This window comes from Halomonas aestuarii (genome assembly GCF_001886615.1).
In the GTDB taxonomy this organism is placed as follows: domain Bacteria; phylum Pseudomonadota; class Gammaproteobacteria; order Pseudomonadales; family Halomonadaceae; genus Halomonas; species Halomonas aestuarii.
Map to the genome: position 1 here is coordinate 2,134,818 of NZ_CP018139.1, position 114,016 is coordinate 2,248,833.

Below are 114,016 nucleotides of genomic sequence, written 5' to 3' on the forward strand. Positions count from 1 at the left end.
CCGGCGATCACCACCAGCGGGGTGCCCTCCTGCTGGTAGCGCATGGCGGCATCGTAGATGGCCATCTGCTCGCCGGAGGGCACGTGGCGGGTCTCGCCGCCGACCACGCCGTCGAGCATCTCGTTCTTGATGCGCACGTTGGCGAAGGTGCCGCGCATCATCACCTCGTGGTTGCCGCGCCGTGAGCCGTAGGAGTTGAAGTCCACCGGCTTGACGCCGTGCTCCTGCAGGTAGCGTCCGGCGGGGCTGTCGGGCTTGATGGAGCCGGCCGGGGAGATGTGGTCGGTGGTCACCGAGTCCCCCAGCATGGCCAGCACCCGGGCGTCCTTGACGTCATCGATGGCGTCCGGCGTGCGGCCCATGCCCTCGAAGAAGGGCGGATGCTGGATGTAGGTGGAGTCCGTCGACCACTGGTACACCTTGCTCTGGGGCACCTCGATCGCCTTCCACACCTCGTCGCCGTCGAAGACCTCGGCGTACTCCTTGCGGAACATCTCGGTGTTGACCTGCTCCACGGCCTCGGCGATCTCAGCCTGGCTGGGCCAGATGTCCTTGAGGAAGACCGGCTGGCCGTGCCGGTCCGTGCCCAGGGGCTCACGGGTCAGGTCGAGCTGGACGTTGCCGGCCAGGGCATAGGCCACCACCAGGGGCGGCGAGGCCAGCCAGTTGGTCTTGACCAGCGGGTGCACTCGGCCCTCGAAGTTGCGGTTGCCCGAGAGCACGGAGGCCACGGTGAGGTCGCCCGTCTCGATGGCCTCCTCGATCGGGCCCGCCAGCGGGCCGGAGTTGCCGATGCAGGTGGTGCAGCCGTAGCCGACCAGGTTGAAGCCCAGGGCATCGAGGTCATCCTGCACGCCGCCGGCGGCCAGGTAGTCGGTGACCACCTTGGAGCCCGGCGCCAGGGAGGTCTTGACCCAGGGCTTGGTGCCGAGTCCCTTCTCGCGGGCCTTCCGTGCCAGCAGGCCAGCGGCCATCATCACGCTGGGGTTGGAGGTGTTGGTGCAGGAGGTGATGGCGGCGATCACCACCGCGCCGGGATTCAGCCGGAAGGCCTCGCCGTCCAGGGTGACGTCCTGACTGTCGTGGTGCTCGTAGCTCTCCTCGACGCCCACGGCGGTCTGGCCGCCCTCGGACATCAGCTTGCCCTTCTCGGTGCTGGAGAGCGGCTTGCCGTCGTCCTCCATGACCCGCGCGAAGGCCGAGCTCATGTCCTTGAGCGCCACCCGGTCCTGGGGCCGCTTGGGGCCGGCCAGGCTCGCCTCGACCTCGGTCATGTCCAGCGCCAGGGTGTCAGTGAAGACCGGCTCGTCGCCGGGCTCGCGCCACAGCCCCTGGGCCTTGCTGTAGGCCTCCACCAGCGCCAGCTGGGCGTCTTCGCGGCCGGTAAGGCGCATGTAGGTGAGGGTCTCGTCGTCCACCGGGAAGAAGCCGCAGGTCGCCCCGTACTCCGGCGCCATGTTGGCGATGGTGGCCCGGTCGGCCAGGGGCAGGTCCTTGAGGCCGTCGCCGTAGAACTCGACGAACTTGCCCACCACGCCCTTCTTGCGCAGCATCTCGGTGACGGTCAGCACCAGGTCGGTGGCGGTGATGCCCTCGCGCAGCTTGCCGGTGAGCTTGAAGCCGACGACCTCGGGAATCAGCATCGAGACCGGCTGGCCGAGCATGGCGGCCTCGGCCTCGATGCCGCCCACGCCCCAGCCGAGCACGCCCAGGCCGTTGATCATGGTGGTGTGGGAGTCTGTGCCGACCAGGGTGTCCGGATAGGCCAGGGTCTTGCCGTCCTGCTCCTTCGACCAGACGGTCTTGCCCAGGTACTCCAGGTTGACCTGGTGGCAGATGCCGGTGCCGGGGGGCACGACGCGGAAGTTGTCAAAGGCCTGCTGGCCCCAGCGCAGAAACTCGTAGCGCTCGTGGTTGCGCTCCATCTCGATGGCGACGTTGTCCTTGAACGCCGTGGCGTTGCCGAACTTGTCGACCATCACCGAGTGGTCGATGACCAGGTCCACCGGCGACAGTGGGTTGATGCGCGCGGGGTCCTCGCCGAGCGACTCCACCGCGGCGCGCATGGAGGCCAGGTCCACGACGCCCGGCACGCCGGTGAAGTCCTGCATCAGCACCCGGGCCGGGCGGTAGCCGATCTCGCGATCGGAGTGCCCCCGCTGCTGCCAGTCGACCAGCGCCTGCATGTCCTCGCGGGCGACGCTCTCGTCATCGGCGAAGCGCAGCTGGTTCTCCAGCAGGATCTTCAGCGTCTTGGGCAGTCGGTCGATGTTGCCGAGCGCCTCGGCGGCCTTGGGCAGGCTGTGGTAGTGGTAGGTCGTACCACCGGCGTCCAGCGTCTGCAGAGTATCCGGTAGGGACTCGTTGCTCATGCTGTCTGTCCTCCTGTCGCATCGCGGGGAGTGGGGTCACCCTCCTGGTACCTCTCTGGCAACATGGTCATGATAGAAGGGGTTTTCAACCGCTGCCCGTTGGCGCCGCTGGCCGGGCGCCCTTGAAATGGTGGCCCCCTCCCTCCATATTGCTGCAACACGGCACGAGGGGACGGACATCCCATGCATGAGGAACGGCTCGAGTCCCGGTGGGTGCACTGCCCCTACTGCGATACCCCGTTCGACCTGCTGGTCGACCTCTCCCAGGGCAGCCATGCCACCTGGGAGGACTGCCCGCGGTGCTGTGCCCCGATCCAGCTGCGCATCGAGGTGTCGCCGGTCAGTGGCGAACTCGCCTCGCTCGAGCTGGGGCGCGACGACGACGTGCTATAGCCGTCGCGGCGCGCCGGTCGCGAGCCCCTGTGGCACCCGTCCAGCGGCCTGCGCCATGTCGGCACCCGTCGGCATCGCCCAGTCCACTGCGCCATTCCCGACTCCACGAGGTCATGTCATGAGCGAAGCGCGTCACGAACGCCTGATCATCCTGGGCTCCGGCCCCGCCGGCTACACGGCGGCCGTCTATGCGGCCCGTGCCAACCTCAAGCCCCTGCTGATCACCGGTATCCAGGCCGGCGGCCAGCTGACCACCACCACCGACGTCGACAACTGGCCGGGGGACGACACGGGGGTCCAGGGTCCCGAGCTGATGGAGCGCATGCAGCGCCATGCCGAGCGCTTCGACACCGAGGTGCTCTTCGACCATGTCCACGAGGTGGAGCTGCGTGACCGGCCCTTCACCCTCAAGGGCGACAACGGCACCTACACCTGCGATGCCCTGATCATCGCCACCGGTGCCAGCGCGCGCTACCTGGGCCTGCCGTCCGAACAGGCGTTCATGGGCCAGGGGGTCTCGGCCTGTGCCACCTGCGATGGCTTCTTCTATCGCCAGAAGGAGGTCGTGGTGGTGGGCGGCGGCAATACCGCCGTGGAGGAGGCGCTCTACCTCTCCAACATCGCCTCGAAGGTGACCCTGGTGCATCGCCGCGACAGCCTGCGGGCCGAGAAGATCCTCCAGGACAAGCTGTTCGAGAAGGCCGAGAACGGCAATGTGGTGCTCGAGTGGAACCAGACCCTCGAGGAGGTGCTGGGCGACGGCAGCGGCGTGACCGGCGTGCGGCTTCGCTCCACCGAGACCGGCGAGACCAAGGAGCTGGCGGCGCCGGGGGTCTTCATCGCCATCGGTCACAGCCCCAATACCGGCATCTTCGAGGGGCAGCTCGAGATGGCCGGCGGTTACATCACCGTGAAATCAGGCCTCGAGGGCAATGCCACCGCCACCAGCGTGCCGGGCGTATTCGCCGCCGGCGACGTGATGGACCATGTCTATCGCCAGGCCGTGACCTCCGCCGGCACCGGCTGCATGGCGGCGCTGGACGCCGAGCGCTACCTCGACGAGCTGTAGGGGCAAGGCGAAGGGGGTAGCCTGCCGGCCCGATGCCGCGGCTTATCCGGGGGCAGGCCGGTTCGGGGGCGCTGTGAACCCCTCCCTGGGCGCTACCTCGGCCGTCCATGGTCCTCGGACCCCCTTCCGGCATGCCCCGGGGCCGCTCACCCGATGGTGGCGCCACACTTTCCTTGCCCCTTGCCCCTTGCCCCTTGCCCCTTGCCCCTCGGGGCTAATAGTGCGGCGGCCGCTCGTCCTCGGGGCGGGGAGCCGTGGCATCCTGGTCCTGCAGCGCCTGGCGCTGGTCGCGCAGCCGTTCCTGCATCAGCGCGTTGAGCCGATCGAGGCGCGTCAGCCGCCGTTCCTGGCCGGCCACGGCCGCGTCCAGGGTGTCGAGCCAGTGCTCCTGGTAGGCGATCCGGCTTTCCAGGGCCTCCAGCCGGCGTGCCAGCTCGTCAGGCGTCGTGTCATCGCTCATGATAGAATCCTCGCGCTGCGTGTCACCGTTCATCGTGGCACCCTTATGCATGAAGTTATGCATGAAGGTCCCTTTCTTCCGTTCACCACCACCAGAGAGTTTTACAGGTCCATGAATCGAAAGGTCGTGTTTCGTTGCAGTCTCATCAGCCTGCTGCTGGCCGCCCCGGCCCCGCTGCTGATTGCCCTGTTCATCCACCTCACCGGTGGCTCGCTGTCCCGCGAGCTTTTTGCCAGCCTCGAGGTCGGCGGCGTCGCCGCGGTCTATTTCGCCGCCGTGGCCGCGGTCTTCCTGCTGCTGCTGATCGCCACCCTGGCGGTCAATGCGCTCACCCCGCAGCTGGTCAACCTGGCGGAGGTCGAGGACGACGATCGCGAGATCGGCGAGGTCAAGTGGTTCAATGTCAACAAGGGCTATGGCTTCATCACCCGGGACGATGGCGAGGATGTCTTCGTCCACTTCCGGGCCATTCGGGGGCGCGGGCACCGCACCCTGGCCGAGGGCCAGAAGGTGCGCTACCACGTCATCCAGAACGAGCGGGGGCTTCAAGCCGACGACGTCACCGTCATCACCTGACGCCTGCCCGACGTGCCATCGGCCGTCGGCGCTCGAGCCATGCGTTCAACGCCCCGCTTCGGCGGGGCGTTGTCGCGTCTGGCCCATGGGTCGGGGTCATTGCCCCGAGTCGGGCCAGTCGATCGGCTGCTCGGTGCCATCGGGCAGCACCTGCAGGAAGCGGTCCGGGTCGTCGCCGGGCTGCCAGCCACCCAGCGAGCAGCGCACCTCGCAGCCCAGCCGCGCGGCGGCCTCCCGGGCGCACTCGGCGTCCGTCGCCCAGGGCGTGTCGGGGCTGTCGAGCCACAGGCTGGCGAAGCCGTCGGCGGCCTTCTCCACCAGCAGCACCGGCACTTCCGCCTCCCCCCGCCGTCCGCGGGTGCGCCACTGGCGCTTGCCGGCGGGGGTCAGCGGCTCGGCCCCGATGGCCTCCTGCAGCCAGGCATCCAGGCGCGCGACGTCGCCGCTGGCCAGGTAGATCTCGATGTCGGGATAGGATTCCATGATCGCCTCAGGGCCCTGCCGTGCCGGTGACGAAGAGCCGGCCGAGGACCGCCTCGTAGACCCGGCTGAGGTCGTCGAGGTCGGCGGCGAGCACCCGCTCGTTGACCTGGTGGATGGTGGCGTTGCAGGGGCCGAGCTCGACCACCTGGCTGCCCAGGGTGGCGATGAAGCGCCCGTCGGAGGTGCCCCCGGAGGTGGAGAGGGCGGGGTGATACCCCATGGCATCCTCCACGCCGGACACGGCGGCCTCCACCAGTTCGCCCTCGGCGGTCAGGAAGGGCTCGCCGTTGAGCGTCCAGTCCAGCCGGTAGTCGAGGCCGTGGGCGTCGAGCAGCGCCTCGGTGCGGGCCTTGAGCTGCTCGTGGGTCACCTCGGTGGAGAAGCGGAAGTTGAACACCACCTCGACGTCGCCGGGGATGACGTTGGTGGCGCCGGTGCCCGAGCGGAGGTTGGAGATCTGGAAGCTGGTGGCGGGGAAGAAGGCGTTGCCGGCGTCCCAGTGCTCCCGGGCCAGGGCGTCGAGTGCTGGCATCGCCTGGTGGATGGGGTTGCGCGCCAGGTGGGGGTAGGCCACGTGGCCCTGGACCCCCCGGACGTGCAGCACGCCGCCCAGCGAGCCACGCCGGCCGTTCTTGATCACGTCGCCGAGACGGTCGGTGGAGGAGGGCTCGCCGACGATGCAGTAGTCGAGGCGATCGTGGGTCTCGCGCAGGTGCTCGACCACGGCGCGGGTGCCGTCGATGGCCGGGCCCTCCTCGTCGGAGGTGATCAGGAAGCCGATCCGCCCGTGGTGGTCCGGGTGGGCCGCCACGAAGCGCTCCACCGCGGTGATCATCGCCGCCAGGCTGCCCTTCATGTCGGCGGCCCCGCGCCCCCTCAGCATGCCGTCGTCATCGATGCAGGGCTCGAAGGGCGGGAAGTCCCAGCGGGTGTGGGGGCCGCTGGGGACCACGTCGGTGTGCCCCGCGAAGGCCAGCAGCGGGCCATGGTGGCCGCGGGTGGCCCAGAAGTTCTCCACGTCCCCGTAGGGCAGGCGCTCGACCTGGAAGCCGAGCGCCTCCAGGCGCTCGATCATCAGCGCCTGGCAGCCCAGGTCATCCGGCGTCACCGAGGGACGGCGGATCAGCTCGAAGGCGAGCGCCAGGGTCGGGGAGAGGGCGGGGGCCTCAGTTGTGGGCATGCAGCGCCTCGTTCAGCGCGATGGCGCTCTTGTTGGTGAGGCACTCGATGCGGCCGTTCTGGGAGTTGCGACGCAGCAGCAGGTCGTCCTGGCCGGCGAGGTCGCGGGCCGCCACGGTGTCGGCGACCTGGCCCTGGTCGTCGAGCACGGTGACCTTGGCCCCGGCGGTGATGTAGAGGCCGGCCTCCACGGTGCAGCGATCCCCCAGCGGGATGCCGATGCCGGCATTGGCGCCGATCAGGCAGCCCTCGCCGACCTTGATGACGATGTTGCCGCCGCCGGAGAGGGTGCCCATGGTGGAGCAGCCGCCGCCAAGGTCCGAGCCCTTGCCGACCATCACGCCGGCGGAGATGCGGCCCTCGATCATGCCCGGCCCCTCGGTGCCGGCGTTGAAGTTGACGAAGCCCTCGTGCATCACCGTGGTGCCCTCGCCGAGGTAGGCGCCCAGGCGCACCCGGGCGGTGTCGCCGATGCGCACCCCGGTGGGCACCACGTAGTCGGTCATCTTGGGGAACTTGTCGACGCAGTCCACGGAGATCGGGCGGCCCTCCAGGCGGGCCTTGAGGCGCCGGGCCGGCAGCTCCTCGATGTCGATCGCCCCCTCGCTCGACCAGGCGATGTTGCGCAGCAGGCCGAACATGCCGGTCAGGTCGACGCCGTGGGGCTTGACCAGGCGATGGGAGAGCAGGTGCAGCTTGAGGTAGACCTCCGGGGCGCTCTGGGGCGGGGTGTCCACGTCGAGGAACATCGCCACCAGCGGGCGCTGGCTGGCCGCCAGGGCGTCGGCGAGCTCCGCCTGCTCGGGGTGGCCGGCGGCCTTGAGGGCACCGGCCAGCTCGCCGCACTGCTCGGGCAGGAAGCTGACCGCGGCGTTGCCGTCGGGGGCGCCGAGTACCTTGGCGGCGGCCTCCACCAGGCTCGCGTCCGGGTTGAGCAGCGGGGCCGGATAGTAGATCTCCAGCCAGTCGCCCTGGGTGTTTTGGGTGCCGATTCCGAGTGCAAAGCTCAGCATGGGAAGGTGTCCTCTGAAAACGTGGGGGAGGGGCGTTAGCCCCTAGAGTGAGTCGTAGTCGCCGTCGCGGTAGCCGACGAGGATCTCGTCGCCGGTATCGAGCAGCGGTCGCTTGAGCAGGGTGGGGTGCGACAGCAGCAGCTGGCGGGCCGTGTTGGCATCGAGATCGGCCTTGTCATTCTCGCTCAGCTGGCGCCAGGTGGTGCTGCGCCGGTTGAGCACCTCCATGATCGGCACCCGGTGGAGGATGTGTTCCAGCAGCGGGGCCGAGAGGCCGTCCTCGCGCAGGTCATGGACCTGGAAGGGGATGCCCTTTTCGTCCAGGGCCTTGCGGGCGCGGCGGCAGGTGTCGCAGTTCTTGATCACGTAGAGCGTCAGCATCGTGTGCTCCTCTCGATGAAGCGGCGGATCCGTCGCGCGGCCTCGGCGGTAGCCGCCACCTCGGCCACCAGGGCGAGGCGCAGGCGCCCGGCGCCGGGGTTCACGCCGTGGCGTCCCGGGCGCCCCATGTAGCTGCCGGGCAGCACCCCGACGTGCTCCTCGGCGTAGAGGGCGCGGGTGAAGGCCTCGTCGTCGCCGCCGGGCACCGCGGGCCACAGGTAGAAGCCGGCCTCGGGGGCAGGGAAGTCCATCACCGGGGCGAGGATCTCGGTGACCGCGGCGAACGTCTCCCGGTAGGCGTCGCGGTTGGCGCGCACGTGGGCCTCGTCGTTCCAGGCGGTGATCGAGGCGTGCTGCAGCGGCAGCGACATGGCGCAGCCGTGGTAGGTGCGGTAGCGCCGGAAGGGGGCGATCAGGTCGGCATCGCCGGCCACGAAGCCCGAGCGCAGCCCCGGCAGGTTGGAGCGCTTTGATAGCGAGTGGAACACCAGGCAGCGCCGGTAGTCGTGGCGGCCCAGGCGCGCACAGGCCTCGAGCAGCCCCGGGGGCGGTGCCGCCTCGTCCAGGTAGAGCTCGGAATAGCACTCGTCCGAGGCGATGATGAAATCGAACTCGTCGGCCAGTGCGATCAGCCGCTCGAACTCCGCCAGCGGCGTCACCGCGCCGGTCGGGTTGCCCGGCGAGCAGAGGAACACCAGCTGGACGTCGCGCCAGGTCTCGGCCGGCACCGCCTCAATATCCGGGCGGAAGTCCGTCTCGGCGCCGCAGTCCAGGTAGAGCGGCTGGCCGCCGGCCAGCAGGGTCGCCCCCTCGTAGATCTGGTAGAACGGGTTGGGCATGGCCACCCGGGCGGGGCGCGTGCGGTCCAGCGCCGCCTGCACGAAGGCGAAGATCGCCTCCCGGGTGCCGTTGACCGGCAGCACCTGGTGATCGGCGTCGAGGCCCTCGAGCCCGAAGCGCCGGGTCGCCCAGTCGGCGATGGCGCCACGCAGCTCGGGGAGTCCGGCGGTGGCCGGGTAGCGGGCGAAGGCCTGCCGGTGGGCATGCAGCGTCTCGAGCGCGGCGGCGTAGGGCGCGTGCTGGGGCTCGCCAATGGTCAGCGGGATGGAGGTCACGCCCGCGGGCGGCGTCACGCCGGCCCTGAGGGCCGCGAGCTTCTCGAAGGGATAGGGCTTGAGGGCGTCGAGATCGGGGTTCATGGGTGTCCAGGTGCGCCGTGGGCGATCAAGCGCCGGCGTCGTGATCCGTGATGACCCCGCCGGGGTGAGGCACGCGAGCGGGGAGGGCGTCGATTATAGGGAAGGCACCCGAAGGCCTCAAACGCCGGCCGTCCCGGGGCCTCATCCCGGGACGGACAGCACCTCGATGAGGCGCTCGCGCAGCTGCTGCTGGCGGCCGGGGTCGGTGAGCGGCGCGCCGGCCTTGTCGGTGATGAAGAAGACGTCCTCGACGCGTTCGCCGAGGGTGGCGATCTTGGCCGCCGACAGCGCGATGTCCTGCTCCATGAAGATGCGCCCCACCCGGGCCAGCAGGCCGGGGCGGTCGGGGGCGACGAGCTCGAGCAGGGTGCGCTCGTTGGCCGGGTCCTGCTCGATGCTGACCTCGGTGGGCACCCGGAAGTGCTTGAGCTGGCGCGGGGTGTGCCGGGTGACGATCTGCGGGTAGTCGTCCGGGTCGTCGAGCTCCTCCACCAGGTGGCGGCGGATCGTCTCGATGCGATCGCGCTCGCGGATCGCCTGGCCGTGATCGTCCAGCACGATGAAGGTGTTCAGCGTCCAGTCGTTGCTGGACGTGGCGATACGGGCATCGTGGATCGACAGCCCCAGCTGGTCCATGGCGGCGGCGGTGGCGGCGAAGAGGTCGTCCACGGAGCGGGTGTGGATGAACACCTTGGTGCCGCCCTCGGCCATGTCGTCGACGGGGGCGTTGATCAGGATCAGCGGCAGCTGGCTGTCGTCGTGGTCGAGGATGCCCTGGGTCTGCCAGACGATCTCGCTGGGCGCGTACTGCAGGAAGTAGTCCTCGCCCAGGGACTCCCAGAGCCGGTCGACCCGCGCCATGTCGGCGCCCACCGTGGCCAGCAGCGAGTGGGCCTCGCTGCGGGTCTCCTGCACCCAGTCGTCGCGCTCCAGGGGGTTCTCCAGGCCGCGGCGCAGGGCGCGCTTGGTCTCCATGAGCAGCTGGCGCATCAGCGAGGCCCGCCAGCCGTTCCACAGGGTCGGGTTGGTGGCGTTGATGTCGGCCACCGTCAGCACGTAGAGGTAGTCGAGCCGGGTCTCGTCGCCCACCAGGCGGGCGAACTCGGCGATCACGTCCGGGTCGGTGATGTCGCGCTTCTGGGCCACCATGGACATCATCAGGTGGTGCTCCACCAGCCAGGTGACCAGGCGGGTGTCGCGGCTGGAGAGCCCGTGGCGCTCGCAGAAGGCCTCGGCGTCCCGGGCGCCCAGGATCGAGTGGTCGCCACCGCGGCCCTTGCCGATGTCGTGGTAGAGCCCGGCGATCCACAGCAGTTCCAGCTTGGGCAGCTGGTGGATCAGGTTGGCAGCCACCGGGAACTCCTCGCGGGCCTCGGGCTTGCGGAACCCGTGGATGCACTTGAGCAGGCGCAGGGTGTGGGCGTCCACGGTGTAGATGTGGAAGAGGTCGTGCTGCATCAGCCCCACGGCCTGGCCGAACTCGGGCAGGTACTTGCCGAGCAAGCCATAGCGGTTCATGCGCCGCAGCTGGCGGGCGACGTTGCCGCCGGAGCGCAGCAGCGCCATGAACAGGCTCTGGTGGCGGAGGTCGTCGCGGTAGAGATCATCGATCTGGTGGCGGTGGTCACGGAGCAGGCGGATGGTATCGGCGCGCACCCCCTCGATCTCCGGGTGCTCGGCCATCAACAGGAAGAGCTCGAGGAGCGCCGAGGGGCGCCTGCGGAAGACGTTGCGCGAGCGGGCCTGGATGTAGCTCCCCTTGATCTCGAAGCGCTCGTTGAGCGGCACCGTGGGGAGTTCCTGGCCGGCATGCAGGATGGCCTCGTCGAAGTGCTGCAGCAGCATGTCGTTGAGCCCGGCCAGCGCCGTGACATGGCGATAGTAGCGCTTCATGAACTGCTCGACGGCCAGGCGCTCCGGGGTGTCGCGGAAGCCGAACAGCTCGGCGATGGTGCGCTGGTGATCGAACAGCAGGCGGTCCTCGGCACGGTCGGTGAGGATGTGCAGGGCGTAGCGGACCTGCCAGAGGAAGGCCTGGCCCTGGCTGAGGATGCGCAGTTCGGCATCGTTCATGAAGCCGCCGGCGACCAGGTCCTCGTAGCGCTGGGTGCCGAAGTGGCGCTTGGCCACCCAGCCGATCATCTGGATGTCGCGCAGCCCGCCGGGCGAGCTCTTGATGTTGGGCTCGAGGTGGTACTCGGAGTTGTTGTAGCGGTAGTGGCGGCTGATCTGCTCCTGCCACTTGGCCTCGAAGAAGCGGTCCGCCGGCCACAGCCGGTCGGTGGCGAGCCGTACCTGCATCGCCTCGCGCAGCCGCTCGGGGCCGGCCAGGGTGCGGGTCTCGAGCAGGTTGGTGATCACCGTCACGTCGGCCTCGGCCTCGCGCTCGCAGTCGGCGAGCGATCGCACGCTGTGGCCGATCTCCAGGCCGATGTCCCACAGGAAGGTGATGAAGGCCGTCAGCGGCTCGCGATAGGGCGTGTCGTCGTCCTGCTCGAGCAGCAGCAGCAGGTCGATGTCGGAGTGGGGGTGCAGCTCGCCGCGGCCGTAGCCGCCCACGGCGACCAGGGCCACCCCGTCGTCGGGCCAGTCGTGCTGTTCCCAGGCGATGGCCAGCAGGCGGTCCAGGCACCAGGCCCGGCCATGCACCAGGTCGCGGATGTCCGCGCCGGCGCGGAAGCGCTCGTCGAGGCGGGCCTGGATGTCGCGCAGTGCCGCCTTGAAGGGGGCGACCGGAGAGCGCTCGCCGGCGAGCTCGGCCCGGAAGGCCTCGACGTCGAAGAGGCTGTCATCGGGCACGAAGCAGTAGTGGTGCAGGAGCATGGCGGTCGACTCAGCGGTCGAGGAAGGAGAGGTCTTCGTCGCGACGGGCGGTGAGCACCTCCACCCCCGTGGCGGTGACCAGCAGGGTGTGTTCCCACTGGGCGGTCAGACTCCTGTCCTTGGTCACGGCGGTCCAGCCGTCGCGCAGCACCTTGGTCTGGTGGTTGCCGACGTTGATCATCGGCTCGATGGTGAAGCACATGCCTTCCTCGAGGGCGATGTCGGCCTCCGGGGCATAGCCGTCGTAGTGCAGGATCTGGGGATCCTCGTGGAAGCCGGCGCCGATGCCGTGCCCGCAGAAGTCGCGCACCACCGAGTAGCCGTTGGCCTCGGCGTGGGACTGGATGGCGCGGGCCAGCTCGGAGAGGTGCACGCCCGGACGGACCAGAGCGATGCTGCGGTAAAGGCACTCCTGGGTGACCCGACAGAGGCGCTCGCCCTGGATGGTCTCGCCGATGATGAACATCATGCTCGAGTCGCCGTGATAGCCGTCGGCGGTCTTCACGGTGATGTCGATGTTCATGATGTCGCCCTTCTTGAGTTTCTTGGCGTCATCCGGGATGCCGTGGCAGACCACGTGGTTGATCGAGGTGCAGATCGACTTGGGGAAGCCGTGGTAGTTGAGCGGCGCCGGGGTGGAGCCCAGCTCGTCGACGATGTAGTCGTGGCAGAGCCGGTCCAGCTCGCCGGTGCTCACGCCGGCCTTCACGTGGGGGATGATCATCTCGAACACGCTGGCGGCCTGGCGACCCGCCTCGCGCATCTTCTCGATCTCGTCGGGCGTCTTGATGGGTACGTTCATGGAATCTCGAATCAGGGGTGGTGTCGCCCGGACATCGGCGGGCTCGAGCATCGGACGACTTCATCTCGGAGGCCATCCATGGTATAAAGCTGCGCGCTTTCCTGCAATCGCGGAGCCCCGCCGATCCGTCGACACCTCCGTTAGGCTCGGGAAAGTGCATCAATCAATGCAATGCCTTGAAAACACACATGCACCGTCACATGGTCCCGGGTGCTGTCGGTTCATCCCGGCGGTCGGATCCATGGGGTGCGTGGAGGCCTAACCCGATTTTCCAGGAGTCATCCATGGCACACGTCAACATGCGTGACCTGCTGAAGGCAGGTGCTCACTTCGGTCACCAGACCAAGTACTGGAACCCGAAGATGTCCAAGTACATCTTCGGTGCCCGCAACAAGATCCACATCATCAACCTCGAGCACACCCTGCCGGCCCTCAACGAGGCCATCGATGTGGTCGAGAAGATGGCCGCGGCCAACAACAAGATCATGTTCGTCGGCACCAAGCGCAGCGCGAGCAAGATCATCAAGGAAGAGGCCAACCGCGTCGGCCAGCCGTTCGTCAACCACCGCTGGCTCGGCGGCATGCTGACCAACTACAAGACCATCCGCGTTTCCATCAAGCGCCTGCGCGACCTCGAGACCATGCACGAGGACGGCACCTTCGAGAAGCTGACCAAGAAGGAAGTGCTGATGGCGACCCGCGAGCAGGAGAAGCTCGAGCGGTCCGTGGGTGGTATCAAGGAAATGGGCGGCCTGCCCGATGCCCTGTTCGTGATCGACGTCGATCACGAGCGCATCGCCATCAACGAGGCGAACAAGCTGGGCATCCCGGTCATCGGCGTGGTGGATACCAACTCCGATCCCGATGGCGTCGATTACGTGATCCCGGGCAACGATGACTCCATCCGCGCCATCCAGATCTACGTCAAGGCCGTCGCCGACGCCTGCGCCCGTGCGAAGGAAGGTCGTCCCGACGAGTTCGTCGAGGTCACCGAAGCCGAAGAGAGCCAGAGCGACGCCGCCGCCGAGTGATCGTCGGCCCGCCTGGGCCGGCCCGCATGCCGCCACTCCGGTGGCGGCCCGCCGGACAGGCGAAGGGGGCCCCGGCCCCCTTTTCTCTCTTGTTTTCCGCGTTTTATCCAGGTCGAACCATTTCAGAGGACACTACCATGGCAGCTATCAGCGCCTCCCAGGTCAAGGAACTGCGCGAGCGTACCGGGCTCGGCATGATGGAGTGCAAGAAGGCACTCACCGAGACCGATGGTGACATCGAGCAGGCGATCGAGAACCTGCGCAAGAACTCCGGGCTCAAGGCCGCCAAGAAGGCCGGCCGCACCGCCGCCGAAGGCGCCGTGGTCACCCGCGTGGCCGACGACGGCAGCTACGGCGTGATGGTCGAGATCAACTCCGAGACCGACTTCGTCGCCCGTGACGACAACTTCAAGGTCTTCGCCGACAAGATCGCCGACGCCTTCTTCGCCGCCAAGAGCGAGGACGTCGCCGCCGTGATGGATGGCGAACTCGAGACCGCTCGCGAGCAGCTGGTGCAGAAGATCGGCGAGAACATCGGCGTGCGTCGCTGCGTCGTGGTCGAGGCCGGCGAGGGCAACCTGGTGGGCGAGTACGTCCACGGTGGCCGCATCGGCGTGCTGACCACCCTGAAGGGCGGCAACGCCCAGGCGGCCAAGGACGTCGCGATGCACGTCGCCGCCATCAACCCGGCCGTGGCACGTCCCGAGGACATGCCCCAGGAGCAGCTGGACGACGAGAAGGCGATCATCCTGGCCCAGCCGGACATGGCCGGCAAGCCGGAGCAGATCGCCGAGAAGATGGTCCAGGGTCGCCTGAAGAAGTACCTGGCCGAGAACAGCCTGACCGAGCAGCCCTTCGTCAAGAATCCCGACCAGTCCGTGGCCGAGTTCGTCAAGGCCGCCGGCGGCGAGGTGATCGGCTTCACCCGCTTCGAGGTGGGCGAGGGCATCGAGAAGGAAGAGGTCGACTTCGCCGCGGAAGTGATGGAACAGGCCAAGCGCAGCTGAGGTCGCAGGTTCCAGTGTGACGATGGCGTGCGCGCGAGCGCACGCCTTCGCGTATCCGGCCGGTAGATCCGGCCATCCACCAGGTCCCATGCGTCGAGAATCCCGGAGAGATCCCATGACCAGTGCCGATCACCCTGCCCCCAGCAAGCCCGAGAAGTCCCGTGCCGAGGTATCCAAGTACAAGCGCATCCTGCTCAAGCTCTCCGGCGAGGCCCTGACCGGAGATGCCGAGTTCGGCATCGACCCGAAGGTGCTGGATCGCCTGGCGCTGGAGATCGGCCAGCTGGTGGGCATCGGCGTCCAGGTCGGTATCGTGGTCGGTGGCGGCAACCTGTTCCGCGGTGCGGCCCTGCACGAGGCGGGCATGGACCGGGTCACCGGTGATCACATGGGCATGCTGGCCACGGTGATGAACGCCCTGGCCATGCGCGACGCTCTGGAGCGCTCCAACATCCGTTCGCGGGTGATGTCGGCGATTCCCATGAGCGGCGTGGTGGAACATTACGACCGCCGGACCGCCATCCGCTACCTGACGTCCGGGGACGTGGTACTGTTCTCGGCCGGTACCGGCAACCCCTTCTTCACCACCGACTCCGCGGCCTGTCTGCGCGGCATCGAGATCGATGCCGACGTGGTGGTCAAGGCCACCAAGGTGGACGGGGTCTACGACAAGGATCCCGTCAAGCACGCCGATGCGGTCAAGTACGAGCAGCTGACCTATGATGATGCGCTCGACCAGAAGCTCGGCGTGATGGATTTGACCGCCATCTGCCTGGTGCGGGACCATGACATGCCGGTGCGGGTCTTCAACATGAACAAGCCGGGCGCCCTGCTGAACCTGGTGGTGGGTGGCAAGGAAGGCACGCTGATTGACAGAGGGTGAGACAGTGATCGACGACATCAAGAAGGATGCGGAAAGCCGCATGAAGAAGAGCCTCGAGGGCCTTCACGCCAACTTCAACAAGATCCGCACCGGTCGGGCGCACCCCAGTATCCTGGATGCGGTGACCGTCGACTATTACGGTGGCCAGGTGCCGCTCAACCAGGTGGCCTCGATCAACGTCGAGGACGCCCGGACCCTGACCGTGGTCCCCTGGGAGCAGCAGATGGTGCCCAAGATCGAGAAGGCCATCATGACCTCCGACCTGGGGCTCAACCCGGCCAGCGCCGGCAACGTGATTCGCGTGCCCATGCCGATGCTGACCGAGGAGACCCGCAAGGGCTACATCAAGCAGGCTCGCCAGGAGGCCGAGCATGCCCGTGTCGCGGTGCGCAACGTGCGCCGTGACGCCAACGGCGACTTCAAGGCGCTGCTCAAGGAGAAGGAGATCACCGAGGACGAGCAACACCAGGCCGAGGAGGCGATCCAGAAGCTCACCGACGGCATCGTCGCCGAGATCGACAAGGCGCTGGAGTCCAAGGAACACGACCTGATGCAGGTCTGAGGACGGCGGGCGGCACCGGCGAGCGGCGCCGCCGGCGACGGATCGCCCCTCGACGAGCCGCGGGCACCCGGTCCGCGGCTCGTCGGCCTTCATGCTCTTACCCGCCATGCGAGACATCATGACGTCACCGCAGTCCACCCGCAGCGCGGCATCCTCCGACCACGGGCCCGCTTCCCACGAGCCCCCGCTGCCCCGCCATGTCGCCATTATCATGGACGGCAACAATCGCTGGGCGAAGGCCCGCGGCCTCTCCGGCATCCGCGGCCACCATGCAGGCGTCGAGGCGGTGCGTGCCGTCATCCGCCGCGCCGCCGAGCGCGGCATCGAGACCCTCACGCTGTTCGCCTTCTCCAGCGAGAACTGGAAGCGCCCCGCCAGTGAGGTCAATGCCCTCATGGAGCTCTTCCTCATGGCGCTCCAGCGCGAGGTGAAGAAGCTTCACCGCCATGGCATCCGGCTCTCCGTGATCGGTGACCGCAGCGGCTTCTCCGCCTCGATCCAGAAGCACATCGACAGCGCCGAGGCGCTGACCAGCGACAACACCGGCCTTCATCTGGTGATCGCGGCGAACTATGGTGGGCGCTGGGACATCGCCTGTGCCGCGCGTCGGCTGGCGGAGCGGGTCGCCGCCGGTGAGCTCGACCCCGAGGCGATCGACGAGCAGGCCATGGACGAGGAGATCAGCCTGGCCGGCGATGCCCCGGTGGACCTGTGCATCCGCACCAGCGGCGAGAAGCGCATCTCCAACTTCCTGCTCTGGCAGATGGCCTATGCCGAGCTCCATTTCACGCCCGTGCTGTGGCCCGACTTCGACGGCGAGGCCTTCGACCGCGCCCTGGCCGACTTCCAGGGGCGCCAGCGGCGCTTCGGCATGACCGACGAACAGCTCGAGGCGCAGCAGGGTGGCTAGCAACGTGCTAAGACAACGGATCATCACCGCGGCCTGGCTGGCGCCGCTGGCCCTGGCCGGCCTGTTCGGCCTCGAGGGCGCGGCCTTCGGCCTCTTCACGGCCGCCATCGTGCTGCTGGCGGCCTGGGAGTGGGCCAACCTCGCCGGCATCACCGCGCCGGCCCGCCGCCTGCTGCCGGTGGCCGGCCTCGCCGTGCTGATGGCGCTGTGCTGGTCCTCCGGCATCGCCCTGGCGACCTGGCCGCTGTGGCTGGGCGCGCTGGGCTGGCTGGTCAACCTCTACTGGGTGACCGGCTATCCTGACCGCCTGTCGCAGTGGCAGTCGACCGGCATGCGCCTGGCCATGGGGCTCTGGGTGCTGCTGCCGACCTGGGTGGGCTTCAACCTGCTGCGCGACAGCGGCGCCGTCTGGCTGCTCTTCGTGCTGCTGCTGGTCTGGGGCGCCGACATCGGCGCCTACTTCGTCGGCCGGGCCTTCGGGCGATGCAAGCTGGCGCCCAGCGTCAGTCCCGGCAAGACCCGCGAGGGCGTGGCCGGTGGCCTCGCCGTCACCGCCGTGCTGGCAATCGTCTTCGCCCTGTGGCAGGGGCTCGGTCTCGCCTCCGGCCTCGCGCTGCTGGGGGCGACCCTGTTGGTGACCCTGGTCTCGGTGCTGGGGGATCTGCTCGAGAGCATGCTCAAGCGGCATCGGGGCATCAAGGATTCGAGCCAGTTGCTGCCGGGCCACGGCGGCGTGCTGGACCGCATCGACAGCCTGACCGCCGCGGTACCGCTGTTCGCCCTGCTGCACGGGAGCCTGCTGTGACCCTGCGCCACGTGACCGTGCTGGGCGCGACCGGCTCCATCGGCACCAGCACCCTGGAGGTGCTGGCCCTTCACCCGGACCGCTACCGGGTGCATGCGCTGACCGCCCATCGCTCCCGGGAGACGCTGCTGGCCCAGTGCCGGGTCCACCGGCCCGCGGTGGCCGTGCTCGAGGCCGAGGGCGATGCTGCCTGGCTGCGCGAGCGCCTGGCCGAGGCGGGGCTCGCGACCGAGGTGCGCGCCGGGGCCGATGCCCAGGTCGAGGTGGCCGAGGCCGCTGAGGTGGATACCGTGATGGCGGCCATCGTCGGTGCCGCCGGCCTGCTGCCGACGCTGGCCGCCGTGCGCGCCGGCAAGCGGGTGCTTCTCGCCAACAAGGAGGCCCTGGTGATGTCCGGGGCGCTGTTCATGGACGCGGTGGCCCGCCATGACGCCACCCTCCTGCCCATCGATTCCGAACATAATGCCATCTACCAGTGTCTACCCGTCGAGCATCGTGGCGGCCTCGCCCGGCACGGGGTGACGCAGCTGCTGCTGACCGCCTCCGGCGGCCCCTTCCGCGGCTGGACGTCGAGCGACCTCGCGGCGGTGACGCCCGACCAGGCCTGCGCCCATCCCAACTGGTCCATGGGACGCAAGATCTCGGTGGACAGCGCAACCCTGATGAACAAGGGGCTCGAGCTGATCGAGGCCTGCTGGCTCTTCGATGCCCGCCCCGACCAGATTCAGGTGGTGGTGCACCCGCAGAGCGTGATCCACTCGATGGCGGCCTACAGCGACGGCTCGGTGATCGCGCAGCTCGGCAATCCCGACATGCGCACGCCCATCGCCTACGGCCTGGCCTGGCCGGAGCGCATCGCCGCCGGGGTCGAGGCCCTGGACCTCTTCCAGGTCGCCCGGCTCGACTTCGAGCCCGCCGACGAGTCGGCCTTTCCCTGCCTGCGCCTGGCCCGGGAGGCCATGGCGGCGGGAGGGACGGCGCCGGCGGTGCTCAATGCCGCCAACGAGGTGGCCGTGGAGGCCTTCCTCGACGGCCGCCTCGGGTTCACCGGCATCGGCGAGCTGGTGGCGAGAGTGCGCGATGCGCGTCCGGTCGAGCCCGCCCAGGACCTCGAGACGATCCTCGAGGCCGATGCTCTCGCCCGCCAGGCGGCGCATGCCTGGCTGGCGCGGCGATGACGCTCGCGCCTCGACCCCGTTGACTGCAAGGAGACTGCCGTGGGCCTGATCCAGAACGTGTTGGCCGTCATCGTGGTGCTCGGCCTCTTGATCACCTTTCACGAGTTCGGCCACTTCTGGGTGGCGCGGCGCTGCGGCGTCAAGGTGCTGCGCTTCTCGGTGGGCTTCGGCAAGCCGCTCTGGTCCCGCCGGGATCGTCACGGCACCGAGTTCGCGGTGGCCGCCATCCCGCTGGGCGGCTACGTCAAGATGCTCGACGAGCGCGAGGGCCCCGTGGACCCCGCCGAGCGACACCTCGCCTTCAACAACAAGACGGTCTGGCAGCGCATCGCGGTGGTCGCCGCCGGGCCCCTGGCCAACTTCCTGCTGGCCATCGTCGCCTACTGGGCGCTGTTCGTGGCCGGCACCACCACGGTGGCGCCGGTGATCGGCAGCGTGGCGCCGGACTCCCCGGCCAGCCGCGGCGGGCTCGTGGCCGGCCAGGAGATCACCGCGGTGCAGGGCGATGCGGTCCACTCCTGGGACGACATCAACCTCAAGCTGGTTGCGGCCATCGGCGAGAGCGGCGAGCTCCAGGTGGCGGCCCGCGACGAGGTGGCCGCCACGCCCCGGACCTATCGGCTGCCGGTGGAGCAGTGGCTGGTGCGCCAGGATCCGCCGCGTCCGCTGACGAGCCTGGGGGTGACCCCCTGGCGGCCCGAGATCCCGGCGGTGCTGGGCCAGGTGGTCGACGGCGAGGCCGCGGCCGAGGCCGGCCTGCAGGCCGGGGACGAGGTGGTGGCGGTGGACGGCGAGCCGGTGGCGGACTGGATGGCCTTCGTCGACCACGTCCGCGCCAGCCCCGGTGAGCCCCTCGAAATCGCGGTGCGCCGCGACGGCGAACGGCGCGTCTTTTCCCTCACGCCCCGCGCGAACGAATTGGAGGAGGGCGTGACCATCGGCTACATCGGCGCCGGCGTCGAGGCCGTCACCTGGCCCGACGAGTATCGCCGCGAGATCCGCTATGGGCCCCTGGCGGCCGTCGGGGAGTCCCTGTCCAAGACCGGCGAGATGACGGTGCTGACCCTGGGCGCCATCCGCAAGATGGTGGTGGGCCTGATCTCGCCGAGCAACCTCTCCGGCCCCATCACCATCGCCCGCATCGCCGGTGACTCGGCGCGCAGCGGCCTCGAGAGCTTCGTCAGCTTCCTGGCTTACCTCTCGATCAGCCTGGGGGTGCTGAACCTGCTGCCGATCCCGGTGCTCGATGGCGGCCACCTGCTCTATTACCTGGTCGAGGTGGTCCGTGGCCGCCCGGTCTCCGAACAGGCCCAGGCGGTGGGGTTGCGCATCGGCCTTGCCCTGGTGGGCACCCTGATGCTGATGGCCCTCTATTTCGACCTGATGCGGCTCTGGTAGCCGGGTGTCGGCTTGTCAGTGGCCAGTACAAATGTATAAGGTGCCTGTCTGGACAGGACGGCAGATCAACGCGAGCGAATCGACTGCATGAAAATCAAGACCATCGGACTGGCGGCGCTGCTGCTCGCCGGTGCCCAGGCGGCACTGGCGGAACCTTTCGACGTTTCCGACATAAGGGTTGAAGGGTTGCAGCGGGTCTCCCCCGCCTCCGTGTTCAACGCCTTTCCTGTCAGCGCTCGCGATCGCGTCGATGATCGCGAACTGGCCGACGCGGCTCGGGAGCTCTTCGCCACCGGCCTGTTCGAGGACGTCAGCCTGGCCCGCGAGGGTGACGTGCTGATCATCCAGGTGGTGGAGCGGCCGACCATCGCGCGCATCGACATCGAGGGCAACAGCCAGATTCCCGACGATGACCTGCGCGACGGCCTCAAGCAGGCCGGCCTCGACGAGGGGCAGGTCCTCCAGCTCTCCACTCTCGAGGAGATCCAGCGCGAGCTGGAGGGCGTCTACCAGTCCCAGGGACGCTACAGTGCCCGCATCGAGACCTCCGTCGAGGAGGTGGGCGAGGGGCAGGTCCGGGTCAACATCGACATCGACGAGGGGGCGGTCGCCAAGATCCGCCAGATCAACATCGTCGGCAACCGGGATTTCGACGACGAGACCCTCAGGGAGGTCTTCGAGCTTGAGGACAGGCCCGGCTGGTTCTTCGGCTGGTTCTCGAGCGACGAGTATTCCCGCGAGGCCCTGGCCGGCGACCTGGAGCGGCTGCGCTCCTTCTACCTGGATCGCGGCTACGTGAACTTCAACATCGAGTCCTCCCAGGTCTCGATCAGCCCCGACAAGTCGCGGATCTTCGTCACCGTGAACATCGACGAGGGCAATCAGTATCGCCTCGGGGACATCCGGTTCTCCGGCGACCTGAGGATCGCCGAGCGCGAGGCCCGCCAGCTGCTGGAAGTGGAGAGCGGCGAGATCTTCTCGCGCAGCGACGTCACCGCCTCCTCGGAGGCCCTGCGCTCGCGCCTCGGCGCCGAGGGATTCGCCTTCGCCAACGTCGATGGCATTCCCGAGGTCGCCACGTCCGGCGATACCGTGGACCTGACCTTCCGGGTCGAGCCCGGCCGGCGCGCCTATGTGCGGCGCATCGAGTTCGTCGGCAACACCACCACCCAGGACGAGGTGCTGCGTCGCGAGATGATCCAGATGGAGGGGGCGCCCGCCTCCACCGAGTCGATCAGCCAGTCGCGCCAGCGCCTGGAGCGCCTGGGCTTCTTCAAGCAGGTCGCCGTGGAGACGCGTCCCGTGGCGGGGGAGCCCGACAAGCTCGATGTCACCTACACGGTGGAGGAGCAGCCCTCGGGCTCGATCTCGGCGAGCATCGGCTTCTCCCAGAGCGCCGGGGTCATCTACGGGGCCTCGCTGTCCCAGAACAACTTCCTGGGCACCGGTAACCGGGTCAACGTCGGCGCCCAGCGCAGCGACACCTTCACCAGCCTCAACTTCGGCTTCACCGACCCCTACTGGACCCTGAGCGGCATCTCGCGCGGCTACAGCCTCTTCTATCGCGAGACGGACTACGAGGATTCCGACATCTCGACCTACTCTACCGATTCCTTCGGTGGGGGCATCAACCTCGGCTACCCGATCAACGAGCTGACCCGGCTCAACTTCGGCACCAGCGTCGAGGACCTGTCGATCAAGACCTATCGCGACACGTCCTCCGAGGTCCAGCGCTACGTGGAGGACCAGGGCAGCGAGGCCCAGAGCCTGAAGCTGACCGCCAGCTGGACGCGCAACAACCTCAATCGCGGCATCATGCCCACGGCCGGCAACTATCAGCGGCTGTCGCTGGAAACCGCGGTGCCGGGCAGCGATGCCGAGTACTACAAGCTGCGGGCCCGGGCCCGCCAGATCGTTCCGTTCAACGAGGAGCAGACCTGGGGGCTGAAGTTCAGCGGCGAACTGGGCTATGCGGACAGCATCGGTAACGACCCCTACCCGTTCTACGAGAACTTCTTCTCCGGCGGCCTGGGCTCGGTGCGCGGCTTCACCGGCAATACCCTGGGGTCGGGCACCACCGCCCGTGCCGCGGGCAACGACAGAACCCTGGGCGGCAACGTCCTGGTGGAGGGCAGCGCCGAGGTGCTCTTCCCGATGCCCTTCGTAGAGGACCAGCGCTCCCTCCAGGCCTCGCTGTTCCTGGATGCCGGCAACACCTACCTGACGGACTGCTACGCGGTGCTCCAGGAGGATGCCGACCGCCAGCAGTGCGAGTCCGGGGTGGATCTGGGCGAGTTGCGCTACAGCGCGGGGATCGGGCTCTCCTGGCTGACGCCGGTGGGGCCGCTGACCTTCAGTGTCGCCGAGCCGCTCAACGACAAGGAGGGTGACGACACCCAGTTCTTCCAGTTCTCGCTGGGTCAGACCTTCTGATCCGGCCTTGCCTCGAGGAGTCCTCCGCATGCGCACGCTGCCCGCCGCCCTCTGCCTCGGCCTGCTGATCGCCGTCACCCTGCCGGCCCAGGCCGCCGAGGTGGCCGTGCTCGACTGGCGGGCCGCGCTGATGGAGACCGATGCCGCCCAGCGTTCCATGAACGAGCTGCGCAATCGCCTCGCGGACCAGCAGCAGGAGGCCGAGGCCCTGGGCGCGGAGCTCCAGCAGATGCAGCAGCGCCTGCAGCAGGGCGAGAGCATGACCGAGACCGAGCGGCGCACCACCCTCCAGGCGTTCCAGCGCAAGGGGCAGCGCTTCGAGCAGCTGCGCCGGGAGATCGGCCAGGCGCGACAGCAGTCGGAGAAGGCGTTCCTCCAGCAGGCCGAGCCCAGGCTCGACCAGGCGGTCCAGCAGGTCATCGATCGCCACGGCGTCGAGGTGCTGGTGGACCCGAACGGCGTGTTGCATGCTGAACGGGACCTTCAGGATCTGACCGGGGAAGTCACCGAGATCCTCAATACCCTCTACTGATACTGAGCCGGCCGTCCGCCCGCCACGACAGCGAGTCCCCATGAACCAAGACGCCCGAACCCTCACACTGGCCGAGATCGCCGAGCGCCTGGGAGCCCGCCTGAAGGGTGACGGCGAGCGGCGGGTGAGTGGCCTGGCCACGCTCCGGGACGCGACGCCGGATCAGGTGGCCTTTCTCGCCAACCGCGCCTACCTCAAGGATCTGCCCCAGACGCGGGCGGCGGCGGTGCTGCTGGCCCCCGACCATGGCGAGGCCTGCCCGGTGACGCGCCTGGAGCTGGATAACCCCTACCTGGGGTATGCCGAGCTGTCGCGCCTCTTCGACCCCCTGGCCGGGCGCACCCCGGCCGGCATCCATCCCACGGCGGTGGTCGCCGACGACGTCCGGCTGGGCGAGAACGTGGCCATCGGCCCCCAGGCGGTGGTCGAGTCCGGGGTCGAGCTGGGTGACGAGGTGGTGGTCGGCCCGGGTTGCGTGGTGGGGGCGGATTCGTGCATCGGCCCCGGCTCTCGCCTGCATGCCAATGTCACCGTCTGCCACGGAGTGGTGATCGGGCACCGGGCCATCCTGCACAGCGGCTGCGTGATCGGCGGCGACGGCTTCGGCTTCGCCCACGACGGCGGGCGCTGGCACAAGATCGCCCAGCTGGGCGGCGTGGTGCTGGGCGATGACGTCGAGGTCGGCAGCTGTTCGAGCATCGACCGCGGGGCGCTCGGCGACACCGTGATCGGCGATGACGTGAAGATCGACAGCCAGGTGCAGATCGCCCACAACGTGCAGATCGGGGATCACAGCGCCCTGGCCGGCTGCGTGGGCATCGCGGGCTCCACCCGGGTGGGCAAGCACTGCATGCTGGGCGGCGGGGTCGGACTCTCCGGCCACCTGACCATCGCCGACGGGGTGCAGGTCACCGGCATGAGCCTGGTGACCAATTCGATCCTCGAGCCCGGCATCTATTCGTCGGGCACCGGCTCCATGGACAATGCCCAGTGGCGTCGCAATGCGGTGCGCTTCAAGCAGCTCGACGACATCGCCCGTCGCCTGTCGCGGCTCGAGAAGGCCGGTCGCAGCAGTTGAGGCCCCCTCACAGGGCGGTATAATCCACCGCCAGTCTTTGCCGGCGCCCCGAGTGCCGGCCGTGTCCCTCCGAGGGAGGGGCATCCTGTCATTTCAGAGGTCGCTACGATGGTAATGGACATCAACGAGATTCGTGAATATCTGCCCCACCGCTACCCCTTCCTGCTGGTGGATCGGGTCACGGAGCTCACGCTGGGGGAATCCATCGTTGCCTACAAGAATGTCAGCATCAACGAGCCCTTCTTCAACGGCCATTTCCCGCACCACCCGATCATGCCCGGCGTGATGGTGGTCGAGGCCCTGGCCCAGGCCTGTGGCATCCTCGGCTTCAAGACCGTCAACAAGCTGCCCGCCGATGGCTACGTCTACTACCTCGTGGCCAGCGATAACGTGCGCTTCAAGCGCCCGGTGATGCCCGGCGACCAGCTGGTGCTGGAGGCCCGCGTCGAGCGCACCAAGCGCGGCATCTGGAAGTTCGTCTGCCGGGCTACCGTCGGCGGCGAGCTGGCCTGCGAGGCCGACATCACCTGTGCCGAGAGGAAGGTCGCTTGATACACCCCACCGCCCTCATCGACCCCGAGGCGCGCCTGGCCGATGACGTCGAGGTCGGTCCCTTCACCGTGATCGGGCCCGATGTCGAGATCGGCGCCGGCAGCCGGATCGGTCCCCATGTCGTGATCAAGGGACCCACCGTGCTGGGCGCGCGGACCCGCATCTTCCAGTTCGCCTCGGTGGGCGAGGACTGCCAGGACAAGAAGTACGCCGGCGAGCCGACCCGCCTGGTGATGGGCGACGATAACGTCATCCGCGAAGGGGCGACGCTGCACCGCGGCACCGTCCAGGACCGCGGCGAGACCCTCATCGGCTCGCGCAACCTCTTCATGGCCTACGTCCACGTGGGCCATGACTGCGTGATCGGCAACGACTGCATCTTCGCCAATCAGGTGACCCTCGCGGGTCACGTGAGCATGGGCGACTTCGTCATCATCGGCGGCCTCTCGGCGATCCATCAGTTCTGCCGCTTCGGTGACCACGCCATGGCCGGCGGTGGCTCGATCATCACCAAGGACACCCCGGCCTACGTGATGATCAATGGTAACCCGGCCCAGGCCCACGGCCTCAACCTGGTGGGGCTCAAGCGGCGCGGCTTCTCCAAGGAGGCCATCCGGGCCCTGAGCGAGGCCTACAAGCTGGTCTACCGCCAGGGCCTGACCACCGAGCAGGCGCTCGCGCAGATCCGGGCGCGTTTCTCGCTGCCCGAGACCGAGCGCTTCGCCGCCTCCATCGAGGCCTCGACCCGCGGCATCATCCGCTGAGGGAGGTGCGGCCATGACGGTGCGTCGCGTCTATCTCGTCGCCGGCGAGCTCTCGGGCGACCTGCTGGGGGCCGGCCTGATGCGGGCGCTCAAGGCGCGTCATCCGGGCATCGAGTTCCGCGGCATCGGCGGCCCGCGCATGATCGAGGAGGGCATCGACAGCCGCTTTCCCCTGGAGACCCTCTCGGTGATGGGCCTCGTGGAGGTCCTCAAGCACCTGCCCGGGCTGGTGCGGGTGCGCCGCGCGCTCAGGCGCGATGCCCTGGCCTGGCAGCCGGACATCATGGTCGGCATCGATGCCCCGGACTTCAACCTGGGCCTCGAGCGTCAGCTGCGCGAGGCCGGCCTCACCACCGCCCACTACGTCAGTCCCTCGGTCTGGGCCTGGCGGCAGGGACGCGTCAAGGGCATCAGTCGCGCCGTGGATGCCATGCTCACCTTCCTGCCCTTCGAGGCCGCCTTCTACGCCCGTCACCGCGTGCCCGTGGCCTTCGTCGGCCACCCTCTGGCCGACGAGCTGCCGCTTTCGAACGACCGCGAGGCGGCCCGGCGAGCGCTCGGGCTGGCCGGTCGGGACGACGGGGCGACGGCCCCGCTGCTGGCGGTGCTGCCGGGCTCCCGAGCCAACGAGATCCGCTTCCTGGGCGAGACCTTCCTCGCGGCCGTCGAGCGCCTCTGCCGGGAACGCCCGGCGCTCTCGGTGGTGATACCGGCCGCCACCCCGGCGCGCCGTAGCGAACTCGAGGCACTGCTCGCGGCGCATCCGGCACTGCAGGGACGGGTCACCCTGATCGACGGCCAGTCGCGGGAGGCGATGGTGGCCTCTGATGCCGTGCTGCTCGCCTCCGGCACCGCGGCGCTTGAGGCGATGCTCTGCCACCGCGCCATGCTGGTGGCCTATCGCATGGCGCCGGCGACCCACTGGCTGGCGAAGCGGCTGGTCAGGACCGAGTGGATCTCGCTGCCCAACCTGATCGCCCGGGAGACCCTGGTGCCGGAGCTGATCCAGGAGGCGGCCAGCCCCGAGGCCATTGCCGACCGGCTCGGCGAGATGCTCGACGACGAGGCGGGCCGCAAGGCTCTGGAGGTGCGTTTCGCGGAAATGCATGCCGGCCTGCAGCGCGATGCCAGCCGCCGCGCCAGCGAGGCCCTCGAGGCACTGGTGTCGGGGCGGGCCCTGCCGGCGAGCGTCTCCCCCGAGGCGGGCGAGGTCGCCGCCGGCGAGGTCGAGCGATGAAGGCCCCGTCATGAAGACTATGAAGGACCGGTCATGAAGCGAAAGACGCTGCCGCCGCTCTCGATCGACTATGTGGGCGATCGCCTGGCCGGCGTGGACGAGGTGGGCCGCGGCCCGCTGGTCGGTCCGGTGGTCGCCGCGGCGGTGATCCTCGATCACGAGCGGCCCATCGAGGGCCTTGATGATTCCAAGGCGCTCACGGCCCGTCGACGCGAGGCACTCTGTGGCGAGATCCGCGAACGGGCGCTGGCCTTCGCCGTGGCCGAGGCCAGCGCCGCGGAGATCGATGACCTCAACATCTTCCATGCGACCCATCTCGCCATGCGCCGGGCCATCGACGCCCTGGACCCTGGACCCGAGTACCTGCTGGTGGACGGCAATCGCCTGCCCGGGCATCATGTCCCCGGCCAGGCGGTGGTCAAGGGCGATGCCCGTCATCCCGCCATCGCCGCCGCCTCGATCCTCGCCAAGGTGGCGCGCGACGCCGGCATGGTGGCCCTGGACGCCCGGCATCCCGAGTACGGTTTCGCCCGCCACAAGGGCTACCCGACCCGCGAGCACCTGGCCGCCCTGGAGCGCCTGGGAGCGCTGCCCGAGCATCGCCGCTCCTTCGGCCCGGTAAAGCGCCAGTTGGCGCTGCTCTGAAGGTTGATCAGTGTCGGCCAGGAGAGGCGCGGGGGCCGGGTCAAAGAGGAGGTCCGACGCCAAGGATGGCGTCGGTAGCGCCCAATGAGGGGTTCATGGCGCCTCCTCGGTGGCCCGGCATCCCGGGGCCAGGCTCCCGACCAGCTTCGCGTCACCGCCGTGTCGACGATTTCTTTCTCCGTGTTGACCCACAACCGCTACGCCCGAGTTCGCCATGACTGCACCCTTCGTTCATCTTCGCGTTCACAGCGAGTTCTCCCTGGTCGACGGCCTGGTGCGTCTCAAGCCGCTCGTCCAGGCCGCCGTGGACCAGGGCCTGCCGGCCGTGACGCTGACCGACGAGGCGAACCTCTTCGGCCTGGTCAAGTTCTACAAGGGCGCCCAGGGCGCCGGGCTCAAGCCGATCATCGGCAGCGACCTGTGGCTGGCCAATCCCCATGACGAGGAGCACCCCTATCGCCTCACCCTGCTGGCCATGGACGAGACCGGCTATCGCAACCTCACCGAGCTGATCTCCCGGGGCTGGATGCACGGTCAGCGCCAGGGCCAGGCCCTGCTCGACAAGGCCTGGGTGCTCGAGCAGAGCGGGGGGCTGATCGCGCTCTCCGGCGGCCGGGAAGGCGAGGTCGGCCGCCACCTGCTCAGCGACCACCATGACGAGGCACGCGTCCTGCTCGAGGAGTGGAATGCCGCCTTCCCGGGACGCTTCTACCTGGAGCTGACCCGAACCGGCCGGCCGCTGGAGGAGGAGTGCGTGCACCTCTCGGTGGACCTCGCCATCGAGACCGGCACCCCGGTGGTGGCCACCAACGACGTGCGCTTTCTGGAGCGCGAGGACTTCTGGGCCCACGAGACCCGGGTTGCCATCGGCGAGGGCAAGGCGCTGGACGACAAGCGCCGCGAGCGGCGCTACACCGAGGAGCAGTACCTCAAGAGCCCCGCGGAGATGGCCGAGCTGTTCGCCGACATTCCCGAGGCGCTCGAGAACAGCGTGATGATTGCGGCGCGCTGCAACGTGGACGTGCGCCTGGGCGAGATCTTCCTGCCCGAGTTCGAGATCCCCGAGGGGCTGACCCAGGACGAGTTCTTCCGCAAGATCTCCCACGACGGCTTGACCGAGCGCCTGGACTTCCTCTACCCGGCCGAGCGCTATCCGCGGGACGGGGACGAGTATGCCGAGATCGATGCCCGCTATCGCAAGCGCCTCGACTTCGAGCTCGACATCATCATCCAGATGGGCTTCCCCGGCTACTTCCTGATCGTGATGGACTTCATCCAGTGGGCCAAGGACAACGACGTCCCGGTGGGGCCCGGGCGCGGCTCCGGCGCCGGCTCGCTGGTGGCCTACGCCCAGAAGATCACCGACCTCGACCCCATCGGTTACGACCTGCTGTTCGAGCGCTTCCTCAACCCCGAACGGGTCTCGATGCCCGACTTCGACGTCGACTTCTGCATGGAGAAGCGTGACCGGGTCATCGACTACGTGGCCGACCGCTACGGCCGCGATGCCGTCTCGCAGATCGTCACCTTCGGCACCATGGCCGCCAAGGCGGTGGTGCGCGACGTGGCCCGCGCCCAGGGCAAGCCCTATTCGCTCGGCGACAAGCTCTCCAAGCTGATCCCCTTCGAGGTGGGCATGACGCTCGCCAAGGCCATCGAGGCCGAGCCGGCCTTGAAGGAGTACCTCGAGGTCGACGACGAGGCCGCCGAGATCTGGGAGATGGCCCTGAAGCTCGAGGGCATCACCCGGGGCACCGGCAAGCACGCCGGCGGCGTGGTGATCGCGCCCACCAAGCTCACCGACTTCTCGCCGCTGCTCTGCGACGAGGAGGGCAACGGCCTGGTGGTGCAGTTCGACAAGAACGACATCGAGGACGCCGGCCTGGTCAAGTTCGACTTCCTGGGCCTGCGCACCCTGACCATCATCGACTGGGCGCTGGAGATGGTCGACAAGGTGCGGGCCACCGAGGACCTGGGCCCGCTGGACATCGACACCATCCCGCTGGATGACGTCCCCACCTTCGAGATGCTCAAGAAGGCCGAGACCACGGCGGTCTTCCAGCTCGAGTCCCGCGGCATGAAGGAGCTCATCAAGCGCCTGCTGCCCGATTCCCTGGAGGATATGATCGCCCTGGTGGCGCTGTTCCGTCCCGGCCCCCTGCAGTCGGGCATGGTGGACGACTTCATCAACCGCAAGCACGGCCGGGCCGAGATCTCCTATCCGCACCCGGACTACCAGCACGAGCTGCTCAAGCCGGTGCTCGCCCCCACCTACGGCATCATCCTCTACCAGGAGCAGGTGATGCAGATCGCCCAGGTGATGGCCGGCTACAGCCTGGGCCAGGCCGACATGCTGCGCCGCGCCATGGGCAAGAAGAAACCCGAGGAGATGGCCAAGCAGCGCGCGGGCTTCATGGAGGGTTGCGCGGACAACGGCATCGACAAGGACCTCGCCGGCAACATCTTCGACCTGGTGGAGAAGTTCGCGGGTTACGGCTTCAACAAGTCCCACTCGGCGGCCTATGCGCTGGTCTCCTACCAGACCGCCTGGCTCAAGGCGCACTATCCCGGGCCCTTCATGGCCGCGGTGATCTCCACCGAGATGGACAACCTCGACAAGGTGGTGCCGCTGATCGAGGAGTGTCGCCACCTGGGCCTCACGGTGACCCCGCCCGACGTCAACGTCGGCGGCTACCGGTTCACGGTCGACGACCAGGCCCGGGTGGTGTATGGCCTGGGCGCGATCCGCGGGGTCGGCGAGGGCCCGATCGGCGCCATCGTCGAGGCCCGGGAGGCGGGGGGGGCCTTCGAGGACCTCTTCGACTTCTGCCGCCGGGTCGACCCGAAGCGCATGAACAAGCGCACCCTGGAGGCGCTGATCCGCTCCGGGGCGCTGGACACCCTGGGGCCGAGCCGCGCGGTGCTCGCCGCCGCCCTGGAGGATGCCCTGAAGGCCGCGGCCCAGAACCAGACCAACCAGAACCTCGGCATGGTGGACATGTTCGGCGAGGCCTTCGCCGCGCCGGACGAGGCCGAGCAGGACGCCTACGGCGACTATCGCCGGGCCCGGGAGTGGACCGACAAGGAGCGCCTGGCCGGCGAGAAGGAGACCCTGGGGCTCTACCTCACCGGGCACCCCATCGACGAGTACGAGCAGGAGCTCGCGCGCTTCGTCTCCACCCGCATCGGCGACCTCAAGCCCTCCCGGGAGCCCCAGCGGGTGGCCGGGCTGGTGGTCGGCGTGCGGACCATGAAATCCAAGCGCGGCGACACCATGGCCTTCATCACCCTGGACGATCGCACCGGGCGCATCGAGGCCTCGCTCTTCGGCGAGCTCTATGACCAGCTGCGGGGGCGCATCGAGGCCGACCAGGTGATGATCGTCGAGGGCGAGGTCGCAAGCGACGACTACTCCGGGGGCCTGCGCCTGCGCGGCAAGGAGGTCACCCCCATGGTCGAGGCGCGCAGCCGCTTCGGCCAGGCGGTGGAGCTCTCCCTGGATGGCGGGCGCCTCAACGGCCGCCTGGTGGACAGCCTGCGGGCGAGCCTCTCGCCCTTCCGCGACGAGGCGGGCCTGCCGGTGCGGCTGCGCTACCGCAACGCCGAGGCCTCCGGCTGGATGGAGCTCGCCGAGGAGTGGCGGGTCACGCCCTCCGACGAACTGCTCACGGGCCTGCGTGAGGTGCAGGGGCAGGACGGCGTGCGCCTCAAGTACCGCTGAGCAGGGGATGAACCGGAAGCGTTCGGGTATGCTGGCCCAGCGTTGCCGGTGACGACGCTCCGGGGAGACGCTGTGACCCCCTCCCTGGGCGCTACATTTGCCTTCCCTGGCAAATGACCTCCCTTTCGAGCCGTCCCCGGCGCTCCTGGCCCTGGCGCCATCCGCTGTCGCCTTGCGCCTTGCGTTGAGGGTGCGATAATGCCCGTCACGCTCATTTTTCGCATCGCCCTCCACTCAGTCCGGGGTCGGGCGGTGAAACACGACAAGGCGTCTGGCCAATGAATCCCAACTATCTCGATTTCGAACAGCCCATTGCCGAGCTCCAGGCCAAGATCGAGGAGCTGCGGCTGGTCGGCAATGACAGCCAGGTCAACCTCAGCGACGAGATCGGCCGTCTCGAGGAGAAGAGCCGCAAGCTCACCGAGTCTATCTTCAAGGACCTCTCCCCGTGGCAGGTCTCCCAGCTCTCGCGTCACCCCCAGCGGCCCTACACCCTGGATTACCTCGAGCACGTCTTCACCGACTTCGACGAGCTCCACGGCGACCGTCACTTCGCCGATGACGCGGCCATCGTCGGGGGATCGCCCGGCTGGACGACAAGCCGGTGATGGTGATCGGCCACCAGAAGGGCCGCGACGTGAAGGAGAAGGTGCGCCGCAACTTCGGCATGCCGCGCCCCGAGGGGTACCGCAAGGCGTGCCGGCTGATGGAGATGGCCGAGCGCTTCCGGATGCCGGTGCTGACCTTCATCGACACCCCCGGCGCCTACCCGGGCATCGACGCCGAGGAGCGCGGCCAGTCCGAGGCCATCGCCTACAACCTGGCGGTGATGTCGCGGCTCAGGACGCCGATACTTGCCACCGTGGTGGGCGAGGGCGGCTCCGGCGGGGCGCTGGCCATCGGCGTCTGTGACGAGCTGGCCATGCTGCAGTACTCCACCTACTCGGTGATCTCACCCGAGGGCTGCGCCTCCATCCTGTGGAAGAGCGCCGAGAAGGCGCCCGATGCGGCCCAGGCCATGGGGATCACCGCTGAGCGCCTCAAGGAGCTGGGGCTGGTCGATACCCTGGTCGCCGAGCCGCTGGGCGGCGCCCACCGGCACCCGGTGACCACCGCCGAACGGGTCAAGGCATCGCTGCTGGCGAGCCTTGACCGCCTGGAGGCGATGGACATGGACCGCTTGCTGGAGCGTCGCTACGAGCGCCTGATGAGCTACGGCGCGCCGGTGTAAGCCCCCGATGCGCGATGCAAGCGCGCTACAGTCCCTGATCGACGACGCCCTGGCGGACACCCCGCCGGGGCGTTGCGTCTGGGTCGCCCTGTCGGGCGGCCTGGACTCCACCCTGCTGCTGACCCTGGCCGCGCAGGCCTGCCGGCGCCATCCGCGCCCCTTGCGCGCGCTGCATGTCCATCACGGGATGCAGTCCGCCGCCGAGGACTTCGAGCGCCACTGCCGCCGGCTGGCCTCGCGGCTCGGCGTGCCGCTCTTCGTCGAACGGGTCGCGGTCGACCTCGCGGCCGGGCAGGGACCGGAAGCGGCGGCCCGTGAGGCGCGCCAGGCGGCCTTTGCCCGGCGCCTGGCCCCGGGCGATACCCTCTGGCTGGCCCAGCACGGCGACGACCAGGCCGAGACCTTCCTGCTGGCCGCCCTGCGGGGCAGCGGCGTGCGTGGGCTCGCCGCCATGCCGTCAGGCCGTGACTGGCGCGGCGCCCGCCTCGCGCGCCCGCTGCTGGGCGTGTCGCGTGAAACGCTGGATACCGAGGCGAGGCGCCGCGGGCTGGCCTGGGTGGAGGACCCCACCAACGCGGACGAGACCCTCGACCGCAACTTCCTGCGCCATGCCGTGCTGCCGCTGCTCGAGACCCGCTGGCCCGCAGCCGGCCAGGCCCTGGCCCGCAGCGCGGCGCTGGCCGGCGAGGCCGACGGCCTGCTCGAGGAACTCGCCGGTCTGGACCTCGAGGGGCTGGGCGGAGACCCCGGCCGGTTGCCGATCACCGGGCTCCAGGCGCTCTCCGCCCCTCGCCGGCGCCTGCTGATCCGCCATGCCTGCCGGCGTCAGGACCTGCCGACGCCTCCCCTCCGGCGCCTCGAGGCGCTGCTCCACCAGCTCGACGCCCGCGCGGACGCCGAGGTCAGGGTCGTCTGGGCCGGGGGCGAGGCGCGGGTCTGGCGGGGGCACCTCTACCTGCTGCGCCCTGCCGATGCCTGCCGGCCGGCCGAGCGGGGAGACGTCTGGTGCGTCGACTGGGACGGGCGGTCGCCGCTGGCCACGCCCCTGGGCGAGTTCCCGGCCACGCTGGGCCGGGAGGACGGCACGCCGGTCCGGCTGCGGGTGATGCCGCGACGGGGCGGCGAGCGCCTGCGGCTGGCCGGCCGCGGCCGGCGGGACCTCAAGCGGCTGCTGCAGGAACTCGGTGTGCCGCCCTGGGAGCGCGAGCGGCTGCTGGTGGTCCACCAGGGCGAGGAGGCGGTGGCGGTGCTGGCGCCGCGGGGGCCCCGCTGGCGGGTCGTGGCCGAGGGCTGGTCAGGGGCGTGACAGCGTCAGGGAGTAGCCGGCGGCCGCCTGGTAGGCGGCTTCCTGCTCCAGGTCGTTGAGCAGCAGGGCCGGGTCGTCGTCGCCGTTCAGGGTCAGCTGCAGCGCCTCGCCGTCGGCCACGAGTCGCGGCAGGGGAGGGGGCTGCTCGGGACGGGAGTGGTTGATCAGCACGGCCAGGCGCAGCAGGCGGGCCAGCCGGGCGTGGGGCCCCTGCTCGGAGGCGGGCAGGGCCTGCCACTCCTTGACCGGGAACTTGCGGCGGTGGGCGCGCACCAGGAAGGCCAGCAGCCGCTGCTCCGGGCGCGAGAAGCCGGCCAGGTCGGAGTGTTCCAGCAGGTAGGCCCCGTGACGGTGGAACTGGCTGTGGGAGATGGCCAGGCCCACCTCGTGGAGCCGGCTCCCCCAGTCGAGGAAGCGTGCCTGGTCGTCGTCCAGCCCCCAGGCCTCCCGGACCTGGTCGAACAGCCCGAGGGCCGTCGCCGCCACGTTATCGGCCTGTCGGCCGTCCACCCGGTAGTTGCGGGCCAGGCCGTCCAGGGTCTTGAGACGGGAGTCCTCGGGGGTATGGCGACCCACCATGTCATAGAGCACGCCCTCGCGCAGGGCGCCGTCGGCAAAGCGCATCTGCTGCAGGTCGAAGGCCTCGAAGATGGCGCCGAGGATCGCGATGCCCGCCGGAAAGATCCGCGAGCGGTCGGCCTTGAGTCCGGGCATGGAAACCCGGTCCAGCCGCTTGCAGCGGATCAACTGCCGGCGCAGCTCCCGCAGTCCCTCGCGGGTGATCACCCCCCCGGGCCCCTGGCCGGCCGCCGCGATCACCGCCGCCGCGGCCTTGATGGTGCCGCTGGAGCCCACGGGGTCTTGCCAGCCGAGCCGCTGGAAGGGGCGCTGGATGTTGGCCAGCTCCGAGAGGGCGGCGAGCTCGGCGCGGCGCATGCGCTTCTCGCTGATCTCGCCGCTGTCGAAGAAGCGCCGGGTGAAGGTCACGCAGCCCATCCGCAGGCTCTCCAGGGCCAGCGGCTCGAAGTGCTCGCCGATGATGAACTCCGTGGAGCCGCCGCCGATGTCGACGATCAGTCGGCGGCCATCCTCGGCCACCGCATGGGCCGCGCCCAGGTAGATCAGGCGCGCCTCCTCGCGGCCGGCGATGATCTCGATGCGGTGACCCAGCAGGGCCTCGGCGCGCTCGATCAGGACCTGGCTGTTGCGCGCATCGCGCAGGGCATTGGTGCCGACCACCCGCAGGTCGCGGTGGCCGATGCCCTTCAGGAAGGGGGCGAAGCGGGCCAGGCAGTCCAGCGCCCGGCGCATGGCGTCCTCGCCGAGCACGCCGTCCTCGTCGAGCCCGGCGGCCAGCTGAACCTTCTCGCCCAGCCGGGCGACCACCTGCAACCGGTCGTCCTGGTAGTTGGCGACCAGCAGGTGGAAGCTGTTGGAGCCGAGGTCGATGGCGGCGAGGCGGCGGGGGGCGGTGGCGGTCTCCCCCGGGGTGGCGGCGGGCCGGTCCGTTGGCACTGTCATGGCGCGTCCTGATGGGCTATGGGAATGGAGGTTGCGGGTGGCATCCGGTGTTGTCAATTGCCCCTCGACCGGCGCGGCGGCAGGGCTTGCGTTTGTCGGCGCCCTTGACTAGTATCGGGTCGTTCGCCTGTTCCGAATGTTTCCCGACCGTTTCACGGCGATCCCGTCGCGGTCAGTTTCCAAGTCGTCAGACAGCCCACTGCATCAGCCTGCGATCCCGGCCCCGTGCCCGGAACCGCTGATCAGGCGAAATGAACCTGCTTCCTCGCTTACGATATCGGCCCGGCAACCCCCAGATTGCGGTCGCCCGCCCATGGCCATTCGATGCATCACGACGAGAGGTAGCCTGTCCGGGCTCTGAACGCATCCACAGGGCGTCATCGTCTCGCCTCCTGTCTTTCCTCACGGCGCACCGCCGCCCGGCTTCCACGAGCAAATTCTGAACACACCGATGAATCTTACCGAACTCAAGCAAAAGCCAGTTCCGGAGCTTCTGGAGATCGCCCGCGAGATGGGCATCGACAACCTGGCGCGTTCCCGCAAGCAGGACATCATCTTCGCCATCCTCAAGAAGCATGCCAAGAGCGGTGAGCCGATCTTCGGTGATGGCGTGCTGGAGATCCTGCAGGATGGATTCGGCTTTCTGCGCAGTGCCGACAGCTCCTACCTGGCCGGTCCCGATGACATCTATGTCTCGCCCTCGCAGATCCGTCGCTTCAACCTGCGCAAGGGCGACTCCATCTCCGGCAAGATTCGCCCGCCGAAGGAAGGGGAGCGCTACTTCGCGCTGTTGAAGGTCAGCGAGATCAACTTCGACAAGCCGGAAAACGCCAAGCACAAGATCCTCTTCGAGAACCTCACGCCGCTGTTCCCCCAGGAGCGGCTGCGCATGGAGATCGGCAACGGCTCCACCGAGGACCTCACCGCCCGCATCATCGATCTCACCGCGCCCATCGGCAAGGGCCAGCGCGGACTGCTGGTCTCCCCGCCCAAGGCGGGCAAGACCCTGATGCTGCAGAACATCGCCACCTCCATCACTCGCAACAACCCCGAGTGCCACCTGATCGTGCTGCTGATCGACGAGCGCCCCGAGGAGGTGACGGAGATGTCGCGCACCGTGCGCGGCGAGGTGGTGGCCTCGACCTTCGACGAGCCGCCGGCCCGTCACGTGCAGGTGGCCGAGATGGTCATCGAGAAGGCCAAGCGACTGGTCGAGCACAAGAAGGACGTGGTGATCCTGCTCGACTCCATCACGCGTCTGGCCCGTGCCTACAACACCGTGGTGCCGAGCTCCGGCAAGGTGCTCACCGGCGGTGTCGACGCCCATGCCCTGGAGAAGCCCAAGCGCTTCTTCGGCGCGGCGCGCAACATCGAGGAGGGCGGCAGTCTGACCATCATCGCCACGGCACTGGTCGACACCGGCTCCAAGATGGACGAGGTGATCTTCGAGGAGTTCAAGGGCACCGGCAACATGGAGGCCCACCTCGACCGCAAGCTGGCCGAGCGTCGCGTCTATCCGGCGATCAACATCCGCCGCAGCGGCACCCGCCGCGAGGACCTGATCGCCTCCGAGGACGAGATGCAGCGCATGTGGATCCTGCGCAAGCTGCTCAACCCCATGGAGGACACGGCGGCCACCGAGTTCCTGATCGACCGCCTGAAGGATACCAAGACCAACCTGGAGTTCTTCGAGGCCATGAAGCGGCGTTGAGGGGCCCCTGGCCGAACGGGTCAGGCGGTGAAGGGAAGGGGCGGCATGCTATGCTGCCCCTTTCTCGTTCCGGAACGGATACATCCGAATGAAGTATCAGGACCTGCGCGAGTTCATCGCGGTGCTCGAGGACCAGGGCGAACTCGTCCGGGTCTCCGCCGAGGTGGACCCGTACCTCGAGATCACCGAGATCTGCGATCGCACCCTGCGGGCCGGCGGGCCCGCGCTGCTGTTCGAGAACGTCAAGGGTCACACCATGCCGCTGCTCGGCAACCTGTTCGGCACGCCGAAACGGGTGGCCATGGGCATGGGCCAGGACTCGGTGGCCGCCCTGCGCGAGGTGGGCGAGCTGCTGGCCTTCCTCAAGGAGCCGGAGCCCCCCAAGGGGTTCCGCGATGCCTGGAGCAAGCTGCCGATCTTCAAGCAGGTGATGAGCATGGGGCCGAAGACGGTGCGCTCGGCCCCGGTCCAGGCGCTTGTCTACGAGGGTGACGAGGTCGACCTCGACCGCCTGCCGATCCAGCACTGCTGGCCCGGGGATGCCGCGCCGCTGGTCACCTGGCCGCTGGTGATCACCCGCGGGCCCCACAAGGCCCGCCAGAATCTCGGCATCTACCGCCAGCAGAAGCTCGGCAGGAACCGCCTGATCATGCGCTGGCTATCCCATCGCGGCGGGGCCCTGGACTTCCAGGAGTTCCAGAAGACGAATCCCGGCGAGCCCTTCCCGGTGGCCGTGGCGCTGGGCGCCGACCCGGCCACCATCCTGGGGGCCGTGACGCCGGTGCCGGACAGCCTCTCCGAGTATGCCTTCGCCGGGCTCCTGCGCGGCTCGCGTACCGAGCTGGTCAAGTGCGGCCATGCCGACCTCCAGGTGCCGGCGTCCGCCGAGATCATCCTCGAGGGCTTCCTCTACCCGGACGACACGGCGCCCGAGGGCCCCTACGGCGACCACACCGGCTACTACAACGAGGTCGAGCAGTTCCCGGTGTTCACGGTGACGCGCATGACCATGCGCGAGAACGCCATCTATCACTCCACCTACACCGGCCGGCCGCCCGACGAGCCGGCGATCCTGGGGCTGGCCCTCAACGAGGTGTTCGTGCCGATCCTGCGCCGCCAGTTCCCCGAGATCGTCGACTTCTACCTGCCCCCCGAGGGCTGCTCCTACCGCATGGCGGTGGTGACCATGAAGAAGCAGTACCCGGGCCATGCCAAGCGCGTGATGATGGGCGTATGGAGCTTCCTTCGCCAGTTCATGTACACCAAGTTCGTGGTGGTGCTCGACGACGACGTCGACGCCCGCGACTGGAAGGACGTGATCTGGGCCATCACCACCCGCATGGATCCCGCCCGGGACACCGTGATGGTGGAGAACACCCCCATCGACTACCTGGACTTCGCCTCCCCAGTGGCCGGGCTGGGCTCCAAGATGGGCCTGGACGCCACCGGCAAGTGGCCCGGCGAGACCGACCGCGAGTGGGGCACGCCCATCGTCATGGACGAGGCCGTCAAGGCCCGCGTCAGCGACCGCTGGAACGAGCTGGGCATCACGCTTTCCCCTGACAACGACACGAGGCATTCATGACGCCAAGGACCCTGACCTGCCTGGTCACCGAAGTCGAGGACCTCAACCCGGACGTCTTTCGCGTCCAGCTGGAGGGCCGCGCCGAGGCCGTGGCCCATGATCCCGGCCAGTACCTGGAGCTCAGGCTCGCCGAGGACACCTGGGTGCCGTTCTCCATCGCCAACGCACATGCCGGCGATGGCACCATCGAACTGCACATCCAGCACTGGCCGGAGCGGGACAACTCCGCGCGACTGCGCGAGCTGATGCAGGTGGCCGAGCGGCTGACCGTGCGCCTGCCCGGCGGTGACTGCGTGCTGGACCCGGACAGCACGCGGCCGCTGCTGCTGGTCGCCGCGGGCACCGGCTTCTCTCAGATGAAGGCGATCATCGAGGCGGCCCTGCATGCCGACCCCGCCCGCGAGATCGACCTCTGGTGGGCGGCCCGCGAGCGCCGCGACCTCTACCTGGAGCGCCTGCCCCGGGAGTGGGCCGCCGGCCACTCAGGCGTCCGTTTCCATGCCGTGACCGAGGTCGCCCCCGAGGAGCCCATCGAGGGAGAGCGCGTCCAGGGCCACCGGGGTCGCATCGACCAGGCGCTGGCGACCGGCCTCGAGGATGTCGCCGGCCATGATGTCTACGTCTCCGGCTCCCCGGGCATGGTCTATGCCTGTGTGGACGTGCTGGCGTCGCTGGGGCTCGAGGCCTCGCGGGTCTTCTCGGACGTCTTCGCCTACGCCCCCCGGGATCCCATCGTGCCCACGGCGGGCAGCCTGGTGAGGAAGGGCCGGTCATGAGCGCCTCGCCGATCCTGATCACCGGTGGCGCCCAGCGCCTGGGGCGTCACTGTGCCGAGCGCCTGCGCGACGACGGCCATCCGGTGATCATCAGCTATCGTCGCGAGCGCGAGGAGCTCGAGACCCTGCGGGCACGGGGGATCGTCACCCTGCCGGCGGACTTCTCGACCGAGGCGGGCATCCTCGACTTCATCGAGCGGCTCCGGGCCGAGACGCCCTCGCTGCGTGCCATCGTGCACAACGCCAGCGACTGGGCGCCGGACAGCCGCGGCGACGACGCCGGCGCCAACTTCGAACGGCTGTTCCGGGTGCACATGCTGGCGCCCTACCTGATCAACCTGCACGCCCGCGAACTGCTCGAGGCCTGCAGCGAACCCCAGCGCGACATCGTCCACATGACCGACTACGTGGTACAGAAGGGCTCTCGCAAGCACGCCGCCTACGCCGCCACCAAGGCGGGACTGGACAACCTGACGCTCTCCTTCGCGGCCATGTTCGCGCCCTCGATCCAGGTCAACGCCATCGCACCGGCGATGATCATGCTCAACGAGGGCGACGACGAGGCCTACGCCGAGAAGGCCCGCGCCAAGTCGGCCATGGAGATGATCCCGGGGCCCGGCGTGATCTACCAGAGCCTGCGCTACCTGCTCGACAACCGCTTCGTGACGGGCATCACGCTGCCGGTCGATGGCGGGCGACATCTCCGCTAGACTATCGTCCACCCTGATGACAACCCCGAAGAGGACCATGACATGGCGGGACACGACGAGAACTTCAAGGACGACAGCGGCCTGCTGGCCGTCTTCCTGGGCCTGGCGGTGCTGTTGGGCATGAGCGCGCTGCCGGCGACCATCGGCTGGATCCAGCTCGCCACCGGCTGATCGCCCCGGCGTTTGGCGCACCTTGCCGAGGCCGCCTCGATGCGGCACGATGGAGGCATTGCTCAGGAGATGACCATGGCTCCAGCCACCGACCGAATCGTTCGCAACCCCAACGACGCCCTGCGTCGCGGTGTGGCGTGGGCGTTCGGGCCGCATGCCAAGGGTCTCGATGGCTGGTATGGCGACTGGTTTAGCACCGGCGTGCCGGTGGCCATGTCCTGAGCAGCACAGAGGACAGCGCCACGAGGCACGCCCCCCGGGTTGCCTCCTCTCAGAACCCCCGGACGGCAACCCCGCCCGGGGGTTTCACGTTTCGGGCACCCACATCGACCACAAGGAGACGCACCATGACCGCACTCATCGCCTTCGCCCGCTTCATCCCCCTGCCCGTCTCGGGCTATTACGGGGAAGGCTGGCGATTTAGCGCGGCGCGGTCGGTCCAGTGCGCCACCTCCGACCGTGAGCTTGCCGGTGGCATGACGGCCCCACGATGTACCCCTTGCACACGGAGTTGATGTCCATGAATGCCCCCGTTTCCCTGGCCCCCGCCCCGCTGGAGGCCGACCCGGTGACCGCCTCGTCGCTGCCCACGCCCGGCGAGCTGCGCCGTGACCTGCCCCTCTCGCCGGCCCTCGGCGAGCGCATCGCGGCCCACCGCCAGGCGATCCGCGCCATCCTCGATGGCCAGGACGATCGCCTGCTCGTGGTGGTCGGGCCCTGTTCCGTCGACGACCCCGAGGCCGCCCTGGACTATGCCCGCCGCCTGGCCGAGCTGGCCCCGAGGGTCGCCGATCGCCTGTTGATCGTGATGCGGGTCTATGTCGAGAAGCCGCGGACCACCGTGGGCTGGAAGGGGCTCGCCTATGACCCCGACCTGGACGGCAGCGGGGATATGGCCCGAGGCCTTCACGCCTCCCGCACCCTGATGCGCGAGATCGCCGCGCTCGACCTGCCGGTGGCCACCGAGCTGCTCCAGCCGATGCTGGCGCCCTACCTGGACGACCTGCTGAGCTGGGTGGCCATCGGCGCCCGGACCACCGAGTCCCAGCTGCACCGTGAGCTCGCCAGCGGCCTGGAGGCCGTGGTCGGCTTCAAGAACGCCACCAGCGGCGATCTGCAGGTCGCGCTGGACGCCATGCAGTCCGCCGCGCACCCCCATCGTCACTTCGCGATGGCCGAGGATGGCCGGCCCATGGTCCGCGAGACCCCCGGCAATCCCCACACCCATCTGGTGCTGCGCGGCGGCCATGGCGAGCCGAACTACTCGGCCGCCCACGTGCTGGCGGCCCGGCGCGCCCTCCAGGAGGCCGGCCTCGCCCCGCGCATGATGGTGGACTGCAGCCACGCCAATGCCCGCAAGGATCATCGCCGACAGAGCGAGGTGCTGCTCGATGTCCTAGGTCAGCGTCAGGCCGGGGACGCCTCCCTGGTGGGCCTGATGCTCGAGAGCCACCTCCACGAGGGCAAGCAGCCCCTCGCCCCGGGGCGTCGGCGCTATGGCGTCTCGGTGACCGACGCCTGCATCGGCTGGGAGACCACCGAGCACCTGCTGACGACCGCCGCGGACCGCCTGCGGGCCACCTGAAAGGCTGACCATGACGTTTCATCTCGAACACCACGACCCCGCCACCTACCGCCGGCTCTCGCGCCTGGTGGGCCTGGCCATGGCCGGCCAGCTGATCGTCTTTGGCCTGCTGTTCTCGCAGCTGCTCATCGCGGCCTTCGGCGCCAGCTTCTGGCTCAACGCCCTGGGCGTGCTGGTGGGGCTGGCCGCCACCAGCCTGGTGTTCGCCGTGCTTCGGCAACGCCCCTGGATGTCCGGCATCCGCTATGTCTGGCGCCTCAAGCACCACCTGGCTCGGGTGAGCGCCCACCTGCCGGCCCTGCGCCGGGGCATGGGGGAGGGCGACGATTCCGCGCTGGCGGTGCTGGCCTTCTACCATCAGGGCATGGCCCAGCTGTCGGAGCTCGAGGGGCGCACCCTCGACGACGATGCCGAGCTCCTGGCCGAGCGCGAGGTGGTCCGGCACGCCCGTCGGGAGAATGGGCTGCCGGAGCGCGTCGAGGGCCTCGACCCCGGGGACCTGGGCGCCTTTCGCAAGGGCTGACAGCCGTCGGGCCGGGGCCTCGGAGTGGTCACCCGGTGGCCGGGTGTCGCCGTCTCTGCCCGCAATAAGGCCCCCGCCAGTGGCGGGGGCCTTTTCGGTGCGGCGACGCGGGGTCAGGCCCGGGTGGCATAGGCGAAGAGCAGGGTCTCCTGGGCGCTGATCGGCGCGGCCTTGCCGGGCTTCTGCTTGACGTAGAGGCCGTCGCTGCCCAGCAGCCAGCTCTGGCAGTTGTCCACCAGGTAGGTCTCGAGGTCCTTGCGGACCCGGGCGGCCAGCTTCCTGTCCAGCAGCGGAAAGCAGGTCTCCACCCGGTGGAACATGTTGCGGGCCATGAAGTCGGCGCTGGAGCCCCAGGTCTCGGGCTTGCCGTCGTTGTGGAAGTGGAAGACCCGGGTGTGCTCGAGGAAGCGCCCGATGACCGAGCGCACCCGGATATTCTCGGAGATCCCCGGCAGACCCGGCCGCAGGCAGCACATGCCGCGGATGATCAGGTCGCACTCCACCCCGGCCCGGGAGGCCCGGTAGAGGGCCTGGATCAGCCTGGGCTCGGTCAGGGCGTTGCACTTGATGATCAGGTGGGCGGGCCGGCCCTGCCGGGCATGCTCGGCCTCGCGGTCGATTCGGGCCACCATCTGCTCGTGCAGGGTGAAGGGCGCATGCAGCAGCTTCTCGATGTGCCGGGCGCGGCCCATGCCCGTGAGCTGCTGGAAGACCTTGTGCACGTCGGCACACAGCACCGGGTCGGCCGTGAGCAGGCTGTAGTCGGTGTAGCGCCGGGCGGTCCTCGAGTGGTAGTTGCCGGTGCCCAGGTGGGCGTAATGGCGCAGCTTGCCCCGCTCGCGACGAACGATATGCATCATCTTGGCATGGGTCTTGTAGGCCATCACCCCGTAGATGACGATGGCGCCGGCCTCCTGGAGGCGCGAGGCCAGCGCCAGGTTGTCGGCCTCGTCGAAGCGCGCCCGCAGCTCGATCACCACCGTGACCTCCTTGCCGTTGCCGGCGGCCTCCACCAGGGCATTGACGATGGGGGAGTCGGCGCCGGTGCGGTAGAGGGTCTGCTTGATGGCCAGCACGTCCGGGTCCCGGGCGGCCTCCCCGAGCATCTGCTCCACCGGCGAGAAGGACTGGAAGGGGTGGTGGAGCAGAATGTCGCCCTCGGCAATGGCGGCCAGCACGCTGTCGGCCTTGCGCAGCGACTTGGGCAGGCCGGGCGTGAAGGGCCGGTAGAGCAGCTCGGGACGCTCCACGTCATCGAGCACCGACATCATGCGGGTCAGGTTCACCGGACCGTCGACCCGGTAGAGGTCGGCCTGGTCGAGCTGGAACTGCCGCAGCAGGAAGTCGGCGAGCTCGTCGGGGCAGTTGTCGGCCACCTCCAGCCGGACTCCGCTCCCGTAGCGCCGCGACAGCAGCTCGCCGCGCAGGGCCGTGGCGAGGTCGGAGACGTCCTCCGGGTCCACGGACAGGTCGGCATTGCGGGTCAGGCGGAACTGGTAGCAGCCGAGCACCGTCATGCCGGGGAAGACCTCCTCGGCGTGGGCATGGATCATCGACGACAGGAAGACGTACTCGCCGACCTCCGCCTCGCAGAGCTCGGGGGGCAGGGCGATCACCCTGGGCAGCGAACGCGGCGCCGGCAGGATGGCCAGGCCCCCCTCGCGGCCGAAGGCATCCTTGCCCTCCAGCTGGACGATGAAGTTGAGGCTCTTGTTGACCAGTCGCGGGAAGGGGTGGGACGGGTCCAGGCCGATGGGGCTGATCACCGGCATGATCTCGCTCTCGAAGTAGTCCTGCACCCAGGCACGCTGGGCGTCGGTCCAGTCCCCGCGGCGGCGAAAGCGCAGCCGCTGGGCCTCCAGGGCGGGGATCAGCACCTCGTTGAGGATGCGGTACTGCCGGGCCACCTGCTCATGGGCGACCCGGGAGATCTCGGCGAGCACCGAGCGGGGCGAGCGTCCGTCCGGGCCGGTGGACTCGTCGCCGAGCAGCACCTGGTGCTTCAGGCCGGCCACCCGGATCTCGAAGAACTCGTCCATGTTGGACGAGAAGATCAGCAGGAACATCAGCCGGTTGAGCAGCGGGTGGGCCTCGTCGAGGGCCTGCTCCAGCACCCGGAGGTTGAACTGCAGGTGCGAGAGCTCCCGGTTGAAGTAGAGGCCGGGGTCGGCGAGGTCGGCCTCCGGGTCCGGCAGGGCCTTGGGCTTGATGCCGGTGCGGGTCTGGTTCAGTCGCGGGGCGGGAGGCTCGGGAAGCTCGCCGCCCTGCGCCGGGGAGGCCGTGTCGTGCTGCGGGGAGGGATCGCGCGTCTCTTCCATGGGATGTCCCTGTCGTCGGGCGGAAGGGGGCGTCCCTCCCGGCGGCTATCGGGCGAGCAGTCGGGCGGCCCGCTTGGCGAAGTAGGTGAGCACGCCGTCGGCGCCGGCGCGCTTGAAGCAGAGCAGCGACTCGAGGATGACCTCGTCGGCCTCCAGCCAGCCGTTCTCGAAGGCGGCCATGTGCATGGCGTACTCGCCGCTCACCTGGTAGGCGAAGGTGGGCACCTTCAGCTCCTCCTTCACCCGGCGGACCACGTCCAGGTAGGGCATGCCGGGCTTGATCATCACCATGTCGGCGCCCTCGGCCAGGTCCAGGGCCACCTCGTGGAGCGCCTCGTCACCATTGCCCGGGTCCATCTGGTAGGTGGTCTTGTCCGCCTTGCCCAGGTTGCCGGCGGAGCCCACGGCGTCACGGAAGGGGCCGTAGTAGCGCGAGGCATACTTGGCGCTATAGGCCATGATCCGGGTGTTGACCAGTTGCTCCTGCTCCAGCACCTGGCGGATCGACCCGATCCGCCCGTCCATCATGTCCGAGGGGGCCACCACGTCGGCGCCGGCCTCGGCATGGGAGAGCGCCTGCTTGAGCAGGGTCTCCACGGTGCGGTCGTTGTGCACATAGCCGGCCTGGTCGAGGATCCCGTCCTGGCCATGGCTGGTGTAGGGGTCCAGCGCCACGTCGGTGATGATGCCGAGCTCGGGGAGGGCCTCCTTGAGGGCCCGCACGCTGCGCTGCACCAGGCCGTTGGCGTTGAAGGCCTCCTCGGCCAGCTCGGTCTTCAGCTCCGTGCCGACGACGGGGAACAGCGCCAGGGCCGGAATGCCGAGCTCGACGGCCTCGCGGGCCTCCTCGATCAACAGGTCGATCGACAGCCGCTCCACGCCGGGCATGGAGGGCACCGCCTCGCGCTGGCCCTCGCCCTCCAGCACGAAGACCGGCCAGATCAGGTCGGCGGCGGTCAAGGTATGCTCGCGCATCAGGCGGCGCGAGAAGTCGTCGCGGCGCATGCGGCGCAGGCGGGAGGTCGGGAACTGGCGTGTGGTCATGAAACTCAAGGCGTCTCTCCGCAAGTGGGAATCTGGGCCGCCATGGTGCAATGATGGCGACGGGGAATGACGGCTGAATGACAGCAGGAGCGAATGTCTCGGAGTATATCAGTGTCGACACGTGTCGAAAGCCGTACCTTGTCGCACCCCAACCGACTCTCTAAAGTGAAGGCTCTGTGATTTCAGGGCCTGGCTTCGACAGGCGCCTACCTTCAAGGAGAAAGGCATGAGCAAACAGGTGGCGGTCATCCTCTCGGGGTGCGGGGTGCAGGACGGGTCCGAGATCTACGAGACCACCCTGACCCTGCTGCGCCTCGACCAGCTTGGGCTGGGCTATCGGTGCTTCGCCCCCGACATCGCGCAGCACCATGTCGTCGATCATCGCCTGGGTGAGGTGGCCGAGGGGGAGACCCGCAACGTGCTGACCGAGTCGGCACGTCTGGCCCGCGGCGAGATCTCGCCCCTGGACGAGCTCGACGCCGACGAGTTCGACGCGGTGATCCTCCCCGGCGGCTTTGGGGTCGCCAAGAACCTCTCGGACTTCGCCTCGGCGGGTGCCGGCATGCAGGTGATCGATGCCCTGACCGAGGCGCTGGCCGGCTTCCACGCGGCGCGCAAGCCGATCGGCCTGATGTGCATCAGCCCGGTGCTGGTGCCGCGCCTGCTCGGCCCGGGCATCGCCGTGACCGTGGGCAGCGACCCCGGCGTCTCCGGGGCGATCAGCGCCATGGGCGGCCTGCACCGCAGCTGCGGGGTGGAGGACATCGTTCTGGACTTCGAGAACCGGGTGGTGACCACCCCGGCCTACATGCTGGCGACCCGCATCAGCGAGGCCGCCACCGGCATCTTCAAGCTGGTCGATCGCATCGACGAGCTGATGGATCTGTAAGCGCCGAGCTACAAGCGCCGAGACAAAGCAGACCCGAGGTCATGACCTCGGGTCTGCTTTTGCGGAGGTGGATCTCATTCTGCTTGGCCGCTCGGCGCTATGCCTCCTCGTCCTCCTCGTCCTTCTCCCGCTTGCGGCGCACCAGGCGGCCGAACAGCAGGCCCACCTCGTAGAGCAGGTACATGGGCACCGCCAGCAGGCTCTGGGAGACCACGTCCGGCGGGGTGAGCAGCATGCCGATGACGAAGCAGCCCAGCACCACGTAGGGACGCTTCTTCGACAGGCTCTCCACCGTGGTGGCGCCCGAGAGGACCAGCAGGAAGGTGGCGATGGGGATCTCGAAGGCCACCCCGAAGGCGAAGAACAGCTTGAGGACGAAGTTCAGGTACTGGTTGATGTCGGTCATCACCGCCACGTTCTCCGGCCCGGTCTGGGTGAAGAACTGGAACAGCAGCGGGAAGACCACATAGTAGGCGAAGGCGGCGCCGCCGTAGAACAGCGCCACGCTGGAGGCCAGGATCGGCAGGGCCAATGCCTTCTCGTTGTCGTAGAGCCCCGGGGCCACGAAGGCCCAGGCCTGGTGCAGCACATAGGGGACGGCGGCGAAGACCGCCACCACCAGGGTCAGCTTGAAGGGCGCCAGGAAGGGTGAGGCCACCTCGGTGGCGATCATCTGCGAGCCTTCCGGCAGCAGCGCCATCAGCGGCTGGGCGACGAACGAGTAGATGTCGTTGGCGAAGGCATAGAGCCCGAGGAAGATCACCAGGATCGCGATCACCGCTCGCATCAGCCGCGAACGCAGCTCGATGAGGTGCTCGATCAGCGGGGCCTGGTTGTGTTCCTGGGGGTCACCGGTGTTGCTCATCGGGAGGCGGGGTCCTTGTCGGCGGAAGAGTCTTCCGTGTGGGCCTGGCGGTCGGCGTCGTCGCTCCCCGTGCGAGCATTCGCGAGGGCGTCATCGAGGCGCTTCTCGGCGGGCGCAGGCGCCGGCTTGTCGGCACCGCCACCCCCCGAGGTGGACGAGGGCGTGCCGTCGTCCTTCTCGGCGATGCTCTCCACGCCGCGCTTGACCTGCTGGACACCGTCATCGAGCTTCTTCTGCTGCTCGTTGAGCTTCTGGCGCAGCTCCTCGGCCTCGAGCTGCGCACTGATCTCGCGCTGCATGCCCGAGACGGTGCGCTTGATCTTGCCGATCCACAGCCCCAGGGTGCGCGCCGCCTTGGGCAGGCGCTCGGGACCGAGCACCAGCAGGCCCACCACGCCGATGAGCATCAGTTCGAGAAAGCCCATATCGAACATGGCGGGTTACTTGCGCTCTTCCGGGTCCTTGGCGTTCTGCTCGGCCTTGACGTCGTAGGTGTTGACCTCGTCGTCATGGCTGACCCGAGCCTGGGGGTCGTCCGCCTTCTCGTCCTCGCCCTTGTCCTCGTCGTGCATGGCCTTCTTGAAGCCCTTGACGGCCCCGCCGAGGTCACCGCCGACATTGCGCAGCTTCTTGGTGCCGAAGATCAGGATGATGATGCCCAGAACGATCAGCAGCTGCCAGATACTGATACCGCCTAACATAGTTGCTTCCTCAGGTTGGGGTTCCGGGAGGGGCCGGAACGACCGATTACGCTATTGCTGTTGTTGCTCCCTGGCGGCCTTCTCGTCGTGACCGGAGACGCCGAAGCGTCGGGCCAGCTCGTCGAGCACCATCCGGTGGTCGAGGCCGAGATGCGAGAGCATCACCAGGCTATGAAACCACAGGTCGGCCGTTTCGGCGATCAACGCTTGCTGCGCCGCCTCATCGCCGTGCTCGGCGTCCTTGGCCGCCAGCAGGGTTTCGGTGGCTTCCTCGCCGACCTTCTCGAGTATCTTGTTCAGGCCCCGGTGATGCAAGGCGGCCACGTAGGAACTGTCGGGATCCGCCTCACGGCGCTGCTCGAGGACGGCGTGAAGACGGTCGAGGGTATCGCTCATGGATGAAGGTTCCGTTGCAGGGAGTGAAAGACCCGGCCGTGGATCAATGCCAGGCCACCAGCAGCACGCCGAGGCCGGCAGCGACCAGCACCGGCCAGGGCTGGCCCGCCGCCCACTGGGACAGCGGCTGCCAGGCCAGGGCGGCGACCACCATCAGCAGGCCCAGCCGGAGCCGCCGCTGGCGGCCCCCCTGGCGCGCCAGCTGGCGCGAGATGTCGCCCATGGCGTCGACCTGGCGTCGGCGCTGGCGGTGCTCCTGCTCGGCGCGCGTCAGGGCCTGGTGGGCGAGCACCGGCAGTTCCGGCAGGTGGCGAGTGAGCTCCGGCGCCTGGCGCTTGAGGGAGTCCAGCAGGCCACGGGCGCCGGCCCGTTCCTTCATCCAGCGCTCCAGGTAGGGCTTGGCCGTGCTCCAGAGGTCCAGGTCGGGGTAGAGCTGCCGGCCCAGCCCCTCGATGTTGAGCAGGGTCTTCTGCAGCAGCACCAGCTGGGGCTGCACCTCCATGTTGAAGCGTCGTGCGGTCTGGAAGAGGCCCAGCAGCACCTGGCCGAAGGAGATGTCCTTGAGCGGCTTCTCGAGGATCGGCTCGCACACCGTGCGGATCGCCGCGGCGAACTCGTTGGCCCGGGTCTCTTCCCCCACCCAGCCGGACTCGATGTGCAGGGCGGCCACCTCGTAGTAGTCCTGATGGAAGAAGGCCAGCAGGTTGCGCGCCAGGTAGTCCTGGTCCTCGCGGGTCAGGCTGCCGACGATGCCGCAGTCGATGGCGATGTACTGGGGATCGTGGGGGTGCTCGTAGGAGACGAAGATGTTGCCCGGATGCATGTCGGCATGGAAGAAGTTGTCACGGAACACCTGGGTGAAGAAGATCTCCACGCCCCGCTCGGCCAGCTTCTTGAGGTCGGTGCCCTGGGCGATGAGCGCCGCGGAATCGGCCACCGGGACCCCGTAGATCCGCTCCTGCACCATCACCCGGCGGTGGGTCAGCTCCCAGTGGATGGCCGGCACGTAGAGCAGCGGCGAGCCCTTGAAGTTGCGCTTGAGCTGGGAGGTGTTGGCGGCCTCCTTGGTGAGGTCGAGCTCGTCGAAGAGGGTACCCTCGTAGTCGCGGACCACCTCCACGGGACGCAGCCGCCGCGCCTCGGGAATGCGGGCCAGCACGCTGGCGAGGCGGTACATCAGCGCCATGTCCTGGCGCATCACCCTTTCGATGCCCGGGCGGATGACCTTGACCACCACGGCCTCCCCGCTGTGCAGCCGCGCGGCATGCACCTGGGCGACGGAGGCCGAGGCCAGGGGCTCCGGCTCGAAGCTGGCGAAGGCATCCTCCAGCGACATGGCGAGCGCCTCCTCGACCAGCGCCATGGCCTGGTGGCCGGGGAAGGGCGGCACCTGGTCCTGGAGGCGCTGGAGCTCGTCGGCGATGTCCTCGGGCAGCAGGTCGCGCCGGGTCGACAGCATCTGGCCGAACTTGACGAAGATCGGCCCCAGGGACTCCAGGGCAAGGCGCAGGCGTTCGCCCCGGGAGCGCTCGCCGATCGGTACCAGGCGCAGCGGCGAGACCGTGAACAGGGCGCGCAGCCACCAGGGCAGCCGGGCCAGGGGCAGCAGGGTGTCGAGCCGGAAGCGGGTGATCACCCAGACGATGCGCGCGAGCCGCAGGATCATGGGGCCGTCTCCGCCGCGGCCAGTCGGCGGCGCAGCCGTGCCAGTCGAGCCTCGACACGGTCGGTGGCGATCTCCACCTCGGTCATGTGATCGCGCAGCGCCTCGAGCTGGTGGCGACCCGGCAGCAGGCGAGCCTCCTCGAAGACGTACTCGCCGACGTCGGCGCACAGCTCCTGCCGGGTGCGCAGGCCCCAGCGGGAGAGGCTGCGCAGCCCCTCGGCCAGGCTGTGGGCCGGGATGTCGCCGAGCCAGCGGGCAAGCTCGCCTTCCCAGTCCAGGTCGAGGTCGAGCAGCAGGTCCCGGGTCGCTTCCAGCAGGTGGGTCCGCCCGCGCACGGCGAGCTTGCCCTGGAACATCAGGCGCTCGAGGGAGGCGCCCCCGAGCAGTTCACCGAGGGTCTCGGCATCCAGCTCGACGACCGCGTCGTATCCCTCCTCGGCGGTGTCCTCGGGGTGCAGCAGGTCGAGACCCGCCGGATGGAAGTGGATGGCCAGCGCCAGGGCGGGCCGCTCCAGACGCAGCAGGATACGGTGGCCGGCCAGCCGGGCCAGGCGCGACGGCGCCGCCGGATCCCGGGCGAGCAGGGCATTCAGGGTGCGTTCGAGGCCGGCCAGCAGCAGGGTGGGAGACAACGACATCATGCCCTCACAGCTTGATGCCGCGATGCAGGGCGACGATGCCCCCGGTGAGGTTGGTGTACTCGACCCGCTCGAGCCCGGCGGCCTCCATCATCGCCTTGAGGGTCTCCTGGTCGGGGTGCATGCGGATCGACTCGGCCAGGTAGCGATAGCTGTCGCCGTCGCTGGCCACCAGCTCGCCGATCTTCGGCAGCAGCCGGAAGGAGTACTCGTCATAGGCCCTGGAGAACAGGGGGTTGCCCGGCTTGGAGAACTCGAGCACCAGCAGCCGTCCGCCCGGCTTGAGGACCCGGGTCATGGAGCGCAGGGCGGCATCCTTGTCGGTGACGTTGCGCAGGCCGAAGGCAATGGTGATGCAGTCGAAGCTGTTGTCGGGGAAGGGCAGGCATTCCGCGTTGGCCTGCACGTACTCGACGTTGCCGCCGACCCCGCGGTCGAGCAGCTTGTCGCGTCCGACCCGCAGCATGGACTCGTTGATGTCGGCCAGGACCACCCGGCCGCGGGGGCCTACCATGCGCGAGAACTTGAGGGTCAGGTCGCCGGTGCCGCCGGCGATGTCGAGCACGCTGTGGCCGGGACGCACGCCGGAACGCTCGATGGTCAGGCGTTTCCACAGGCGATGGATTCCCATCGACATCAGGTCGTTCATGATGTCGTAGCGGGCCGCCACCGAATCGAAGACATGGGCCACGCGGGAGGCCTTCTCCTCGACCGGGACTTCCTGATAGCCGAAGTGGGTGGTGTGCTTGTCACTGGCGCTCATGCCGTGGGGCTCCCGAATCGCTGCGGTGGGGTGAGGCCTGGCGGCCTCGCCGATGGGCGCCATTGTAGCCCTCCCCGATGGCGATTGTCTTGACGGAGGCGGCCCCTGATGGAGAGACAAGCGGCACCGGGGGCAGGTCGTAGCGGAGGTCATTCGCCATGGATGGCGAATGTAGCCCCCAAGGATGGGTTCACAGCGCCTCAGTGACGGTCCGGCGCTCCGGGGCCTGCCGCCGGATCAGCCCCGAGAGAAAGGTGGCCTTGGCCTCAAAGCTGCTTGATCTCGATGCCCAGCGGCTCCCGGGAGGCGCCTGCCTCCTCGAGCCGGCGCAGGTAGTCTGCCCAGTTGGCCTCGCGGCGCCGGATCAAGTCGTGGAGGTAGTCCCAACTGTAGAGGCCGCTGTCGTGGCCATCGTCGAAATGCAGCTTGAGGGCGTACCGGCCGGCCTGGGTGATGTTCTTCAGGCCCACGTCCTTCTTGCCGACCTGCAGGGTGGCGGAATCGGGACCATGGCCGCGAACCTCGGCGGAAGGGGAGAAGACGCGCAGGTACTCCACCGAGAGCCGGTAGGACTCCCCGTCGGCGTAGGTGAGCTCGAGCTCGCGCTCCTTGCGGTGGTAGTGCACCTTGGTGGGAATCGGGGTTGTCATGATGAGGCTCCACAGCAGCGTTGGCGGTGAGCGGCTGTCCCGGGAACCGCTCGTGGCGGAGGCGCTGTGAACCCATCCCTGGGTGCTACATTTGCCATCCTTGGCAAATGACCTCCTCGACGAGCGGTTCCCGGCGCCGCGCTACCCGTTGGCCCTCAGCTCAGGGTCGGGCTTACAGGATATACCGCGACAGGTCCTCGTCCATCGCCAGCTCGCCGAGCTGGGAATCCACATAGGCCGCGTCGATCGACAGCGGGCTGCCGAAGTCACCGCCCAGGTAGGAGGCCTCCTCGAGCAGGCGCTCCATCACCGTGTGCAGGCGGCGGGCGCCGATGTTCTCGGTCCCCTCGTTGACCTTCCAGGCGATCTCGGCGATCCGCGCGATGCCGTCCTCGGTGAAGGCGACCTCGAGCCCCTCGGTAGCCAGCAGCGCCTGGTACTGCTTGGTCAGGGCGGCGGAGGGCTCGGTGAGGATGCGCTGGAAGTCGTCCGGTGTCAGAGCGTTGAGCTCGACGCGGATCGGCAGGCGGCCCTGCAGCTCGGGGATCAGGTCCGAGGGACGCGACAGGTGGAAGGCCCCGGAGGCGATGAACAGGATGTGGTCGGTCTTCACCATGCCGTACTTGGTGGAGACTGTGGAGCCCTCGATCAGCGGCAGCAGGTCGCGCTGCACGCCTTCCCGGGACACCTCGCCGCCGCTGGACTGGCCGCTGCCCTTGGAGACCTTGTCGATCTCGTCGAGGAAGACGATGCCGTTCTGCTCCACCGCCTCGATGGCCCGGCTCTTGATGTCGTCCTCGTTGACCAGCTTGCCGGCCTCCTCGTCGCGCAGCAGGCCGAAGGCGTCCTTCACCGTGACCCGGCGGGTCTCGCTCTTCTGCTTGCCCATGCCGGCGAACAGGTTCTGCAGCTGGCTGGTCATCTCCTCCATGCCCGGCGGGGTGGTGATGTCCACGCCCGGGCCCTGGGGGGTGACCTCGATGTCGATCTCCTTGTCGTCGAGCTGCCCCTCGCGCAGCTTCTTGCGGAACAGCTGGCGGGTCGAGCTGTCCTGGCGCGGCTCGTTCTCCTGGCCGCGGGGCGGCGGCAGCAGGGCATCGAGGATGCGCTCCTCGGCGGCGTCCTCGGCGCGATGGCCGACCTCCGCCTTGGCCTGCTCGCGCACCAGCTTGATGGCCGCCTCGGTCAGGTCGCGGATGATCGACTCGACATCGCGGCCCACGTAGCCCACCTCGGTGAACTTGGTGGCCTCCACCTTGATGAAGGGGGCGCCGGCCAGCTTGGCCAGGCGGCGGGCGATCTCGGTCTTGCCCACGCCGGTGGGGCCGATCATCAGGATGTTCTTGGGCGTCACCTCGTGGCGCAGCTCGCCGTCGAGCTGCATGCGGCGCCAGCGGTTGCGCAGAGCCACGGCCACGGCGCGCTTGGCGTCCTGCTGGCCGACGATGTACTGGTCCAGGGCGTGGACGATCTCGCGGGGGGTCATCCGGGTCATGGTCAGAGCTCTTCCAGGGTGACGTTGTGGTTGGTGAACACGCAGATGTCGCCGGCGATGGCCAGGGACTTCTCGGTGATATCGCGGGCGGAGAGGTCGGTGTTATCCAGCAGGGCGCGGGCGGCGGAGAGGGCGTAGTTGCCGCCGGAGCCGATGGCGATGATGCCGCGCTCGGGCTCCACCACGTCGCCGTTGCCGGTGATGATCAGCGAGGCGTCCTTGTTGGCCACGGCGAGCAGGGCCTCGAGGCGACGCAGGGCCCGGTCGGTGCGCCAGTCCTTGGCCAGCTCCACGGCGGCCTTGACCAGGTTGCCCTGATACTTCTCGAGCTGCGCCTCGAAGCGCTCGAAGAGGGTGAAGGCGTCGGCGGTACCGCCGGCGAAGCCGGCCAGCACCTGGCCGTGGTAGAGACGACGCACCTTGCTGGCGTTGCCCTTCATCACGGTGTTGCCGAGCGAGACCTGGCCGTCACCGGCCAGCGCCACATGGTCACCGCGGCGCACGGAAACGATCGTGGTCATGGAGGGGACTCCTTGGGGGAGGGAAAAGCTCCCGATGACTGGCGGCGCCCCGGGCAGGCCGGGACGCCGGGATGAACTCAGGAAGAGAAGTGCGGGCGGGGAGCGCGGAATTCAACCTGGCTCGTGCCCCCTCGGGTGGGGCGGGTCAGTTCTGCAGCTGGATCAGCAGCGGCTCGATGCCCTGGGTGGTCATCAGGTCCTGGGCGCGGTTGAGCTCGCGCCGGTCGCTGTAGGGCCCGACCTGGACGCGATGCCAGGTATCGCCGCCGCCGGCCTTGACCTCGCTGATCTTGGCGATCAGGCCGAAGTCCCGCAGTCGGCCGGCGAGCCGGTTGGCATCGCTGGCCTCGCGGAAGGAGGCGGCCTGCAGCATGAAACGGGTGTCGGCGTCCGACGAGGCCTGTTGGGGCGTTTCCTGCGTCCCCTTCTCGGCCTCCAGGTTGGCCGCGATCACCCGGGCGATGGGGTCGTCGCCGCCGGTCGGCTCGGCCGGTGCGGGGCGCTCCGGCGGAGTTGCCGTGGAGGCCGGCACCTTGCCGCCCGGGGCGATCACCTCGGACTCCGGCAGCAGGGTGTAGAACTCGAAGGTCGGCATCGGCGGCGCCTCGGGCTCGTCGGACGGCTGGCCTTCCGCGGATGGCTGGCTGCGCTCCGGCTTGGTCAGCACCTTGGCCAGCGGCGAGTCGCTCCCCTCCTGCCAGGGAGCGACGCCCTGCTGGTGCTGGGCCAGCAGGAAGCCCGCCACCAGGCCGACCAGTCCCCACAGCCACCCCGGGATACCGCGGCGCGGCGGCGGTGCGGAACGACGGCGCGGGCTGCTGGTGGCGCCGCGCTTCTTCGCTGGTGGCTTCCGGGTGGCCATGGCTTACATCTCCTCGGGCGCGCCGACACCCATCAGGTCGAGGCCGTTGCGCAGCACCTGGCGGGTGGCCAGGCCCAGCGCCAAGCGGGCGTTGCGCTGGGCGTCGTCGTCGACCATCACCTTCACCGCGTTGTAGCAGGTATGGAAGTCGGCGGCGAGGTCGAGCAGGTACTGGGCGATCTGCTGCGGCTCGTGAGCCTCGGCGGCATGCTGGACCACTTCCGGGTAGCGGGCCAGGCGGTTGAGCACCGCCTTCTCCTGGTCGCTGTCGAGCAGGGCGAGCTGCGACATGGCCAGGGCATGGTCGAAGGCCCGGTCCTCGGCCTCGGCCTTGCGCAGCATGCTGCAGACCCGGGCGTGGGCGTACTGCACGTAGTAGACCGGATTGTCGTTGGACTGGGAGCGGGCCAGGTCGATGTCGAAGGTGAGCTGGGAGTCGGCGCGCCGGGCGGCCAGGAAGAAGCGGGTGGCGTCGCGACCCACCTCGTCGATCAGGTCGCGCACCGTGACGTAGCTGCCGGCACGCTTGGAGAGCTTCACCTCGACCCCGGAGCGGGTGACCATCACCATCTGATGCAGCACGTAGTCGGGCCAGCCTGCCGGGATGCCGGCCTCCAGGGCCTGGAGCCCGGCGCGCACCCGGGTCACGGTGGAGTGGTGGTCGGCGCCCTGCTCGTTGATTACCGTCGCGAAGCCGCGCTCCCACTTGTCGAGGTGGTAGGCGACATCGGGCAGGAAGTAGGTGTACTGGCCGTCGCTCTTGCGCATCACCCGGTCCTTGTCGTCGCCGAAGTCGGTGGTGCGCAGCCACAGGGCGCCGTCCTGCTCGTAGGTATGGCCCTTCTCGATCAGCCGCTTGACCGTGGCCTCGACCTTGCCCTGCTCGTAGAGCGAGGACTCAAGGAAATAGACGTCGAACTCGACGCCGAAGGCCTTGAGGTCAAGGTCCTGTTCGCGGCGCAGGTAGGCCACGGCGAAGTCGCGGATGGCCTCGAGGTCGTCCGGGTCGCCCGCGGCCGTGACGTGGCGGTCGTCGGCGTGGACGGTCTCGCCGGCCAGGTAGGCGTTGGCCACGTCGATGATGTAGCCGCCGCGGTAGCCGTCCTCGGGCCAGCCCTCGTCGCCGGGGTCGATGCCCTGGACCCGGGCCTGGACCGACCGCGCCAGGTTGGTGATCTGGGCGCCGGCGTCGTTGTAGTAGAACTCGCGGGTCACGTCATGGCCGGTGGCCTCCAGCAGCCGGCAGATGCTGTCCCCGATCGCCGCCCCGCGGCCATGGCCGACGTGCAGCGGCCCGGTGGGGTTGGCGGAGACGAACTCCACCTGCACCTGCCGGCCCTGGCCGGTCAGGTTTCGGCCGAAGGCATCGCCGGCGTCGAGCACCTGGCGGACCACCTGGGCGGCGGCGTCGGTGGCGGCGAAGAAGTTGACGAAGCCGGGGCCCGCGATCTCCACCTTCTGCACGGCGTCACTCTCCGGCAGTGCCGCGACCAGCGTCTCTGCCAGCTCGCGGGGCTTCCTTCCGGCCGGCTTCGCCAGCATCAGCGCGAGGTTGGTGGCGTAGTCGCCGTGAGCCTTGTCCCGGGTCGGCTCGACCTTGATGGCGGGGGCGAGGTCGGCGGGCAGGACGCCCTGCTGCCGGAGGTGGTCCAGGGCGCCCTCGAGCAGCGCGATGATGGTCTCTTTCATGGATGTTCCGGTGTCCTGTTGCGTGGGCGGTGCGGGCGACCGCCGGGCGAGTCTGGGGCGCCATTATCGGCAATCGGCGCCGGGCTTTAAAGGTGTGGCATCAGGCCAGGGTCTGCGGGTCGATGTCCAGCGACCATCTCACCCGTCGGGCCTCGGGGCGGCCCTCCAGCCAGGCGATCAGCCAGGCCCCGGCCTCGTGGAGTCGGCTGCGGCGGTCGGCGGCCAGCATCAGCTGCAGGTGGTAGCGGTTCTGGCGCCGCTCCATGGGGGCCGGGACCGGCCCGAGACAGTCCACCTCCAGGTCCCGCTCGCCGAGCCAGTCTCGCAGGGCCTGGGATGCCAGGCGGCCCAGTTCGGCCACCGCCTCCTCGCGGGGCGCCTCCAACCGCAGCAGGGCCAGGAAGCGGAAGGGCGGCAGGCGGGCCGCGCGGCGCTCCTCCAGCAGCTGCTCGGCCAGGGCATCGTAGCCGCTGTCGGCCAGCAGGCGCAGGTGCGGGTCATCGGTGTGCAGCGTCTGCACCAGCACCCGGCCGGGATGGGCGGCGCGGCCGGCTCGCCCGGCCACCTGCTCGAGCAGCTGGGCACTGTGCTCCATGGCACGGAAGTCACTGGCATAGAGGCCGGCGTCGGCGTTGATCACCACCACCAGGGTGACGTGGGGCAGGTGGTGGCCCTTGGCCAGCATCTGGGTGCCCACCAGCAGGCAGGGGTCGCCACGGCGGACCTCGGCCAGCACCTGCTCCAGGGCGTCGCGGCGCCGTGTGCTGTCGCGGTCGATGCGATGGACGGGCGTCTCGGGGAAGAGGCTCGCCAGGGTCTCCTCGGTGCGCTCGGTGCCGCTGCCCAGCGGGCGCAGGTCGATGCTGCCGCACTCCGGGCAGGCATCGGGCAGGGCGCGGCGGCGGTCGCAGTGGTGGCAGGCCAGCAGCGGCGGCTGGCGGTGCAGGGTCATGCGGGCGTCGCAGTGGTCGCACTCGGCCAGCCAGCCGCAGGCGTGGCAGGCCAGGGTGGGGGCGAAGCCGCGTCGGTTGATGAAGACCAGCACCTGGTGGCCGGCGGCCAGCGTCTCGCGGATCGTCTCGATCACCGGCGGAATCAGGCCGCCCTGGCGGTGGCGGCCGCGCAGGTCGACGAGCTCGAGGCGTGCCGGGGCATGGCGACTGGCGCGGCGGGTCAGGTGCAGGTGGCGGTAGTCGCCCTTCAGGGCGCGCTGGAGGCTCTCCAGCGACGGAGTGGCGCTGCCCAGCAGCAGCGGGATGCGGTGGCGGTGGGCGCGGGCCACGGCGAGGTCGCGGGCGTGGTAGCGCAGCCCGTCCTGCTGCTTGAAGGAGCCGTCATGCTCCTCGTCGACGATGATCACCCCGGGACGGGCCAGGGGGGTGAAGATCGCCGAGCGGGTCCCGATGACGATGGGGGCCCGGCCGCTGGCGGCCGCCTCCCAGGCGTCGAGACGCTCGTGGTCGGTGAGCCCGGAGTGCAACGCCACCACCGGCACCCGGAAGCGGCTGCGGAAGCGGGCCAGGGTCTGGGGGGTCAGGCCGATCTCGGGGACCAGCACCAGGGCCTGGCGGTGGCGGGCGATGACCGCCTCGATGAGCTGCAGGTAGACCTCGGTCTTGCCGCTGCCGGTGACCCCGTGGAGCAGACAGGGATGGAAGTCTTCGAGCCGTTCGTGCAGCGTGCCGAGCACCGCGGCCTGCTCGCGGTTGAGGGGCAGGGCGGGCTCTGCCAGCAAGGAATCGCCCTCGTCCGTGGACGTGGCGGCGAGCGGTTCCTCGTGGCGCTCGACCAGGCCCTTGTCGACCAGCGCGCGCAGCTGCTCGCGGGTGAACGACTGGGCGAGGACCGCCTGGCTGACCAGGCCGTGGGGGTGCTGGCGCAGCATGGCCAGCAGCTCGGCCTGGCGGGGCGCCCGGCTGAGGCCCGGCGGGGCATCCTGCCGGCCGGCCTCGGTCACGCACCAGCGCTCCCGGGTGCGGGCCTCCAGGGCGCGCCCCTGGCGCAGCAGCACGGGCATGGCCTGGTGCAGGGTGTCGCCGAGGGCGTGCTGGTAGTAGCGCGCCGTGAAGCGGCACAGCCAGAGCCAGTCCGCCGGCAGCGGCGCCTCGTCGAGGCAGGCGTCCACCGGCTTGAGGCCCGAGAGCGGCAGCTCGCTGGCGTCGCGGCACTCCGCCACCACGCCGACGACCTGGCGGCGGCCGAAGGGCACCTGCACCCGCAGCCCCGGCTGCCAGCCGCCGGGGGGCGTCTCGCGGCAGGGGCGATAGTCGAAAAGGCGCCGCAGCGGCGACGGCACGGCGACGCCCAGCACGCGGGGCACGGGCGGGTGGGGGGAATCGGGCAATTGGCCTCCGGCGTCGGCTCTGCTAGAATGCTCCGCCGCTGCGGACACCACTGGGTGCCTGGCGGCAACCGGTTCGCATGTACAGACAACCCGTATGCGGTGCCTGGCAGAAGATCAGGTGGCGGCATACAGCTTCGTGAGGCTCAAGATGAAACAAGGTATCCACCCGGATTACAAGACGGTCAGCGTGACCTGCTCCTGCGGCGCCACCTTCGAGGTCGGCTCCACCTCGGGCCATGACTTCTCCCTGGACGTCTGCTCGCAGTGCCATCCCTTCTATACCGGCAAGCAGAAGCAGGCGACCACCGGCGGTCGCGTCGAGCGCTTCAACAAGCGCTTCGGTGCTGCCATCAAGCGCTGAGCCGACCGGCACACCGCATCGTCGAGAAACCCGCCCACCGAGGCGGGTTTCTTTATGCTCGGCCGCCGGAGCTCCTGTTGAACCGACGGCCACGAGGATAAGCAAAGCGTTATGGCTGACGGGATCAGCCATAAGTGACGGCAAATGAGCGGCAACGTCTTCAAACGAGCGTACAACAGGGGAGATGTCTGGCGAGTTGAGCGCGACGGGGTTTTTGTATACGCTGGCTGACCTCCCACAGTTCACCGGATTCCCTCAGCATGATTGACGCGAAGAAGCAGGCGGCGCTGGACTACCACGCGAAACCTTTCCCCGGAAAGCTCTCGGTGGAGCTCACCAAGCCCACCGCCAGCGCCCGGGACCTGTCCCTGGCCTACAGCCCCGGCGTGGCGGAGCCGGTTCGCGAGATTGCCAATGACCCGGAAAACGCCTACCTCTACACCGGCAAGGGCAACCTGGTGGCGGTGATCTCCGACGGCAGTGCCATCCTGGGCCTCGGCAACCTCGGGCCCCTGGCGAGCAAGCCCGTGATGGAGGGCAAGGGCGTGCTGTTCAAGCGCTTCGCCGGCATCAACTCGGTGGACATCGAGGTCAATGCCGAGAGCCCGCAGGCCTTCATCGATACCGTGGCGCGCATCGCCGACACCTGGGGGGGCATCAACCTCGAGGACATCAAGGCGCCCGAGTGCTTCGAGATCGAGCAGGCACTGGTCGAGCAGTGCAGTATCCCGGTCTTCCATGACGACCAGCACGGCACCGCCATCGTCACGGCCGCGGGCATGCTCAATGCCCTGGACATCGCCGGCAAGTCGCTGGACAGCGCCCGCATCGTTTGCCTCGGCGCCGGTGCGGCGGCCATAGCCTGCATGAAGTTGCTGGTCTCCTGTGGCGCCCATCCCGAGAACATCGTGATGCTCGACCGCAAGGGGGTGATCCACAGCGGTCGCGAGGACCTGAACCAGTACAAGGCGATGTTCGCCGTGGAGACCGACAAGCGGACCCTGGCGGATGCCATCGAGGGCGCCGACGTCTTCGTGGGGCTCTCCGGTCCGGGGCTGATGAGTGCCGACCATATCCGCAGCATGGCCCCCAATCCCGTGGTCTTCGCCTGCACCAATCCGGATCCGGAGATCCACCCGGACCTGGCCCGTGAGACCCGTCCGGACGTGATCATGGCCACCGGCCGCTCCGACTATCCCAACCAGGTCAATAACGTGCTGGGCTTCCCCTTCATCTTCCGCGGCGCCCTCGATGTGCGCGCCACCCGCATCAACGAGGAGATGAAGGTGGCCGCCGTCCATGCGCTGAAGGACCTGGCCCGTGAGCCGGTGCCCCGCGAGGTGCTGGAGGCCTACGAGATGGACGAGATGACCTTCGGGCCGAACTACATCATCCCCACGCCGGTGGACATCCGCCTGCTGGAGCGGGTCCCGGCGGCCGTGGCCCAGGCGGCGGTGGACTCCGGGGTGGCGCGCAAGCCCTATCCCTCCCACTATCCGCTGATGTCCGTGGAGGACGTCTACGGGGGCTGACCCCCGGAGACCCTGCACGCTGCATGACGACGCCGGCCCTCGGGCCGGCGTCGTTGTCTGTGCCCACTAGGGGCGTGGTGGGGCTACCAGTTGTAGAGCAGGGAGGCCGACGTGGTGTGGTCGGTGCGGGCCTCGGCTTCCTCCGGCGGACGCGAGGTGTCCTTGATCTCGTGGGAAAGCTTCAGGGCCAGGTGCGCGTTGAGCCGGGCGGTGAGCGATGTCAGCGAGCGCGAGGTGGTGTTGTCGTCGGTGGCTTCCACCGAGAGCTCCTGCTCCAGGCTGGCGGTCTCCGAGAAGGTCCATTCGTAGGCCAGTGCCCCGTAGGCGACGCCCAGGGAGGCGTCCTCCTTGCCCTCGATGCGGTCGAAACGGTAGCCCGGCCCCGCCTCCAGGGAGAGGCGGTGATGCTCATTGTCGAGCAGGTCGCGGCCATAGCCGCCGATGGTGGTGAACTGCTGGTCGTAGCCGCTGAAGCGATCCCGGTCCCAGCGGGCGAAGCCGAACACGTAGTGGGGGCCCTCGAGATCATAGCGCTCACGGCCGGCCACCAGGTACTGCTCGGCGCTGGTGTCCCCGTCGCGCGAGACGTTGCGCACCTCGCCGCGCAGGGTGTGGGTCCAGTCACCCGTCAGCCAGGTGAGCCGGCCCTTGGCGATCAGAGTCTGGCTGTCGGTGTTGCCGGACAGGTTGGTGTAACCCAACTCGGCGCTGCCGCTTAGGCCCTCGCGGTGCTCCTCGGGGGGCGGCGGCGCGTAGAAGGGGCTGGCCTGAGCGCTCCCGGCGATCGTCAGCAGGCCCATGAGGGCCGTCCATCGCGGCATGGCCAGTCGTGTCGATGCATGCGGCATGGTGGGTCTTCCCGGTGTGCCGTCGTTCGGAATCTGCCCGAGCGGCGCTCGAGAGGGTGAAGGGGGGGCGGCTTCCCTGCTGCCCGGCGCGCGTGTCGGCGTCTGCCTAGAAGATGGCCTCGTAGGCCCCGGTGCCCTGGGAGCCGCTCTCGCGCTCGACCTCCTGATCGACCCGGCGGGGCTGGAAGCCGGGCAGGTGATCGGCCATGAACAGCTCCTCGATACCGCCCTGCTGGTCGTCGCGCAGCCGGCGACCGGTGTCGGGGTCGACCCGTTCGGTGACCACGCCCTCCGGCCGGTCGGGCCACTGCTCGGGCTGCCCGGCCAGGGCCTGGCCCATGAAGTCCATCCAGATCGGCAAGGCGGCCTGGGAGCCATACTCCGCGGTGCTCTCGTTGTTGTCCTTGCCCACCCAGGTGGTGGTCACCAGGTCGGTGTTGAAGCCGGCGAACCAGGCATCCCGCTGGTCGTTGGTGGTGCCGGTCTTGCCGACGATGTCGCTGCGCTCGAGGGCCAGGGCCCGGCGCGCGGTGCCGTGCTCGACGACGTCGCGCAGCATGTCGCGAAGGATGTAGACGGCCGCGGGGTCGGCCACCCGGGGGGCCACCTCGTAGGTCTCGCCATCGATCTCGACCATCCTCTGGTCCTCCGGGCAGTCGCGGCAGGCGACGCGTGGAGAGGCCTCGTCGATCACCGAGGTGTCGTTGCCGCGGGTCACCCGGTCGATGAACCAGGGGGACACCTTGAAGCCGCCGTTGGCCAGCACCGCGTAGGCGTTGGTCATCTCCAGGGGCGTCAGGCTGGCGCTGCCCAGCGCCAGGGAGAGGCCACGCGGCAGCTGGTCGGGATCGAAGCCGAACCCCTCGAGGAAGTCGATGGTCCGCTCCAGCCCCAGCGACTGCAGCACGCGAATGGTGATGAGGTTGCGCGACCTCGCCAGGCCTACCCTGATCCGCGTCGGGCCGAGGAAGTCGCCGCTGGAGTTGGCCGGGCGCCACAGCTCGTTGCTGCCGTCCTGCATCACCACCGGGGCATCGTTGACCACGCTCGCCGGGTTCATCTCGCCGCTGTTGATCGCCGCCAGGTAGATGAAGGGCTTGAAGATCGAGCCGGCCTGCCGGCGCGCCTGGGTGGCGCGATTGAACTTGCTGGCATCGAAGTCGAAGCCGCCCTGCAGGGCCAGGATGGCCCCGGTGTCGGGCGCCATTACCACCAGCGACCCCTCGGCGTCGGGGCGCTGGGAGAGGCGCCAGCTGCCGTCCTCTCGCTGCAGGATGCGCACCAGGTCGCCGCGGCTGGCAATCTCGCCTGCCGAGCCGGGAGCGGCCCCCCGGCTCTGCGCGCTGCGATAAGGGCGGGCCCACTCCAGGCCTGGCCAGTCGATGGTGTGCAGCTCGCCACCGCGGGCCAGGATACGCATCTCACGCCCCTCGCTCTCCACCACGATGCCCGGCTGCAGCGGGCCATAGGCGGGGGTGCGCTCCAGCACCTGCAGCCAGTTGCTGACGTCGCCTTCGATGCCCTCGATCTCGGTCTGGCTGCGTTCGGCGGCGCGCCGTGCGGTCTGCATGATTTCCGGCGACTCGGCGAGCTCCTCTTCCAGCCCCGCCCGGTCGGTGCGCTCCTGGGCCTCCGCCAGGCTGCGCGGGATGTCGGTCTGCTCCGGGCCGCGCCAGCCATGGCGGGTGTCGTACTCGATCAACCCACCGGCCAGGGCCCTGCCGGCCAGCGGCTGCAGTTCGCTATCCAGGGTGGTGTGGATGCGATAGCCGCCGGTGTAGGCCTCGTCGCCGTAGCGGTCGAGAGCGAACTGGCGCGCCATCTCGGCCACATAGTCGGCCTCAACCTCGACCTGTGCCAGGTGGCGGCGGGCGGTGACCGGCGCCTGTACGGCCTCCTCGTAGGCGGCCTCGTCGATGTAGCCCAGTTCCCGCATGCGGAACAGGATCCAGTTGCGGCGGATCAGGGCTCGTTCGGCGTTGGCCAGCGGGTTGAACGCCGAGGGCGCCTTGGGCAGGCCGGCGATCATCGCCTTCTCGGCCAGGGTCAGCTCGTCCAGCGGTCGGTCGTAGTAGACCTCCGAGGCCGCCGCGATGCCGTAGGCGCGGTTGCCCAGGTAGATCTTGTTGACGTAGAGCTCGAGGATCTCCTCCTTGGAGAGGATCTGCTCCATCTGCAGGGCCAGCAGGATCTCGCGGATCTTGCGGGTGAAGGTCTGGTCGAGGGTGAGCAGGTAGTTGCGGGCCACCTGCATGGTGATGGTCGAGCCCCCGGACTGGATGTCGCCGCCGCTCGCCACCAGCTCCACCGCGGCGCGCGCGAGACCCTTGGGGTCGACGCCGGCATGATCGAAGTAGGTGGCATCCTCCGCCGCCAGCAGGGCATCGATGAGTCCCTCGGGGATATCGTCATACTCCACCGGGGTGCGGCGCTCCTCGCCGAACTCGCCGATCAACTTGCCGTCGCGAGTAAAGATGCGCAGCGGGGTCTGCAGCTCGAAGCCCTGTAACTGGCGCACATCCGGCAGGCCGGGGGCGAAATAGAGCGCGGCACCCACCACGCCCAGTACCCCGGCGGCGGACAGCGAAACCAGCAGCCAGAGGACAGAAACAACCAGAGTTCTAAGTAACTTCATGAAAACGCGGTATCCATGCCTGGGAACGGGAGCGGAGTCGAGACGATGAAAGGGCCTCCCCTTGGGGCGGCCATTATAGGAAGCCGGCGGGGTGGTCACCAGCGTTGACTTGTGGAGACACAGCTATTCGTGTGAGATTAGGAAATATCATGTAACCTTCGATTGCGGACCCGGGTATGGTGATCGTCATGCGTTTATCCCCGGTTCGAAACGGATAATCATAATGCGCGGCACGCCGCATGGATCAGGCAGGGGCATGACTCAAGATGCGACTGAGAGCATCCGGCAAGGGACTGGTTGGTGTCGACATCACGTCGGCTACCGTCAAGGTCATCGAACTCAAGCGCGCTGGTAATCACTACCAGGTTGAAAGCTACGCGGTGAGGCCGCTCCGCGAGGGCGCCGTCATCGAACGGCGGATCCGCGACATGCCGGCCGTGGTTGATGCCCTGAAGCGTGCCGTGGATCATGCGCGGCCGGGGTCGCGCAATGCGGCCGTGGCCGTCCCGGCCAGCGCTGCCATCACCAAGACCCTCACCCTGCCTGCCACGCTCGACGATACCGAGATCGAGACGCGTATCCAAATCGAGTCCGACAGGCACATCCCGTTTCCGTTCAACGAGGTCGCCTTCGACTTCCAGCGCCTCGGCCTCAACTCGCGCTACGGCGATCAGCAGGACGTGCTGCTGGTGGCCTGCCGCCAGCAGGATGTTAGCCAGCTGACCGAGGCCGTGCTGCAGGCGGGCCTTACCCCGGCGGCGGTGGATGTCGAGACCTTTGCCATGGAGCGTGCCTTCCAGGAGGTACGGCACCAGCTGCCGTCCGAGGGTGGCGAGCAGGACTGCGTGGCCCTGGTCGATATCGGCGCCACCATGAATGCCTTCCATGTGCTGCGCGAGGGGCGCGTCACCTACAGTCGCGATACCGTGTTCGGCGGCCGGCAGCTGACCGATGAGATCCGTAACCGCTACGGGCTGACCCTCGAGGAAGCGGGGCTTGCGAAGAAGCGGGGTGGCCTGCCCGATGACTACCAGCGCAGCGTGCTTGATCCCTTTCTCGACACCCTGGTCCAGCAGGTGGGGCGTTCGCTCCAGCTCTACTACACCGCCGGGCGCAAGCAGGAAGTGCGCCGCATGATCCTGGCGGGCGGGACCAGCGTGCTGCCGGGCCTGGCCGAGCGCCTGGCCGAGGAGAGCGGGATGGAGGTGGTCATCGCCAACCCCTTCCGGCGCATGAAGGTGAACTCCCGCATCGACGTCCCGACCCTGGCCGGTGATGCCCCGGCCATGCTCACGGCGTGCGGTCTGGCGATGAGGGTAGGCAAATGACGACCATCGAGATCAACCTGCTCCCCTGGCGGGAGGAGGCGCGCTCCCGTCGCAGCAAGCGGTTTGCCATGGCCATCGGCCTGAGCGCGCTCATCGGCCTGGGCGCCGGCTACGGCACGACCTGGTACCTCGATCAGCGCCTGGCCGATCAGCAGCAGCGTCAACAGCTGATCAAGGCCAGGACCGCCGAGCTGGACCGCGACATCCGCGCGGTGAGCCAGTTCGAGAAACAGCTCGCCTCCCTCAAGCGCCAGATCGAGGTGTTCGAGCAGCTCCAGGTGGGACGCCCGCAGACGGTGCATGTCTTCAATGCCCTGGTAGACAGCCTGGAGGACGGGGTCTACTACTCCTCGCTGAATCGACAGGGCGACCAGCTGAGGCTGACCGGCCTGGCCGAGGATAACGGTCGGGTCTCGGACCAGCTGCGCCAGCTGGAGGCCTCGCCGGTGTTCGACGTGCCGGTGCTCTCCGAGGTGGAGTCCGCCGACAACGAGCTGCGCCGCTTCAACCTCAGCGTCAACCAGCACATGCCCGACGGAGAAGGTGCCGAGGGTACGCAAGGCACGGAGGCGCCATGAATCTCTCCACGGAATTTCGTCGACTGCGCGACATGGACTGGGGCGAGCTGGACGTCAAGGAGTCCGGCAGCTGGCCCTTCCTGCTGCAGCTGATCTGCTGCGTGCTGGTGATCGGCCTGACCGTCGCCGGCATGTACTGGTACCTGGCGGCACCCAAGGTCGAGGAGTTGAAGCAGGCCCAGCAGGAGGAGCAGCGACTCCTTAGGGACTTCCGCAGCAAGTCGGCCCAGGCGGCCAACCTGCCGGCGCTGCGCGCCCAGGTCGAGGAACTCGACGAGCGCCTCGCCGGCCTGGTGGCCATGCTCCCGGGCGGCCCCGAGATCCCGTCGCTGATCGATGACATCAGCGAGGCGGCGATCGACAACCAGCTCTCCATCGACTTCATCCGCCTGCGCAGCCCGGCAACACAGGAGTTCTACGTCGAGCGACCCTTCGATATCCGGGTGCGGGGCGACTATCACCGCATCGGCTCCTTCATCGCCAGTGTCGCCGACCTGCCTCGCATCGTGACCCAGCACGACTTCAGCCTGTCGCCCACGGACGGACGCAACTGGCTGCAGCTGTCGATGCTGGCCAAGACCTACAGCTATCGGCCGCCGCAGGAGACTGCCGAGGGGGGAGCGCCATGAATCACTGGTTGACCAGAGGTGCTCTCCTGGCCCTTCTGCTCGCGCTGGGCGCCTGCCGCGAAGCGAACCTGGCCGGGCTCGAGCGCGAACTGGAGTCGATGCGGGTGAATCCCGGCGACGTGGTCCTGGAGCCGGTGCCGCCAGTGCCCTCCTATGTCTCGGTGGACTACTACTTCGCCGACGAGCGCAGCCCGTTCCAGGCGCGCCTGCCGGAACCCGAGTCGCAGCCCGATGACGAGGGAGGGAGCAGCGACCTGGCGCCGGACGAGTCTCGTCCCCGTGAGCCGCTCGAGGCCTATGATCTCGGTCAGCTCGAGCTGGTGGGTACCCTCACGGTGGGCGGGCAGCCCTCGGCCCTGATCAAGGCGCCGGACGGCAAGGTGCATCGCCTGCGCACGGGCAACCACATGGGGTCCGACTACGGGCGCATCATCGGCATCACCAATGCCTCGGTGCAGCTGGTGGAGATCGTGCCCACGGGGCGGGGCGGCTGGATCGAGCGCAGCACCCAGATCGCGCTCGACGACTAGATAACATGATGCCATGCCGCCGGGCAGGAGGCGGCAGAGGCCAGCAGGGGGAAGGGAACAATGCAACCGATGATTCGTGGTCTCGCCATCGTGGCGCTGCTGGTGGTCTCCTCGACCGCTATGGCGGCCTCCACCCTCACCGACCTGGCATTCCGGCAGGGAGCCGACGGGGCGCTGGAGGTGGAGCTCGACTTCAGTGGGCCGGTGCCTGAGGTTCGCGGCTATCGCCTCGACGAACCGGCACGACTGACCATCGACCTGATGGACACCTCCAGTGCCCTCGAGCGTCGCCGCGAGGAGCTGGGCATGGCGGGGGTCGAGCGGGTCACGGCCCTGGAGGCCGGATCACGTACGCGACTGGTCTTCGAGCTGGAGGGGCCCTTGCCCTACAACACCCGCCAGCAGGGGGATCGCCTGATGCTCTCCATCGGGGGCGGGGGTGGCCAGCCGGCGATGGCGAGTGGCTCGTCGACGGTGGCCTCTAATAGCGCCACCGCCTCCCGCACGGCCCCGGTATCGACGCAGGCCTCGAGCCAGCCGAGCATCCAGGACATCGACTTCCGTCGCGGCAGCGGCGGGGCCGGGCGGCTGGTCGTCACCTTCGATCGCTCCGGCGTGGATACCCGGGTGCGCGAGAGCGGCCAGCGTATCGTCGCCGAGCTGCGTGGCGTCGAACTGCCGGCCTCCCTGGACCAGGTCTACGACGTCAGCGACTTCGGCACGCCGCTCAAACGCGTCACCCCGCGGGTCGGGCGTGACGGCGTGACCCTGGAGATCCAGGGCGAGGGCCGCTACGCCATGCTCTCCACCCAGAGTGGCCGCCAGCTGGTCATCGAGGCCGAGCCGGTCACCCAGGCGGAGCAGGAGGAGCGCGTCCGCGAGCAGTTCCCCTACACCGGCGAGCGCATCACCCTGAACTTCCAGGACATCGAGGTGCGCTCGGTGCTGGCGATCATCGCCGACTTCACCGGCCTCAACCTGGTGGCCAGCGACAGCGTCACCGGCCGCGTCACCCTCAATTTGCAGGACGTGCCCTGGGACCAGGCCCTGGACCTGGTGCTCAAGAGCCACGGCCTGGCCAGTCGCCAGCAGGGCAACGTCATCGTGGTGGCCCCTGCCGCCGAGCTGGCCAACCTGGAGCGCCAGGAGCTGGAGTCCCGCGAGCAGCTCGAGACTCTGGCCCCGCTGGAGACCGAGTACATCCAGGTGAAGTACGCCAAGGCCAGTGACCTGGCCGGTCTGCTGCGCGGCGGGAGCGGCTTCGGCCTGCTCACCGACCGCGGCCGGGTCGCCGTCGATCCGCGCACCAATACCCTGCTGGTGCAGGACACCGCCGAGCAGATCGATGCCATCATGGACACCCTGGAGCGCCTGGACATCGCCGTGCGCCAGGTGCAGATTGAGGCGCGCATCGTCATCGCCAGCGACAGCGCCACCCGGGAGCTGGGGGTCAACTGGGGGCTGTCGTCTCCCGATCGCATCGTCGATGGGCGGTTCGATGTCGGCGGGGCGGCCGCCGGCAGTGTGGCCAACGGCGGCCTTGCCGTGGACATGGGAGGCACCGCCACGTCCTCCACCGCCTTCAGCTTCGGCTACCTCTCCGGCGATATCCTCCTCGATCTGGAGCTGCGCGCCCTGGAGAGCGAGGGCAAGACCCAAACCATCTCCCAGCCCAGGGTGATCACCGCCAACCAGAGCACCGCGATCATCAAGCAGGGCACCGAGATTCCCTATCAGGAGTCGACCTCCAGCGGGGCCACCGACACGGAGTTCAAGGAAGCGGTGCTGTCGCTCGAGGTGACCCCGCAGATCACTCCGGACAATCGCATCATCATGGACCTGGCGATCAACAACGACACCGTGGGCCAGCTGTTCAACGGGGTGCCGTCCATCGACACCAACCAGATCGAGACCCAGGTGCTGGTGGATAACGGCGAGACCGTGGTGCTGGGCGGCATCCTCACCACCGAGGAGGCCCTCAGCCTGCTCAAGACGCCGTTCCTGGGTGACCTGCCGGTGCTGGGGAACCTCTTCCGCTATACCGAGAACACCAACGATAAGGTAGAGTTGCTGGTATTCATCACGCCCCGAATACTGGACGACAACCTGGCCATTCGCTGATGCAGGAACTACCCAACCTGATACTGATCGGCCCCATGGGGGCAGGAAAGAGCACCATCGGCCGCCTTCTGGCGGCCGAACTGTCACGTGAGTTCTACGACAGCGACCACGAGATCCAGGCGCGCTGCGGCGCCGACATTCCGTGGATCTTCGACGTCGAGGGCGAGGCGGGCTTCCGCGACCGCGAGGCCCAGATGATCCGTGAGCTGACCCGCCACGAGAACGTGGTCATCGCCACCGGAGGCGGGGCCGTGCTGCGTGAGGAGAACCGCCGGGTGCTTCGAGAGAGCGGCACCGTCATCTACCTGCTCACCACCGTGGAGCAGCAGCTGCGGCGAACCGCCAAGGACCGCAATCGCCCCCTGCTGCAGCGGCCGGACCGGGAGGACGTGCTGCGTGAGATGTTCGCACAGCGCGACCCGCTCTACCGCGCCACCGCCGACGTGGTGGTGCGCACCGACCGTCGCGGCCCGCGTGCCGTGGTCAACGAGATCGTGCGGCGCGTGACGCGCCTGGTCGACCCCCTGCAATGCAAGGCCTGAGCCCATGACCGATTCCCGGAATGCCCCGACCACCCTGGAGGTGTCGCTGGGCGATCGCAGTTATCCCATTCATATCGGCCCCGGCCTGCTGGGAGATCCCCAATGGCTGTCGCCGTACCTGGCCGGGCGCCAGGTCATGGTGGTCACCAACGAGATGGTGGCTCCGCTCTACCTGGATCGCCTGACCCGGGGGCTCGCCGGTGATCTCGAGGTGCGCACCCTGGTGCTGCCCGATGGTGAGGCCACGAAGACGCTGGCCAGCGTGGAGCGGATCTGGGATGCCCTGCTGGCGGCCGGGTTCAACCGCCGCTGCACCCTGGTCGCCCTCGGGGGCGGCGTGATCGGGGACATGGTCGGCTTCGCCGCCGCCTGCTACCAGCGCGGAGTGGCCTTCGTGCAGGTGCCGACCACGCTGCTCGCCCAGGTCGACTCCTCGGTGGGCGGCAAGACCGGCGTGAACCACCCGCGGGGCAAGAACATGATCGGCGCCTTCTGGCAGCCCCGGGCCGTGCTGGTCGACACCGACACCCTGGCAACGCTGCCGCCGCGGGAGCTTTCCGCGGGGCTCGCCGAGGTGGTCAAGTACGGCCTCATCCGCGACGCCGAATTCCTAGCCTGGCTCGAGGCCGAGATGTTGGCACTGCGGGGGCTCGACGCCGCCGCCCTGACCCGGGCCATCGAACGCAGCTGCTGGCTCAAGGCAGAGATCGTGGCCGAGGACGAGACCGAGCAGGGGGTGCGGGCGCTGCTCAACCTGGGGCACACCTTCGGGCATGCCATCGAGGCCCATCAAGGCTACGGAGCCTGGCTGCACGGCGAGGCCGTGGGCGCGGGAATGCTGATGGCCGCCGAGCTCTCGTGCCGGCTGGGCTGGCTCACCCAGGCCGAGGTGGCCCGCACGCGCGCGATCATCGAGGCCGCCGGCCTGCCCCTGGCGGCGCCGGCCGAGATGGGCGTGGACGACTTCCTCGCCATCATGCGACTGGACAAGAAGAATCTCGACTCGCGCCTGCGCCTGATCCTGCTGCGCGAGCTGGGGGAGGCCTGCATCCATGACGAGACGCCGCCGGAGACACTGGCCGCGCTGATCGAGGCGTTCCCCCGGCGCTGACCCTCGTGGAAACCCCTCTACGTTACGACGCCCGCCTTGCGCGGGCGTCGTCGTGTGTGGCGGGGCATAGGCTGGCGTGCCGGAGGCCACGGTCCGTAGGGATCTGCATGCCTCATGCCGGATCGGCATGGGTCGACAGGGGGTTCATGGACCAAAGTCTAATGACCCGTCACGACAGTTGACCGATGTCCAGGCCGCTTTGCAAGCTATTGAGTTTGTGGGTTTTTTTGGGAGGTCGTCGGTGCAAGTGCTGGATTTGGCGGTGATTTTCCGTCCCGGTTCCGGGACGGAATATTGCGCGGGGGGGTGCCGCTGGCTATGCTGGTCGGCCTTTTGTCGCGCAGTTCCGTGCCCCGCGTCGGGGCGGCATGAAAAAAGAAAAACCCGATAAAATATCATGTAGTCACTGCGAATAAAACCTTTCAACCCGAGGCACGCCCATGAACAGAGGTCTTCACCAGCCCGGCGAGTTCCGTGACAACTGCGGGTTCGGCCTGATCGCCCACATGGAGGGCCAGGCCAGTCACGATCTGCTCAAGACCGCCATCGAGTCCCTGACCTGCATGACCCACCGTGGCGGCATCGCCGCCGACGGCAAGACCGGCGATGGCTGTGGACTGCTGTTGCAGATGCCGGATGCCTTCATGCGCGAGGTGGCGCAAGAGGCGCTGGGCGTGGCCCTCGGCGAGCACTACGCCGTGGGGGTGGTCTTCCTCCCCGACGACGATGCCCGCGAGGCCCGCGGGCGCGATACCCTCGTCGCCGAGCTCGAGGCCCGCGGCCTTCAGGTGGCGGGCTGGCGTGACGTGCCGGTGGATGCAAGCGTCTGCGGCCCCATGGCCCTGGACTGCCTGCCACGGATCCGCCAGCTGTTCGTGGAGCCCGCCGCCGACGGGACCGACCGCTTCGACGTCGACCTCTACATGGCCCGCCGGCGTGCCGAAGAGAAGCTGCGCGACGAGGAGGAGTTCTACGTCTGCTCGCTCTCCGCCGAGGTCGTTTCCTACAAGGGGCTGGTGATGCCGGTGGACCTGCCGGCCTTCTACCGGGACCTGGGCGATGAGCGCCTGGAGACCGCGATCTGCGTCTTCCACCAGCGCTTCTCCACCAATACCGCACCGCGCTGGCCGCTGGCCCAGCCGTTCCGCCTGCTGGCCCACAACGGCGAGATCAATACCGTCGAGGCCAACCGGGGCTGGGCGAACTCCCGCAAGGAGAACTTCCTGAGCGACCGGCTGCCCGAGGTCGCCGACCTCGACGAGATCGTCAACACCACCGGCTCCGACTCCTCCAGCATGGATAACATGCTCGAGGTGTTGCTGACCGGCGGCATGGAGCTGCACCGCGCGGTGCGCATGATGGTCCCGCCGGCCTGGCAGAACGTCGAGCTGATGGATGCCGACCTGCGCGCCTTCTACGAATACAACTCCATGCACATGGAGCCCTGGGACGGTCCCGCCGGCGTGGTGATGACCGATGGCCGGCAGGCCATCTGCATGCTGGACCGCAACGGCCTGCGCCCGGCCCGCTGGGTGATCACACGTAACGGCTACATCACGCTGGCCTCCGAGATCGGCACCTATGGCTACCGGCCGGAGGACGTGGTGGCCAAGGGGCGGGTCGGCCCTGGCCAGATCCTGGCCGTGGACACCGAGACCGGCGAGGTGCTGCACACCACCGACATCGACGAGCGCCTGAAGTCCGCCTACCCCTACAAGCGCTGGTTGAAGCAGGAGGCCCAGTACCTCGAGTCGGCGCTGACCGAGCTGGCGAGCTTCCATGCCATGGACGCCGGCGCCCTGCTCGCCCAGCAGAAGATGTTCCAGGTCAGCTTCGAGGAGCGTGACCAGGTGCTGCGCCCGCTGGCCGAGAGCGGTCAGGAGGCCGTGGGCTCCATGGGCGACGACACGCCCATGGCGGTGCTGTCCGGCAAGCAGCGCCTGCTCACCGACTATTTCCGCCAGAAGTTCGCCCAGGTCACCAATCCCGCCATCGATCCGCTGCGCGAGGCGATCGTGATGTCGCTGGAGACCTGCATCGGCGCCGAACGCAACGTCTTCAAGGCGACCCCGGAGCATGCCCACCGCATCATCCTGACCACGCCGGTCCTCTCGCCGCGGAAGTTCGCCGCCCTGATGAACCAGGATGACCCGGCCTTCTCGAGCCATGTCCTTCCGCTCGGCTACGACCCCGAGGAGATCGGCCTCAAGGGGGCGATCCATGAGCTCTGCCGCCAGGCCGAGCAGGCCGTCAACGACGGCAAGGTGATCCTGGTGCTCTCGGACGCCGAGCTGGGCAAGGGGCAGGTGCCCATCCATGCGGCGCTGGCCGTGGGGGCCGTTCACCACCACCTGGGTCGCCTGGCGCTGCGCCCGCGGGCCAACCTCGTGGTCGAGACCGGCTATGCCCGGGATGCCCACCAGATGGCGGTGCTGTTCGGCGTGGGGGCCACCGCGGTCTTCCCGTGGCTGGCCTACCAGGTCATGGCCGACATGCACCAGACCGGCGAGCTGGTCGGCAATCCGGCCGATGCGCGCGAGAACTACCGCAAGGGGATGCAGAAGGGGCTCTACAAGATCCTCTCCAAGATGGGGATCTCGACGCTGGCTTCCTATCGCGGCTCCCAGCTGTTCGAGGCGGTGGGCCTCTCCTCCGAGGTGGTCGACCTCTGCTTCACCGGCATGGCGTCGCGCATCGAGGGCACCGGCTTCAGCGAGCTGCAGCTCCAGCAGGAGCTGCTGGGCCGGGAGGCCTGGACGCCGCGCAAGGGGATCTCCCAGGGCGGCCTGATGAAGTACGTCCATGGCCACGAATACCACGCCTACAATCCCGACGTGGTCACGTCCCTCCAGGAGGCGGTCCAGGAGGGCGACTACGCCAAGTGGAAGAAGTTTGCCCGACTGGTCAACGAGCGTTCGCCCGCGACCCTGCGCGACCTGCTGGCGCTCAAGCCGGCTGCCGAGCCGCTTCCCCTGGAGGAGGTCGAGGCGGTCGAGGACCTGCTGCCGCGCTTCGACAGCGCCGGCATGAGCCTCGGCGCCCTCTCCCCGGAGGCCCATGAGGCGCTGGCCCAGGCCATGAACGAGGCCGGCGGGCGCTCCAACTCCGGCGAGGGGGGCGAGGACCCGGCCCGCTACGGCACCATCAGAAGCTCCAAGATCAAGCAGATCGCCTCCGGGCGCTTCGGCGTGACGCCGGCCTACCTGGTCAATGCCGACGTGCTGCAGATCAAGGTGGCCCAGGGCGCCAAGCCCGGCGAGGGCGGCCAGCTGCCCGGCGGCAAGGTCAACGAGCTGATCGCCCGGCTGCGGTACTCCGTGCCCGGCGTGACCCTGATCTCGCCGCCGCCGCACCACGACATCTACTCCATCGAGGACCTGGCGCAGCTGATCTTCGACCTCAAGCAGGTCAACCCGGACGCCCAGGTCTCGGTGAAGCTGGTCTCCGAGCCCGGCATCGGCACCATCGCCACCGGCGTGGCCAAGGCCTATGCCGACCTGATCACCGTCTCCGGCTATGACGGCGGCACCGCGGCGAGCCCGCTGACCTCCATCAAGCATGCCGGCAGTCCCTGGGAGCTCGGCCTGCCCGAGGTACACCAGGCGCTGCGCATCAACGGCCTGCGCGACAAGATCCGCCTGCAGACCGACGGCGGCCTGAAGACCGGCCTCGACGTGGTGAAGGCGGCGATTCTCGGCGCCGAGAGCTTCGGTTTCGGCACCGCCCCCATGGTGGCGCTGGGCTGCAAGTACCTGCGCATCTGTCACCTCAACAACTGCGCCACCGGCGTCGCCACCCAGATGCAGTACCTGCGCGACGAGCACTTCCGCGGCACCGTCGACATGGTCAAGCACTACTTCCGCTTCATTGCCGAGGAGGTGCGCGAGCTGATGGCCCTGCTCGGGGTGCGCCAGCTGACCGACCTGATCGGCCGTACCGACCTGCTCGAGGTACTCGAGGGCGTCACCGCCTCCCAGCGCAAGCTCGACCTCTCGGGCCTGCTGGGCAACGACTTCGTGCCCGAGGAGGCGCCGCAGTTCTGCCGTGTCAGCCGCAACGTGCCCCACGATCCGGGCGCCAAGAACCAGGAGGTCCTCGAGGCGCTGAAGGAGGCCATCGAGGCCAAATCCGGCGGCGAGTTTGACTTCGCCATCACCAACTGTGACCGCTCCGTGGGGGCGCTGATCTCCGGCGCCATCGCCAAGCGCTACGGCGAATCCGGGCTCGAGGATGCCCCGGTCACGGCCCGCTTCACGGGCGTGGCCGGCCAGAGCTTCGGGGTGTGGAACGCCCGTGGCCTGCACCTCTACCTGGAGGGCGACGCCAACGACTACGTGGGCAAGGGCATGAACGGCGGCAAGGTCGTGATCGTGCCGCCGGCCGGCAGCTCCTTCGAGAGCCACAGGACGGCGATCATCGGCAACACCTGCCTGTACGGCGCCACCGGGGGCAAGCTGTTTGCCGCCGGCACGGCCGGCGAGCGCTTCGCCGTGCGCAACTCCGGCGCCCATGCGGTGATCGAGGGGGCCGGCGACCACTGCGGCGAATACATGACCGGCGGCATGGTCTGCGTGCTGGGCGAGGTGGGCGTCAACTTCGGTGCGGGCATGACCGGCGGCTTCGCCTACGTGCTCGACGAGGACCGGACCTTCGTCGACAAGTACAACCACGAACTGGTGGAGATCCATCGGGTGAACACCGAGGCCATGGAGGCCTACCGGCGGCACCTGCGGGAGGTCATCGAGGAATTCGTCGCCGAGACCGGCTCCGAGCGCGGCCAGGCGATCCTCGAGGACTTCAGCGACTTCATCCGCCATTTCTGGCTGGTGAAGCCCAAGGCGGCGAGCCTCAATGGCCTGTTGGCCCAGTCCCGGCGTCAGCCGGAATGAATCAGCCGTCGGTGTCCCGATCAGGTTCGTATAGAGGAAGAGTGTCATGGCAAACCGTCTGAGCAACGATTTCCAGTTCATCGACGTGGGTCGCCAGGACCCGCAGAAGAAGGCCGCGCGCACCCGGGCACGGGAGTTCGCCGAGATCTACGAGCCCTTCAAGCCCCAGGAAGCGGCGGGGCAGGCGCACCGCTGCCTGCACTGCGGCAACCCCTACTGCGAGTGGAAGTGCCCGGTTCACAACTACATTCCCAACTGGCTGCAGCTGGTCAGCGAGGGCAACATCCTGGAAGCGGTGGAAATGTGCCATCGCACCAACTCGCTCCCCGAGGTATGCGGGAGGGTCTGCCCCCAGGACCGCCTCTGCGAGGGGGCCTGCACCCTCAACGACGGCTTCGGCGCCGTGACCATCGGCTCGGTGGAGAAGTACATCACCGACACGGCCTTCGCCATGGGCTGGCGGCCGGACCTCTCCGAGGTCACCCCCACCGGCCGCAAGGTGGCGGTGATCGGTGCCGGCCCGGCGGGCCTGGGCTGCGCCGACATCCTGGTGCGCAATGGCGTCAAGCCGGTGGTGTTCGACAAGTACCCGGAGATCGGCGGCCTGCTCACCTTCGGTATCCCGGAGTTCAAGCTCGACAAGACGGTGATGGAGCGCCGTCGCGCGGTCTTCGAGGAGATGGGCGTGGAGTTCTGCCTGGGCGTCGACGTGGGCAAGGACATTGCCTTCGACACCCTGCTCGAGGAATACGATGCCGTCTTCCTCGGCATGGGCACCTACAAGTACATGGAGGGGGGCTTCCCCGGCGAGGACCTGCCCGGGGTGCACAAGGCGCTCGACTACCTGATCGCCAACGTCAACCACTGCCTGGGCTTCGAGAAGGAACCCCACGAGTACACCTCGCTGAAGGGCCAGCGCGTGGTGGTGCTGGGCGGCGGTGACACCGCGATGGACTGCAACCGCACGGCCATTCGCCAGGGGGCGTCCAGCGTGACCTGTGCCTATCGTCGCGACGAGGAGAACATGCCCGGGTCCAAGCGCGAGGTGGCCAACGCCCGCGAGGAGGGCGTGGAGTTCCTGTTCAACCGCCAGCCGGTGGCCGTGGTCGGCGAGGGCAAGGTCGAGGGCGTGAAGGTGGTGCGCACCCGCCTCGGCGAGCCGGACGAGAACGGTCGCCAGCGTCCGGAGGTGGTGCCCGGCTCCGAGGAGGTCATTCCCGCCGACGCCGTGGTCGTGGCCTTCGGCTTTCAGCCGAGCCCGGCCCCCTGGTTCGAGACCGTGGGCATCGAGCTCGACGAGCGCGGCCGGGTCATGGCGCCGGAGGAGGGCGCCCATCCCTTCCAGACCACCAACGAGAAGATCTTCGCCGGCGGTGACATGGTGCGCGGCTCCGACCTGGTGGTTACCGCCATCTACGAGGGGCGCCAGGCCGGCGAGGGCATCCTCGACTATCTGGGCGTGTGACACCTCGACGCCGAGGCTTCCGCGACCGGAGGCCTCGATGTCGCGGCCTGCTTGGCCACAGGTCGCAGAGGGGGGGCTATGCCAGGGATGGCATCGGTAGCGTCCAGGGAAGGGTTTACCGCGCCCCCGCATAGGCCTGTTGCCGGGGAGGCGCCGTGTTCGGGCGGCGACGCAGGGCACTGAAATTGAGCCTTTGGTCGCATTCTGCTAGTCTGTCGTCCCATCCTGGCCCGGCTTCCTGCCGTGCCTACCGATCACGTTTCGACAGGTTCTCCATGACACGATATATCTTCGTGACCGGCGGCGTTGTGTCCTCTCTCGGCAAGGGCATCGCGTCGGCCTCGCTGGCGGCGATTCTCGAGGCGCGCGGCCTCAAGGTCACCATGCTCAAGCTCGATCCCTACATCAACGTGGATCCGGGCACCATGAGTCCCTTCCAGCACGGCGAGGTGTTCGTCACCGAGGATGGCGCCGAGACTGACCTCGACCTGGGGCACTACGAGCGCTTCATCCGCACGAAGATGACCCAGGCCAACAACTTCACCACCGGCCGGGTCTACGAGCACGTGCTGCGCAAGGAGCGACGCGGCGACTACCTGGGCGGCACCGTGCAGGTGATCCCCCACATCACCGACGAGATCAAGCGCCGGGTCTATGCCGGTGGCGAGGGCTTCGACGTGGCACTCGTCGAGATCGGCGGCACCGTGGGCGACATCGAGTCGCTGCCGTTCCTGGAGTCGATCCGTCAGATCAGGAGCGAACTGGGCGCGAGCCGGGCGATCTTCATGCACCTGACCCTGGTGCCCTACATCAAGACCGCCGGCGAGACCAAGACCAAGCCGACCCAGCACAGCGTCAAGGAGCTGCGCTCCATCGGTATCCAGCCGGATATCCTGATCTGTCGCAGCGAGGTGGAGCTCGAGGAGACCGAGCGTCGCAAGATCGCGCTCTTCACCAACGTCGAGGAGCGGGCCGTCATCCCCCTCCAGGACGCCGACACCATCTACCGCATCCCGCTGATGCTCCACGAGCACGGCCTCGACGACATCGTCTGCGACAAGCTGCGCCTGGAGCCCGGCGAGGCGGACCTCAGCGAATGGGTGAAGGTGCTCGATGCCAAACTCAACCCGCTGAAGTCGATCAATATCGCCATGGTCGGCAAGTACATGGAGCTGCTCGACGCCTACAAGTCGCTCAACGAGGCGCTTGTTCACGCCGGCATCCAGACCCGCATCAAGGTCAACGTCGACTACATCGATTCCGAGGACATCGAGCGCGACGGTACCCAGCGCCTGGCCGGCAAGGACGCCATCCTGGTGCCCGGCGGCTTCGGCGAGCGTGGCGTGGAGGGAAAGATCGCCACGGCCCGCTTCGCCCGCGAGAACGGCATTCCCTACCTCGGCATCTGCCTCGGCATGCAGGTGGCGGTGATCGAGTTCGCCCGCCACGTGGCGGGTTGGGCAGACGCCGACTCCACCGAGTTCACCCACGACACGCAGCATCCGGTGGTGGGCCTGATCACCGAGTGGCTGAGCCCCGAGGGCAAGGTCGAGCTGCGCGACGAGGCCTCCGACCTGGGGGGCACCATGCGCCTGGGCGGCCAGGTCTGCCAGCTCAAGGCCGGCAGCAAGGCCCGCGAGGCCTACGGCAGCGACGAGATCGTCGAGCGCCATCGCCATCGCTTTGAGGTCAACAACCAGTTCATCGATGAGCTCGAGCAGGCGGGCCTGGTGGTCTCCGGCAAGAGCGTCGACAACTCCCTTGTCGAGGTGGTCGAGCTGGCGGATCATCCCTGGTACATCGCCTGTCAGTTCCATCCGGAGTTTACCTCCACCCCCCGTGACGGCCATCCGCTGTTCACCGGCTTCGTCAACGCGGCGCTTGAACACAAGGCGGCACGCATCCGTGCCCAGTCTGTCCACCAGGAGTGAGGCCGATGTCGCACCCCCAAGGCCCGACCCAGCAGCGTCACGTCAGCATCGCCGGCCTCGAGGCCGGCAATGCCCTCCCGCTCATGCTGCTCGGTGGCATGAACGTGCTGGAGTCTCGCGAGCTCGCCCTCGAGGTGGCCGAGACCTATGTCGAGGTGACCGGTCGTCTCGGCATGCCCTACGTCTTCAAGGCCAGCTTCGACAAGGCCAACCGCAGCTCCATCCACTCCTTCCGGGGCCCCGGCCTCGAGAAGGGGCTGGAGATACTGGCCGAGGTGAAGGAGCGCTTCGGGGTGCCGATCATCACCGACGTCCACGAGCCCTGGCAGGCCGCCCCGGTAGCCGAGGTCGCCGACATCATCCAGCTGCCGGCCTTCCTGGCGCGTCAGACCGACCTGGTGGTGGCCATGGCCGAGACTGGCGCGGTGATCAACATCAAGAAGCCGCAGTTCCTGGCCCCTCAGGAGATGCGCCATATCCTGCGCAAGTGCGAGGAGGCCGGTAACGACCGACTGCTGCTGTGCGAGCGCGGGTCCAGCTTCGGCTACAACAACCTGATCGTCGACATGCTCGGCTTCGGCGACATGAAGCAGACGGGGTATCCCGTCTTCTTCGATGTCACGCACTCTCTGCAGCGCCCGGGCGGCCGGGCCGACAGCGCCGGCGGCCGGCGCCAGCAGGTCGCCGAGCTGGCGCGCGCCGGCGTGGCGGTCGGCCTGGCCGGGCTCTTCCTGGAGGCCCACCCCGACCCCGACAACGCCAAGTGCGACGGTCCCTGCGCCCTGCCACTGGATCGCCTGGAGCCTTTCCTGGCCCAGCTGAAGGCCATCGATGATCTGGTGAAGGGGTTCGCGCCCCTCGAGATCTCCTGATTCTTCCCCACGCTGACACGACAAGGACCCACAAGATGACCCATATCGTCGACATCCGCGCCCTCGAGGTGCTGGACTCACGCGGCAATCCCACCGTCCAGGCCGAGGTTCGCCTGGAGAGCGGCGCCATCGGCGTGGCATGTGCCCCCAGCGGCGCCTCCACCGGCTCCCGCGAGGCCCTGGAACTGCGTGACGGCGACAAGAACCGCTACCTCGGGAAGGGCGTGCTGAAGGCCGTGGAGGCCGTCAATACTGCCATCCGTGAGCGCCTGGTCGGCATGGATGCCCGCGACCAGCGTGGCCTGGACGACGCGATGCTGGTGCTCGACGGGACCGACAACAAGGCCAGCCTCGGCGCCAATGCCATCCTGGCCGTGTCGCTGGCCGCCGCCAAGGCCGCCGCCAACGCGAAGGGCGTGCCGCTCTACGCCCATATCGCCGAGCTCTACGGCCAGCCGGGCCGCTACCGGATGCCTGTGCCGATGATGAACATCCTCAACGGTGGCGAGCATGCCGACAACAACGTCGACATCCAGGAATTCATGATCCAGCCGGTGGGGGCGCCGACCTTCCGCGAGGGCCTGCGCATGGGTGCCGAGATCTTCCACGCCCTGAAGAAGGTGCTTGCCGGTCGTGGGCTCTCCACCTCGGTGGGTGACGAGGGCGGCTTTGCGCCGAACCTCGCCTCCAACGCCGAGGCGCTGGCGGTCATCAAGCAGGCCGTCTCCGACGCCGGCTATGTGCTCGACCGTGACGTGACCCTGGCCCTGGACTGCGCCTCCAGCGAGTTCTTCAAGGACGGTAAGTACAACCTGTCCGGCGAAGGCAAGACCTTCGACGCGAGCGGCTTCGTCGACTATCTGGCCGAGCTCGCCGATCAGTACCCGATCGTCTCCATCGAGGATGGCATGGACGAGTCCGACTGGGAGGGCTGGAAGGCACTGACCGACAAGCTTGGCGACAAGGTGCAGCTGGTGGGCGACGACCTGTTCGTCACCAACACCAAGATTCTCAAGCGCGGCATCGACGAGCAGATCGGCAACTCCATCCTGATCAAGTTCAACCAGATCGGCTCGCTCTCCGAGACCCTGGACGCCGTGCGCATGGCCCAGGAGGCCGGTTTCACCGCCGTGATCTCCCACCGCAGCGGCGAGACCGAGGACACGACCATCGCCGACCTCGCGGTAGGTACCTGCGCCGGCCAGATCAAGACCGGGTCGCTGTGCCGCTCGGATCGCGTGGCCAAGTACAACCGGCTGCTGGTGATCGAGCAGGAGCTGGGCGCGCAGGTCGACTACCCGGGGCGCGCCGCGATCAAGGGGCAGTAAGCGAAGGGAGTAAGCGAACAGTGTTGCCTTTTGCGCGACCTCGTGTAAGAGATCGCCTACACGGCGGCGACGACTTTCGCTACCCGTGCCGTTGTCAGGGCCGACCCCTTTAGGGGTCGGTCCTTTTCATTTGGCTGATTTCTAAGCCTTTTTTCGTTCGGCTTCTGCGGGTCGTCCGGGGCGAGGGCCGCCCGAACACCGTCCGGAAAGGCTTGTACGGCCATGCTGCCATGCCACAATGAATACGGGATCAGGAAGAGCGGGGACGTTCTTTCGGCAGGATGCAACGGGATGCTTGAGGTGATGTGTTCGGTGCGGCAGGAAGCCGCTCCCGGACAGGGAAGGCATCACGGGAGTCGGGCGGAGGGAGCCGCTCAAGGATCGGCTTGGAGCGGGCGGCCTGCGGGCCGCCTTTTTTGACCGAGCGACTCCCGCTTCGCTCAGGGCAGAACGACGACGCCGGAGGTCGAGAGACCTCCGGCGTTGTCGTGTCCGGCGGGTGCGCTCAGCGCTCGAGCAGTTCCAGCTTGCCCGGCTTGCCGTCCCACGCCTCGGCATCCTCCGGCGGCTCCTGCTTCTCGCTGATGTTGGGCCACACCTCGGCCAGCTCGGCATTGATCTCGATGAACGCCTCCTGACCCTCCGGCAGCTCGTCCTCCGAGAAGATCGCCTCGGCGGGACACTCTGGCTCGCACAGCGCGCAGTCGATGCATTCGTCGGGGTGGATCACCAGGAAGTTGGGGCCCTCGTAGAAGCAGTCCACCGGGCAGACCTCGACGCAGTCGGTGTACTTGCACTTGATGCAGTTCTCGGTGACGACGAATGTCATGCCAGTCTCCCATTCTCTGGCCGGGGCAGGGCACGGCCGATAGTCGTGGTTTCTATATAGGTTATAAGAAGATGATTTCTTATAATCACAAAGTTTTTGATCGAGCCATTCTAGTCGGGGCAAGGGGCGCCCGCAAGCGAGGCAGGGCGCCATTATCGGCCATTCACAGCGCCTCCTTCCAGCGATAGAGCAGCTCGAGGGCCTGGCGGGGCGACAGCTCGTCGGGGTCCAGGCCGCCGAGCTGCTCGACCAGCGGATGGGGCGTGCTGGCGAAGAGGTCGGCCTGCCGGGGAGCGCTCGCCCGTGCCTCATCGCCGGTCGAGGTCGCCGGCAGGCGAGTGCCCTGGTCGATCTCCTGCTGTTCCAGCGTGGCCAGCTTCTCGCGGGCGCGGGCGATCACCGCCTGGGGTACGCCGGCGAGCTGGGCCACCTGCAGGCCGTAGCTCTGGCTGGCCGGGCCATCCTCCACCCGGTGCATGAAGACGATCCCGTCGCGGTGTTCCGCCGCGGTCAGGTGCACGTTGGCCACGCCCTCGGCCTGCTCGGCCAGGGCTGTCATCTCGAAGTAGTGCGTGGCGAAGAGGGTGAAGGCCCGCGAGCGGGTCAGGTGCTCGGCGCTGGCCCAGGCCAGCGACAGGCCATCGAAGGTGCTGGTGCCGCGGCCGATCTCGTCCATCAGCACCAGGCTGTGGTCGGTGGCGTTGTGCAGGATGCTGGCGGTCTCGGTCATCTCCACCATGAAGGTGGAGCGGCCGCCGGCAAGATCGTCCGAGGAGCCGATGCGGGTGAAGATGCGGTCCACCGGGCCGATGGCGGCCGCATCCGCCGGCACGAAGCTGCCGGTGTGGGCCAGCAGGGTGATCAGCGCCGCCTGGCGCATGTAGGTGGATTTGCCGCCCATGTTGGGGCCGGTGATGACCAGCATCCTGCGCGCGTCATCCATGACCAGGTCGTTGGGCACGAAGGGCGCCTCGCTGACCTGCTCGACGACCGGGTGGCGGCCGCCGCGAATGTCGATGCCCGGCGACTCGGGCAGGGCCGGGCGCACGAACTCCAGCGCCCGGGCGCGCTCGGCGAAGGCGCACAGCACGTCCAGTCCCGCCAGCGCCCGGCCGGTGCCCTGCAGCGCGGCGAGTTCGGCGTTCAGGGTGTCGAGCAGGCTGTCGTAGAGCAGCTTCTCTCGGGCCAGCGCCCGGGACTTGGCCGAGAGCGCCTTGTCCTCGAACTCCTTGAGCTCGGGGATGATGAAGCGTTCGGCGTTCTTCAGGGTCTGGCGGCGCACGTAGTCCACGGGGGCATCCCGGGCCTGGGCGCGGGGGATCTCGATGTAGTAGCCGTGGACGCGGTTGTAGCCGACCTTGAGGCCGGGCAGCCCGGTGCGCTCGCGCTCCCGGGTCTCCAACTGCACCAGGTAGTCGCCGGCATGTTCCGCGAGCCCGCGGTGCTCGTCGAGCTCGGCATCGAAGCCCTCGGCGATCACCCCGCCATCGCGGATCACCACCGGCGGGTTCTCCACCAGGGCGCGGGTCAGGGTGTCGGCGAGCGTCGGGTAGGGGTGGATATGACGCCTGAGCTCGTCCAGCGTGGTGCCCTCGCCGTAGCCCTCGAGATCGGCCTGGAGGTGGGGCAGGGCGATCAGGGCATCGCGCAGGCGGGCCAGGTCGCGCGGCCGCGCACTGTAGAGGGCCACCCGCGCCAGGATGCGCTCGACGTCGCCGATCGCCTTGAGCGAGTCGCGCAGGGGCGCGAAGCCCTCATCGTCGAGCAGCAGCGCCACCGCCGCCTGGCGGGCGCCGACCTGGTCGCGGTCGCGCAGCGGGCGGTTGAGCCAACGCTTGAGCAGCCGCGACCCCATGGCCGTGGCCGTGGTGTCGAGCACGCTGGCCAGGGTGTTGTCGGCGTTGCCGCCGAGGTTCACGTCGATCTCCAGGTTGCGTCGGCTGGCCGCATCGATCACCACGGCGTCGTCGCGGTTCTCCACGCCGATGGCGGTGACGTGGGGTAGGGCGGTGCGCTGGGTATCGCGGGCATAGTCGATCAGCACCCCGGCGGCGGTGATGGCGGCCTCGAGGTGGGCGCAGCCGAAGCCGCGCAGGTCCTGGACCTGGAACTGGTCGCACAGGGTGCGCGTCGCGCTCTCCAGGTCGAATAGCCAGTCGCTCTGGCGTCGCAGGCCGCGGCGGCCCTCCAGGGCCGGCGGCAGCGACAGGCTCTCGGCGATGAGCAGCTCGGCGGGGTCCAGGCGTTGCAGCTCGGCGAGCATCTCGCCCTCGCCTTCCACCTCCAGGAGGTTGAAGCGGCCGCTGGAGAGTTCCAGCCAGGCCAGCCCCCACTGTTCCTTGAGCGGCGCCACGGCCACCAGCAGGTTGTCGCGACGGGCATCCAGCAGGGCCTCGTCGTACAGGGTGCCGGGGGTGACGATGCGCACCACGCGACGCTCCACCGGACCCTTGGCCGCGGCCGGGTCGCCGATCTGCTCGCAGATCGCCACCGACTCGCCGGCGGCCACCAGGCGGGCCAGGTACCCTTCGGCGCTGTGGTAGGGCACCCCGGCCATGGGGATCGGCTGGCCGGCGGACTGGCCGCGCTGGGTGAGGGTGATGTCGAGCAGGGCGGCGGCCCGTCGTGCATCATCGAAGAACAGCTCGTAGAAGTCGCCCATGCGATAGAAGAGCAGCACGTCGGGGTGCTCGCGCTTGATCTTCAGGTACTGGCTCATCATGGGGGTATGCTGGGCGCTGGCCTGTGACATGGGCTTCCTGTTCTGGCGAGTGGCGGATGGCTGGCGTCGGGCACGCCATGCATGCCGCGGATCAAGGGCAGTATTCTACGCTCAAGGGCCGTCCGGCGTCAGGGGCGCCGCGTGGATCACCACGTCAGGAGGGATGTCATGACCCCGAGCGCCTCGCCCCCTGCAGCTCGCCGAGCATGACGCGCTCAGCCTCAAGATCGTCGCGCCCATGGTAGCCGGCGCCTGGCGCCTGTCTAGGGGAGAGAGCCGGGCGCGCTATTACCGCGGGCCTCCCGGCGGATGGCCGCGTCCATGGTCTGTCGCAGGTCGCGCAGTGTCTCTTCCAGCCAGTCGCGAAAGGCGACGACCCTGGGGGCGTCGGCCACCTCCGGCAGGCAGACCAGGTAGTGGCTGAACTCCGTGCGCCGCCAGGGGCGTAACGGGACGACCTCGCCGCGGCCAATCATCTCCTGGGCCACCGACAGGCGAGCGAGGCACAGTCCCAGGCCCTGGCGGCAGGCGGCGAGAGCGAGTCCGCCATCCGAGACCGTGAGTCGTCGCAGCGCTTCCGGAGCATGCAGGCCGGCCTCGCGCCACCAGGGACCCCAGTGGCTCCAGGGCTCGGTAGGCAGCGCGCTGCCGTCCTCGATGAAGCAGGCCTGCCGCCAGTCGCTCGATGTCGCATTGCCGTGGGCGGGGGCCAGTACGGTGATGGCATCGTCCAGCAGAGGCGCGACACTCAGGCCGGGATAGTCGCCGCTACCGAAACGGATGGCGAGGTCGACCTCGCCGTCGCGAAGGTTGGCGAGTCGGTTGTCGCCCCCCAGTGCCAGGTCCAGTCCCGGGTGGCGACGCAGCAGTTCGCCCACCCGGGGCAGCAAGGCGTGTTGCAGGAAGCCCCGGGGTACCGATACCCGCAGTGGACCGTCGAGACTCGGCTGACTCAGCTCGCGGGTCGCCTGCTCGATAAGGGTGAACGCCTCGGCGATGCGCTCGCGGTAGCGCGCTCCAGCCTCGGTGAGGACGACCCCCCGCACCTTCCGCTCGAACAGGGGGAGGCCGAGGCTCGCCTCCAGCGCCTTGATGCGGTGGCTGATGGCGGCGGCAGTGACATGCAACTCATCGGCGGCCGCGCTGAAGCTGCTTAGTCGCGCCGCCGCCTCGAAGGCGCGGAGGGTGGCCAGGGGCAGGCGAGTGGCAGGGAGCATGGCTTACTCCAGCTAAGTCTATGGGCGAGAATCGATACGTTGTGTTTACACCTGCTAAGCCCACAATGCCAGGCATACCCCCTCCCTTGATCAGGAGCTCTCCCATGACCGGCACCCTCTATCGTTTAACCGCTTTCTCCCGTGACCCCCAAGGTGGCAACCCGGCCGGCGTCTGGCTGGGCGATACCCTACCCGAGGCGGCGACCATGCGCCGCATCGCCGCCGAGGTGGGCTATTCCGAGACCGCCTTCCTCGCGCCCTTGCATGGCGACGTGCGTACCGTGCGTTACTACAGCCCCGAGGCCGAGGTCAGCTTCTGTGGCCATGCCACCGTGGCCGCCGGTGTGGTGCTGGGCCTCCTCGAGGGGGCGGGCACCTATCGGTTGGCCACGGCGGTCGGCGAGGTGCCGGTCGCGGTGGAACAGGTCGGCGGCGACTGGCAAGCCTCGCTGGTCTCGGTGGCGCCCGAATATCGTGCCGCTACGCCCGCCCTGGTCGAGGCGGCGCTGGCGAGCCTCGGCTGGCAGGGCGCTGAGCTGGACCCGGACCTGCCGCCGGCTGTGGCCTATGCCGGGGCCTGGCACCTGGTTCTGGCCGTGGTATCGAAGGCGCGGCTCGATGCACTGGCCTACGACTTCGCGTCGCTCAAGGCCCTGATGCAACGCGAGAACCTCACCACGCTGCAACTCGTGTGGCGGGAGTCGGCGACGCGCTTTCATGTCCGCGACCCCTTTCCGGTGGGCGGCGTGATAGAGGATCCGGCCACCGGGGCCGCCGCGGCGGCATTGGGGGGCTATCTGCGCGAGGCGGGACTGGTCACCGTGCCTGCCAGGATGACGATTCTCCAGGGCGAAGCCATGGGGCGGCCGAGTCGGCTCGAGGTCGACGTGCCGGCCTCGGGGGGCATCGTGGTGTCAGGCACGGCGGTAGCGCTCCAGGAACCTGTGGCACTTCCTGCCTGACCCCGGGCGCTCCGGGTTTCAGTGAGGTGGTAGCTCGGGAATGTTCCTGGGGACGCTCTGTACGAGCGGGGCCTGCGGGGGCTCGCGCTTGCGCTTCAGATGCTGTACGGCATCTGCGTGTGCGGGGCGCCGACCCGTAAGGTTGGCTTCCCTGGGCGTCCTGCCCGATGATGCCGACGGGGGCGAGAGACTGACATCGAGCACGCCATGCATGTCGCTGACAAAGCCGTTATTGTACGAAAAAGTCACCGCTCACGCGCGGCCGGCATCCGGCTCGGCCGACCCGAACGCCCAGGAGTTCCACCATGTCGACCCGTGCCACCCACCTGGCCAGCCTCGACCTGTTCGCCCTCGCCGAGCGGCTGGGGCGAGCCTGTCGCGAGCGCGGCATCACGGTCACCGCGGCGGAGTCCTGCACCGGCGGCGGCGTGGCCAGCGCCATCACCGCCGTGGCCGGCAGCTCCGAGTGGTTCGAGACCGGCTACGTGACCTATGCCAACGGCGCCAAGACCCGACTGCTCGGGGTGCCCGAGGCACTGCTGGTCGAGCACGGCGCGGTGAGTCGCGAGGTCGTCGAGGCAATGGTGGCTGGTGCCTGCCGCGACAGCGGGGCAGGGCTCGGCGTCGCCATCAGCGGGGTCGCCGGGCCCGGCGGTGGCAGCGATGACAAGCCCGTGGGCACCGTCTGGCTGGCCTGGGGCAGCGCCGACGGGGTCGAGTCGGCGTGCCACCACTATGCGGGCGACCGCACCGCGGTGCGCGATCAGGCCGTGCGCGAGGCGTTGATCGGCCTGGTGCGACGGCTCGAGCATCCCTGACCCCCGGCCGGCCTGCGGCATCGTGTCGGCGGTGCTGGTCGCGGCGTGAATTTTTCGCCATACTACTGTGCAGTCATACAGTGGTTACCGGCCATCGTCATCTTCATTCGCTACCTCTCAGGAGTTCCTTCATGGCTCAGGACGAAAACCGCAACAAGGCGCTGAATGCCGCCCTCTCCCAGATCGAGCGCCAGTTCGGCAAGGGCACCGTGATGCGCCTGGGCGATACCCCCCGCGTGGTGATGCCGTCGGTCTCCACCGGCTCGCTGGGCCTGGACATCGCACTCGGCATCGGGGGGCTGCCGCTGGGGCGGGTGGTCGAGATCTTCGGCCCCGAATCCTCGGGCAAGACCACCCTGACCCTGTCGGTGATCGCTCAGGCCCAGAAGCAGGGCAAGACCTGCGCCTTCATCGACGCCGAGCATGCCCTCGACCCGAGCTACGCCGAGAAGCTCGGCGTCAACCTCGATGACCTGCTGGTCTCCCAGCCGGACACCGGCGAGCAGGCCCTCGAGATCTGCGACATGCTGGTGCGTTCCGGCGGCGTCGACGTGATCATCATCGACTCGGTGGCGGCCCTGACGCCGCGGGCCGAGATCGAGGGCGAGATGGGCGACTCCCACGTCGGCCTTCAGGCGCGCCTGATGTCCCAGGCCCTGCGCAAGATCACCGGCAACATCAAGAACGCCAACTGCATGGTGGTGTTCATCAACCAGATCCGCATGAAGATCGGCGTGATGTTCGGCAGCCCCGAGACCACCACCGGCGGCAACGCGCTGAAGTTCTACTCCAGCGTGCGTCTGGACATTCGCCGCACCGGCTCGGTCAAGCAGGGCGACGAGGTGACCGGCAACGAGACCCGGGTCAAGGTGGTCAAGAACAAGGTGGCGCCGCCGTTCCGCCAGGCCGAGTTCCAGATCCTCTACGGCAAGGGCATCTACCATGCCGGCGAGGTGGTCGATCTGGGCGTGCAGTGCAAGCTGGTCGACAAGGCCGGCGCCTGGTACAGCTACCAGGGCAACAAGATCGGCCAGGGCAAGGCCAATGCGGCCCAGTTCCTCGAGGACAACCCGGCGGTGATGGAGGAGATCGAGAGCCAGATCCGCGCCCAGCTGCTCGCCCCGGTGGAGTCGAAGAAGGAGGAGGCCGTCGACGAGGCGGTCACCGCCGAGGTCGACCGTGACGACGACCAGTCATAAGCCATGCTGGGGCAGCCCTCTGGCGGCGAGTCGTCGCCCCGGGACGATGCCATCCGCCTGCTGGCTCGTCGCGAGTACTCGCGCCACGAGCTGGTCGAACGGCTGGTGGCGAAGGGGCACGAGGACGAGGCCATCACGGACTGCATCGATGCCCTGGCCGAGCAGGGGCTGCAGTCCGACACCCGCTTTGCCGAGAGCTTCCTGCGCTCGCGGATCCTGCGCGGCCAGGGGCCGTTGAAGATCCGCCTCGACCTGGAGCGTCGCGGCCTCGACCGGGAACTGATCCGCCACGCCTTCGACGAGGCCGCGCAGCGCGGCGAGGGCGACTGGTTCGCGCTGGCCCGTGACGCCCTGGCGCGCCGCTTTTCCGGCCCGGGTGACACCCCTCGCGAACGCGCCCGCCGCGAACGCTTCCTGGCAGGCCGCGGCTTCGACTTCGACCAGGTGCGCCATGCCCTGGAGACGGCCTGGACCAGCGACGCCTGACGTGGCTCGGGCCCTGTCCCCTTCAGTCGATTGACAACTGCGCTATAATGGCTCCCTTTGCGAATGCCCCGGGTGGCACTCCTGTGGCGCAGTGGCGAGCCGATTCCGGCGTCGACACGCCGCTTGCCGACCCACTGCCTGCCCACCGGGTCACCATGCTCATCGCCACGGATACCCCATGAAAAGCGCAGACATCAGACAGGCTTTCCTGAGTTACTTCGAGGAGCACGGCCACACCGTCGTGCCCTCCAGCTCCCTGGTGCCGGGCAACGACCCGACCCTGCTGTTCACCAATGCCGGCATGGTGCCGTTCAAGGACGTCTTCCTGGGCCGCGACCCGCGCCCCTACGTGCGAGCCACTTCGTCCCAGCGCTGCGTGCGCGCCGGCGGCAAGCACAACGACCTGGACAACGTCGGCTACACCGCGCGCCACCACACCTTCTTCGAGATGCTGGGCAACTTCAGCTTCGGGGACTACTTCAAGCGCGATGCCATCCGCTTCGCCTGGACCTTCCTGACCGAGGTGCTGGGGCTGCCCAGGGAAAAGCTCTGGGTCACGGTGCACATCAGCGACGACGAGGCCGAGCGCATCTGGAAGGACGAGATGGGCATCGACCCCGAGCGCTTCTCGAAGCTCGACGAGGACAACTTCTGGCAGATGGGGGACACCGGGCCCTGCGGGCCGAGCTCCGAGATCTTCTTCGATCACGGGCCCGAGGTGTGGGGTGGCCCTCCCGGCAGCCCCGAGGAGGACGGCGACCGCTATATCGAGATCTGGAACCTGGTGTTCATGCAGTTCGATCGCGACGCGTCCGGCACCCTCAATCCGCTGCCCAAGCCCTCCATCGATACCGGGATGGGCCTGGAGCGCATCGCCGCGGTGATGCAGGGCGTGCACTCCAACTACGAGATCGACCTTTTCCAGAACCTGCTGGAGGCCGCGGCGCGCGCCACCGGTCATGCCGACACCACCACGCCCTCGCTGCGGGTGATCGCCGACCATATCCGCTCCTGCGCCTTCCTGGTGGCCGACGGCGTGATGCCCTCCAACGAGGGGCGCGGCTACGTTCTGCGCCGGATCATCCGCCGCGCCATCCGTCATGGCCACAAGCTGGGGGCCCGCGGCAACTTCTTCCACAAGCTGGTGGGGGCGCTGGACGCCGAGATGGGCGAGGCCTTTCCCGAGCTGCGCCAGGCGCGCCACCAGATCGAGCGCGTGCTGCTCAAGGAAGAGGAGCAGTTCGCCCGCACCCTGGAGCACGGCATGGGCCTGCTCGAGGAGGCACTCGCCGGCCTCGAGGGCGATACCCTGCCCGGCGAGACGGTCTTCAAGCTCTATGACACCTACGGCTTCCCCTATGACCTGACCGCCGACGTCTGCCGCGAGCGCGACGTCAGCCTCGACCAGGCGGGCTTCGAGCGCGAGCTGGAGGCGCAGCGCGAGCGCGCGCGGGCGGCCAGCCAGTTCGGCGCCGACTACACGGCGGGCCTCGACCTCGAGGGCGAGACCACCTTCACCGGGTATGACCACCTGGAGGACCGCGCCACGGTCACCGCCCTCGTCGATCGCGAAGGCAATGCCCTGGCGCGGCTGGCGCCGGAGCAGCGGGGCGTCGTGGTGCTCGATCGCACCCCCTTCTACGGCGAGTCCGGCGGCCAGGTGGGCGATACCGGCTACCTGGAGCTCGAGGGTGGGCGCTTCCTGGTCACCGACACCCAGAAGCAGGCCGGCCATCACCTCCACCACGGTGTGCTGCTCGAGGGGGAGCTGGCCGTGGGGGTCGAGGTGCACCCGCGGGTGGACGCCAGCCTGCGGGCCGCCACCGTGCGCAACCACTCGGCGACCCATCTGATGCACAAGGCGCTGCGCCTGGTGCTCGGCGACCATGTGCAGCAGAAGGGCTCGCTGGTCACGCCCGAGCGGCTGCGCTTCGACTTCAGCCACTTCGAGCCGATGACGGCCGAGCAGCTGGCCGAGGTGGAGCGCCTGGTCAACGAGCAGATCCTGGCGAACGCCCCGACCCTCATCGAGCAGACGACCCTGGACGAGGCGAAGGCGAAGGGGGCGGCGGCCCTGTTCGAGGCCAAGTATGCAGACAGCGTGCGGGTGCTGACGATCGGCGCCGATGACTTCTCCATCGAGCTCTGCGGGGGTACCCACGTGGCGCGCAGCGGCGATATCGGCTGCTTCCACATCGTCAGCGAGGCGGGGATCGCCAGTGGCGTGCGCCGCATCGAGGCGATCACCGGCGAGGGGGCACTGGCCTGGTTCCGCGAGCAGGAATCTCGCCTGAACCGCATCGGCGAGCGTCTCAAGGCCAAGCCGGAGCAGGCGGAGGAGCGGGTCGAGTCGCTCCTCGAGCGCAACCGCACCCTGGAGAAGGAGCTTGAGCGGCTCAAGGCCAAGCTCGCCAGCGCCGCCGGCAACGACATGGTCAACGAGGCCCACGAGGTCCAGGGCGTCAAGGTCCTGGCGAAGCGCCTCGAGGGCGTGGCCGGCAAGGAGCTTCGCGGCATGCTCGACCAGCTCAAGAACAAGCTGGGGTCCGGCATCGTGGTGCTGGGCGTGGCCGATGCCGAGGCCGGCAAGGTCAGCCTCATCGCCGGCGTGACCGATGACCTCACCAGCCGGGTCAAGGCCGGGGAACTGGTCAATCACGTGGCGGCCCAGGTCGGCGGCAAGGGCGGCGGCCGGGCAGACATGGCCCAGGCCGGCGGCAGCGACGTCTCGGCGCTGCCGGGCGCACTGTCCAGCGTGCCCGGCTGGGTCGAGGAGCGGCTCCAGTAAGGAACGGCAGGGCCGGAGGCGGCGTTGCCCCGGCCCTGGTCATGTTCACCCACCTTTCACTTATCCGAGCGCTACCCGCACTCGACATATGAGGGAAATCGGCATATGGCACTATACGTACAGAAATTCGGCGGCACCTCGGTGGGCTCCGTGGAGCGCATCAAGGCCGTGGCCGAGAAGGTCAAGGGCTTTCGCGACAACGGCCACCAGGTCGTGGTCGTGGTCTCCGCCATGAGCGGCGAGACCAACCGCCTGATCGGCATGGCCAACGAGATCAACGACGAGCCGACCCCGCGCGAGATGGACATGCTGGTGTCCACCGGCGAGCAGGTGACCATCTCGCTGCTGGCCATGGCCCTTCACAAGCTGGGCGTGCCGGCGACCTCCTATACCGGCTCCCAGGTGGGCATCCAGACCGACAGTGCCCACACCAAGGCGCGCATCCAGCGCATCGAGACCGACGAACTGCAGGCCGACCTGGACGACGGCCAGGTGGTCGTGGTCGCCGGCTTCCAGGGCGTCGACGAGGAGGGCAACATCACCACCCTCGGTCGCGGCGGGTCCGACACCACCGGCGTGGCCCTGGCCGCGGCGCTCAAGGCCGACGAGTGCCAGATCTACACCGACGTCGACGGCGTCTACACCACCGATCCGCGCGTCTGCTCCAGGGCCCAGCGTCTCGATACCATCACCGTCGAGGAGATGCTGGAACTGGCGAGCCTGGGCTCCAAGGTCCTGCAGATCCGCGCCGTCGAATTCGCCGGCAAGTACAATGTCGCGCTGCGCGTGCTGTCCAGCTTCGAGGATGGCCCCGGCACCCTGATCGTTGCTGACTCCGACCAAGACGAGGATTCCATGGAAGAACCGCTGATTTCCGGCATCGCCTTCACCGCCAACGAAGCCAAGCTGACCCTGCTCAACACCCCCGACGTCCCGGGCGTGGCCTCGCGCATCCTGGGGCCGATCGCCGATGCCAACATCGAGGTCGACATGATCGTCCAGAACGTGGCGCCGGCCGGTGACTACACCGATTTCACCTTCACCGTGGCCAAGGGCGACTTCAAGCAGACCATGAAGATCCTCCAGGATCAGGTGCTGCCCGACCTGGGCGGCGGCGAGCTGCGCGGTGACGACAACATCGCCAAGGTTTCGCTGGTGGGCGTGGGCATGCGCTCCCATGCCGGCGTGGCCTCGAAGTTCTTCCGCGTGCTGGCCGAGGAGAACATCAACATCCGAATGGTCTCCACCTCCGAGATCAAGATCTCCGTGGTGATCGACGAGAAGCACATGGAGCTCGCGGTCAAGGCGCTGCACAAGGCCTTCGGCCTCGACAAGCGCGATATCGAGCAGGAATAAGACTCCCTCGAGTCGTCGACAGCTTCTACGCTTCTAGGGAAGGTCGCCGACACGCGTGCCACAGGGCTATCTTTCAACGTGGCATTAAAGTGTCATGAGTTGGCAGCATTGGTCAGGGGCGACGAGTTGGCGCACAATGCGACAACGTCGTCCCTGCCGGCGAGCATCCCGTAGCCAGAAGTCTGAGAAGGAGATCAGTCATGCTCATCCTGACCCGCCGCGTCGGCGAAACCCTGATGATCGGTGACGATGTCACCGTCACGGTCCTTGGTGTCAAGGGCAACCAGGTTCGCATCGGCGTCAACGCTCCCAAGGATGTCGCCGTGCATCGGGAGGAGATCTACCAGCGTATCCAGCGGGAGAAGTCCGAGCCCGACCTCGAGAGCGACGTATAGAGGGAGCAGGCCCGGGCAATGTCAGGCGTTGCCGTGGACCCGCGTCGAAAAATCGCCGGGGTCGCTGGACAATGGCCTTCTAAAACGGTAGGATACGCACCGTGTCGATGAGGGAGAGGTGGCCGAGTGGCTGAAGGCGCTCCCCTGCTAAGGGAGTAAGGGGTTTATAGCCTCTTCGAGGGTTCGAATCCCTCCCTCTCCGCCATTGTCGATACGCGAAGATCAAGCGCCCGTAGCTCAGCTGGATAGAGTACCTGACTACGAATCAGGTGGTCGGAGGTTCGAATCCTCCCGGGCGCGCCATCTTCACTCCGGATGTGAACGGCTATCATGTTGCCGCGCCCATCTCCGCAATGAGCCCGCTCGTTGCCTCACGCGCCCGTAGCTCAGCTGGATAGAGTACCTGACTACGAATCAGGTGGTCGGAGGTTCGAATCCTCCCGGGCGCGCCAGATTCCGACCCGTCCTCCTCGTGAGGGCGGGTCTTCTGTTTTGTATCGATGATTTCTCGCTAGCAGGGCCGGTCATGCCCAGGGAGGGGGCCGGTTCCGCGATCGTTTGGGGCGCCGTCGCTTTGCGACGAGCGCCCCTTTTTTTCGTCTGGCCCATGGCTATGCCGTGCGCGTCGGCCGGCGTCGAGGCCTGGTCGCACGCTCGGGTCAGGGGCGAAAGGTCAGGCGGCGGGACTAGACGGTCAGGGCGGGTGAGGCGGTCATGCCGGCCGCGGGCTCGGCCGGCGTGGTGGCCAGGCCCTCGAGCAGGGTGTCCAGGTCGGTGATGCGCTTGAGCGCCTGGAAGCGTCGGGCGGCCTCGTCGTCGCGTTGGCGCATGTGGCTGAGCCACTGCTTGAGCAGGGACGTGACGACGCGGTCGGGAAGTGTGCTACGCTGCAATGCAGCAAAGTCGGCGAGGATGGCCGCCCTGACACCCCATGGCGTCTCGGGCAGTCGCTCGCCGGTGGCCTGCCAGTGGCGGATGCGGGCGGCCAGCCGGGGGTCGGCCAGGGCGCCGCGACCCAGCATCACGTCGCGGCAGCCGGAGAGGGTGCGAGCCTTCCAGTAGTCCTCCAGGGTCCAGATGTCGCCATTGGCCACCACCGGGATGGACAGGCGCTGGCGGATCCGGCCGATCCACTCCCAGTGGGCGGGAGGGCGATAGCCCTCGTCGCGCGTGCGGCCATGGACGACCAGCCGCCTGGCGCCGGCGTCCTCGGTGGCCAGGGCGCAGGCCAACGCCAGGCGGCGGTCGGCAAAACCGAGGCGAATCTTGGCGGTCACCGGGATCTCGTCGCCCACGGCCGCATGCACCGCCGCCACCGCGGCATGCACGCGGCGCGGGTCGCGCAGCAGCGAGGCGCCGCCATCATGGCGATTGACCATCTTGGCCGGACAGCCGAAATTGAGATCCAGGCCGGTGGCGCCGAGCCGCAGGGCCTGTCGCGCGTTGGCCGCGAGCGCCTCGGGGTCGGATCCCAGCAGCTGCAGTGCCACGGGGACGCCGCTAGGTGTGACGGGTGCCCCCTCGGCCTGAAGCTCCGGGCAGTGCTTGTGGAAGACGCGGGGTGGCAGCCGGGCATCGACGACGCGCACGAATTCCGTCACCACCCAGTCGAAGCCGGGGGAGCGAGTCAGCAGGTCGCGGGTCACCGAATCGATGACCCCTTCCATGGGCGCTAGTCCGATTCGCCCACTATGTAGTAAATTAACAACGCTGACTTCCACCATGACACCATTGCAATCTGTCGGGGATCTGGCAGGTTATATGATCCTAAAAAATGCGCAAGTCGGGTTTTCTTGCCAAATCGGGCCCGAGTTGGCGCAATAATCAGGAGAATTCGCATGCAGGACACGCAGCTGATTCATGAGGGCCTCGCCCTGATGGGCCTCGGCATGGGGTTCGTCTTTGTTTTTCTTACCGTATTGGTGGGCGTCACCACGCTGATGTCCAAGACCATCGGACGCTTCTTTCCCGAGCCGGCTGCCCCGATTCCCGCCGTCGGCTCCCGTGCCCCGGCCTCTCGCCAGGACGATGACCTCACCGTGGTCATCAGTGCTGCGGTGCATCGCTACCGTCGCCGCCATCGACGCTGAGGCGATCGTGCCTCGTTTCCCCTTTCATTCATAACGACAAGGTCACCATCATGAACGACACGACACGCCCGCTCGGTATCACCGATGTCGTCCTTCGCGATGCCCATCAGTCGCTGTTTGCCACCCGCATGCGCCTGGACGACATGCTGCCGATCGCCGAGAAGCTCGATCGCGTCGGCTTCTGGTCGCTGGAATCCTGGGGCGGCGCCACCTTTGACGCCTGTATCCGCTACCTCGGCGAGGATCCGTGGGAGCGGATACGGGCGTTGAAGGAGGCGATGCCCAACACCCCCCAGCAGATGCTGCTGCGCGGCCAGAACCTGCTCGGCTACCGCCACTACGGCGACGACCTCGTGGACAGGTTCGTCGAGCGGGCGAAGACCAACGGGGTGGATGTCTTCCGTGTCTTCGATGCCATGAACGACCCGCGCAACCTCGAGCGGGCCATCCAGGCCGTCCGCAACGTGGAAGGCCATGCCCAGGGCACGCTCTCCTACACGGTGAGCCCGGTGCATACCCTGGACGGCTGGGTCGAGCTCGGCAAGTCCATCGCCGCCATGGGGGCCGACTCCCTGGCGATCAAGGACATGGCCGGTCTGCTCAAGCCCTATGATGCCTACGAACTGGTCTCCAAGCTCAAGAAGGCGGTGGATATCCCGATCCACATGCAGTGCCACGCGACGACCGGTCTCTCCACCGCCACGGCCCTCAAGGCCGCCGAGGCGGGCATCGACAACGTCGACACGGCGATCTCCTCCATGTCGATGACCTACGGCCACAGCCCGACCGAGTCCATGGTCGCCATCCTCCAGGGCACCGAGCGCGATACCGGCCTGGACCTGGCGCTGCTCGAGGAGATCGCCGCCTACTTCCGCGAGGTGCGCAAGAAGTACGCCGCCTTCGAGGGCTCGCTCAGGGGGATCGACTCCAGGATCCTGGTCGCCCAGGTGCCCGGCGGCATGCTCACCAACATGGAAGGCCAGCTCAAGGAGCAGGGGGCCGCCGACAGGCTCGACGACGTGCTCGCCGAGATTCCGCGGGTCCGCGAGGACCTGGGCTTCATCCCGCTGGTCACGCCGACCTCGCAGATCGTCGGCACCCAGGCGGTGATGAACGTGATGATGGGGGAGCGGTACAAGTCCATCTCCAAGGAGGTCCAGGCGATCCTCAAGGGCGAGTATGGCGCCGCACCTGCCCCGTTCAACCAGGAGCTGCAGGCACGCGTGCTGGACGGGGGCGAGCCGATCACCTGCCGCCCGGCCGACCGGCTCGAGCCCGAGATGGACAAGATGACCGCCGAGCTCAAGGAGAAGGCCAAGGCCAAGGGCATCCGCCTGGCCGAGGGGGAGCGAGAGATCGACGATGTCCTCACCTATGCGCTCTTCCCGCAGATCGGCCTCAAGTTCCTCCAGAACCGCGACAATCCCGACGCCTTCGAGCCGGCGCCCCAGGCCCCCGACCAGCAGGCGACCCCCGCGGCGGCCGCTCCGGGTAAGGGCGTGACCGAGTCCCGGACGCCGGCGGGGCCCGAGACCTACACCGTCACCGTCAACGGCAAGCAGTACGTGGTCGAGGTCGCCGAAGGCGGCGAGATCGGCCAGGTGACCGAGCAGGCCGGCAGCCAGTCGGCCGCGGCTGCGCCGGCGGCCCCCACCGGAGAGGCCATCACCGCGCCGCTGGCCGGCAACATCTTCAAGGTCAACGTCCGTCCCGGTGACGCGGTCGAGGACGGGGACGTGGTGATCATCCTCGAGGCCATGAAGATGGAGACCGAGGTGCGGGCCAGCAGCGCCGGCACCGTGTCCGCCGTCAAGGTCAGCGAGGGCGACAGCGTCGCCGTCGGCGACGTGCTGATCGAGCTCTGAGGACGGTTTCCATGACGGACAAGTTATTGACCCTCTGGACCGGCTCGGGGCTCTATAACCTGAGCCTCGGCCAGGCCGTGATGGTGCTGGTGGGGCTGCTGCTGCTCTACCTGGCCATCCACAAGAAGTTCGAGCCGCTGCTGCTGGTGCCGATCGGCTTCGGCGGCATCCTCGCCAACATCCCCGAGGCGGGGCTGGCGCTGTCGGCCGCCGAGCAGGCGGTCCACCTGGCGCGGCCCGCCGTGCTCGAGCAGATCGCCTCGGCCCTGCAGCTCAGCCTGGACCCGGCCGCCGGCCTCGAGGCCTGGCGGCACAGCCTGGGCGAGGTGCTCCATGGCGACATCTCGCCGGCCCTGGTGCGCGCGGCCAACGACGTGGCCATGGACGGCGGCTACTCCCACGGCATGCTCTACCAGTTCTACAGCGTGGCCATCGCCTCGGGCATCGCCCCGCTGGTGATCTTCATGGGCGTGGGCGCGATGACCGACTTCGGCCCGCTGCTGGCCAACCCGCGCACCCTGTTCCTGGGGGCGGCCGCGCAGTTCGGCATCTTCGCCACCCTGCTCGGGGCGGTGGGCATGACGGCGATGGGCTGGATGGACTTCTCGCTCAACCAGGCCGCCGCCATCGGCATCATCGGCGGCGCCGACGGGCCCACCTCGATCTACGTCTCGAGCATCCTGGCGCCGGAGCTGCTGGGGGCCATCGCCGTGGCCTCCTACTCCTACATGGCGCTGGTGCCGCTGATCCAGCCGCCGATCATGAAGGCGCTGACCAGCAAGCGGGAGCGCGAGATCACCATGACCCAGCTGCGCCCGGTCTCCAAGCTGGAGAAGATCGTCTTCCCGCTGGCGCTGCTGCTCCTGGTGGTGCTGTTCCTGCCCGACGCGGCGCCGCTGCTGGGGATGTTCTGCTTCGGCAACCTGCTGCGCGAGTGCGGCGTGGTGGAGCGCCTCTCCGACACCACCCAGAACGCCCTGATCAACACCGTGACGATCTTCCTGGGGCTGTCGGTGGGGTCCAAGCTGATGGCCGACCGCTTCCTGGCGGTGGAGACCCTGGGCATCCTGGCGCTGGGCATGGTGGCCTTCGCCATCGGCACGGCCTGCGGCATCCTGATGGCCAAGCTGATGAACGCCGTCAGCAAGATGCCGATCAACCCGCTGATCGGGTCCGCGGGGGTCTCGGCGGTGCCCATGGCGGCGCGAGTCTCCAACAAGGTGGGGCTCGAGGCCAATCCCCACAACTTCCTGCTGATGCATGCCATGGGGCCCAACGTGGCCGGGGTGATCGGCTCGGCGGTGGCCGCCGGGGTGATGATCAAGTACCTCGGCTGAGGACGGGATCCGGCAATAAAAAACGGCGCCTTCGGGCGCCGTTCTGCTTTCTGGCGATCAGTCGCCGTCCAGGGGTCAGTCGTCGTCCGGCAGGGCGAGACGGCCCCGCAGGCGGCTCTCCAGGGCGCTCAGGTCGGCGGGCGCGTCGCTCGGCCAGCCCACCGTCAGCAGGACGCCCTCGGCGCCATAGTCGGCCTGCTCGACCGGGACATCCCGGTCGGCCAGCCAGGCGCGGGCCTCGGCCTCGCCGGCGAAGTCGACGCGCAGCCGAAGAGACTCGCGTTCGACCACCTCGCGTCGCGGCACGGCCTCCAGCGCCTGGGCGACGGCCCGCGAATACGCCCTGGCCAGGCCGCCGGTGCCGAGCTTGGTGCCCCCGAAGTAGCGGGTGACCACGCAGCCCACCTGGCCGAGGGCCGAGCCCTCCAGGACCTGGAACATCGGACGACCGGCGGTGCCGCCGGGCTCGCCGTCGTCGGAGAAGCCGATGGCGTTCTGCTCGCCGGGCGGGCCGGCGATGAAGGCGCTGCAGTGGTGGCTGGCGTTGGGGTGGGTACGGCGCGCCTCGGCCAGCAGCGCCTCGAAGGCCGCCGTGTCCGGCGCATGGCAGACCCAGGTGATGAAGCGGCTCTTTTCCACCTCGAGCTCGCTCTCGTGCCAACGCCCGGGCGGGAGGTCGGGTACCGCGTAGCGCATCAGGCGGCCAGTTCGGTCTGGCGCACCACGCCCATGACCAGGCCGATCACCTGGATGTCGTCGTTGCTGAGGTAGATCGGCGCCATGCGCTCGTTGGCCGGCTGCAGGCGCACGCCCGACTTCTCGATGTAGAGCTTCTTCAGGGTGACCTCCTGGTCGTTGATCATCACCACGGCGGTCTCGCCGTTCTCGGCGCTCTCGCGGCGCTCGATGATGATCACATCCCCGTCGAAGATGTTGCAATCGATCATGGAGTCGCCGCGCACCCGCAGGGCATAGGTGTTGCGGCGAACCATGCGCGTGGGCACGTGGATGCTGCCGACCTCCGGGCAGGCCTCGATCGGCATTCCCGCCGAGACCTGACCGAGCAAGGGGATCTCGGTCAGGTCGTCGGCCTCGATGGGTTCCCAGGCCTGGGCCAGGGGCAGGTTGGGGCGGCGCTGCAGGTACTGCGGTGTGACGTTGGGCATGCGATGTCTCCCCGGTCGTCGAAACCTGATGATACATACAGTGTTCATCGAGCATAGCAGCAGGCCGGGAACTGGCAAGGAAATCTGTCCACGCAAGGCTTGATCCAGGGCAGGTGTGACCGGCTGACGCAACCCTCTCGACTGGTAGCCAGGGCCCTTTCCGTGTAGAGTTCCGGGCGGAATTATCCATGCCGGGAGTGTGCCTTGAGCCTGCGTCTGCAAGCCCGAAAGCTGGCCTGTGAGCGGGACGATCGCTGGCTGTTTCGTGACCTGGATCTGGATATCCATGCCGGCGAGATCGTGCGTGTGGAAGGCCCCAACGGCAGTGGCAAGACCACCCTGCTGAAGATCCTCTCCGGGCAGTTGGCCGATTTTGAGGGCGAGCTCTACTGGAACGAGCACCCCCTGCGGCGGACCCGGCAGGACTTCCTGGCCAACCTGCTCTATCTGGGGCATGCCCCGGGGGTCAAGGCGGCCCTGACGCCGCTGGAGAACCTCGCCTGGTACCAGGCCCTGGCGGGCGAGCCCGATGATGAGCCCGCCCGCTTCGCGGCGCTGGCAGCCCTGGGGCTCGTCGGCTTCGAGGACCTGCCCGCCGGCCAGCTGTCCGCCGGGCAACAGCGGCGCGTGGCCCTGGCCCGGCTGGAACTGATCCCGCGCGCGCTGTGGGTGCTCGACGAGCCGTTCACCGCCATCGACCGGGACGGCGTGGAGGCCCTGGAGGCGCGGCTGTCGGCCCATGCCCGGCGCGGGGGCTGCGTGCTGGTCACGACCCACCATGAACTCGCCGACTCGCCGGTACTGCGGCGGATCCGGCTCGGGGAGGGAGTCGACGATGCCGGACGCTGAGCCGCACCTGGCCCCCGAAACGGATGCCGTCCGCCTGTTCCGGGAACCCGAGGGCGGCGCCGGGGTCGCAATCCGGGCGACACTGAAACGCGACCTGGTGCTGCTGATGCGTCGGCGCAGCGAGGTGCTAAACCCGCTGGTGTTCTTCGCCCTGGTGATCACCCTGTTCCCGATCGGCATCTCGCCGGACCCGGCACTGCTGGCCACCATCGCGCCGGGCCTGCTGTGGGTGGCGGCCCTGCTGGCGGCCCTGCTGTCCCTGGACAGCCTGTTTCGCAGCGATTACGACGACGGCTCCCTGGAGCAGCTGCTGCTCTCTCCCCAGCCGCTGCCGGCGCTGGCGCTGGCCAAGGTGGCGGTGCACTGGCTGCTGACGGGCCTGCCGCTGTCGCTGATGGCACCGGTACTGGGGATCATGCTGTCGCTGCCGGCGGGCAGCTATGCCGTGCTGGCGCTGTCGCTGGCCCTGGGCAGCGCCAGCCTGAGCCTGATCGGCGCCATCGGCGCGGCGCTGACCGTGGGGCTCTCCCGGGGCGGCGTGCTGCTCTCGCTGCTGGTGCTGCCGCTCTACATCCCGGTGCTGATCTTCGGCGCCGGGGCCGTCCAGGCGGCCATCGTCGGGGAGGGGGTCGCGGCGCACCTGGCGATCCTCGGTGCGCTCCTGGCAGTGGCCCTGATCCTGGCCCCCTGGGCGATCGCGGCGTCACTGCGCATCAGTATCAACGGTTGAGGAAGACAATCGGCATGTGGGCCTTCATACACAAGCTCGGATCCCCCAAGTGGTTCTATGGCATCAGCGCGCGGCTCTCGCCCGGATTCTGGGTGGCGGCCGTGGTGCTGATCGCGGTCGGCAGCGTCTGGGGGCTGGCCTTCGCGCCGGCCGACTACCAGCAGGGCAACAGTTTCCGCATCATCTACGTGCACGTGCCCGCGGCCTTCCTGGCCCAGTCCATCTTCGTCAGCATGGCGGTGGCCGGCTTCATCTTCATGGTCTGGAAGATCAAGGTCGCCGACATGGCCGCGGCGATGATGGCCCCGCTGGGGGCCGCCATGACCTTCGTGGCGCTTTTCTCCGGAGCGGTCTGGGGCGTGCCCACCTGGGGGACCTGGTGGATGTGGGATGCCCGCCTCACCTCGATGCTGATCCTGCTGTTCCTCTATTTCGGCGTCATCGCCCTGCGCGGCGCCTTCTCGAGCCGTGACAGCGCCTCCCGCGCCGCCTCCGTGCTGGCCATGGTCGGCGTGATCAACATCCCCATCATCAAGTACTCGGTGGACTGGTGGTACACCCTGCACCAGCCCGCCACCTTCAGCGTCACCTCGCGCCCGGCCATGCCCCTGGAGATGTGGGTGCCGCTGCTGATCATGGTGCTGGGCTTCTATTGCTTCTTCATCGCGGTGACCCTGATGCGGACCCGCAGCGAGATCCTGCGTCGCGAGTCAAACAAGCGCTGGGTGCGTGAGCTGGCCGGGGAGGTGACCTGATGGCGTTCGATTCCCTGTCGGCCTTCCTGGCCATGGGCGGGCACGGGGCCTATGTGTGGTCGGCCTGGGGCCTGACCGGGCTGCTGCTGGTCGGCGTGGTGGTCCATGCCCGCGCGGAGCGTCGCGCGCTGCTGCGGGACCTGCGCCGTCGGGCGCGGCGCGAGCAGCGCCGCGGCGCCTCGACTCCGGTTTCCCATCAAGAGGGCCATGCCCGTGAGAGCTAAACGCAAGCAGAAACTGTTCGTCATCCTGGGGCTGGTCTCGCTGGCGGCCATCGCCGTGGGCCTGACCCTCTATGCCTTGCGCAGCAACATCAACCTCTTCTTCAGCCCGGTGCAGATCGCCGGCGGGGATGCCCCCCTCGAGCGCCAGATCCGCGCCGGCGGCATGGTCCGCGAGGGCACGGTGTCCCGGGACCAAGACAGCCTCGAGGTGGTATTCACCGTCACCGACTATGTCGAGGACGTCGAGGTGCGCTACAGCGGCATCCTGCCCGACCTCTTCCGCGAGGGGCAGGGCGTGGTGGTGGTCGGCGAACTCCAGCAGGGTGGCTGGCTGCGCGCCGACCAGGTGCTGGCCAAGCACGACGAGAACTACATGCCCCCCGAGGTCGCCCAGGCACTGGAGGAAGCCGGCTATTCGCCGGAGGACTACCAGGCCAAGGCCGCCGAGGTGGGCGAGCGGTTGAAGGCGCAGGGTGACGGCGCCAGCCAGAACTGATCCGGAGTGTTCATGCAGACCCTGATGATTCCTGAAATCGGCCACTTCGCCCTGATCCTCGCCCTGTTGATGGCGGCGGTGCAGGCGGTCATGCCGCTGGCCGGCACGGCGACCCGACGCCCGCTGTGGATGGCCTATGCGCGGCCCATGGCCACGGGCCAGTTCCTCTTCCTGGCCATCGCCTACGCCTGCCTGACCGCCAGCTACCTGCTGGACGACTTCAGCGTGGCCAACGTGGCCAACAACTCCAACTCGCTGCTGCCCTGGTACTACAAGGCCAGCGCCGTGTGGGGCAACCACGAGGGCTCGGTGCTGCTGTGGAGCCTGATCCTCGGGGCCTGGACCTTCGCCGTCAGCCGCTTCTCCCGGGAACTGCCCCGGGACATGCTGGCCCGGGTGCTGGGCGTGATGGGGCTTGTCAGCGTCGGCTTCCTGGCCTTCGTGCTGATCACCTCCAATCCCTTCGAGCGGCTGCTGCCCAACGTTCCCCAGGATGGCGCCGACCTCAACCCGCTGCTGCAGGACTTCGGCCTGATCGTCCATCCGCCGATGCTCTACATGGGCTACGTGGGCTTCTCGGTGGTCTTCGCCTTCGCCATCGCGGCCCTGCTGGGCGGCCGCCTGGATGCCGCCTGGACCCGCTGGGCACGGCCCTGGACCAACATCGCCTGGGCCTTCCTCACCGTGGGCATCGCGCTGGGCAGCTGGTGGGCCTACTACGAGCTCGGCTGGGGCGGCTGGTGGTTCTGGGACCCGGTCGAGAACGCCTCGCTGCTGCCCTGGCTCGCGGGCACGGCGCTGATCCACTCCCTGGCGGTGACCGAGAAGCGGGGCGCCTTCAAGAGCTGGACGGTGCTGCTGGCCATCACCACCTTCTCGCTGTCGCTGCTGGGTACCTTCCTGGTGCGTTCCGGCGTGCTCACCTCGGTGCACGCCTTCGCCAACGACCCGTCCCGCGGGCTCTTCATCCTGATGTTGCTGGGCATCACCGTGGGCCTGTCGCTGCTGCTGTTCGCCCTGCGCGCCCCGCGGGTCAGCCACCAGGTCGGCTTCAGCTGGCTGTCCCGCGATGCCCTGCTGCTGATCAACAACATCCTGCTGGTGATCATGACCGTCACGGTGCTGCTGGGCACGGTCTATCCGCTGCTGCTCGACGCCATGAACCTGGGCAAGATCAGCGTGGGGCCGCCCTACTTCAACACGCTGGTCGTGCCGCTGACGGTGGTGCTCTGCCTGTTCATGGGCCTCGGGCCGCTGGCGCGCTGGAAGCGGACCGGGGCCCGCGATCTGCTCAAGCGCAGCTGGCTGGCCGGTCTCCTGGCGCTGGTCATCGGGGCGCTGGCGCCGCTGCTCTATCGCGGCGAGTGGAACCTCAAGGTGAGCCTGGGCGTGCTGGTGTCCCTGTGGATCGTGCTGCCCATGGCGCGCGACCTTTGGGCCAAGTGCCGTCACTCGGACGGGCGCCTGGCCGGGGCGAGGCGCCTCTCGCTGGCCTACTGGGGCATGATCCTCGGGCACCTGGGCCTGGCGGTGACCATCATCGGCGTCACCGTGGTTTCCAACTACGCCATCGAGCGCAACCTGCGCATGGGCGTCGGTGACAGCGCACAAGTGGCCGGCTACACCTTCACCATGACCGAGCTGGCGAACCGCCGCGGCCCCAACTACCTGGCCGATGCCGCCGAGGTGGAGGTGCGTCGCGGCGACAGCCGGCGCAGCTTCACCATGACCCCCGAGAAGCGCCTCTACATCGCCCGCGGCATGCCGATGACCCAGGTCGCGCTGCGCCCCGGCCTGTTCCGTGACCTTTACGTGGCCATGGGCGAGGATCTCGGGGACGGCAGCTGGGCGATGCGCATCCAGTACAAGCCCTTCGTGCGCTGGCTCTGGCTGGGCGCGCTGCTGATGGCCAGCGGCGGCATCCTGGCCGTGGTCGACCGTCGCTACCGGCGGACCGTGACCGCCCGCGACCCCGAGCGCGCCCCCGCCGGCAAGCCCCGGGAGGCCACCACATGAGGCGTCGACTGCTGCTGCTGCTGCCGCTGATCGGCTTCCTCGTGCTGGGTGTCTTCCTCTACATGGGACTGTCGATCAACCCCTTCGAGCGCGACTCGGCGCTGATGGCCCGGCCGTTCCCGTCCTTCGAGCTGACCACCCTGGAGGATCCCGAGCGGGTCGTGGACGAATCCCTGCTCGAGGGCGAGGTCACCCTGGTCAACGTCTGGGGCGAATGGTGCCCCACCTGCAAGCAGGAGATGCCCCAGCTGCTCGATCTCGCCGAGCGCGGCGTGCGCCTGGTCGGGGTCGACTACAAGGACACCCGGGAGAAGGGCAGCGACTTCCTGCGCGAGTTCGGCAACCCCTTCGAGGTCAACATCTTCGACCCGGAGGGCAGCCTGGGCTTCGACCTGGGGGTCTACGGCGCCCCGGAGACCTTCCTGGTCGATCGTGACGGCATCATCCGTTATCACCACACCGGCTATATCCGGCCGGAGGACGTCCGCGAGACCATACTGCCGGAGGTGGAAGCATGGCGCTGATGACGCGACTGCTGCTGTGTGCCGTCCTGCTGCTGCCTGCCCTGGCGCAGGCGGCCGTGGAGGTGCGCGAGTTCGACGATCCGGTCACCGAGCAGCGCTACCGCGAGCTGACGGCGACCCTGCGCTGCCCCAAGTGCGAGAACCAGGCGATCGGCGATTCCGAATCGCCCATCGCCGGCGACATGCGTGACCGGGTCTATGCGCAGCTGCAGGACGGACGCTCCGACAAGGAGATCCTCGATTTCATGGTGCGCCGCTTCGGCGACTACGTGCTCTACAACCCGCGCCTCGAGGGGAGGACCCTGCTCCTGTGGGGGCTGCCCGCGGCGCTGGTGCTGCTGGGTGCCGTGGTGGTGGTGCTCATGGTGCGCGCCCGTCGTCGCACCTCGGCCCGCGCCCTCAACGCCGAGGAGCGTGCCCGTCTGGATGCCCTGATCAATCGCGAGAGAACCGAATGACCCTGCTATGGATCGCCCTGGCCGTGCTGGTGCTGCCGGCCCTCTGGTTGCTGGTGACCCCGCTGCGTCGTGCCGCGTCCGTGAGCGCGGCCCAGCGGGACGTCGAGGCCAACGACCGCACCACGCAGCAGAACCTCGCCATCTACCGTCGCCGGCTGGCGTCGCTGGAGGCCGCCCATGAGCGCGGTGACATCGACGCGGCCCGCCTGGAGGAGGATCGCCTGGAACTCGAGCGCAGCCTGCTCGAGGACACCGAGCACCTCGAGCGGGCGCCCCTCAAGCCGGCCGGCTCCGGCAAGCCGGCGGTGCCGGTGGTGATGGTGGCCGTCGTGCTGGCCGGCGCCTTCTGGTACCACCACGAGGGCGCCGACGGCGACCTCGCCCTCTACCGGGTCCAGCAGGAGGTGGCGAACGACCCGAACGCCTCCCTTCCGGTGCTGATCCAGCGCCTCGAGGAGCAGGCGGATCGTCAGCCCGACAATCCCAACGTCTGGCGCTCGCTCTTCCCGCTCTACCGCGACAGCGGCCGCATCGACGAGGCCACCCGCGCCCTGGAACGGCTGGTCGAGCTGGAGGGGAGACAGCCATGGCTGCTGGCCGAGCTCGCCCAGATCCGCTATTTCGCCGCCGGCCGCGAGATGACCGGCGAGGTCCAGGCGCTGGTCGACGAGGTCCTGGCGAGCGAGCCCGCACAGCCCACGGTGCTCGGCATGCTCGGCATCGAGGCCTTCGAGTCGGGTGACTACCAGACCGCCATCGACCACTGGCGCCGGGCCATCGCCGGCATGGACAACCCGAACACCGCCGAGGCCCTGCGCGAGGGCATCCGGGTCGCCCAGCAGCGCCTGGGGATAGACCCCGAGGAGGCCGACCCGGCCGTGGCCGAGGGGCCCGGCATTCCCGTCCGGGTCCGCCTGGCCGACGACCTCGCCGGCCGGCTCGAGGGCGATACCGCCGTCTTCGTGGTGGCGCGCGACCTCGCGGGGGAACTGCCGCCGCTCGCCGTGGTGCGGGCGCGGCTCGCCGACCTGCCGATGACCGTGGTGCTGGACGACGCCGACGCCATGGCGCCGATGGCCCGCCTCTCACAGGTCGACCAGGCGCGGCTGATGGTGCGCGTCTCCCGCAGCGGGCAGGCCACGCCCCAGCCGGGCGACCTGGTCGGCACCCTCGAGGGGGTGGCGGTCGGGGACACCGACCGGGAACCCGTCGAGGTGGTGATCGACAGGGTCGTCGAGTAAGCGTATGCGCCTGACGTCGATTCGCCTGGTGGGCTTCAAGTCCTTCGTCGATCCGGTCACCGTCCCCTTCGACGGCAACATGACCGCCATCGTCGGCCCCAACGGCTGCGGCAAGTCCAACATCATCGACGCCGTGCGGTGGGTCATGGGCGAGTCCTCGGCCAAGACCCTGCGCGGCGAGTCGATGACCGATGTCATCTTCAACGGCTCCACCGGGCGCAAGCCCGTGGGGCTGGCCTCCATCGAGCTGCTCTTCGACAACCGCGACGGGACCATGGGCGGGGCCTATGCCCAGTACGCCGAGATCGCGGTCAAGCGCCAGGTCACCCGTGACGCCCAGTCCAGCTACTTCTTCAACGGCCAGAAGTGCCGGCGGCGCGATATCGCCGACCTCTTCCTGGGCACCGGGCTGGGGCCGCGCTCCTATGCCATCATCGGCCAGGGCATGATCTCGCGGCTGATCGAGGCTCGCCCCGAGGAGCTGCGGGCCACCCTCGAGGAGGCGGCCGGCATCTCCAAGTACAAGGAGCGCCGCCGGGAGACCGAGAACCGCATGCGGCGCACCCAGGAAAACCTGGAGCGCCTGGAGGACATCCGCGAGGAGCTCGACAAGCAGCTCGAGCGCCTCAAGCGACAGGCCGAGGCGGCGCGCCGCTACCAGACCCTCAAGCAGGAGGAGCATCGCCTCAAGGGCGAGCTGGCACTGCTCCGGGGCCGCGCCCTGCGGGCCAGGCAGACCGAGGAGGACACCCGCGTCCGCGAGTTCGAGACCGCCGTGGAACGCGAGGTGCTGGGCATGCGCCAGGCCGAGAGTCGTCTCGAGGAGGCCCGCGCCGAGCATGACCGCCTGGCCGAGGAACTGGACGGCCGGCAATCGCGCTTCTTCGAGACCACCACCGCCATCGCCCGCCTGGAGCAGGACCTGGAACACACCCGGTCCCGGGACCAGCAGCTGGCCCGGGACCTGGAGGCCGCGCGACGCGAGCTCGAGGAGCTCGCCCGGCTGGGGGACGACGACGGCGAACGGCTGGCGCGCCTCGATGAACGCCTCGAGACCCTGGGGCCTGAGCAGGAGGAGGTGGCGGAACAGCTCGCCGAGCTCGAGGCCGCCCTGGAGGAGGCCGAGCCCCTGGCCGAGGAGGCCGACGCCGCCTGGGAGAGCTTCGGCGAGCGCTGGCAGGAGCAGAGCCGCGAGGCCGAGCGCGCCCAGGACCGCCTGCGCGACCTGGAGAGTCGGCTCGAGCGCCTGTCGGCCGACGAGCATCGCCGTCGCCAGCAGCACGAGGAACTCCCCGATATCATCGACCTGGCCGAGCAGCGCCGCGCGCTGGCCGAGCGCCATGCCGAGCTCGAGGTCCGCCTGGCGGAGCTCGAGGCGTGCCGTGACGAGGTCCAGGCCGGTCGCGACACCGCCCGGGCAGAGGTGCGGGAGGCCGAGGAGGCCCGCGAGGCGGATCGTCAGCGGCGCAGCACCCTGCAGGGCGAGCTGGCCTCGCTGGAGGCCCTGATCGAGGCGGCCCTGGCCGATCACGACGAGGCCCTCGACGACCATCTCGCCGACCACGGCCTGGGGGATCGACCTCGCCTAGGCGAGGCGCTCGAGGTCGACCCCGGCTGGGAGGAGGCGGTCTCCTGGGTGCTGGCGCCCTGGCTGCGCGCCCGGCTCGCGCCGCGGGACGCCGCCCGGGACGCCCTGGCGTCGCCGCCGGATGCCGAGCTCGGCCTGCTCGAGGCCGACGAGGCACAGGCCTCCTCGGACAGCCTGGCGGCGCGGGTGCGCGGCGCCGGTGCCGCCGGGCAGTGGCTGGCCAGCATTCGCTGCGTCGAGAAGCGCGAGGCGGCCTGGTCGGCGCGTGAGGGGCTCACCGCCGGGGAGAGCCTGATCACTCCCGACGGCCTCTGGCTGGGCCAAGGCTGGGTGCGCCATCGCGGCGCCGGCACCGGCCCCGATGCCCTGCTGGTCAGTCGTCGCCGTGAGGCCGAGGTGCGCGAGACGCTGGCCGAGGTGGAGGCCCGTCTCGCCGACCACGACCGGCGTCTCGAGGAGGCCGCGGCCCGGGTCGAACAGACCGAGTCGGCCCTGGAGCAGTCGCGCCAGGAGGAGAGGGAGCTCGAACAGCAGCGCCAGCAGCTGGCCGTGCAGGAGAGCGGCATGGCCAGCCGGCTCGAGCACCTGGAAGGGCGCGCCGCCGAGCTCGCCGAGGAACTGGAGGGGCTGGCCGAGTCACGCGAGGAGGCGAGGCTGGCCCTGGAGGAGTCACGGGAGCAGTGGCAGGCGGCCATGACCCGGCTGGAGGAGGGGGCCGAGACTCGCGAGCGCCTCGAGCGTGAACGCCGCGAGGCCAGAGAGCGGTTGGCCGCGCTGCGGACCCGCCAGCGTCCCCTGGCCGACCAGGCCCAGCGCCTGGCCCTCGAGCAGGAGCGGACGTCGACCGAGCGCACGGGCCTGGCCGAGCAGCAGGGGCGGGCCGGCGAGGCGCGGGAGCGCCTCGAGCTGCGCTGCGCCGAGCTGGAGGAGGCCCGGGAGGGGCTCCACGAGCCCGACGAGGAGCGTCGCGAGCGGCTCGACGAGCTGCTGGACCGCCGCGAGCGCGAGGAGCGGGTGCTCAACGAGACCCGCGCCCGAGCCGCGGAGCTGGTCGAGCGGCTGCGCGAGGACGAGCAGGCCCGCCAGGGGCACGAGCGCAACCTCGAGGGGATCCGCGAGCGCCTGCAGGAGTCGCGCATGCAGGTCCAGGCCCTGGCGCTCAAGGCCGAGGCCCAGGACGAGCAGCTCGCCGAGCTGAACCACGATGCTGCGAGCCTGTCCGAGTCCCTGGACCCCAATGCCACCGAGTCCGCCTGGCAGACCCGACTGGAGGAGGTCGGCGAGCGCATCCGCCGGCTGGGCGCCATCAACCTGGCGGCCATCGAGGAGTACGACCAGCAGGCCGAGCGCCGCGACTACCTTGAGGCCCAGCACGCCGAGCTCAGCGAGGCCCTGGAAACCCTGGATCGGGCGATCCGCCGGATCGACCAGGAAACCCGGACGCGATTCCGCGACACCTTCGAGCGAGTCAATGCCGGCCTGCAGGGTCTTTTTCCGCGGGTATTCGGCGGGGGAACCGCATGGCTGACGCTGACCGGCGAGGATTTGCTGGAAACCGGGGTGGCCATCATGGCACGCCCTCCGGGCAAGAAGAACAGCACCATTCACCTGCTCTCCGGTGGGGAAAAGGCCCTCACCGCCCTGTCGATGGTCTTCGCCATCTTCCAGCTCAATCCGGCCCCCTTCTGCATGCTCGATGAGGTCGATGCGCCGCTGGATGATGCCAACGTGGGGCGCTATGCGAAGCTGGTGAAGGAGATGTCCGAGACCGTCCAGTTCATCTACATCACCCACAACAAGATCGCCATGGAGGCATCGGAAAGGTTGATGGGGGTGACCATGCAGGAGCCCGGTGTGTCACGCCTGGTGTCTGTGGGCGTGGAGGAGGCCGCGGCCCTGGCCGAGGCCTGATGGGCTTGAACGCGAACGGCAAACGGGGTAACAAGGATGACAATGAATACTGCAGTGCACGGAAGCACGAGGAACCTGAAGGGCGATTGCGAAGGGCAAGGTCGGGTTTCGGCATGAAAATGCCGAGCTTGACAAATAAAAAAATTGGCCCTTTTTTTGGCAATCGCGCTATGCTGTTGACGGACAACCATCAGGCATGGCGCCTTAGCAAAAGGCATGACGACCCATGGAACTAAGAGAGTGGCTGATCATACTAGGGCTGGCGTTGGTGACCCTCATCGTCATTGATGGTGTGCGTCGCCTGCAGCGTCAGCGTCGCGTACCGCGTCTGGACCAGGTCGAGCGTGACCCTGCCGGGCACGATGCGGACCCCGACGCCGAGGCCCGCATGGCCGAAATGAACTGGGAGCTGCCCAACGGAGGGGCGCGGGTCGTCAGGCCGGCGGATGACCGGGGGGTACAGCCCAAGCCCAAGCTGGAGCGCCAGGAGCACCCCGGCCCGTCCCGGGTGCTGTCGGAGTTCCGGCGACACCATGCCGAGGCCGCCCGACCTCACGCCGACACGACCGACGAGCGCAAGCCGTCGGTCGTCGGCGTATCGGCCGCCCGCGGCGAGGCATCGCATCGCGACCCGGTGTCCGATGAGGTGCCCGTCGCCGAGAGAGGCAGCGTCCGTCGGGAGAGCCGTGAGCCCGAGGTCAAGGTCTCGTCGTCGCGTCCCGACGCCACGGCCGGCCATCATGGCGTCCCCGTCGGCGAACCCGCCGAGGACGAGCGCCGCGAACCCGCGCTCTCCGGCCTGGATCTCGAGATGACGGCGGAGGAGGACGTCGAGGTGCCGGAGGGGGCCGGGCCCCTGACGGCCGATCCCGAGGATCACGATGCCTACGCCGACGAGGAGCAATACCGCCTGGTGGACCTCGAGGGCATGGGCGATTCCTTCAAGAGCGGCTCGAAGCGGGTCGGCTCCTCCGTGCAGCGCTTCGGTGCCTCCCTGCAGAAGTCCTTCAGCGATCGTCGCGAACACAAGCGCAGCGAGAAGGTTCGTCGGGAGCAGGAGCGCTCCGAGAAGGCCGCCCGCGAGGCGGCGCGTCGTCAGCAGGCCGAGGACGAGAAGGCCCTGCGCGAGGCCGAGCGTCGCCGCCTCGAGGCAGAGGCGGTAGCTTCCGCCGACGATGACGATCCCCTCTTCACGCCGCCTCGCCGCCAGCGGCAGGCGTTCGATGCCCCCGCCATGGACGAGCGCGTCGAGGAAGAGTCCTTCGAGAGAGAGTCCTTGGAGAGAGAGTCCTTGGAGAGAGAGCTCGTCGAGAGAGAGTCCGTCGAGACCGCCAGGGACGACCGGCCGGCGCGTGACGATGTGGTGCGCACCCATCCGGTCCTGGAGAAGGCGCTGCGTCACGACGTCAGTGCCGAGCATGCTCGCGAGACCCTGAGTCATGCCGAGGAGATCATCGTGATCAGCGTGATGTCCCGCGACGAGGAGGGGTTCTCGGGCACGGCGCTGCTCGACCTGATGCTGGCCTGCGGGCTTCGCTACAGTCGCGACATGGGCATCTTCCACCGCTTCGAGACCGAGGATCCCGACAGTCGCCTGCAGTTCTCCATGGTCAACGTGGTCAAGCCGGGCACCTTCCCCATCGAGGCCATGGACGACTTCCGCACCCAGGGCATCACCCTGCTGATGCCGTTGCCGGGCGCCGGCGACACGGCGGCCGCCTTCGAGGCGATGGTCGAGACCGCCATGGTCATCGTCCGCCATCTGGGGGGCGTGCTGAAGGACGAGCACCAGAGCGTGATGACCGCCCAGACCGTGGAGTTCGCGCGGCAGCGGGTACAGGAGTTCGA

At 68.6% G+C, this 114,016-nt stretch carries 97 protein-coding genes, 3 tRNA genes and 1 pseudogene (2 of these 101 only partly in view); 68 read left to right on the forward strand and 33 right to left on the reverse strand.

Annotation, left to right across the window (positions count from 1 at the left end; genetic code table 11):
- Window positions 1-2,372, reverse strand: the 5' portion of a protein-coding gene (gene acnA, locus BOX17_RS09960; RefSeq protein WP_071944152.1) for an aconitate hydratase AcnA. It extends 373 nt beyond the left edge of the window; only the first 2,372 of its 2,745 coding nucleotides appear in the window; it begins with the start codon at window positions 2,370-2,372; its stop codon lies off the left edge, out of view.
- 183 nt (window positions 2,373-2,555) lie between these two features.
- Between acnA and BOX17_RS09965 the strand changes: the two genes are divergently transcribed.
- Together BOX17_RS09965 and trxB are read left to right on the forward strand one after the other, a co-directional pair.
- Entirely contained in the window at window positions 2,556-2,765 is a 210-nt protein-coding gene (locus BOX17_RS09965) for a zinc ribbon domain-containing protein (RefSeq protein ID WP_071944154.1), read from the forward strand.
- Between the two features lie 118 nt (window positions 2,766-2,883).
- On the forward strand, window positions 2,884-3,834 hold the full coding sequence (gene trxB / locus BOX17_RS09970) for a thioredoxin-disulfide reductase (protein WP_071944156.1): 951 nt from the start codon (window positions 2,884-2,886) through the stop codon (window positions 3,832-3,834).
- A 214-nt stretch (window positions 3,835-4,048) separates the two neighbouring features.
- Here trxB and BOX17_RS09975 read toward each other — a convergent pair whose 3' ends face one another.
- A complete protein-coding gene (locus tag BOX17_RS09975) occupies window positions 4,049-4,294 on the reverse strand; it encodes a SlyX family protein (protein WP_071946803.1) in 246 nt (81 codons plus the stop codon).
- Window positions 4,295-4,405: 111 nt separating this feature from the next.
- Between BOX17_RS09975 and BOX17_RS17230 the strand changes: the two genes are divergently transcribed.
- Complete coding sequence (locus BOX17_RS17230; protein WP_071944158.1) at window positions 4,406-4,870, forward strand: cold-shock protein; 465 nt, start codon at window positions 4,406-4,408, stop codon at window positions 4,868-4,870.
- Window positions 4,871-4,966: 96 nt separating this feature from the next.
- Here BOX17_RS17230 and BOX17_RS09985 read toward each other — a convergent pair whose 3' ends face one another.
- From BOX17_RS09985 to map, 7 genes are all read right to left on the reverse strand, one after another.
- Window positions 4,967-5,353, reverse strand: a complete 387-nt coding sequence (locus tag BOX17_RS09985) for a hypothetical protein (RefSeq protein WP_208858057.1) — start codon at window positions 5,351-5,353, stop codon at window positions 4,967-4,969.
- 7 nt (window positions 5,354-5,360) lie between these two features.
- On the reverse strand, window positions 5,361-6,533 hold the full coding sequence (gene dapE / locus BOX17_RS09990) for a succinyl-diaminopimelate desuccinylase (protein WP_071944159.1): 1,173 nt from the start codon (window positions 6,531-6,533) through the stop codon (window positions 5,361-5,363).
- The gene (dapD, locus tag BOX17_RS09995) at window positions 6,520-7,545 is read right to left on the reverse strand and encodes a 2,3,4,5-tetrahydropyridine-2,6-dicarboxylate N-succinyltransferase (protein ID WP_071944161.1); all 1,026 of its coding nucleotides are present in this window, start codon (window positions 7,543-7,545) and stop codon (window positions 6,520-6,522) included. The genes dapE and dapD overlap by 14 nt, the downstream gene beginning before the upstream one ends.
- Window positions 7,546-7,587: 42 nt before the next feature.
- Window positions 7,588-7,926: a Spx/MgsR family RNA polymerase-binding regulatory protein gene (locus BOX17_RS10000; RefSeq protein WP_071944163.1), complete on the reverse strand. Its 339-nt coding sequence runs from the start codon at window positions 7,924-7,926 to the stop codon at window positions 7,588-7,590.
- Window positions 7,920-9,125 (reverse strand): succinyldiaminopimelate transaminase, encoded by a 1,206-nt coding sequence (gene dapC / locus BOX17_RS10005; protein ID WP_071944165.1) that lies wholly within the window; start codon window positions 9,123-9,125, stop codon window positions 7,920-7,922. Before dapC ends, BOX17_RS10000 begins: the two co-directional genes overlap by 7 nt.
- Window positions 9,126-9,266: 141 nt before the next feature.
- Window positions 9,267-11,948 (reverse strand): [protein-PII] uridylyltransferase, encoded by a 2,682-nt coding sequence (locus BOX17_RS10010; protein ID WP_071944167.1) that lies wholly within the window; start codon window positions 11,946-11,948, stop codon window positions 9,267-9,269.
- A gap of 10 nt (window positions 11,949-11,958) precedes the next feature.
- Complete coding sequence (gene map / locus BOX17_RS10015) at window positions 11,959-12,750, reverse strand: type I methionyl aminopeptidase (protein ID WP_071944169.1); 792 nt, start codon at window positions 12,748-12,750, stop codon at window positions 11,959-11,961.
- A 284-nt stretch (window positions 12,751-13,034) separates the two neighbouring features.
- On the opposite strand from map, the gene rpsB reads away from it, so the two are divergent.
- From rpsB to tilS, 18 genes and pseudogenes are all read left to right on the forward strand, one after another.
- Window positions 13,035-13,781, forward strand: a complete 747-nt coding sequence (gene rpsB / locus BOX17_RS10020) for a 30S ribosomal protein S2 (RefSeq protein WP_071944171.1) — start codon at window positions 13,035-13,037, stop codon at window positions 13,779-13,781.
- 137 nt (window positions 13,782-13,918) lie between these two features.
- On the forward strand, window positions 13,919-14,788 hold the full coding sequence (gene tsf / locus BOX17_RS10025; protein ID WP_071944173.1) for a translation elongation factor Ts: 870 nt from the start codon (window positions 13,919-13,921) through the stop codon (window positions 14,786-14,788).
- A gap of 115 nt (window positions 14,789-14,903) precedes the next feature.
- Complete coding sequence (gene pyrH, locus BOX17_RS10030) at window positions 14,904-15,671, forward strand: UMP kinase (protein WP_071944175.1); 768 nt, start codon at window positions 14,904-14,906, stop codon at window positions 15,669-15,671.
- A gap of 4 nt (window positions 15,672-15,675) precedes the next feature.
- Window positions 15,676-16,233 carry a ribosome recycling factor gene (gene frr, locus BOX17_RS10035; protein ID WP_071944177.1) on the forward strand — a complete coding sequence of 186 codons (558 nt, stop codon included), beginning with the start codon at window positions 15,676-15,678 and terminating at the stop codon, window positions 16,231-16,233.
- A 118-nt stretch (window positions 16,234-16,351) separates the two neighbouring features.
- Window positions 16,352-17,143, forward strand: a complete 792-nt coding sequence (gene uppS, locus BOX17_RS10040) for a polyprenyl diphosphate synthase (protein ID WP_071946807.1) — start codon at window positions 16,352-16,354, stop codon at window positions 17,141-17,143.
- A gap of 4 nt (window positions 17,144-17,147) precedes the next feature.
- Window positions 17,148-17,948: a phosphatidate cytidylyltransferase gene (locus BOX17_RS10045; protein ID WP_071946811.1), complete on the forward strand. Its 801-nt coding sequence runs from the start codon at window positions 17,148-17,150 to the stop codon at window positions 17,946-17,948.
- A 2-nt stretch (window positions 17,949-17,950) separates the two neighbouring features.
- Window positions 17,951-19,126: a 1-deoxy-D-xylulose-5-phosphate reductoisomerase gene (ispC, locus tag BOX17_RS10050; protein ID WP_071946809.1), complete on the forward strand. Its 1,176-nt coding sequence runs from the start codon at window positions 17,951-17,953 to the stop codon at window positions 19,124-19,126.
- Between the two features lie 39 nt (window positions 19,127-19,165).
- Window positions 19,166-20,524, forward strand: a complete 1,359-nt coding sequence (rseP, locus tag BOX17_RS10055; protein ID WP_071944179.1) for a sigma E protease regulator RseP — start codon at window positions 19,166-19,168, stop codon at window positions 20,522-20,524.
- An 87-nt stretch (window positions 20,525-20,611) separates the two neighbouring features.
- Window positions 20,612-22,957, forward strand: coding sequence for an outer membrane protein assembly factor BamA (gene bamA / locus BOX17_RS10060; RefSeq protein ID WP_244272128.1), 2,346 nt, complete (start codon window positions 20,612-20,614; stop codon window positions 22,955-22,957).
- 28 nt (window positions 22,958-22,985) lie between these two features.
- Window positions 22,986-23,489, forward strand: coding sequence for an OmpH/Skp family outer membrane protein (locus BOX17_RS10065; RefSeq protein WP_071944181.1), 504 nt, complete (start codon window positions 22,986-22,988; stop codon window positions 23,487-23,489).
- A 40-nt stretch (window positions 23,490-23,529) separates the two neighbouring features.
- Entirely contained in the window at window positions 23,530-24,567 is a 1,038-nt protein-coding gene (gene lpxD / locus BOX17_RS10070; protein ID WP_071944183.1) for a UDP-3-O-(3-hydroxymyristoyl)glucosamine N-acyltransferase, read from the forward strand.
- Between the two features lie 108 nt (window positions 24,568-24,675).
- Window positions 24,676-25,119 (forward strand): 3-hydroxyacyl-ACP dehydratase FabZ, encoded by a 444-nt coding sequence (gene fabZ, locus BOX17_RS10075; RefSeq protein ID WP_071944185.1) that lies wholly within the window; start codon window positions 24,676-24,678, stop codon window positions 25,117-25,119.
- Window positions 25,116-25,883, forward strand: a complete 768-nt coding sequence (gene lpxA / locus BOX17_RS10080; protein ID WP_071944187.1) for an acyl-ACP--UDP-N-acetylglucosamine O-acyltransferase — start codon at window positions 25,116-25,118, stop codon at window positions 25,881-25,883. Before fabZ ends, lpxA begins: the two co-directional genes overlap by 4 nt.
- Before the next feature lie 13 nt (window positions 25,884-25,896).
- Window positions 25,897-27,120: a lipid-A-disaccharide synthase gene (lpxB, locus tag BOX17_RS10085; RefSeq protein WP_071944189.1), complete on the forward strand. Its 1,224-nt coding sequence runs from the start codon at window positions 25,897-25,899 to the stop codon at window positions 27,118-27,120.
- A 33-nt stretch (window positions 27,121-27,153) separates the two neighbouring features.
- A complete protein-coding gene (gene rnhB / locus BOX17_RS10090; protein ID WP_071944191.1) occupies window positions 27,154-27,765 on the forward strand; it encodes a ribonuclease HII in 612 nt (203 codons plus the stop codon).
- Between the two features lie 214 nt (window positions 27,766-27,979).
- Window positions 27,980-31,486 carry a DNA polymerase III subunit alpha gene (gene dnaE, locus BOX17_RS10095; protein WP_071944193.1) on the forward strand — a complete coding sequence of 1,169 codons (3,507 nt, stop codon included), beginning with the start codon at window positions 27,980-27,982 and terminating at the stop codon, window positions 31,484-31,486.
- Between the two features lie 278 nt (window positions 31,487-31,764).
- A pseudogene (gene accA / locus BOX17_RS10100) lies at window positions 31,765-32,717 on the forward strand (acetyl-CoA carboxylase carboxyl transferase subunit alpha).
- Between the two features lie 7 nt (window positions 32,718-32,724).
- Complete coding sequence (gene tilS / locus BOX17_RS10105) at window positions 32,725-34,023, forward strand: tRNA lysidine(34) synthetase TilS (protein ID WP_071944195.1); 1,299 nt, start codon at window positions 32,725-32,727, stop codon at window positions 34,021-34,023.
- Here the strand turns inward: tilS and ppx are convergent.
- Window positions 34,012-35,544, reverse strand: coding sequence for an exopolyphosphatase (gene ppx, locus BOX17_RS10110; RefSeq protein ID WP_071944197.1), 1,533 nt, complete (start codon window positions 35,542-35,544; stop codon window positions 34,012-34,014). The genes tilS and ppx overlap by 12 nt on opposite strands.
- 451 nt (window positions 35,545-35,995) lie before the next feature.
- On the opposite strand from ppx, the gene rho reads away from it, so the two are divergent.
- The 8 genes from rho to BOX17_RS10140 all read left to right on the forward strand — a co-directional run bounded on the left by rho (window position 35,996) and on the right by BOX17_RS10140 (window position 42,605).
- Complete coding sequence (gene rho, locus BOX17_RS10115) at window positions 35,996-37,255, forward strand: transcription termination factor Rho (protein ID WP_071944200.1); 1,260 nt, start codon at window positions 35,996-35,998, stop codon at window positions 37,253-37,255.
- 88 nt (window positions 37,256-37,343) lie between these two features.
- Window positions 37,344-38,840 carry a 4-hydroxy-3-polyprenylbenzoate decarboxylase gene (gene ubiD, locus BOX17_RS10120; RefSeq protein ID WP_071944202.1) on the forward strand — a complete coding sequence of 499 codons (1,497 nt, stop codon included), beginning with the start codon at window positions 37,344-37,346 and terminating at the stop codon, window positions 38,838-38,840.
- Window positions 38,837-39,616 (forward strand): NAD(P)H-flavin reductase, encoded by a 780-nt coding sequence (locus BOX17_RS10125; protein WP_071944204.1) that lies wholly within the window; start codon window positions 38,837-38,839, stop codon window positions 39,614-39,616. Before ubiD ends, BOX17_RS10125 begins: the two co-directional genes overlap by 4 nt.
- The gene (folM, locus tag BOX17_RS10130; protein WP_071944206.1) at window positions 39,613-40,326 is read left to right on the forward strand and encodes a dihydromonapterin reductase; all 714 of its coding nucleotides are present in this window, start codon (window positions 39,613-39,615) and stop codon (window positions 40,324-40,326) included. The genes BOX17_RS10125 and folM overlap by 4 nt, the downstream gene beginning before the upstream one ends.
- 42 nt (window positions 40,327-40,368) lie before the next feature.
- Window positions 40,369-40,497 carry a hypothetical protein gene (locus tag BOX17_RS17235; RefSeq protein WP_275668727.1) on the forward strand — a complete coding sequence of 43 codons (129 nt, stop codon included), beginning with the start codon at window positions 40,369-40,371 and terminating at the stop codon, window positions 40,495-40,497.
- A gap of 75 nt (window positions 40,498-40,572) precedes the next feature.
- Window positions 40,573-40,719: a hypothetical protein gene (locus BOX17_RS16970; protein ID WP_164508634.1), complete on the forward strand. Its 147-nt coding sequence runs from the start codon at window positions 40,573-40,575 to the stop codon at window positions 40,717-40,719.
- Window positions 40,720-41,017: 298 nt separating this feature from the next.
- Entirely contained in the window at window positions 41,018-42,082 is a 1,065-nt protein-coding gene (locus BOX17_RS10135; protein WP_071944208.1) for a 3-deoxy-7-phosphoheptulonate synthase, read from the forward strand.
- 10 nt (window positions 42,083-42,092) lie between these two features.
- Complete coding sequence (locus tag BOX17_RS10140) at window positions 42,093-42,605, forward strand: DUF3087 family protein (protein ID WP_071944210.1); 513 nt, start codon at window positions 42,093-42,095, stop codon at window positions 42,603-42,605.
- Window positions 42,606-42,718: 113 nt separating this feature from the next.
- Here the strand turns inward: BOX17_RS10140 and ppk1 are convergent, their stop codons facing one another.
- Both ppk1 and hemB read right to left on the reverse strand, forming a co-directional pair.
- Entirely contained in the window at window positions 42,719-44,923 is a 2,205-nt protein-coding gene (ppk1, locus tag BOX17_RS10145; RefSeq protein ID WP_071944212.1) for a polyphosphate kinase 1, read from the reverse strand.
- A gap of 45 nt (window positions 44,924-44,968) precedes the next feature.
- Complete coding sequence (gene hemB, locus BOX17_RS10150) at window positions 44,969-45,967, reverse strand: porphobilinogen synthase (RefSeq protein ID WP_425268710.1); 999 nt, start codon at window positions 45,965-45,967, stop codon at window positions 44,969-44,971.
- A 226-nt stretch (window positions 45,968-46,193) separates the two neighbouring features.
- On the opposite strand from hemB, the gene elbB reads away from it, so the two are divergent.
- On the forward strand, window positions 46,194-46,856 hold the full coding sequence (gene elbB, locus BOX17_RS10155) for an isoprenoid biosynthesis glyoxalase ElbB (RefSeq protein ID WP_071944216.1): 663 nt from the start codon (window positions 46,194-46,196) through the stop codon (window positions 46,854-46,856).
- Window positions 46,857-46,953: 97 nt separating this feature from the next.
- Here the strand turns inward: elbB and tatC are convergent, their stop codons facing one another.
- The 13 genes from tatC to BOX17_RS10220 all read right to left on the reverse strand — a co-directional run bounded on the left by tatC (window position 46,954) and on the right by BOX17_RS10220 (window position 59,446).
- Complete coding sequence (tatC, locus tag BOX17_RS10160) at window positions 46,954-47,721, reverse strand: twin-arginine translocase subunit TatC (protein ID WP_071944218.1); 768 nt, start codon at window positions 47,719-47,721, stop codon at window positions 46,954-46,956.
- The gene (gene tatB, locus BOX17_RS10165) at window positions 47,718-48,155 is read right to left on the reverse strand and encodes a Sec-independent protein translocase protein TatB (protein ID WP_071944220.1); all 438 of its coding nucleotides are present in this window, start codon (window positions 48,153-48,155) and stop codon (window positions 47,718-47,720) included. Before tatB ends, tatC begins: the two co-directional genes overlap by 4 nt.
- Before the next feature lie 6 nt (window positions 48,156-48,161).
- Window positions 48,162-48,422, reverse strand: coding sequence for a Sec-independent protein translocase subunit TatA (gene tatA, locus BOX17_RS10170; RefSeq protein ID WP_071944222.1), 261 nt, complete (start codon window positions 48,420-48,422; stop codon window positions 48,162-48,164).
- A 51-nt stretch (window positions 48,423-48,473) separates the two neighbouring features.
- Entirely contained in the window at window positions 48,474-48,818 is a 345-nt protein-coding gene (locus tag BOX17_RS10175) for a phosphoribosyl-ATP diphosphatase (RefSeq protein ID WP_071944224.1), read from the reverse strand.
- 43 nt (window positions 48,819-48,861) lie between these two features.
- A complete protein-coding gene (gene ubiB, locus BOX17_RS10180; RefSeq protein ID WP_071944226.1) occupies window positions 48,862-50,484 on the reverse strand; it encodes a ubiquinone biosynthesis regulatory protein kinase UbiB in 1,623 nt (540 codons plus the stop codon).
- Entirely contained in the window at window positions 50,481-51,122 is a 642-nt protein-coding gene (locus BOX17_RS10185; protein ID WP_071944228.1) for a ubiquinone biosynthesis accessory factor UbiJ, read from the reverse strand. The genes ubiB and BOX17_RS10185 overlap by 4 nt, the downstream gene beginning before the upstream one ends.
- Window positions 51,123-51,129: 7 nt before the next feature.
- Window positions 51,130-51,885, reverse strand: a complete 756-nt coding sequence (ubiE, locus tag BOX17_RS10190) for a bifunctional demethylmenaquinone methyltransferase/2-methoxy-6-polyprenyl-1,4-benzoquinol methylase UbiE (RefSeq protein ID WP_071944230.1) — start codon at window positions 51,883-51,885, stop codon at window positions 51,130-51,132.
- A gap of 266 nt (window positions 51,886-52,151) precedes the next feature.
- Window positions 52,152-52,535 (reverse strand): gamma-butyrobetaine hydroxylase family protein, encoded by a 384-nt coding sequence (locus tag BOX17_RS10195; RefSeq protein WP_071944232.1) that lies wholly within the window; start codon window positions 52,533-52,535, stop codon window positions 52,152-52,154.
- 172 nt (window positions 52,536-52,707) lie between these two features.
- On the reverse strand, window positions 52,708-54,030 hold the full coding sequence (hslU, locus tag BOX17_RS10200; protein ID WP_071944234.1) for an ATP-dependent protease ATPase subunit HslU: 1,323 nt from the start codon (window positions 54,028-54,030) through the stop codon (window positions 52,708-52,710).
- 2 nt (window positions 54,031-54,032) lie between these two features.
- Window positions 54,033-54,551 (reverse strand): ATP-dependent protease subunit HslV, encoded by a 519-nt coding sequence (gene hslV / locus BOX17_RS10205; protein ID WP_071944236.1) that lies wholly within the window; start codon window positions 54,549-54,551, stop codon window positions 54,033-54,035.
- Between the two features lie 145 nt (window positions 54,552-54,696).
- Entirely contained in the window at window positions 54,697-55,413 is a 717-nt protein-coding gene (locus BOX17_RS10210; RefSeq protein WP_071944238.1) for an SPOR domain-containing protein, read from the reverse strand.
- A gap of 3 nt (window positions 55,414-55,416) precedes the next feature.
- A complete protein-coding gene (gene argS, locus BOX17_RS10215) occupies window positions 55,417-57,102 on the reverse strand; it encodes an arginine--tRNA ligase (protein ID WP_071944240.1) in 1,686 nt (561 codons plus the stop codon).
- Between the two features lie 100 nt (window positions 57,103-57,202).
- On the reverse strand, window positions 57,203-59,446 hold the full coding sequence (locus BOX17_RS10220) for a primosomal protein N' (protein WP_071944242.1): 2,244 nt from the start codon (window positions 59,444-59,446) through the stop codon (window positions 57,203-57,205).
- A gap of 148 nt (window positions 59,447-59,594) precedes the next feature.
- On the opposite strand from BOX17_RS10220, the gene rpmE reads away from it, so the two are divergent.
- Both rpmE and BOX17_RS10230 read left to right on the forward strand, forming a co-directional pair.
- Window positions 59,595-59,807, forward strand: a complete 213-nt coding sequence (rpmE, locus tag BOX17_RS10225) for a 50S ribosomal protein L31 (protein WP_071946815.1) — start codon at window positions 59,595-59,597, stop codon at window positions 59,805-59,807.
- Window positions 59,808-60,067: 260 nt separating this feature from the next.
- Complete coding sequence (locus BOX17_RS10230; RefSeq protein ID WP_071944244.1) at window positions 60,068-61,339, forward strand: malic enzyme-like NAD(P)-binding protein; 1,272 nt, start codon at window positions 60,068-60,070, stop codon at window positions 61,337-61,339.
- 83 nt (window positions 61,340-61,422) lie between these two features.
- Here the strand turns inward: BOX17_RS10230 and BOX17_RS10235 are convergent, their stop codons facing one another.
- Both BOX17_RS10235 and BOX17_RS10240 read right to left on the reverse strand, forming a co-directional pair.
- On the reverse strand, window positions 61,423-62,139 hold the full coding sequence (locus BOX17_RS10235; protein ID WP_341853279.1) for a DUF481 domain-containing protein: 717 nt from the start codon (window positions 62,137-62,139) through the stop codon (window positions 61,423-61,425).
- 154 nt (window positions 62,140-62,293) lie between these two features.
- Window positions 62,294-64,822 carry a penicillin-binding protein 1A gene (locus tag BOX17_RS10240; RefSeq protein ID WP_071944246.1) on the reverse strand — a complete coding sequence of 843 codons (2,529 nt, stop codon included), beginning with the start codon at window positions 64,820-64,822 and terminating at the stop codon, window positions 62,294-62,296.
- Between the two features lie 266 nt (window positions 64,823-65,088).
- Here BOX17_RS10240 and pilM point away from each other — a divergent pair, with 266 nt between their 5' ends.
- From pilM to eno, 12 genes are all read left to right on the forward strand, one after another.
- Window positions 65,089-66,150 carry a type IV pilus assembly protein PilM gene (gene pilM / locus BOX17_RS10245; RefSeq protein ID WP_071944248.1) on the forward strand — a complete coding sequence of 354 codons (1,062 nt, stop codon included), beginning with the start codon at window positions 65,089-65,091 and terminating at the stop codon, window positions 66,148-66,150.
- Window positions 66,147-66,728: a PilN domain-containing protein gene (locus BOX17_RS10250; RefSeq protein ID WP_071944250.1), complete on the forward strand. Its 582-nt coding sequence runs from the start codon at window positions 66,147-66,149 to the stop codon at window positions 66,726-66,728. The genes pilM and BOX17_RS10250 overlap by 4 nt, the downstream gene beginning before the upstream one ends.
- Window positions 66,725-67,357, forward strand: coding sequence for a type IV pilus inner membrane component PilO (locus tag BOX17_RS10255; protein WP_071944252.1), 633 nt, complete (start codon window positions 66,725-66,727; stop codon window positions 67,355-67,357). Before BOX17_RS10250 ends, BOX17_RS10255 begins: the two co-directional genes overlap by 4 nt.
- 8 nt (window positions 67,358-67,365) lie before the next feature.
- A complete protein-coding gene (locus BOX17_RS10260; protein ID WP_244272129.1) occupies window positions 67,366-67,887 on the forward strand; it encodes a pilus assembly protein PilP in 522 nt (173 codons plus the stop codon).
- Window positions 67,888-67,947: 60 nt separating this feature from the next.
- The gene (locus BOX17_RS10265; protein WP_071944256.1) at window positions 67,948-70,008 is read left to right on the forward strand and encodes a type IV pilus secretin PilQ; all 2,061 of its coding nucleotides are present in this window, start codon (window positions 67,948-67,950) and stop codon (window positions 70,006-70,008) included.
- Window positions 70,008-70,550, forward strand: a complete 543-nt coding sequence (gene aroK / locus BOX17_RS10270; protein ID WP_071944258.1) for a shikimate kinase AroK — start codon at window positions 70,008-70,010, stop codon at window positions 70,548-70,550. The genes BOX17_RS10265 and aroK overlap by 1 nt, the downstream gene beginning before the upstream one ends.
- Window positions 70,551-70,554: 4 nt before the next feature.
- Entirely contained in the window at window positions 70,555-71,661 is a 1,107-nt protein-coding gene (gene aroB / locus BOX17_RS10275) for a 3-dehydroquinate synthase (RefSeq protein WP_071944260.1), read from the forward strand.
- Between the two features lie 440 nt (window positions 71,662-72,101).
- A complete protein-coding gene (gene gltB / locus BOX17_RS10280) occupies window positions 72,102-76,550 on the forward strand; it encodes a glutamate synthase large subunit (protein ID WP_071944262.1) in 4,449 nt (1,482 codons plus the stop codon).
- Between the two features lie 46 nt (window positions 76,551-76,596).
- Window positions 76,597-78,015, forward strand: coding sequence for an FAD-dependent oxidoreductase (locus tag BOX17_RS10285; RefSeq protein WP_071944264.1), 1,419 nt, complete (start codon window positions 76,597-76,599; stop codon window positions 78,013-78,015).
- Between the two features lie 275 nt (window positions 78,016-78,290).
- Window positions 78,291-79,946, forward strand: coding sequence for a CTP synthase (locus tag BOX17_RS10290; RefSeq protein ID WP_071944266.1), 1,656 nt, complete (start codon window positions 78,291-78,293; stop codon window positions 79,944-79,946).
- 5 nt (window positions 79,947-79,951) lie between these two features.
- A complete protein-coding gene (gene kdsA, locus BOX17_RS10295) occupies window positions 79,952-80,818 on the forward strand; it encodes a 3-deoxy-8-phosphooctulonate synthase (RefSeq protein ID WP_071944268.1) in 867 nt (288 codons plus the stop codon).
- 35 nt (window positions 80,819-80,853) lie between these two features.
- Window positions 80,854-82,146 (forward strand): phosphopyruvate hydratase, encoded by a 1,293-nt coding sequence (eno, locus tag BOX17_RS10300; protein WP_071944270.1) that lies wholly within the window; start codon window positions 80,854-80,856, stop codon window positions 82,144-82,146.
- A gap of 505 nt (window positions 82,147-82,651) precedes the next feature.
- Here the strand turns inward: eno and fdxA are convergent.
- From fdxA to BOX17_RS10315, 3 genes are all read right to left on the reverse strand, one after another.
- Window positions 82,652-82,975, reverse strand: a complete 324-nt coding sequence (fdxA, locus tag BOX17_RS10305) for a ferredoxin FdxA (protein ID WP_071944272.1) — start codon at window positions 82,973-82,975, stop codon at window positions 82,652-82,654.
- Between the two features lie 163 nt (window positions 82,976-83,138).
- On the reverse strand, window positions 83,139-85,727 hold the full coding sequence (gene mutS / locus BOX17_RS10310; protein ID WP_071944274.1) for a DNA mismatch repair protein MutS: 2,589 nt from the start codon (window positions 85,725-85,727) through the stop codon (window positions 83,139-83,141).
- Window positions 85,728-85,960: 233 nt separating this feature from the next.
- The gene (locus BOX17_RS10315) at window positions 85,961-86,914 is read right to left on the reverse strand and encodes a LysR substrate-binding domain-containing protein (protein ID WP_071944276.1); all 954 of its coding nucleotides are present in this window, start codon (window positions 86,912-86,914) and stop codon (window positions 85,961-85,963) included.
- A gap of 104 nt (window positions 86,915-87,018) precedes the next feature.
- Between BOX17_RS10315 and BOX17_RS10320 the strand changes: the two genes are divergently transcribed.
- The 10 genes from BOX17_RS10320 (at window position 87,019) to BOX17_RS10365 (ending at window position 95,370) form a co-directional block, all read left to right on the forward strand.
- A complete protein-coding gene (locus BOX17_RS10320; protein WP_071944279.1) occupies window positions 87,019-87,876 on the forward strand; it encodes a PhzF family phenazine biosynthesis protein in 858 nt (285 codons plus the stop codon).
- A gap of 305 nt (window positions 87,877-88,181) precedes the next feature.
- Window positions 88,182-88,694 (forward strand): CinA family protein, encoded by a 513-nt coding sequence (locus BOX17_RS10325; protein ID WP_071944281.1) that lies wholly within the window; start codon window positions 88,182-88,184, stop codon window positions 88,692-88,694.
- A 131-nt stretch (window positions 88,695-88,825) separates the two neighbouring features.
- The gene (recA, locus tag BOX17_RS10330; protein WP_071944283.1) at window positions 88,826-89,893 is read left to right on the forward strand and encodes a recombinase RecA; all 1,068 of its coding nucleotides are present in this window, start codon (window positions 88,826-88,828) and stop codon (window positions 89,891-89,893) included.
- A 3-nt stretch (window positions 89,894-89,896) separates the two neighbouring features.
- Window positions 89,897-90,379: a regulatory protein RecX gene (locus BOX17_RS10335; protein ID WP_071944285.1), complete on the forward strand. Its 483-nt coding sequence runs from the start codon at window positions 89,897-89,899 to the stop codon at window positions 90,377-90,379.
- 178 nt (window positions 90,380-90,557) lie between these two features.
- Complete coding sequence (gene alaS / locus BOX17_RS10340; RefSeq protein WP_071944287.1) at window positions 90,558-93,167, forward strand: alanine--tRNA ligase; 2,610 nt, start codon at window positions 90,558-90,560, stop codon at window positions 93,165-93,167.
- Window positions 93,168-93,272: 105 nt separating this feature from the next.
- Window positions 93,273-94,523 carry an aspartate kinase gene (locus BOX17_RS10345; RefSeq protein WP_071944289.1) on the forward strand — a complete coding sequence of 417 codons (1,251 nt, stop codon included), beginning with the start codon at window positions 93,273-93,275 and terminating at the stop codon, window positions 94,521-94,523.
- A 200-nt stretch (window positions 94,524-94,723) separates the two neighbouring features.
- Window positions 94,724-94,918 carry a carbon storage regulator CsrA gene (gene csrA / locus BOX17_RS10350; RefSeq protein ID WP_071944291.1) on the forward strand — a complete coding sequence of 65 codons (195 nt, stop codon included), beginning with the start codon at window positions 94,724-94,726 and terminating at the stop codon, window positions 94,916-94,918.
- A gap of 112 nt (window positions 94,919-95,030) precedes the next feature.
- A tRNA-Ser gene (locus BOX17_RS10355) sits at window positions 95,031-95,123 on the forward strand.
- 21 nt (window positions 95,124-95,144) lie between these two features.
- Window positions 95,145-95,221, forward strand: a tRNA-Arg gene (locus BOX17_RS10360).
- Window positions 95,222-95,293: 72 nt separating this feature from the next.
- Window positions 95,294-95,370 (forward strand) — tRNA-Arg (locus tag BOX17_RS10365).
- A gap of 234 nt (window positions 95,371-95,604) precedes the next feature.
- Here BOX17_RS10365 and BOX17_RS10370 read toward each other — a convergent pair.
- The gene (locus BOX17_RS10370) at window positions 95,605-96,585 is read right to left on the reverse strand and encodes a tRNA dihydrouridine synthase (RefSeq protein WP_071944293.1); all 981 of its coding nucleotides are present in this window, start codon (window positions 96,583-96,585) and stop codon (window positions 95,605-95,607) included.
- Between the two features lie 171 nt (window positions 96,586-96,756).
- Between BOX17_RS10370 and BOX17_RS10375 the strand changes: the two genes are divergently transcribed.
- Genes BOX17_RS10375 through BOX17_RS10385 form a run of 3 tightly spaced genes read left to right on the forward strand, consistent with a single transcriptional unit; the run spans window position 96,757 to window position 100,210 of the window.
- Window positions 96,757-97,008 (forward strand): OadG family protein, encoded by a 252-nt coding sequence (locus BOX17_RS10375; protein WP_071944295.1) that lies wholly within the window; start codon window positions 96,757-96,759, stop codon window positions 97,006-97,008.
- Between the two features lie 50 nt (window positions 97,009-97,058).
- Window positions 97,059-98,873, forward strand: coding sequence for a sodium-extruding oxaloacetate decarboxylase subunit alpha (gene oadA, locus BOX17_RS10380; protein WP_071944297.1), 1,815 nt, complete (start codon window positions 97,059-97,061; stop codon window positions 98,871-98,873).
- Window positions 98,874-98,884: 11 nt separating this feature from the next.
- The gene (locus BOX17_RS10385; RefSeq protein WP_071944299.1) at window positions 98,885-100,210 is read left to right on the forward strand and encodes a sodium ion-translocating decarboxylase subunit beta; all 1,326 of its coding nucleotides are present in this window, start codon (window positions 98,885-98,887) and stop codon (window positions 100,208-100,210) included.
- Between the two features lie 75 nt (window positions 100,211-100,285).
- Here the strand turns inward: BOX17_RS10385 and BOX17_RS10390 are convergent, their stop codons facing one another.
- Together BOX17_RS10390 and lexA are read right to left on the reverse strand one after the other, a co-directional pair.
- Window positions 100,286-100,906 carry an IMPACT family protein gene (locus BOX17_RS10390; protein WP_071944301.1) on the reverse strand — a complete coding sequence of 207 codons (621 nt, stop codon included), beginning with the start codon at window positions 100,904-100,906 and terminating at the stop codon, window positions 100,286-100,288.
- Complete coding sequence (gene lexA, locus BOX17_RS10395; protein ID WP_071944303.1) at window positions 100,906-101,376, reverse strand: transcriptional repressor LexA; 471 nt, start codon at window positions 101,374-101,376, stop codon at window positions 100,906-100,908. The genes BOX17_RS10390 and lexA overlap by 1 nt, the downstream gene beginning before the upstream one ends.
- Window positions 101,377-101,580: 204 nt before the next feature.
- Between lexA and ccmA the strand changes: the two genes are divergently transcribed.
- The 11 genes from ccmA to zipA form a co-directional block, all read left to right on the forward strand.
- Window positions 101,581-102,225 (forward strand): cytochrome c biogenesis heme-transporting ATPase CcmA, encoded by a 645-nt coding sequence (gene ccmA / locus BOX17_RS10400; RefSeq protein ID WP_071944305.1) that lies wholly within the window; start codon window positions 101,581-101,583, stop codon window positions 102,223-102,225.
- On the forward strand, window positions 102,212-102,955 hold the full coding sequence (gene ccmB / locus BOX17_RS10405; protein ID WP_071944306.1) for a heme exporter protein CcmB: 744 nt from the start codon (window positions 102,212-102,214) through the stop codon (window positions 102,953-102,955). Before ccmA ends, ccmB begins: the two co-directional genes overlap by 14 nt.
- Before the next feature lie 14 nt (window positions 102,956-102,969).
- A complete protein-coding gene (locus BOX17_RS10410) occupies window positions 102,970-103,710 on the forward strand; it encodes a heme ABC transporter permease (protein WP_071944308.1) in 741 nt (246 codons plus the stop codon).
- A complete protein-coding gene (gene ccmD / locus BOX17_RS10415) occupies window positions 103,710-103,934 on the forward strand; it encodes a heme exporter protein CcmD (protein ID WP_071946818.1) in 225 nt (74 codons plus the stop codon). The genes BOX17_RS10410 and ccmD overlap by 1 nt, the downstream gene beginning before the upstream one ends.
- The gene (ccmE, locus tag BOX17_RS10420) at window positions 103,924-104,430 is read left to right on the forward strand and encodes a cytochrome c maturation protein CcmE (protein WP_086830730.1); all 507 of its coding nucleotides are present in this window, start codon (window positions 103,924-103,926) and stop codon (window positions 104,428-104,430) included. Before ccmD ends, ccmE begins: the two co-directional genes overlap by 11 nt.
- Window positions 104,431-104,454: 24 nt before the next feature.
- Window positions 104,455-106,446: a heme lyase CcmF/NrfE family subunit gene (locus BOX17_RS10425; RefSeq protein ID WP_164508655.1), complete on the forward strand. Its 1,992-nt coding sequence runs from the start codon at window positions 104,455-104,457 to the stop codon at window positions 106,444-106,446.
- Complete coding sequence (locus tag BOX17_RS10430; RefSeq protein WP_071944315.1) at window positions 106,443-106,970, forward strand: DsbE family thiol:disulfide interchange protein; 528 nt, start codon at window positions 106,443-106,445, stop codon at window positions 106,968-106,970. Before BOX17_RS10425 ends, BOX17_RS10430 begins: the two co-directional genes overlap by 4 nt.
- Entirely contained in the window at window positions 106,961-107,428 is a 468-nt protein-coding gene (locus BOX17_RS10435) for a cytochrome c-type biogenesis protein (RefSeq protein ID WP_071944317.1), read from the forward strand. The genes BOX17_RS10430 and BOX17_RS10435 overlap by 10 nt, the downstream gene beginning before the upstream one ends.
- Entirely contained in the window at window positions 107,425-108,669 is a 1,245-nt protein-coding gene (gene ccmI / locus BOX17_RS10440) for a c-type cytochrome biogenesis protein CcmI (protein WP_071944319.1), read from the forward strand. The genes BOX17_RS10435 and ccmI overlap by 4 nt, the downstream gene beginning before the upstream one ends.
- A 4-nt stretch (window positions 108,670-108,673) precedes the next feature.
- A complete protein-coding gene (gene smc / locus BOX17_RS10445; protein ID WP_071944321.1) occupies window positions 108,674-112,168 on the forward strand; it encodes a chromosome segregation protein SMC in 3,495 nt (1,164 codons plus the stop codon).
- 226 nt (window positions 112,169-112,394) lie between these two features.
- On the forward strand, window positions 112,395-114,016 hold the 5' portion of the coding sequence (gene zipA, locus BOX17_RS10450) for a cell division protein ZipA (RefSeq protein WP_071944323.1). The gene runs 37 nt beyond the window's last position; only the first 1,622 of its 1,659 coding nucleotides appear in the window; it begins with the start codon at window positions 112,395-112,397; its stop codon lies off the right edge, out of view.

Bases quoted from the DNA above. Each gene is read 5' to 3' on its own strand.
- uppS (WP_071946807.1), top strand. From the start codon at position 16,352: ATGACGTCACCGCAGTCCACCCGCAGCGCGGCATCCTCCGACCACGGG.
- BOX17_RS10240 (WP_071944246.1), bottom strand. From the start codon at position 64,822: ATGAAGTTACTTAGAACTCTGGTTGTTTCTGTCCTCTGGCTGCTGGTT.
- fabZ (WP_071944185.1), top strand. From the start codon at position 24,676: ATGGTAATGGACATCAACGAGATTCGTGAATATCTGCCCCACCGCTAC.
- recA (WP_071944283.1), top strand. From the start codon at position 88,826: ATGGCTCAGGACGAAAACCGCAACAAGGCGCTGAATGCCGCCCTCTCC.
- tatA (WP_071944222.1), bottom strand. From the start codon at position 48,422: ATGTTAGGCGGTATCAGTATCTGGCAGCTGCTGATCGTTCTGGGCATC.
- BOX17_RS10325 (WP_071944281.1), top strand. From the start codon at position 88,182: ATGTCGACCCGTGCCACCCACCTGGCCAGCCTCGACCTGTTCGCCCTC.
- argS (WP_071944240.1), bottom strand. From the start codon at position 57,102: ATGAAAGAGACCATCATCGCGCTGCTCGAGGGCGCCCTGGACCACCTC.
- dapE (WP_071944159.1), bottom strand. From the start codon at position 6,533: ATGCCCACAACTGAGGCCCCCGCCCTCTCCCCGACCCTGGCGCTCGCC.
- tatB (WP_071944220.1), bottom strand. From the start codon at position 48,155: ATGTTCGATATGGGCTTTCTCGAACTGATGCTCATCGGCGTGGTGGGC.
- BOX17_RS10235 (WP_341853279.1), bottom strand. From the start codon at position 62,139: ATGGGCCTGCTGACGATCGCCGGGAGCGCTCAGGCCAGCCCCTTCTAC.
- dapC (WP_071944165.1), bottom strand. From the start codon at position 9,125: ATGAACCCCGATCTCGACGCCCTCAAGCCCTATCCCTTCGAGAAGCTC.
- smc (WP_071944321.1), top strand. From the start codon at position 108,674: ATGCGCCTGACGTCGATTCGCCTGGTGGGCTTCAAGTCCTTCGTCGAT.
- BOX17_RS10125 (WP_071944204.1), top strand. From the start codon at position 38,837: ATGACGCCAAGGACCCTGACCTGCCTGGTCACCGAAGTCGAGGACCTC.
- alaS (WP_071944287.1), top strand. From the start codon at position 90,558: ATGAAAAGCGCAGACATCAGACAGGCTTTCCTGAGTTACTTCGAGGAG.
- BOX17_RS10010 (WP_071944167.1), bottom strand. From the start codon at position 11,948: ATGCTCCTGCACCACTACTGCTTCGTGCCCGATGACAGCCTCTTCGAC.
- map (WP_071944169.1), bottom strand. From the start codon at position 12,750: ATGAACGTACCCATCAAGACGCCCGACGAGATCGAGAAGATGCGCGAG.
- aroK (WP_071944258.1), top strand. From the start codon at position 70,008: ATGCAGGAACTACCCAACCTGATACTGATCGGCCCCATGGGGGCAGGA.
- hslV (WP_071944236.1), bottom strand. From the start codon at position 54,551: ATGACCACGATCGTTTCCGTGCGCCGCGGTGACCATGTGGCGCTGGCC.
- BOX17_RS10410 (WP_071944308.1), top strand. From the start codon at position 102,970: ATGTGGGCCTTCATACACAAGCTCGGATCCCCCAAGTGGTTCTATGGC.
- BOX17_RS17235 (WP_275668727.1), top strand. From the start codon at position 40,369: ATGGCGGGACACGACGAGAACTTCAAGGACGACAGCGGCCTGCTGGCC.
- dnaE (WP_071944193.1), top strand. From the start codon at position 27,980: ATGACTGCACCCTTCGTTCATCTTCGCGTTCACAGCGAGTTCTCCCTG.
- folM (WP_071944206.1), top strand. From the start codon at position 39,613: ATGAGCGCCTCGCCGATCCTGATCACCGGTGGCGCCCAGCGCCTGGGG.
- BOX17_RS10065 (WP_071944181.1), top strand. From the start codon at position 22,986: ATGCGCACGCTGCCCGCCGCCCTCTGCCTCGGCCTGCTGATCGCCGTC.
- BOX17_RS10140 (WP_071944210.1), top strand. From the start codon at position 42,093: ATGACGTTTCATCTCGAACACCACGACCCCGCCACCTACCGCCGGCTC.
- ubiE (WP_071944230.1), bottom strand. From the start codon at position 51,885: ATGAGCGCCAGTGACAAGCACACCACCCACTTCGGCTATCAGGAAGTC.
- BOX17_RS09965 (WP_071944154.1), top strand. From the start codon at position 2,556: ATGCATGAGGAACGGCTCGAGTCCCGGTGGGTGCACTGCCCCTACTGC.
- oadA (WP_071944297.1), top strand. From the start codon at position 97,059: ATGAACGACACGACACGCCCGCTCGGTATCACCGATGTCGTCCTTCGC.
- BOX17_RS10135 (WP_071944208.1), top strand. From the start codon at position 41,018: ATGAATGCCCCCGTTTCCCTGGCCCCCGCCCCGCTGGAGGCCGACCCG.
- trxB (WP_071944156.1), top strand. From the start codon at position 2,884: ATGAGCGAAGCGCGTCACGAACGCCTGATCATCCTGGGCTCCGGCCCC.
- eno (WP_071944270.1), top strand. From the start codon at position 80,854: ATGACCCATATCGTCGACATCCGCGCCCTCGAGGTGCTGGACTCACGC.
- BOX17_RS10210 (WP_071944238.1), bottom strand. From the start codon at position 55,413: ATGGCCACCCGGAAGCCACCAGCGAAGAAGCGCGGCGCCACCAGCAGC.
- gltB (WP_071944262.1), top strand. From the start codon at position 72,102: ATGAACAGAGGTCTTCACCAGCCCGGCGAGTTCCGTGACAACTGCGGG.
- tatC (WP_071944218.1), bottom strand. From the start codon at position 47,721: ATGAGCAACACCGGTGACCCCCAGGAACACAACCAGGCCCCGCTGATC.
- BOX17_RS10265 (WP_071944256.1), top strand. From the start codon at position 67,948: ATGCAACCGATGATTCGTGGTCTCGCCATCGTGGCGCTGCTGGTGGTC.
- BOX17_RS10345 (WP_071944289.1), top strand. From the start codon at position 93,273: ATGGCACTATACGTACAGAAATTCGGCGGCACCTCGGTGGGCTCCGTG.
- BOX17_RS10255 (WP_071944252.1), top strand. From the start codon at position 66,725: ATGAATCTCTCCACGGAATTTCGTCGACTGCGCGACATGGACTGGGGC.
- lpxD (WP_071944183.1), top strand. From the start codon at position 23,530: ATGAACCAAGACGCCCGAACCCTCACACTGGCCGAGATCGCCGAGCGC.
- BOX17_RS10375 (WP_071944295.1), top strand. From the start codon at position 96,757: ATGCAGGACACGCAGCTGATTCATGAGGGCCTCGCCCTGATGGGCCTC.
- BOX17_RS10430 (WP_071944315.1), top strand. From the start codon at position 106,443: ATGAGGCGTCGACTGCTGCTGCTGCTGCCGCTGATCGGCTTCCTCGTG.
- BOX17_RS09985 (WP_208858057.1), bottom strand. From the start codon at position 5,353: ATGGAATCCTATCCCGACATCGAGATCTACCTGGCCAGCGGCGACGTC.
- fdxA (WP_071944272.1), bottom strand. From the start codon at position 82,975: ATGACATTCGTCGTCACCGAGAACTGCATCAAGTGCAAGTACACCGAC.
- ccmI (WP_071944319.1), top strand. From the start codon at position 107,425: ATGACCCTGCTATGGATCGCCCTGGCCGTGCTGGTGCTGCCGGCCCTC.
- BOX17_RS09975 (WP_071946803.1), bottom strand. From the start codon at position 4,294: ATGAGCGATGACACGACGCCTGACGAGCTGGCACGCCGGCTGGAGGCC.
- BOX17_RS10390 (WP_071944301.1), bottom strand. From the start codon at position 100,906: ATGCGCTACGCGGTACCCGACCTCCCGCCCGGGCGTTGGCACGAGAGC.
- tsf (WP_071944173.1), top strand. From the start codon at position 13,919: ATGGCAGCTATCAGCGCCTCCCAGGTCAAGGAACTGCGCGAGCGTACC.
- BOX17_RS10335 (WP_071944285.1), top strand. From the start codon at position 89,897: ATGCTGGGGCAGCCCTCTGGCGGCGAGTCGTCGCCCCGGGACGATGCC.
- aroB (WP_071944260.1), top strand. From the start codon at position 70,555: ATGACCGATTCCCGGAATGCCCCGACCACCCTGGAGGTGTCGCTGGGC.
- ccmB (WP_071944306.1), top strand. From the start codon at position 102,212: ATGCCGGACGCTGAGCCGCACCTGGCCCCCGAAACGGATGCCGTCCGC.
- BOX17_RS10185 (WP_071944228.1), bottom strand. From the start codon at position 51,122: ATGTCGTTGTCTCCCACCCTGCTGCTGGCCGGCCTCGAACGCACCCTG.
- BOX17_RS10250 (WP_071944250.1), top strand. From the start codon at position 66,147: ATGACGACCATCGAGATCAACCTGCTCCCCTGGCGGGAGGAGGCGCGC.
- BOX17_RS10195 (WP_071944232.1), bottom strand. From the start codon at position 52,535: ATGACAACCCCGATTCCCACCAAGGTGCACTACCACCGCAAGGAGCGC.
- elbB (WP_071944216.1), top strand. From the start codon at position 46,194: ATGAGCAAACAGGTGGCGGTCATCCTCTCGGGGTGCGGGGTGCAGGAC.
- ppx (WP_071944197.1), bottom strand. From the start codon at position 35,544: ATGACAGTGCCAACGGACCGGCCCGCCGCCACCCCGGGGGAGACCGCC.
- tilS (WP_071944195.1), top strand. From the start codon at position 32,725: ATGCGCGATGCAAGCGCGCTACAGTCCCTGATCGACGACGCCCTGGCG.
- BOX17_RS17230 (WP_071944158.1), top strand. From the start codon at position 4,406: ATGAATCGAAAGGTCGTGTTTCGTTGCAGTCTCATCAGCCTGCTGCTG.
- BOX17_RS10425 (WP_164508655.1), top strand. From the start codon at position 104,455: ATGATTCCTGAAATCGGCCACTTCGCCCTGATCCTCGCCCTGTTGATG.
- mutS (WP_071944274.1), bottom strand. From the start codon at position 85,727: ATGTCACAGGCCAGCGCCCAGCATACCCCCATGATGAGCCAGTACCTG.
- BOX17_RS10230 (WP_071944244.1), top strand. From the start codon at position 60,068: ATGATTGACGCGAAGAAGCAGGCGGCGCTGGACTACCACGCGAAACCT.
- BOX17_RS10385 (WP_071944299.1), top strand. From the start codon at position 98,885: ATGACGGACAAGTTATTGACCCTCTGGACCGGCTCGGGGCTCTATAAC.
- rpmE (WP_071946815.1), top strand. From the start codon at position 59,595: ATGAAACAAGGTATCCACCCGGATTACAAGACGGTCAGCGTGACCTGC.
- hemB (WP_425268710.1), bottom strand. From the start codon at position 45,967: ATGACCACACGCCAGTTCCCGACCTCCCGCCTGCGCCGCATGCGCCGC.
- pilM (WP_071944248.1), top strand. From the start codon at position 65,089: ATGCGACTGAGAGCATCCGGCAAGGGACTGGTTGGTGTCGACATCACG.
- pyrH (WP_071944175.1), top strand. From the start codon at position 14,904: ATGACCAGTGCCGATCACCCTGCCCCCAGCAAGCCCGAGAAGTCCCGT.
- BOX17_RS10370 (WP_071944293.1), bottom strand. From the start codon at position 96,585: ATGGAAGGGGTCATCGATTCGGTGACCCGCGACCTGCTGACTCGCTCC.
- BOX17_RS10435 (WP_071944317.1), top strand. From the start codon at position 106,961: ATGGCGCTGATGACGCGACTGCTGCTGTGTGCCGTCCTGCTGCTGCCT.
- dapD (WP_071944161.1), bottom strand. From the start codon at position 7,545: ATGCTGAGCTTTGCACTCGGAATCGGCACCCAAAACACCCAGGGCGAC.
- hslU (WP_071944234.1), bottom strand. From the start codon at position 54,030: ATGACCCGGATGACCCCCCGCGAGATCGTCCACGCCCTGGACCAGTAC.
- bamA (WP_244272128.1), top strand. From the start codon at position 20,612: ATGAAAATCAAGACCATCGGACTGGCGGCGCTGCTGCTCGCCGGTGCC.
- BOX17_RS10000 (WP_071944163.1), bottom strand. From the start codon at position 7,926: ATGCTGACGCTCTACGTGATCAAGAACTGCGACACCTGCCGCCGCGCC.
- csrA (WP_071944291.1), top strand. From the start codon at position 94,724: ATGCTCATCCTGACCCGCCGCGTCGGCGAAACCCTGATGATCGGTGAC.
- rnhB (WP_071944191.1), top strand. From the start codon at position 27,154: ATGAAGCGAAAGACGCTGCCGCCGCTCTCGATCGACTATGTGGGCGAT.
- rpsB (WP_071944171.1), top strand. From the start codon at position 13,035: ATGGCACACGTCAACATGCGTGACCTGCTGAAGGCAGGTGCTCACTTC.
- BOX17_RS10320 (WP_071944279.1), top strand. From the start codon at position 87,019: ATGACCGGCACCCTCTATCGTTTAACCGCTTTCTCCCGTGACCCCCAA.
- ccmD (WP_071946818.1), top strand. From the start codon at position 103,710: ATGGCGTTCGATTCCCTGTCGGCCTTCCTGGCCATGGGCGGGCACGGG.
- BOX17_RS10285 (WP_071944264.1), top strand. From the start codon at position 76,597: ATGGCAAACCGTCTGAGCAACGATTTCCAGTTCATCGACGTGGGTCGC.
- BOX17_RS10175 (WP_071944224.1), bottom strand. From the start codon at position 48,818: ATGAGCGATACCCTCGACCGTCTTCACGCCGTCCTCGAGCAGCGCCGT.
- lpxB (WP_071944189.1), top strand. From the start codon at position 25,897: ATGACGGTGCGTCGCGTCTATCTCGTCGCCGGCGAGCTCTCGGGCGAC.
- ubiD (WP_071944202.1), top strand. From the start codon at position 37,344: ATGAAGTATCAGGACCTGCGCGAGTTCATCGCGGTGCTCGAGGACCAG.
- kdsA (WP_071944268.1), top strand. From the start codon at position 79,952: ATGTCGCACCCCCAAGGCCCGACCCAGCAGCGTCACGTCAGCATCGCC.
- BOX17_RS16970 (WP_164508634.1), top strand. From the start codon at position 40,573: ATGGCTCCAGCCACCGACCGAATCGTTCGCAACCCCAACGACGCCCTG.
- lexA (WP_071944303.1), bottom strand. From the start codon at position 101,376: ATGCCCAACGTCACACCGCAGTACCTGCAGCGCCGCCCCAACCTGCCC.
- ppk1 (WP_071944212.1), bottom strand. From the start codon at position 44,923: ATGGAAGAGACGCGCGATCCCTCCCCGCAGCACGACACGGCCTCCCCG.
- BOX17_RS10315 (WP_071944276.1), bottom strand. From the start codon at position 86,914: ATGCTCCCTGCCACTCGCCTGCCCCTGGCCACCCTCCGCGCCTTCGAG.
- rho (WP_071944200.1), top strand. From the start codon at position 35,996: ATGAATCTTACCGAACTCAAGCAAAAGCCAGTTCCGGAGCTTCTGGAG.
- BOX17_RS10290 (WP_071944266.1), top strand. From the start codon at position 78,291: ATGACACGATATATCTTCGTGACCGGCGGCGTTGTGTCCTCTCTCGGC.
- ubiB (WP_071944226.1), bottom strand. From the start codon at position 50,484: ATGATCCTGCGGCTCGCGCGCATCGTCTGGGTGATCACCCGCTTCCGG.